This is a genomic window from Paenibacillus sp. FSL H8-0261 (assembly GCF_045040645.1).
GTDB lineage: Bacteria > Bacillota > Bacilli > Paenibacillales > Paenibacillaceae > Paenibacillus_AQ.
In genome coordinates this window covers 2710554-2825896 of sequence record NZ_CP150297.1, presented here as the reverse complement: position 1 = coordinate 2825896, position 115343 = coordinate 2710554, and the positions used below count along the sequence as shown (strand labels likewise).

Annotated in this window: 124 protein-coding genes and 1 tRNA gene (2 of these 125 cut by a window edge); 28 read left to right on the top strand and 97 right to left on the bottom strand. The window is 42.2% G+C overall.

Annotated elements, in window-relative coordinates; translation table 11 throughout:
• Window positions 1-1766 carry the 5' portion of a bifunctional homocysteine S-methyltransferase/methylenetetrahydrofolate reductase gene (locus MHI27_RS12420; protein WP_379421835.1) on the bottom strand. Its footprint begins 106 nt before the window's first position, so 1766 of the gene's 1872 nt are visible here — the first part of the coding sequence; its start codon is at window positions 1764-1766; its stop codon lies off the left edge, out of view.
• Between the two features lie 172 nt (window positions 1767-1938).
• Here MHI27_RS12420 and MHI27_RS12415 point away from each other — a divergent pair, with 172 nt between their 5' ends.
• The gene (locus tag MHI27_RS12415; RefSeq protein ID WP_143759425.1) at window positions 1939-2196 is read left to right on the top strand and encodes a hypothetical protein; all 258 of its coding nucleotides are present in this window, start codon (window positions 1939-1941) and stop codon (window positions 2194-2196) included.
• Here MHI27_RS12415 and MHI27_RS12410 read toward each other — a convergent pair.
• From MHI27_RS12410 to MHI27_RS12390, 5 genes are all read right to left on the bottom strand, one after another.
• Complete coding sequence (locus MHI27_RS12410) at window positions 2169-3269, bottom strand: GerAB/ArcD/ProY family transporter (RefSeq protein WP_076299456.1); 1101 nt, start codon at window positions 3267-3269, stop codon at window positions 2169-2171. The genes MHI27_RS12415 and MHI27_RS12410 overlap by 28 nt on opposite strands.
• An 18-nt stretch (window positions 3270-3287) precedes the next feature.
• Window positions 3288-4502: a Ger(x)C family spore germination protein gene (locus MHI27_RS12405; RefSeq protein ID WP_405176397.1), complete on the bottom strand. Its 1215-nt coding sequence runs from the start codon at window positions 4500-4502 to the stop codon at window positions 3288-3290.
• The gene (locus MHI27_RS12400) at window positions 4492-6156 is read right to left on the bottom strand and encodes a spore germination protein (RefSeq protein ID WP_405176396.1); all 1665 of its coding nucleotides are present in this window, start codon (window positions 6154-6156) and stop codon (window positions 4492-4494) included. The genes MHI27_RS12405 and MHI27_RS12400 overlap by 11 nt, the downstream gene beginning before the upstream one ends.
• 138 nt (window positions 6157-6294) lie before the next feature.
• Complete coding sequence (gene dapF, locus MHI27_RS12395) at window positions 6295-7131, bottom strand: diaminopimelate epimerase (RefSeq protein ID WP_405176395.1); 837 nt, start codon at window positions 7129-7131, stop codon at window positions 6295-6297.
• Window positions 7132-7222: 91 nt separating this feature from the next.
• Entirely contained in the window at window positions 7223-10042 is a 2820-nt protein-coding gene (locus MHI27_RS12390) for a calcium-translocating P-type ATPase, SERCA-type (RefSeq protein ID WP_405176394.1), read from the bottom strand.
• A gap of 293 nt (window positions 10043-10335) precedes the next feature.
• Here MHI27_RS12390 and MHI27_RS12385 point away from each other — a divergent pair, with 293 nt between their 5' ends.
• Window positions 10336-12225 (top strand): NFACT family protein, encoded by a 1890-nt coding sequence (locus MHI27_RS12385; protein WP_405176393.1) that lies wholly within the window; start codon window positions 10336-10338, stop codon window positions 12223-12225.
• Between the two features lie 83 nt (window positions 12226-12308).
• On the opposite strand, the gene MHI27_RS12380 is transcribed toward MHI27_RS12385, so the two are convergent.
• The 9 genes from MHI27_RS12380 to MHI27_RS12340 form a co-directional block, all read right to left on the bottom strand.
• On the bottom strand, window positions 12309-13223 hold the full coding sequence (locus tag MHI27_RS12380; protein ID WP_405176392.1) for a PHP domain-containing protein: 915 nt from the start codon (window positions 13221-13223) through the stop codon (window positions 12309-12311).
• Window positions 13224-13276: 53 nt separating this feature from the next.
• Window positions 13277-14176 carry a selenium metabolism-associated LysR family transcriptional regulator gene (locus tag MHI27_RS12375; protein ID WP_405176391.1) on the bottom strand — a complete coding sequence of 300 codons (900 nt, stop codon included), beginning with the start codon at window positions 14174-14176 and terminating at the stop codon, window positions 13277-13279.
• A 129-nt stretch (window positions 14177-14305) separates the two neighbouring features.
• The gene (locus tag MHI27_RS12370) at window positions 14306-14743 is read right to left on the bottom strand and encodes a hypothetical protein (protein WP_042193736.1); all 438 of its coding nucleotides are present in this window, start codon (window positions 14741-14743) and stop codon (window positions 14306-14308) included.
• A 164-nt stretch (window positions 14744-14907) separates the two neighbouring features.
• The gene (locus tag MHI27_RS12365) at window positions 14908-15171 is read right to left on the bottom strand and encodes a YlbG family protein (RefSeq protein WP_042126853.1); all 264 of its coding nucleotides are present in this window, start codon (window positions 15169-15171) and stop codon (window positions 14908-14910) included.
• Between the two features lie 40 nt (window positions 15172-15211).
• Complete coding sequence (locus MHI27_RS12360; RefSeq protein ID WP_042187363.1) at window positions 15212-15649, bottom strand: YlbF family regulator; 438 nt, start codon at window positions 15647-15649, stop codon at window positions 15212-15214.
• Between the two features lie 15 nt (window positions 15650-15664).
• The gene (locus MHI27_RS12355) at window positions 15665-17596 is read right to left on the bottom strand and encodes a helicase-associated domain-containing protein (protein WP_405176390.1); all 1932 of its coding nucleotides are present in this window, start codon (window positions 17594-17596) and stop codon (window positions 15665-15667) included.
• A complete protein-coding gene (locus MHI27_RS12350) occupies window positions 17593-19305 on the bottom strand; it encodes a DNA repair helicase XPB (protein ID WP_405176389.1) in 1713 nt (570 codons plus the stop codon). The genes MHI27_RS12355 and MHI27_RS12350 overlap by 4 nt, the downstream gene beginning before the upstream one ends.
• A 216-nt stretch (window positions 19306-19521) precedes the next feature.
• Window positions 19522-19953 carry a CBS domain-containing protein gene (locus MHI27_RS12345; RefSeq protein WP_341060542.1) on the bottom strand — a complete coding sequence of 144 codons (432 nt, stop codon included), beginning with the start codon at window positions 19951-19953 and terminating at the stop codon, window positions 19522-19524.
• A gap of 62 nt (window positions 19954-20015) precedes the next feature.
• Entirely contained in the window at window positions 20016-21197 is a 1182-nt protein-coding gene (locus tag MHI27_RS12340) for a M20 family metallopeptidase (RefSeq protein ID WP_076299508.1), read from the bottom strand.
• A gap of 239 nt (window positions 21198-21436) precedes the next feature.
• Between MHI27_RS12340 and MHI27_RS12335 the strand changes: the two genes are divergently transcribed.
• Together MHI27_RS12335 and ftsW are read left to right on the top strand one after the other, a co-directional pair.
• Complete coding sequence (locus tag MHI27_RS12335; protein WP_042187352.1) at window positions 21437-21784, top strand: YugN family protein; 348 nt, start codon at window positions 21437-21439, stop codon at window positions 21782-21784.
• On the top strand, window positions 21781-23025 hold the full coding sequence (ftsW, locus tag MHI27_RS12330; protein ID WP_042126839.1) for a putative lipid II flippase FtsW: 1245 nt from the start codon (window positions 21781-21783) through the stop codon (window positions 23023-23025). Before MHI27_RS12335 ends, ftsW begins: the two co-directional genes overlap by 4 nt.
• A gap of 90 nt (window positions 23026-23115) precedes the next feature.
• Here ftsW and MHI27_RS12325 read toward each other — a convergent pair whose 3' ends face one another.
• Window positions 23116-23481 (bottom strand): Asp23/Gls24 family envelope stress response protein, encoded by a 366-nt coding sequence (locus MHI27_RS12325; RefSeq protein WP_042126837.1) that lies wholly within the window; start codon window positions 23479-23481, stop codon window positions 23116-23118.
• 154 nt (window positions 23482-23635) lie between these two features.
• On the opposite strand from MHI27_RS12325, the gene cax reads away from it, so the two are divergent.
• A complete protein-coding gene (gene cax, locus MHI27_RS12320) occupies window positions 23636-24706 on the top strand; it encodes a calcium/proton exchanger (RefSeq protein ID WP_042187348.1) in 1071 nt (356 codons plus the stop codon).
• 93 nt (window positions 24707-24799) lie between these two features.
• Here cax and MHI27_RS12315 read toward each other — a convergent pair whose 3' ends face one another.
• The 5 genes from MHI27_RS12315 to MHI27_RS12295 form a co-directional block, all read right to left on the bottom strand.
• The gene (locus tag MHI27_RS12315) at window positions 24800-25096 is read right to left on the bottom strand and encodes a YlaN family protein (RefSeq protein ID WP_042126833.1); all 297 of its coding nucleotides are present in this window, start codon (window positions 25094-25096) and stop codon (window positions 24800-24802) included.
• A 212-nt stretch (window positions 25097-25308) separates the two neighbouring features.
• Window positions 25309-25554, bottom strand: coding sequence for an HPr family phosphocarrier protein (locus tag MHI27_RS12310; protein ID WP_042126831.1), 246 nt, complete (start codon window positions 25552-25554; stop codon window positions 25309-25311).
• 106 nt (window positions 25555-25660) lie between these two features.
• Window positions 25661-26776: an aminopeptidase gene (locus tag MHI27_RS12305; protein ID WP_076282932.1), complete on the bottom strand. Its 1116-nt coding sequence runs from the start codon at window positions 26774-26776 to the stop codon at window positions 25661-25663.
• Between the two features lie 95 nt (window positions 26777-26871).
• Window positions 26872-27624 carry a hypothetical protein gene (locus MHI27_RS12300; protein ID WP_405176388.1) on the bottom strand — a complete coding sequence of 251 codons (753 nt, stop codon included), beginning with the start codon at window positions 27622-27624 and terminating at the stop codon, window positions 26872-26874.
• A gap of 247 nt (window positions 27625-27871) precedes the next feature.
• The gene (locus MHI27_RS12295; RefSeq protein WP_405176387.1) at window positions 27872-29866 is read right to left on the bottom strand and encodes a diguanylate cyclase; all 1995 of its coding nucleotides are present in this window, start codon (window positions 29864-29866) and stop codon (window positions 27872-27874) included.
• A 399-nt stretch (window positions 29867-30265) separates the two neighbouring features.
• Here MHI27_RS12295 and rpsD point away from each other — a divergent pair, with 399 nt between their 5' ends.
• On the top strand, window positions 30266-30865 hold the full coding sequence (gene rpsD, locus MHI27_RS12290) for a 30S ribosomal protein S4 (protein WP_042187338.1): 600 nt from the start codon (window positions 30266-30268) through the stop codon (window positions 30863-30865).
• Between the two features lie 145 nt (window positions 30866-31010).
• Window positions 31011-33923 carry a transglycosylase domain-containing protein gene (locus tag MHI27_RS12285; protein WP_405176386.1) on the top strand — a complete coding sequence of 971 codons (2913 nt, stop codon included), beginning with the start codon at window positions 31011-31013 and terminating at the stop codon, window positions 33921-33923.
• A gap of 89 nt (window positions 33924-34012) precedes the next feature.
• Here the strand turns inward: MHI27_RS12285 and acsA are convergent, their stop codons facing one another.
• Window positions 34013-35737, bottom strand: coding sequence for an acetate--CoA ligase (gene acsA, locus MHI27_RS12280; protein ID WP_076282936.1), 1725 nt, complete (start codon window positions 35735-35737; stop codon window positions 34013-34015).
• A gap of 160 nt (window positions 35738-35897) precedes the next feature.
• Here acsA and MHI27_RS12275 point away from each other — a divergent pair, with 160 nt between their 5' ends.
• Window positions 35898-36530, top strand: a complete 633-nt coding sequence (locus tag MHI27_RS12275; protein ID WP_076299464.1) for a GNAT family N-acetyltransferase — start codon at window positions 35898-35900, stop codon at window positions 36528-36530.
• Between the two features lie 7 nt (window positions 36531-36537).
• Here the strand turns inward: MHI27_RS12275 and MHI27_RS12270 are convergent, their stop codons facing one another.
• The 3 genes from MHI27_RS12270 to MHI27_RS12260 all read right to left on the bottom strand — a co-directional run bounded on the left by MHI27_RS12270 (window position 36538) and on the right by MHI27_RS12260 (window position 39050).
• Window positions 36538-37233 carry a 5'-methylthioadenosine/adenosylhomocysteine nucleosidase gene (locus MHI27_RS12270; protein WP_076299465.1) on the bottom strand — a complete coding sequence of 232 codons (696 nt, stop codon included), beginning with the start codon at window positions 37231-37233 and terminating at the stop codon, window positions 36538-36540.
• 89 nt (window positions 37234-37322) lie between these two features.
• Entirely contained in the window at window positions 37323-38333 is a 1011-nt protein-coding gene (gene ccpA / locus MHI27_RS12265) for a catabolite control protein A (RefSeq protein WP_042187330.1), read from the bottom strand.
• Between the two features lie 264 nt (window positions 38334-38597).
• A complete protein-coding gene (locus tag MHI27_RS12260) occupies window positions 38598-39050 on the bottom strand; it encodes a hypothetical protein (RefSeq protein ID WP_042187328.1) in 453 nt (150 codons plus the stop codon).
• A 206-nt stretch (window positions 39051-39256) separates the two neighbouring features.
• Here MHI27_RS12260 and MHI27_RS12255 point away from each other — a divergent pair, with 206 nt between their 5' ends.
• Window positions 39257-39781 (top strand): type 1 glutamine amidotransferase domain-containing protein, encoded by a 525-nt coding sequence (locus tag MHI27_RS12255; RefSeq protein ID WP_042126813.1) that lies wholly within the window; start codon window positions 39257-39259, stop codon window positions 39779-39781.
• Between the two features lie 40 nt (window positions 39782-39821).
• Here the strand turns inward: MHI27_RS12255 and MHI27_RS12250 are convergent, their stop codons facing one another.
• From MHI27_RS12250 to aroA, 7 genes are all read right to left on the bottom strand, one after another.
• The gene (locus tag MHI27_RS12250) at window positions 39822-41300 is read right to left on the bottom strand and encodes a hypothetical protein (protein WP_405176385.1); all 1479 of its coding nucleotides are present in this window, start codon (window positions 41298-41300) and stop codon (window positions 39822-39824) included.
• Window positions 41293-41823, bottom strand: a complete 531-nt coding sequence (locus tag MHI27_RS12245) for a sigma-70 family RNA polymerase sigma factor (protein WP_405176384.1) — start codon at window positions 41821-41823, stop codon at window positions 41293-41295. Before MHI27_RS12245 ends, MHI27_RS12250 begins: the two co-directional genes overlap by 8 nt.
• Window positions 41824-41997: 174 nt before the next feature.
• A complete protein-coding gene (ptsP, locus tag MHI27_RS12240; protein WP_042187321.1) occupies window positions 41998-43767 on the bottom strand; it encodes a phosphoenolpyruvate--protein phosphotransferase in 1770 nt (589 codons plus the stop codon).
• Entirely contained in the window at window positions 43764-45650 is a 1887-nt protein-coding gene (locus tag MHI27_RS12235) for a glucose PTS transporter subunit IIA (protein ID WP_076282943.1), read from the bottom strand. The genes ptsP and MHI27_RS12235 overlap by 4 nt, the downstream gene beginning before the upstream one ends.
• A gap of 477 nt (window positions 45651-46127) precedes the next feature.
• Window positions 46128-46796: a hypothetical protein gene (locus MHI27_RS12230; protein WP_076299468.1), complete on the bottom strand. Its 669-nt coding sequence runs from the start codon at window positions 46794-46796 to the stop codon at window positions 46128-46130.
• Window positions 46797-47205: 409 nt separating this feature from the next.
• Window positions 47206-47640, bottom strand: a complete 435-nt coding sequence (locus MHI27_RS12225) for a CoA-binding protein (protein ID WP_076299469.1) — start codon at window positions 47638-47640, stop codon at window positions 47206-47208.
• A 75-nt stretch (window positions 47641-47715) separates the two neighbouring features.
• Window positions 47716-49008, bottom strand: coding sequence for a 3-phosphoshikimate 1-carboxyvinyltransferase (gene aroA, locus MHI27_RS12220; protein WP_042187311.1), 1293 nt, complete (start codon window positions 49006-49008; stop codon window positions 47716-47718).
• A 109-nt stretch (window positions 49009-49117) separates the two neighbouring features.
• Here aroA and MHI27_RS12215 point away from each other — a divergent pair, with 109 nt between their 5' ends.
• The gene (locus MHI27_RS12215) at window positions 49118-49423 is read left to right on the top strand and encodes a rhodanese-like domain-containing protein (RefSeq protein ID WP_042187309.1); all 306 of its coding nucleotides are present in this window, start codon (window positions 49118-49120) and stop codon (window positions 49421-49423) included.
• Window positions 49424-49427: 4 nt separating this feature from the next.
• Here MHI27_RS12215 and MHI27_RS12210 read toward each other — a convergent pair whose 3' ends face one another.
• From MHI27_RS12210 to MHI27_RS12195, 4 genes are all read right to left on the bottom strand, one after another.
• On the bottom strand, window positions 49428-49976 hold the full coding sequence (locus MHI27_RS12210) for a shikimate kinase (protein WP_341054070.1): 549 nt from the start codon (window positions 49974-49976) through the stop codon (window positions 49428-49430).
• A 272-nt stretch (window positions 49977-50248) separates the two neighbouring features.
• Window positions 50249-51664 carry an NADP-dependent phosphogluconate dehydrogenase gene (gene gndA, locus MHI27_RS12205; RefSeq protein ID WP_042187305.1) on the bottom strand — a complete coding sequence of 472 codons (1416 nt, stop codon included), beginning with the start codon at window positions 51662-51664 and terminating at the stop codon, window positions 50249-50251.
• Window positions 51665-51930: 266 nt separating this feature from the next.
• Window positions 51931-52527, bottom strand: coding sequence for a hypothetical protein (locus tag MHI27_RS12200; protein WP_042187304.1), 597 nt, complete (start codon window positions 52525-52527; stop codon window positions 51931-51933).
• A 288-nt stretch (window positions 52528-52815) separates the two neighbouring features.
• Window positions 52816-54105, bottom strand: a complete 1290-nt coding sequence (locus tag MHI27_RS12195; RefSeq protein WP_339802903.1) for an MFS transporter — start codon at window positions 54103-54105, stop codon at window positions 52816-52818.
• A 96-nt stretch (window positions 54106-54201) separates the two neighbouring features.
• On the opposite strand from MHI27_RS12195, the gene MHI27_RS12190 reads away from it, so the two are divergent.
• A complete protein-coding gene (locus tag MHI27_RS12190; protein WP_042126789.1) occupies window positions 54202-55677 on the top strand; it encodes an aminotransferase class I/II-fold pyridoxal phosphate-dependent enzyme in 1476 nt (491 codons plus the stop codon).
• Between the two features lie 130 nt (window positions 55678-55807).
• Here MHI27_RS12190 and MHI27_RS12185 read toward each other — a convergent pair whose 3' ends face one another.
• Window positions 55808-56119: a DUF1292 domain-containing protein gene (locus MHI27_RS12185; protein ID WP_042187300.1), complete on the bottom strand. Its 312-nt coding sequence runs from the start codon at window positions 56117-56119 to the stop codon at window positions 55808-55810.
• A gap of 80 nt (window positions 56120-56199) precedes the next feature.
• Window positions 56200-56754 (bottom strand): copper amine oxidase, encoded by a 555-nt coding sequence (locus MHI27_RS12180; protein ID WP_042187298.1) that lies wholly within the window; start codon window positions 56752-56754, stop codon window positions 56200-56202.
• Between the two features lie 164 nt (window positions 56755-56918).
• Between MHI27_RS12180 and MHI27_RS12175 the strand changes: the two genes are divergently transcribed.
• A complete protein-coding gene (locus tag MHI27_RS12175) occupies window positions 56919-57656 on the top strand; it encodes an MBL fold metallo-hydrolase (RefSeq protein ID WP_339802898.1) in 738 nt (245 codons plus the stop codon).
• Between the two features lie 64 nt (window positions 57657-57720).
• Here MHI27_RS12175 and MHI27_RS12170 read toward each other — a convergent pair whose 3' ends face one another.
• The 4 genes from MHI27_RS12170 to MHI27_RS12155 form a co-directional block, all read right to left on the bottom strand.
• Complete coding sequence (locus MHI27_RS12170) at window positions 57721-57960, bottom strand: DUF3892 domain-containing protein (protein ID WP_042187294.1); 240 nt, start codon at window positions 57958-57960, stop codon at window positions 57721-57723.
• Between the two features lie 85 nt (window positions 57961-58045).
• On the bottom strand, window positions 58046-58489 hold the full coding sequence (locus tag MHI27_RS12165) for a GNAT family N-acetyltransferase (protein ID WP_042187292.1): 444 nt from the start codon (window positions 58487-58489) through the stop codon (window positions 58046-58048).
• A gap of 107 nt (window positions 58490-58596) precedes the next feature.
• On the bottom strand, window positions 58597-58809 hold the full coding sequence (locus MHI27_RS12160) for a hypothetical protein (RefSeq protein ID WP_405176383.1): 213 nt from the start codon (window positions 58807-58809) through the stop codon (window positions 58597-58599).
• A gap of 104 nt (window positions 58810-58913) precedes the next feature.
• Window positions 58914-59990, bottom strand: coding sequence for a site-2 protease family protein (locus MHI27_RS12155; RefSeq protein ID WP_405176382.1), 1077 nt, complete (start codon window positions 59988-59990; stop codon window positions 58914-58916).
• A gap of 324 nt (window positions 59991-60314) precedes the next feature.
• Here MHI27_RS12155 and MHI27_RS12150 point away from each other — a divergent pair, with 324 nt between their 5' ends.
• Entirely contained in the window at window positions 60315-60617 is a 303-nt protein-coding gene (locus MHI27_RS12150; RefSeq protein WP_042187286.1) for a hypothetical protein, read from the top strand.
• A gap of 131 nt (window positions 60618-60748) precedes the next feature.
• Window positions 60749-60820, top strand: a tRNA-Val gene (locus tag MHI27_RS12145).
• 408 nt (window positions 60821-61228) lie between these two features.
• Here the strand turns inward: MHI27_RS12145 and MHI27_RS12140 are convergent.
• Window positions 61229-61513, bottom strand: a complete 285-nt coding sequence (locus MHI27_RS12140; RefSeq protein ID WP_405176381.1) for a group-specific protein — start codon at window positions 61511-61513, stop codon at window positions 61229-61231.
• Between the two features lie 616 nt (window positions 61514-62129).
• Between MHI27_RS12140 and MHI27_RS12135 the strand changes: the two genes are divergently transcribed.
• On the top strand, window positions 62130-62291 hold the full coding sequence (locus MHI27_RS12135; RefSeq protein ID WP_405176380.1) for a hypothetical protein: 162 nt from the start codon (window positions 62130-62132) through the stop codon (window positions 62289-62291).
• 48 nt (window positions 62292-62339) lie between these two features.
• Here MHI27_RS12135 and MHI27_RS12130 read toward each other — a convergent pair whose 3' ends face one another.
• Genes MHI27_RS12130 through MHI27_RS12120 form a run of 3 tightly spaced genes read right to left on the bottom strand, consistent with a single transcriptional unit; the run spans window position 62340 to window position 63311 of the window.
• Window positions 62340-62816 carry a hypothetical protein gene (locus MHI27_RS12130; protein WP_405176379.1) on the bottom strand — a complete coding sequence of 159 codons (477 nt, stop codon included), beginning with the start codon at window positions 62814-62816 and terminating at the stop codon, window positions 62340-62342.
• Window positions 62817-62827: 11 nt separating this feature from the next.
• Window positions 62828-63127 carry a hypothetical protein gene (locus tag MHI27_RS12125; RefSeq protein WP_405176378.1) on the bottom strand — a complete coding sequence of 100 codons (300 nt, stop codon included), beginning with the start codon at window positions 63125-63127 and terminating at the stop codon, window positions 62828-62830.
• Window positions 63120-63311, bottom strand: a complete 192-nt coding sequence (locus MHI27_RS12120) for a hypothetical protein (RefSeq protein WP_405176377.1) — start codon at window positions 63309-63311, stop codon at window positions 63120-63122. Before MHI27_RS12120 ends, MHI27_RS12125 begins: the two co-directional genes overlap by 8 nt.
• Before the next feature lie 262 nt (window positions 63312-63573).
• On the opposite strand from MHI27_RS12120, the gene MHI27_RS12115 reads away from it, so the two are divergent.
• The 3 genes from MHI27_RS12115 to MHI27_RS12105 all read left to right on the top strand — a co-directional run bounded on the left by MHI27_RS12115 (window position 63574) and on the right by MHI27_RS12105 (window position 66282).
• Window positions 63574-64383 carry a hypothetical protein gene (locus tag MHI27_RS12115; RefSeq protein ID WP_405176376.1) on the top strand — a complete coding sequence of 270 codons (810 nt, stop codon included), beginning with the start codon at window positions 63574-63576 and terminating at the stop codon, window positions 64381-64383.
• A gap of 68 nt (window positions 64384-64451) precedes the next feature.
• Window positions 64452-65315 carry an ATP-dependent DNA ligase gene (locus MHI27_RS12110; protein WP_405176375.1) on the top strand — a complete coding sequence of 288 codons (864 nt, stop codon included), beginning with the start codon at window positions 64452-64454 and terminating at the stop codon, window positions 65313-65315.
• A 259-nt stretch (window positions 65316-65574) separates the two neighbouring features.
• Window positions 65575-66282: a hypothetical protein gene (locus MHI27_RS12105; protein WP_405176374.1), complete on the top strand. Its 708-nt coding sequence runs from the start codon at window positions 65575-65577 to the stop codon at window positions 66280-66282.
• A gap of 140 nt (window positions 66283-66422) precedes the next feature.
• Here the strand turns inward: MHI27_RS12105 and MHI27_RS12100 are convergent, their stop codons facing one another.
• Both MHI27_RS12100 and MHI27_RS12095 read right to left on the bottom strand, forming a co-directional pair.
• On the bottom strand, window positions 66423-66659 hold the full coding sequence (locus MHI27_RS12100) for a hypothetical protein (protein ID WP_405176373.1): 237 nt from the start codon (window positions 66657-66659) through the stop codon (window positions 66423-66425).
• Window positions 66660-66670: 11 nt separating this feature from the next.
• Window positions 66671-67399: a hypothetical protein gene (locus MHI27_RS12095; RefSeq protein ID WP_405176372.1), complete on the bottom strand. Its 729-nt coding sequence runs from the start codon at window positions 67397-67399 to the stop codon at window positions 66671-66673.
• A gap of 380 nt (window positions 67400-67779) precedes the next feature.
• On the opposite strand from MHI27_RS12095, the gene MHI27_RS12090 reads away from it, so the two are divergent.
• Window positions 67780-68133 (top strand): hypothetical protein, encoded by a 354-nt coding sequence (locus tag MHI27_RS12090; RefSeq protein ID WP_405176371.1) that lies wholly within the window; start codon window positions 67780-67782, stop codon window positions 68131-68133.
• A 47-nt stretch (window positions 68134-68180) separates the two neighbouring features.
• Here MHI27_RS12090 and MHI27_RS12085 read toward each other — a convergent pair whose 3' ends face one another.
• The gene (locus MHI27_RS12085) at window positions 68181-68414 is read right to left on the bottom strand and encodes a hypothetical protein (RefSeq protein WP_405176370.1); all 234 of its coding nucleotides are present in this window, start codon (window positions 68412-68414) and stop codon (window positions 68181-68183) included.
• Window positions 68415-69211: 797 nt separating this feature from the next.
• Between MHI27_RS12085 and MHI27_RS12080 the strand changes: the two genes are divergently transcribed.
• A complete protein-coding gene (locus MHI27_RS12080) occupies window positions 69212-69922 on the top strand; it encodes a hypothetical protein (RefSeq protein WP_405176369.1) in 711 nt (236 codons plus the stop codon).
• A gap of 361 nt (window positions 69923-70283) precedes the next feature.
• Here the strand turns inward: MHI27_RS12080 and MHI27_RS12075 are convergent, their stop codons facing one another.
• The 32 genes from MHI27_RS12075 to MHI27_RS11920 all read right to left on the bottom strand — a co-directional run bounded on the left by MHI27_RS12075 (window position 70284) and on the right by MHI27_RS11920 (window position 99740).
• Window positions 70284-71057 carry a M15 family metallopeptidase gene (locus MHI27_RS12075; RefSeq protein ID WP_405176368.1) on the bottom strand — a complete coding sequence of 258 codons (774 nt, stop codon included), beginning with the start codon at window positions 71055-71057 and terminating at the stop codon, window positions 70284-70286.
• Window positions 71057-71515, bottom strand: coding sequence for a phage holin family protein (locus MHI27_RS12070; protein ID WP_405176367.1), 459 nt, complete (start codon window positions 71513-71515; stop codon window positions 71057-71059). Before MHI27_RS12070 ends, MHI27_RS12075 begins: the two co-directional genes overlap by 1 nt.
• A gap of 17 nt (window positions 71516-71532) precedes the next feature.
• A complete protein-coding gene (locus tag MHI27_RS12065) occupies window positions 71533-71745 on the bottom strand; it encodes a hypothetical protein (RefSeq protein WP_405176366.1) in 213 nt (70 codons plus the stop codon).
• Between the two features lie 112 nt (window positions 71746-71857).
• Window positions 71858-72418 (bottom strand): hypothetical protein, encoded by a 561-nt coding sequence (locus MHI27_RS12060; protein ID WP_405176365.1) that lies wholly within the window; start codon window positions 72416-72418, stop codon window positions 71858-71860.
• A gap of 73 nt (window positions 72419-72491) precedes the next feature.
• On the bottom strand, window positions 72492-74681 hold the full coding sequence (locus MHI27_RS12055) for a phage tail protein (protein ID WP_405176727.1): 2190 nt from the start codon (window positions 74679-74681) through the stop codon (window positions 72492-72494).
• 107 nt (window positions 74682-74788) lie between these two features.
• A complete protein-coding gene (locus tag MHI27_RS12050; RefSeq protein ID WP_405176364.1) occupies window positions 74789-75670 on the bottom strand; it encodes an LPO_1073/Vpar_1526 family protein in 882 nt (293 codons plus the stop codon).
• Entirely contained in the window at window positions 75657-75863 is a 207-nt protein-coding gene (locus MHI27_RS12045; RefSeq protein WP_405176363.1) for a hypothetical protein, read from the bottom strand. The genes MHI27_RS12050 and MHI27_RS12045 overlap by 14 nt, the downstream gene beginning before the upstream one ends.
• 317 nt (window positions 75864-76180) lie before the next feature.
• A complete protein-coding gene (locus tag MHI27_RS12040) occupies window positions 76181-76279 on the bottom strand; it encodes a CD1375 family protein (RefSeq protein ID WP_405176362.1) in 99 nt (32 codons plus the stop codon).
• Complete coding sequence (locus MHI27_RS12035; RefSeq protein WP_405176361.1) at window positions 76279-76812, bottom strand: XkdW family protein; 534 nt, start codon at window positions 76810-76812, stop codon at window positions 76279-76281. The genes MHI27_RS12040 and MHI27_RS12035 overlap by 1 nt, the downstream gene beginning before the upstream one ends.
• A 12-nt stretch (window positions 76813-76824) precedes the next feature.
• Window positions 76825-77520 (bottom strand): hypothetical protein, encoded by a 696-nt coding sequence (locus tag MHI27_RS12030; protein ID WP_405176360.1) that lies wholly within the window; start codon window positions 77518-77520, stop codon window positions 76825-76827.
• A gap of 12 nt (window positions 77521-77532) precedes the next feature.
• The gene (locus MHI27_RS12025) at window positions 77533-78573 is read right to left on the bottom strand and encodes a hypothetical protein (RefSeq protein WP_405176359.1); all 1041 of its coding nucleotides are present in this window, start codon (window positions 78571-78573) and stop codon (window positions 77533-77535) included.
• A 15-nt stretch (window positions 78574-78588) separates the two neighbouring features.
• Window positions 78589-79416, bottom strand: coding sequence for a hypothetical protein (locus MHI27_RS12020; RefSeq protein ID WP_405176358.1), 828 nt, complete (start codon window positions 79414-79416; stop codon window positions 78589-78591).
• 15 nt (window positions 79417-79431) lie between these two features.
• Window positions 79432-80235 (bottom strand): phage tail domain-containing protein, encoded by an 804-nt coding sequence (locus MHI27_RS12015; RefSeq protein ID WP_405176357.1) that lies wholly within the window; start codon window positions 80233-80235, stop codon window positions 79432-79434.
• A complete protein-coding gene (locus MHI27_RS12010; protein WP_405176356.1) occupies window positions 80236-85443 on the bottom strand; it encodes a phage tail tape measure protein in 5208 nt (1735 codons plus the stop codon). It abuts the gene before it with no gap.
• A 111-nt stretch (window positions 85444-85554) separates the two neighbouring features.
• Window positions 85555-85884 (bottom strand): hypothetical protein, encoded by a 330-nt coding sequence (locus MHI27_RS12005; protein ID WP_405176355.1) that lies wholly within the window; start codon window positions 85882-85884, stop codon window positions 85555-85557.
• The gene (locus MHI27_RS12000; protein ID WP_405176354.1) at window positions 85835-86167 is read right to left on the bottom strand and encodes a hypothetical protein; all 333 of its coding nucleotides are present in this window, start codon (window positions 86165-86167) and stop codon (window positions 85835-85837) included. Before MHI27_RS12000 ends, MHI27_RS12005 begins: the two co-directional genes overlap by 50 nt.
• A gap of 68 nt (window positions 86168-86235) precedes the next feature.
• On the bottom strand, window positions 86236-87018 hold the full coding sequence (locus MHI27_RS11995) for a hypothetical protein (protein ID WP_405176353.1): 783 nt from the start codon (window positions 87016-87018) through the stop codon (window positions 86236-86238).
• A 43-nt stretch (window positions 87019-87061) separates the two neighbouring features.
• Window positions 87062-87250 (bottom strand): hypothetical protein, encoded by a 189-nt coding sequence (locus tag MHI27_RS11990; protein WP_405176352.1) that lies wholly within the window; start codon window positions 87248-87250, stop codon window positions 87062-87064.
• A 76-nt stretch (window positions 87251-87326) separates the two neighbouring features.
• Window positions 87327-87761 carry a hypothetical protein gene (locus MHI27_RS11985; RefSeq protein WP_405176351.1) on the bottom strand — a complete coding sequence of 145 codons (435 nt, stop codon included), beginning with the start codon at window positions 87759-87761 and terminating at the stop codon, window positions 87327-87329.
• Window positions 87758-88336 carry a hypothetical protein gene (locus MHI27_RS11980; RefSeq protein WP_405176350.1) on the bottom strand — a complete coding sequence of 193 codons (579 nt, stop codon included), beginning with the start codon at window positions 88334-88336 and terminating at the stop codon, window positions 87758-87760. Before MHI27_RS11980 ends, MHI27_RS11985 begins: the two co-directional genes overlap by 4 nt.
• Window positions 88333-88908, bottom strand: coding sequence for a hypothetical protein (locus MHI27_RS11975; protein WP_405176349.1), 576 nt, complete (start codon window positions 88906-88908; stop codon window positions 88333-88335). The genes MHI27_RS11980 and MHI27_RS11975 overlap by 4 nt, the downstream gene beginning before the upstream one ends.
• 2 nt (window positions 88909-88910) lie before the next feature.
• The gene (locus MHI27_RS11970) at window positions 88911-89342 is read right to left on the bottom strand and encodes a hypothetical protein (protein ID WP_405176348.1); all 432 of its coding nucleotides are present in this window, start codon (window positions 89340-89342) and stop codon (window positions 88911-88913) included.
• Window positions 89332-89721 carry a hypothetical protein gene (locus MHI27_RS11965; protein WP_405176347.1) on the bottom strand — a complete coding sequence of 130 codons (390 nt, stop codon included), beginning with the start codon at window positions 89719-89721 and terminating at the stop codon, window positions 89332-89334. The genes MHI27_RS11970 and MHI27_RS11965 overlap by 11 nt, the downstream gene beginning before the upstream one ends.
• Before the next feature lie 15 nt (window positions 89722-89736).
• Window positions 89737-90750 (bottom strand): major capsid protein, encoded by a 1014-nt coding sequence (locus MHI27_RS11960; RefSeq protein WP_405176346.1) that lies wholly within the window; start codon window positions 90748-90750, stop codon window positions 89737-89739.
• Window positions 90751-90766: 16 nt separating this feature from the next.
• On the bottom strand, window positions 90767-91135 hold the full coding sequence (locus MHI27_RS11955; protein ID WP_076218600.1) for a head decoration protein: 369 nt from the start codon (window positions 91133-91135) through the stop codon (window positions 90767-90769).
• A 1-nt stretch (window position 91136) separates the two neighbouring features.
• On the bottom strand, window positions 91137-92390 hold the full coding sequence (locus tag MHI27_RS11950; protein ID WP_405176345.1) for a hypothetical protein: 1254 nt from the start codon (window positions 92388-92390) through the stop codon (window positions 91137-91139).
• Window positions 92391-92464: 74 nt separating this feature from the next.
• Window positions 92465-92677, bottom strand: a complete 213-nt coding sequence (locus tag MHI27_RS11945; protein WP_405176344.1) for a hypothetical protein — start codon at window positions 92675-92677, stop codon at window positions 92465-92467.
• A 5-nt stretch (window positions 92678-92682) separates the two neighbouring features.
• Entirely contained in the window at window positions 92683-94137 is a 1455-nt protein-coding gene (locus tag MHI27_RS11940) for a hypothetical protein (protein WP_405176343.1), read from the bottom strand.
• Window positions 94138-94208: 71 nt separating this feature from the next.
• The gene (locus MHI27_RS11935; RefSeq protein WP_405176342.1) at window positions 94209-95291 is read right to left on the bottom strand and encodes a DUF4062 domain-containing protein; all 1083 of its coding nucleotides are present in this window, start codon (window positions 95289-95291) and stop codon (window positions 94209-94211) included.
• Window positions 95292-95456: 165 nt separating this feature from the next.
• Entirely contained in the window at window positions 95457-96314 is an 858-nt protein-coding gene (locus MHI27_RS11930) for an SEC-C metal-binding domain-containing protein (RefSeq protein ID WP_405176341.1), read from the bottom strand.
• A gap of 115 nt (window positions 96315-96429) precedes the next feature.
• Window positions 96430-97881, bottom strand: a complete 1452-nt coding sequence (locus tag MHI27_RS11925; protein WP_405176340.1) for an AAA family ATPase — start codon at window positions 97879-97881, stop codon at window positions 96430-96432.
• Window positions 97882-98114: 233 nt separating this feature from the next.
• Window positions 98115-99740: a hypothetical protein gene (locus MHI27_RS11920; RefSeq protein ID WP_405176339.1), complete on the bottom strand. Its 1626-nt coding sequence runs from the start codon at window positions 99738-99740 to the stop codon at window positions 98115-98117.
• A gap of 214 nt (window positions 99741-99954) precedes the next feature.
• Here MHI27_RS11920 and MHI27_RS11915 point away from each other — a divergent pair, with 214 nt between their 5' ends.
• Window positions 99955-100290, top strand: coding sequence for a hypothetical protein (locus MHI27_RS11915; RefSeq protein WP_405176338.1), 336 nt, complete (start codon window positions 99955-99957; stop codon window positions 100288-100290).
• Between the two features lie 361 nt (window positions 100291-100651).
• Here MHI27_RS11915 and MHI27_RS11910 read toward each other — a convergent pair whose 3' ends face one another.
• Together MHI27_RS11910 and MHI27_RS11905 are read right to left on the bottom strand one after the other, a co-directional pair.
• On the bottom strand, window positions 100652-101371 hold the full coding sequence (locus tag MHI27_RS11910; protein ID WP_405176337.1) for a DUF4145 domain-containing protein: 720 nt from the start codon (window positions 101369-101371) through the stop codon (window positions 100652-100654).
• Entirely contained in the window at window positions 101368-102108 is a 741-nt protein-coding gene (locus MHI27_RS11905) for a restriction endonuclease (RefSeq protein ID WP_405176336.1), read from the bottom strand. Before MHI27_RS11905 ends, MHI27_RS11910 begins: the two co-directional genes overlap by 4 nt.
• Window positions 102109-102212: 104 nt before the next feature.
• Here MHI27_RS11905 and MHI27_RS11900 point away from each other — a divergent pair, with 104 nt between their 5' ends.
• The gene (locus tag MHI27_RS11900) at window positions 102213-102335 is read left to right on the top strand and encodes a DUF2188 domain-containing protein (RefSeq protein ID WP_405176335.1); all 123 of its coding nucleotides are present in this window, start codon (window positions 102213-102215) and stop codon (window positions 102333-102335) included.
• A 4-nt stretch (window positions 102336-102339) separates the two neighbouring features.
• Window positions 102340-102414 carry a hypothetical protein gene (locus MHI27_RS11895; protein ID WP_405176726.1) on the top strand — a complete coding sequence of 25 codons (75 nt, stop codon included), beginning with the start codon at window positions 102340-102342 and terminating at the stop codon, window positions 102412-102414.
• Between the two features lie 57 nt (window positions 102415-102471).
• Here MHI27_RS11895 and MHI27_RS11890 read toward each other — a convergent pair whose 3' ends face one another.
• From MHI27_RS11890 to MHI27_RS11875, 4 genes are all read right to left on the bottom strand, one after another.
• Window positions 102472-103056, bottom strand: a complete 585-nt coding sequence (locus MHI27_RS11890) for a hypothetical protein (protein WP_405176334.1) — start codon at window positions 103054-103056, stop codon at window positions 102472-102474.
• A 156-nt stretch (window positions 103057-103212) separates the two neighbouring features.
• Window positions 103213-103950, bottom strand: coding sequence for a phage terminase small subunit (gene terS / locus MHI27_RS11885; RefSeq protein WP_405176333.1), 738 nt, complete (start codon window positions 103948-103950; stop codon window positions 103213-103215).
• 262 nt (window positions 103951-104212) lie between these two features.
• Window positions 104213-104764 (bottom strand): tyrosine-type recombinase/integrase, encoded by a 552-nt coding sequence (locus MHI27_RS11880; RefSeq protein ID WP_405176332.1) that lies wholly within the window; start codon window positions 104762-104764, stop codon window positions 104213-104215.
• 184 nt (window positions 104765-104948) lie between these two features.
• The gene (locus tag MHI27_RS11875) at window positions 104949-105830 is read right to left on the bottom strand and encodes a hypothetical protein (RefSeq protein ID WP_405176331.1); all 882 of its coding nucleotides are present in this window, start codon (window positions 105828-105830) and stop codon (window positions 104949-104951) included.
• Window positions 105831-105953: 123 nt separating this feature from the next.
• Here MHI27_RS11875 and MHI27_RS11870 point away from each other — a divergent pair, with 123 nt between their 5' ends.
• Entirely contained in the window at window positions 105954-106214 is a 261-nt protein-coding gene (locus tag MHI27_RS11870) for a hypothetical protein (protein ID WP_405176330.1), read from the top strand.
• Between the two features lie 808 nt (window positions 106215-107022).
• Here the strand turns inward: MHI27_RS11870 and MHI27_RS11865 are convergent.
• The gene (locus MHI27_RS11865) at window positions 107023-107499 is read right to left on the bottom strand and encodes a hypothetical protein (protein WP_405176329.1); all 477 of its coding nucleotides are present in this window, start codon (window positions 107497-107499) and stop codon (window positions 107023-107025) included.
• Window positions 107500-107761: 262 nt separating this feature from the next.
• Between MHI27_RS11865 and MHI27_RS11860 the strand changes: the two genes are divergently transcribed.
• A complete protein-coding gene (locus MHI27_RS11860; protein WP_405176328.1) occupies window positions 107762-107989 on the top strand; it encodes a hypothetical protein in 228 nt (75 codons plus the stop codon).
• Window positions 107990-108209: 220 nt separating this feature from the next.
• On the opposite strand, the gene MHI27_RS11855 is transcribed toward MHI27_RS11860, so the two are convergent.
• Genes MHI27_RS11855 through MHI27_RS11845 form a run of 3 tightly spaced genes read right to left on the bottom strand, consistent with a single transcriptional unit; the run spans window position 108210 to window position 109303 of the window.
• The gene (locus MHI27_RS11855; RefSeq protein ID WP_405176327.1) at window positions 108210-108866 is read right to left on the bottom strand and encodes a hypothetical protein; all 657 of its coding nucleotides are present in this window, start codon (window positions 108864-108866) and stop codon (window positions 108210-108212) included.
• Window positions 108867-108891: 25 nt separating this feature from the next.
• Window positions 108892-109044 (bottom strand): hypothetical protein, encoded by a 153-nt coding sequence (locus MHI27_RS11850; protein WP_405176326.1) that lies wholly within the window; start codon window positions 109042-109044, stop codon window positions 108892-108894.
• Window positions 109031-109303 (bottom strand): hypothetical protein, encoded by a 273-nt coding sequence (locus MHI27_RS11845; RefSeq protein WP_405176325.1) that lies wholly within the window; start codon window positions 109301-109303, stop codon window positions 109031-109033. The genes MHI27_RS11850 and MHI27_RS11845 overlap by 14 nt, the downstream gene beginning before the upstream one ends.
• 450 nt (window positions 109304-109753) lie before the next feature.
• Here MHI27_RS11845 and MHI27_RS11840 point away from each other — a divergent pair, with 450 nt between their 5' ends.
• Window positions 109754-110239 carry a hypothetical protein gene (locus tag MHI27_RS11840; RefSeq protein WP_405176324.1) on the top strand — a complete coding sequence of 162 codons (486 nt, stop codon included), beginning with the start codon at window positions 109754-109756 and terminating at the stop codon, window positions 110237-110239.
• A 153-nt stretch (window positions 110240-110392) separates the two neighbouring features.
• On the top strand, window positions 110393-110779 hold the full coding sequence (locus MHI27_RS11835; protein WP_405176323.1) for a hypothetical protein: 387 nt from the start codon (window positions 110393-110395) through the stop codon (window positions 110777-110779).
• 708 nt (window positions 110780-111487) lie between these two features.
• On the opposite strand, the gene MHI27_RS11830 is transcribed toward MHI27_RS11835, so the two are convergent.
• Complete coding sequence (locus MHI27_RS11830; RefSeq protein WP_405176322.1) at window positions 111488-112222, bottom strand: DNA-methyltransferase; 735 nt, start codon at window positions 112220-112222, stop codon at window positions 111488-111490.
• A gap of 119 nt (window positions 112223-112341) precedes the next feature.
• The gene (locus tag MHI27_RS11825; RefSeq protein ID WP_405176321.1) at window positions 112342-112479 is read right to left on the bottom strand and encodes a hypothetical protein; all 138 of its coding nucleotides are present in this window, start codon (window positions 112477-112479) and stop codon (window positions 112342-112344) included.
• Window positions 112480-112532: 53 nt separating this feature from the next.
• Between MHI27_RS11825 and MHI27_RS11820 the strand changes: the two genes are divergently transcribed.
• Window positions 112533-112697, top strand: coding sequence for a hypothetical protein (locus MHI27_RS11820; protein ID WP_405176320.1), 165 nt, complete (start codon window positions 112533-112535; stop codon window positions 112695-112697).
• A gap of 36 nt (window positions 112698-112733) precedes the next feature.
• On the opposite strand, the gene MHI27_RS11815 is transcribed toward MHI27_RS11820, so the two are convergent.
• The 4 genes from MHI27_RS11815 to MHI27_RS11800 all read right to left on the bottom strand — a co-directional run.
• On the bottom strand, window positions 112734-113909 hold the full coding sequence (locus tag MHI27_RS11815; RefSeq protein ID WP_405176319.1) for a hypothetical protein: 1176 nt from the start codon (window positions 113907-113909) through the stop codon (window positions 112734-112736).
• Between the two features lie 38 nt (window positions 113910-113947).
• Window positions 113948-114214: a hypothetical protein gene (locus tag MHI27_RS11810; protein ID WP_405176318.1), complete on the bottom strand. Its 267-nt coding sequence runs from the start codon at window positions 114212-114214 to the stop codon at window positions 113948-113950.
• Window positions 114215-114538: 324 nt separating this feature from the next.
• Window positions 114539-115213 (bottom strand): HNH endonuclease, encoded by a 675-nt coding sequence (locus MHI27_RS11805; RefSeq protein ID WP_405176317.1) that lies wholly within the window; start codon window positions 115211-115213, stop codon window positions 114539-114541.
• Window positions 115214-115276: 63 nt separating this feature from the next.
• Window positions 115277-115343 carry the end of a hypothetical protein gene (locus MHI27_RS11800; protein WP_405176316.1) on the bottom strand. The gene runs 104 nt beyond the window's last position, so 67 of the gene's 171 nt are visible here — the last part of the coding sequence; the start codon falls outside the window, past its right edge; its stop codon occupies window positions 115277-115279.

Genomic DNA, 115343 nt, shown 5'->3' with positions numbered 1-115343 from the left:
TTGAAATGGGCAGTTGCAACATCTAACAACTCTTTAGCGATGGCGACCCCTTCAGCTCTTCCTGCTTCTCCTTCAAGTCCCTTCATGCGATTCCGGACATCATCCGTAAGCTGGATTCCCGGAACCTCGTTATGCAGGAACTCTGCATTACGCCCACTAGCCAGTGGCATCACACCAATAAACACGGGAATATCCAGATGTGCAGTTGCCTCAGCGATCTTTACGATAAGCTCCTGGTCATAGACAGGCTGAGTCATAATATAATCTGCACCAGAGGCAATTTTCTTCTCCAGTCGCTGTACGGCCTTATCTAAATGTTTAACATTCGGGTTAAAGGCAGCACCGATAACAAAATTCGCTTTCTGCTTCAAAGGTTTACCTGAGAAGGAAATACCATCATTCAACTGCTTAATCATACGAATAATTTCAAAAGAGGTTAAGTCGTAAACCGAACTTGAGCCGGGAAGATCTCCGAATTTCGCTGGATCTCCAGTCACCGCTAACACATGATCAATTCCTAGCGCATCAAAACCCATCAAATGCGATTGAGTACCAATCAGATTACGATCGCGACAAGCAATATGCACTAGTGGACGGAGTCCAGTTTTAGCATGCACCAAATGGCCCAAAGCCATATTGCTCATCCGTGTAACAGCCAGTGAGTTATCGGCGAGTGTCAGCGCATCCGCACCTGCTCTTCTCAACGCTTCTGCACCCTTCATGAACTTGCCGATATCCAAATCACGAGGTGGATCAAGCTCAACGATAACCGTATGACGTTCCTTGACTAGATCAACCAGGTTCGGCTCACGACCATCTCTTCCCTCATCTTCGCCAAAATGCTCCTGCAAAGATACACGCTCCACAGTCGGAAGCGTCGGTTCTGGAAGTGGCTGAGGTACGTAATCTTTCAATGCGGAAGAAATTTCAGCAATATGCTGCGGAGTAGTACCACAGCAGCCCCCAATAATTCTGCAACCCATTTCTGCAAAAGTAACTGCCATTTGTCCGAAATATTCCGGTGAGGCCCCATACCGATATTCTCCATCTACATAATCCGCAACGCCCGCATTCGGATAGACCGAGGTAGGCAGAATAAGATTGCCTTGTACCGCTTTTAGTGCTCTCTTAATCCCGTTTGGGCCAGTATTACAGTTAAATCCGATGATATCCGCTCCATCACCTTCTAAGATCCGGAAAGCCTCTGGTAACGTCAATCCATCTAATGTACGTGCCGATTCATCCACAGCAAATTGGCAAATGACTGGGAGAGTACTATGTTTACGTACTGTTCTTAGCGCAAGATGCAGTTCCTCGACATCGTAAAAGGTTTCTAGCATAACGCCGTCTACTTCTTCTTCTAACAAAGCTGTAATCTGCTGTGTAAAATACCTCTTCAACTCTGTCGATGAGAGATTTGCACGCTTACCGGCGCGAATAGAGCCTACAGCACCTAATACATAGCCTGTATCTCCAGCAGCTTTACGAGCGATTCTTACTCCGGCGCGATTAATTTCTTCAACCTTGGACTCCAAACCATATTTGGACAGCCTGTCAAAATTCGCTGAGAAGGTGTTGCTTTCTAGCAGCACTGCTCCTGCATCGATATAGCTGCGATGGACATCTTCGATAACCCCCGGAGAGGTCAAATTTAATTCTTCGTAGGAAATGCCGACAGGGAAACCCTTCTGATATAAATAGGTACCCATCGCTCCGTCTCCGACCAATACTTTGTTTCCCCATGCGGAACGTAAATCCGGCTTCACTGCAAGATCCTCCCCTGTCACATTAGGTTCTACTTTAGTTTCATACTAATGTAACATAAATCGCTATGGATGATAAGCTTTCATAAGAAAAGCAATCAACCCCCCAGTGGTATGAATGATCAAGTATTAAAAGCCTCATACTAACGTTAAAAACAATAAAAGGGGTATTTAAGTGAAGAAAAAAACAAGAAAGTTTCTGATCCGAAAATACACGGTAATTCTACTCTTATGCATTCTCTGCTTATTATTTCTGTATTTGGGAGATTGGATGTACGGATATGGTCTGGGCAATATCGGTTATATTCTAAATTACTTGCTATATACCCCCTCTGAGAAAGTCGCTGCTTGTATTTTATTGCTATGCCTGATTATTCCCGATATCCTAGCCTGGAAGACGGGGCATCAACCAGAACGAGGAGGGGAACTGTGACTTCTTATCGCTGTAATAATAATTAGGAGCAATGGAATCAACACCATAAAGAAGGGAAAGACCGTGTATAGCAGTTTCCCTCCCTCTTCAATATGTTCTGTGAAGCTTCGGGCATTCAGCATCGAACTGAACAGGATTATTAGAGCTACCGGATACACCATTCTTCGGTAAGGAATCTTGAACAATTCTGAAATCCCAATAAGTGCTGCTGCAAAAAAAACAGACAATTTGAAAAAAACACCGATTATTAGCACCATGACAATTAGAATATCCACACGTTGAATAAAATCGGAGATAGAGATCTTACTGATTGTAGGCATTAAGGGGAACGGAGAACGCCTGACAATATCTGTACCAAGCACCGATATATTTAAGGCCATGGTCATACTTAACAGTATACCTGATACAAATATGCCCGCTGCGATTACCCAAGGACCTTTTTTAACGTTATTCAGATAGGGCATAAGCATAGTAAAACAGATCATTTCACCAAAAGGGAAAATGTAGTTTTGATGTAAAACAGAAGAAACAATTGGCTTAATTCCATTCTCAAAAACAGGGAGCAAACGGTTCAAATTAATGGAGCCCGAGAACATTAACATGCTCGAACAAAATAAACCGATTAATATCACAATCACCGCAAACACCAACGAAGTTCGGGACAGCACTTCTACTCCTTTATGCAATACATAAGCACTAGATAATACCATTAACATTGCTACAATGAATAACGGCGTCCTGTGCATAGTAGCCATAACTAGCATAGAGCTACCATCTCGCAGATCACGACCAGCTAAATTAAGAAATATCACGATATAAGCTATGGATATCAACGAACCCACATATTTACCAAATAGTTGCCGGATATATGCCGTAAGGGGCAGATTCGGAAACTTTCTATAAAGATAGGCATATCCTGCAAAAACAATTAATCCTATCAAATTCCCCAGCAATATGGAAATCCAAGCATCCTTATCAGACTCCATTCCAAGATTCACTACCAGCGCCGTCCCTAGTTCAAACAACACTGTCAGGGTGAAAAATTGAAGTAGTCCTATTTTTATATTTCCCATAGCTGCCCTCCTAAATTATCATTTCTTTTTGGACTGAAAGGAATCACTCCGCATGTCCGTATGCCGAATAACTATATCCACATTAAACTTGATCTCACAGGTTGCAAATATGCTATCCCAATGATCTTTTACTTGCTTCCACCCCCGCGGATTCTCTCGTTCTACAACTTCACCAAATCCAAGATAATCGCTTTTTAACGAACGAGCTGCTGAGACAGCTGCATGTAACTTATCATTGATACTCTGTTCTAGAAGTTCCGAAAGATTATTTAAGACCTTGGGATCTGTCAAATCCAAAGCATTAGGCGATTCTTTTAAACCTGCCTGCTCAGTGATATTTATTGTGATTACCGGATGCTCCGCGTCCTTCGCATCAGCATGAATATGTACCTGAGATAAATACACGATGAACGCTACATATTCATCCTCACCAATCGAAACCACTACTGGAATTTGTGTAATTTTATTCTTTAGCAGGGCAGTACCTATAGCTTCATCACCTCGTAGCCAGCCTTTCAGCTTGTCCTCTTTAAATGCAGCGAAGTCTGTAACTCTAAGAATGGCCTCAGGATCTATATTTTTCAAACTGTCGTTATTATCTTTTTTGTCCAATTCGCCTGTTACCATTACCCCATTGACGATAGGCCCACCACCTGGAATTTGAATACCACGAATTATATCGTCTACTTCCATCCGGTAATTATATCCATACTGTTTAGAGGTCGTCTGCAGCTTCTCCACTAGATCATTGGCGGGTATTTTGCCAAACGTAGTCATGGTCGTCATACTATCTACCGCCGGCTGTCCCTTTGATATAAAAATAAAACTGGTTAGCCTAGTTTCACTCTCTCTTTCTAGGACATCCATCATATCTTTGATACCTTCGCGAGCAAACTTCTCCGAAATAACGATCACTCGGATATGTCCTAAGGACAAGAAGCGCGCAGTCTGACGCGAGGCATTAGCCAACGCTTCAAACATTGTACGTCCACTGCCTTTATATACTACGACTGGCGAAGTACCTCTGGCGTTCTCGCCAGAGATTTCGTCAGCAATTATAATCTGAAAAGATAATACATATTTTTCCTCATCTGTAGGACCTCTATCAATAGCCACTCCAGAAACGATTGCCCTTCTATTTAACTCCACACTGTCCCAGCAGCCTGTAAGACTGAGAAATATCAATAAACATAGCAGGACAACCCCAATAAAAATAGTGCGATTACTCTTCATCCTGCGCTCCTTTTTTCGGATGCTCTGCCCCAGTAGATTTTTCAAGGATTTTAGGAGAAACATTCTGTTCATGTCCTGTTGAGATCTTCTTTCCTTCCGAAATGCCTTCTTGCCTCTTTGTTGTAGAAACTTGCTCCGTTCTCAAAGCCCATAAGGGCAGTCTTAAGAACGCATCTTTTTGACCATGTGAGGATATAGGCACAATAGGGGATAGATAAGGGACACCGAATGAACGCAGACTATTCATATGTGCAAGCAAAACAATTAAGCCTAAAGTAATCCCATAAAAACCAAACATACCAGCCAGCACTAAAAATCCGAAACGGATAATTCTACCTGCTATCGCCATGTTATAAGCAGGTATAGCAAAGCTCGCAATCCCTGTCAGCGCTACTACAATAACCATAACCGGTGTGATGATTCCTGCTTCTACTACTGCCTGTCCCAAAATAAGAGCACCAACAACGGATACTGTCTGTCCTACTGCACGCGGCATTCTTACTCCAGCCTCTCTAATGATCTCGAACGCTCCTTCCATCAGGATTGCCTCCACAAAAGCAGGAAAAGGTACATTTTCACGTTGTGATAATAGATTGATTAACAGGGTTGTAGGAATCATCTCATAATGGTAAGTGGTTAACGCTATATAAACGGAAGGTCCAAGAATTAGTACAATAAAACTGATATATCGAACAAGACGCATGAGAATTGCAATATCGAACCTTTGAGCATAATCCGAGGCAGACTGAAAAAACAGTGTAAATACCGCAGGCAGAATCAATACAAACGGGGTGCCATCTATAATGATCACAACCCTACCCTCTAATAGGTTCGTCGCTGCAACGTCAGGCCGTTCACTATTATTAATGGTTGGAAAAGGTGTGAAGGTTTTATCCTGAATTAGTTCTTCAATATAACCGGATTCCATGATGGCATCGACATTAATCTGTTGTAGCCGATTTCTCACCTCTTCTACCAACTTCTCGTCTGCATTGTCTTTAATGTACATGAGGGCCACATCTGTGTGAGTTACCTTTCCGATCTTTAAATGTTCTAGTCTTAGTTTAGAAGACTTAATTCTTCTCCGAATCAAGGAAATGTTCGTAGCTACAGATTCAACAAAACTATCCTTTGGGCCTCGCACGACTAGCTGGGTGGATGGTTCGCTGACGGAGCGAGCTTCTCCTCCCTCGGTCTCACACACAATTGCACTGTCATAACCTTCAATTAGAATGACCGTTTTGCCAGAAAGGATCGCCAGTAGAACCTCATTCCACTCCTCTTGCAGCTGTGCTTGACCTATTTCCAAAGCACGGTTCAATACGAATTCCTTAAGATCATTTGTTGCAGAGATGTTCTCTTTGAGCATTTCGTCTGTAATTCCGAGTAACGAACCGATTACGAATTCATCGACCGTTTCCTTGTTGACAAGACCATTAAGATGAATCACTGCTGCTTGAACGGGGCTCTCACCTCCGATCTTTACCTGACGAATTTTGAGATCAGGACTATGACCCAACTCATTATCTATTTGGTCGAGCGTTTGGTCCAAATCATCGGTAAGCCTCGGAATTCGAGTATCTTCATGAACGGAGGCTCCTTGTTGTTCCTTAGCGGATTTGTTTCTTCTGTTTATCCCGTTTATGTTCAACAAGGTCCCCCCTTTTTTCAATCTTAGGGGTATTATTCTCGGTTATCCCTTCCATTATTCGGCTACATAAAGTCGTAAGGATGTGGAAACACAAGAAGGCAGCCCAAGAGATTCTCTTGGGCTGCCTTCTTAAGTATTTTTCTAAATGGCTACACTACCTGTGAATGCAATCTCAGCAGGACCTGTCATATACACATGGTTATCCTCTTCGTTCCATTCAATATAGAGATCGCCACCCTTTAGACTAATCCAAGCTGCTCGGTCCGTCAGACCATTTAGCACAGAAGATACTAAAGTTGCGCAAGCTCCAGTCCCACAAGCAAGTGTTGGTCCAGCTCCGCGTTCCCATACCCGCATATCTACTCTGCCTCGATCCAGAACCGTCGCGAACTCGACGTTTACCTTTCTCGGGAACAATGGATGTACCTCTAGCTTAGGTCCCCATGTCGCAAGATCGAAAGATACGGCATCTTCTACATAAATAACGCAATGAGGATTACCCATAGATACTGCAGTAAACTTAAATTCGGTTCCATCCGATTCAATCCGCTCTGAGAGCACGGGTTCTGCATCAATAGCTACCGGAATTTGAAGACCGGACAATACAGGTTCACCCATATCAACCGTTACAGTTTCCACTGCACCGTCTTTTACATTCAAGGTAACCTTTTGTTCTCCGGCACCAATCGTTTCAATAACAATCTGCTCGGAGTTTACCAGGCCATGATCATAGACATATTTGGATACACAGCGAATGGCATTTCCGCACTGCTCTGCTTCCGAGCCATCAGAATTCATAATGCGCATCATGTAATCGCCGCGTTCAGACGGAAGGATGTATACAAGTCCGTCCGCACCAATTCCGAAGAATCGATTGCATAACGTTACAGCAAGATCCGCTGCATTACTTGGTAGCTCTTGCTCGCCGAAAACTACGATGAAGTCATTGCCTAGGCCGTGCATTTTTGTAAATTCCATTGAAAGTCCACTCCTAAAGGTTATGTTAAGTTAGATACGAGCTATTAACTGCAACAAGTATACCTTTAGGAATGGGGCGTTACTATTAACTTTATGCCGAAATTTTTGTACTTTTTATCATCGAATTACTGCCGCTACGACCACGATTACGTTTACCGCCCCAAACACTGCCAGCACCCATCAAGAAGGTCGGAATCCCCGCTGTTACAAATACTAGACACCATTCACGGAAATTAAGCGGCACTGTTTTGAAGACGGGCTGGAGAAATGGAATATACATAACAGCCAGCATCAAAATCACGGATGACAATACAGCAAGAACTAGGTACTTATTCTGGAACGGATTTCGATGGAACACCGAACGAGAACTGCGGCAATCGAAGACATGAATCAACTGAGCCATAACGAGTGTTGCAAAAGCTACAGATTGTGCTCGAATCAGCTGCGCTGGATTCTCTGGTGCTACACGTAAGGTTAGCCAAAATGCTCCTAACGTACATAAACCGATTAAAAATCCACGGCTTATGATCTTCCACCCTAAACGACGGGCAAAAATATTTTCCTTTGCACCACGCGGCTTATGCTCCATTAAGTCCTTCTCAGGCTGGTCAACACCAAGCGCCATCGCTGGCAGTCCGTCTGTCACCAAGTTGACCCATAAAATTTGAATAGGCACTAATGGCAGAGGCAGGCCGAGCATCATGGCAAAGAACATGGTCAAGATTTCCCCTACATTTGATGCAAGCAGGTATCGAATGAATTTACGAATGTTCTCATAGATGTTTCTACCCTCTTCAATGGCAGCAACAATGGTTGAGAAGTTGTCATCCCCTAGCACTAATGAAGATGCTTCCTTGGTCACATCTGTTCCGGTGATCCCCATAGATATTCCTATATCTGCCGCTTTAATGGCTGGAGCATCATTGACTCCGTCTCCGGTCATAGCCACAACATGACCACGGCGCTGCAAAGACTTCACGATACGAAGCTTATGCTCTGGAGATACGCGGGCGAATACGTACACATTATCCGATACTTTATCCAGCTCATCATCATCCATCCGAGTCAGTTGAGCCCCTGTTAATACTGTGCCCCCACGTTGCAGAATTCCTAATTGGTGAGCAATGGCCTCTGCAGTCGTTCCATGGTCCCCAGTAATCATCAAAGTCTTAATTCCTGCTCGGCGTGTGACGCTAATGGCATCGCGAACTTCACGCCGTGGCGGATCAATCATTCCAGCCAATCCGATAAAGACAAGTTGGCACTCCGCATCCTTTTCACTATCCACATTTTCACTTGGACGCATATCACGATAAGCCATACCTAGGACACGAAGTGCACCTGAAGCCATTTGCTCATTGGCATCAAGTACTTTCTGCCGCAATGTTGGCGTTAAAGGCACGACACCGCCCTCCCAGAGCATATACGAACAGCGATTAAGCAGCACATCAGGCGCGCCTTTCGTACATACCATCCGTCCTCCGGGATGACCAATAATAACTGACATTAACTTTCGCTCGGAATCAAAAGGAAATTCCTTCTCACGGGAGTATGTTACGGCTAGCGTCTGGGCAGTCAAACCCATCTTCCCTGAAAGCGCTACTAGAGCTCCTTCCGTTGGATCTCCTTTGAGTTCCCAGATCGATGAGCTGTCAGAAGATTTATCAACTACAATGTCCTTATCCTTCCCTTTACGCTTACCTCGCACTTCGGTCGGAAAGGTCTCAATAATCTCCGCATTACTGCACAAAGCACCCACCTGTAGCATCCGTCTTAAACTTTGATCATTTTTGAGATCTACCGGTTTACCTTTCTCCAGAACCTGTCCGTTCGGAGCATAACCTTCACCTGTTACTTCAAGGCCACGTCCGCCCGTCCATAATCGGGTCACCGTCATTTTATTCTGAGTCAATGTACCCGTCTTGTCCGAACAGATGACGGATGCGCAGCCCAAGGTTTCCACTGAAGGTAATTTACGAACGATGGCCTTTCGTTTGATCATCCTCTGCACACCCAGCGCAAGTGCGATGGTTACAATGGCCGGAAGCCCTTCCGGAATCGCAGCGACCGCCAAGCTTACCCCGGCCAAGAACATTGCTGTGGCAGGCTGTCCATGTAAAATACCGGCTGCTACAACTACAATAGTTAAACCTAGTGATACATAGATCAAAATTTTTCCTAACTGCTCGAGACGATGCTGAAGGGGAGTCTCCTGAGATTCTGTATTCTGGATCAGGTCTGCAATCTTACCCATCTCTGTGTCCATACCCGTACGAATTACGATAGCTTTACCAGTACCCCTGGTTACCATTGTGCCCATGAACCCAAGATTCTTCTGATCGCCGAGCGGAATCTCCTCAGCGCGGATCACATCCGAATGCTTCGAGACAGGCAGCGATTCCCCAGTTAGCGCGGATTCCTCCACATATAGAGAACTGCAATCCAGCCATCGTATATCCGCGGGTATTCGATCACCACTCTCCAGCAAGACAATATCACCTGGTACTAACATCTTTGCTGGAATGACCTCACTGTTCCCCCCACGCAGTACTTTGGCAGAAGGTGCGGAGAGCTGTTTTAAAGCTCTTAGCGAACGTTCGGCGCGGAACTCTTGAACAAACCCAAGGGCTCCGTTTAAAAGGATAATCGCGATGATCGTGATGGCATCCAAATATTCGCCAAGCAAACCGGATACGAGCGTCGCACCCATAAGCACAAGCACCATGAAATCCTTAAACTGGTTCAACAGCAGGGTAAACGGGGATACGGTCTTTCCTTCGGACAGCTCGTTATACCCATTTTGCTTCCGTCGCTCCGCGGCATCCTCTCCACTGAGGCCCGTCCTCGGATGGACATTGAACATTTTCTGCAGCTCTTCTGCACCGAGCCGGTGCCAACTGTTTTGTTCCATGACTTTTCTTTCCCTCCCGGTCGTTTCTTGACTTCCGGCGGCGCACAGCTTTTCCACCTGTTCATGACCAAGTGTATTCAAGGTCGTCCAATAATATCACCGCCTAACCAATTCCCCTTTTGCGCGAATGTCCCAAAGTATGGCATCATAGAGAGGTAAGCTTAAACGTCTTCGGTGTTCTTATAAGGGCGGTAAGCGTTTAAACAAGAAATATAAGATATAAAGTATGATGTGAAACTTATACTTTCTTATATTTTCAGAAATTCATTTCACGTCGACAGGAGAGCTTTATCATGGCATTAGACGGCATTGTTACCCGAGCTATCGTGCACGAACTGCAATCATTCATCGGTGCGCGTATAGGCAAAATATATCAACCGAGCAATCACGATCTTATCTTCAACCTGCGGGGTGCCGGTGGCGGCGGCAAGCTATTGCTCTCTGCTAATCCGACATATCCGCGTCTGCACCTTACAGAAAGAAGCAGCATAAACCCCTCAGAAGCACCTATGTTCTGCATGCTCATGCGTAAGCATTGTGAAGGTGGGGCTATTGAGAGCATCACTCAGGTAGGCATGGAACGAATTATTCACATAAATGTTAAGACTAGAGATGAGCTTGGAGACGTCTCTGCCAAAAAGATCATCATAGAGCTCATGGGACGGCATAGTAATATCATCCTTACTGAGCTCAGCACAGGAACGATCATAGACGGTATTCATCATGTTACTCCATCAATCAGTAGCTACCGGATCGTAATGCCTGGTGTCGCTTACACAGAGCCTCCTCAGCAACACAAGCTGAACCCTCTGGAGATCGATAAAGAACGATTTCTCAATTTGATCTCAGCTGCTGAAGAATCCGCTCTACTGGAAGAAGATGAGAAGGAGGCCGAACCGGAAGAAATCATTGAAGGTGAGCTCGCCAACCTGATTACAAAAGAAGAGGTTGAGCAGAAACCTGACGGCTCAGGCGGTCCTTCCCCATCTGCTGACCCGGTAGGCTGGATGGTGCATGCCTTCAGCGGAATGAGTCCACTTGTTGCCGGAGAAATTGCTCTTCGTCTCAGAAATGACCTTGCGATAGGTGATACACAGGGATCTGCACCAGAATTTCCAACAAAGTTATGGGACGCCTTCCAGTCTGTAATGGGACCTGTCCATAATTGCGAATTCTCTCCTGTTTCAGGTGCGAATGCGAAAGGGAAAATGATTTTTTCCGCGATTCCGTTATCTCTATTGGGTGAGAATGCGAAGCAATATAACACGATTAGTGAGTGCATGGAGGATTATTACGGGGATAAAGCTGAACGTGATACGGTGAAGCAACGGGTAAGTGATTTGATCCGTTTCCTGAGCAACGAACGTAGCAAAAACGTTAAGAAGCTTGCCAATCTACAGAAGGATCTAGACGAAGCGCAAGACGCAGATCGCTATCGTATTTGGGGTGAATTGCTATTCGCGTCCTTACATGCCGTGTCCAAAGGAGATAAAGAAGCCTCTTTGGTCAACTATTATGACGAAAATCAGGCAGAAATGGTCATCCCACTCGACCCTTTATTAAACCCATCGGATAATGCACAACGTTATTTTAAAAAGTACAACAAATATAAAAACAGCCTCCTTGTCATTAATGAGCAGCTGATTAAGACCCATGAGGAAATATCCTACATGGAAAGTTTACTTCAACAGCTTGCCCATGCCTCATTGAATGACATTGAAGAGATCCGCGACGAGCTTGTAAGTCAAGGATATCTTCGCGACCGAAGCAAAAAAGGAAAGAAAAAGAAAAAAGCAACCAGACCTACATTGCAGGTCTTCACCTCGTCTGAAGGCATCGACATTTATGTCGGAAAAAATAATTTACAGAACGAATACGTCACTAATCGACTGGCTTCACCTAATGACACTTGGCTGCATACCAAGGATATTCCTGGTTCTCACGTTGTCATCCGTAGTGAGGAATTTGGAGATGCCACACTGGAAGAAGCCGCCCAGCTTGCCGCTTTTTTCAGTCAGGCGAAGCAGTCAAGCAGTGTGCCTGTAGACTGCACACTAATCCGCCATGTCCGCAAACCGAGTGGCTCGAAACCCGGATTTGTGATCTATGATCATCAGAAAACATTGTTTGTCACTCCAGATGAAAATCGCATTAAGAGTCTTCCAAATACGCTGAGAAGCTAAATAACAAAAAGAACCGGCTGTCGTCCATTTGTGGATGACAGCCGGTTTTCGTTTTTCAGTATATTATGTGCAACTGATTGAACTTAGTTTTGACGTAACATGCCAGCAACCTTCTTCAACTGTTCCAGAGCTTCAACAGAAACCGTAACACTACCGATATCTCCATGGAATACAACACCTTGACGGGCACCATGAAAATCCGAGCCACCGGTTATAATTAAGCTGAATTCTTCAGCCATGGTTAGGTAACGCTCTGAATCAGCGGGTTCGTGATCCGAATGATAAACCTCAATCCCTTTAAAAGCCCCCCGCTCCATAATCCCTCGTACTAACTGGTCGTCACCATATAGGCCTGGATGCGCCAATACTGGAGACCCACCCGCCTCGATGATCCAATCACAGGCATCCTCGGGTGTGATTCGTGGGGGTGACACGTAAGCCGCTGCACCTTCGGCTAAATACTTATTGAACGCATCTCTCATATCCGTAGCTGCTCCAAGACGAACCAGCTCATCAGCAATATGTGGTCGCCCAATACTCTCATCAGGCTTCAGTTCCCGTCCAATTCCCGCGACAACTGCCTCAAGCGTAATTTCAATCCCAAGCCCACGTAATTTTGAGAGGATCGCCTCATTCCTTAGTGCCCGGGTTTCTCTTAGCCCTTCCAAACGGGAAAGAAACAACTCATTTGCTGGATCTATGTAGTATCCAAGGACGTGAATATCTTTTCCTCCAGCACGAGTGCTGATCTCTACACCCGGTACAACAGTGATTCCGTATTTCTCTCCTGCTTTGAGAGCTTCCTTCACACCAGCCACAGTATCATGATCCGTTATGGCAACTGCGATTAGTCCCTTCTCTTTAGCGAGACGTACATTTTCCTCCGGTGGCTGCATGCCATCAGAGGCTTGAGTATGCGTGTGAAGATCGCATCGTGAGGCGTCAATATTCTCCGGTCTGTCGCCCTTCAGTTCATCCAGTCTAGTTTCATTCTCCATTTCTATCACCTCTACCGCTAGTTTCTAAGTTTCCTGCCTCTGGTCATATTGCTTTAGTTATCATTCGAATGCTCACGCAAAAAAGTCAAGAACGTCACTGCAGAAATTGGCAGCAGTGTCGATTTTAGATGAATGGCGTAGAAATGTCTTTTAAATGAGGCATCCGAGATATTCACGATTTTCAGTAGTCCAAGCGCAACCTCATGTTTAACAGAAGAAGTCGAGATAATAGTAACCCCAAGACCCGCCTCCACTGCCGACTTCACAGCACCCGTACTACCAAGCTCCATCACTATTTTCATCGATCCCGGATCAAGCCCCTTCGAGAACAGCTGCTCTTCCATCACACGCCGCGTTCCTGAGCCCTGCTCACGCAGAACAAAAGGGTGCTGAAGCACCTCCTCCAAAGTGACCTCTTGCTGCTCTGCAAGCGGATGATCATGGGGCACAATCAACTTCAATTCATCCCCCATCACCGGCTCAATCACCATATCAGGATGTGTTACCGATGCTTCAATTAAACCAAAATTCAACTGATGTTTTAGGATTTCCTCCATAATTTGCGAGGTATTCATGACCTTCATCATGATTGAAATGTTCGGATATTGCTTTCCAAAAGGACCTAAGAGCCGTGGCAGCACATACTCCCCAATGGTAAGGCTTGCCCCAAGCTGCAAGCGCCCTTCCAACATATGCGTAAACGCCGACATCGCTTGATCCGTCTCCCGCATCAATTGGATACTGCGCAGCGCGTATGGCATTAACGTATGACCTGCTTCGGAGAGCATGATTTTTTTGGTAGAACGATTGAAGAGCTTGGTTCCAAAATAATCCTCTAGCGCCTGTACTTGCATTGTCACTGCTGGTTGAGTCATATGTAATGTCTGTGCCGCTGCCGAGAAGCTTCCTCGCTCTAAGACAGTATAAAAAATATGTAATTGATGAAAGTTCATGCTCTGCAACTCCTTGTGCTATCTATAAAAGAAACTTAAGGGATTATGTACGATATGAAGCTTATATATTCTTATTTTCAAAAAGGACATGCAGCCACCGCCGCATGCCTCCTGTTCGTTCTTTATACACTATTTACGTTTACGCTTCTTCTTCGTTAGCTTAGTGCGGCGGGAATTGCGCAGCAGCGAAAAGTAAGTTTTTAAATCTCTCAACTGTGGAGTCGCAGAGATTCTCCCAAGAAACGAAACGATGATCATAGAATATAATGGCTGACCTGAAATATCTTTTTCACCTATCAATTCCGTGAACTCAGCGATTACTACAGAGTCATCGTCAATTAAATACGCGTTAAAATCACTGTCTGAAAAGGGCTTGAGCCGATTCTGCATCAGGCACTGCCACATCCATGCGGCGACCTCTTCGTCATCGCTTACACCTTTACTGATCCGGTCCAAATAACGACTCTTCGCATGATTTGTTATAACGATGTCAGCGACCCTGTAGTCGTTCAGCATGATGTGGAAGGGCTCGTAAGAACTGGGCCAATCCGTCCCTTTGTTGCGCATCATCATCACACTCCACCATAAGGGTCTTTGTATGTACTTAATGTTGTCATCTTACCTCATTGCTGAAAGTTGTACAAGTTCCAGAGCACGGAAGAAACCGCGGTTACCCGAGATCTGCGCATAAAAAAACAGGTGCTACTTAAGCACCTGTTCATCTCCAAGAATTACATACCGTAGTTACGGGACTTGTCCGGCCCATTACTGGTATACTCTGTCTTAATTTCGTTACGATAGGATCTTTCGATCTTACGAACGTAGGAGAGTCTGCGGACATTCTTCATAACTTCCTCGGCACGTTCTGCATTTACATACATCACTGCATAATGCATTTTCCGAGAAACATAATGTAATGTTCCGTATTTCTCAAGGTTACGTGCCGCTTTAACGTCACTTACCCAAATGATGTATCCTGTCCGTTCCGCAAACATAAGCTAAACCGCCTTTCTCTCTCTAAATCCTAAGGGAAGCTTATCCGCAGGAGCATTTTCCCCCGCTACCGCATCCACCTTTAGGGGAAGGATCATTGCTTGGTACTTTAATGCTATCCGATACTGAAAAAGCAATCGCTTCCGACATGGAATGCAGAATGTCATCAAGAGTCTTCTCCGCCTGCTTAAAACGAGCGACCTCTTCAAAATTCTCCAATTCCGCTTCTACTGCCGAAACCTCATCCTTCGCTGAATGATAGTTCGGATGAAAATGTCCGAATCGCTGTGTTTCTTCAAACAACTCCTTCTTGGCTTGAAGCTGTTTGACCATGGCCTGAATTTCTGGGTTCGAATCAACCCGTCCTTTCCAGTATAAGTAATCCGACACTTCGGCGGATTGATTAATCATATCGCCTAATTCATAGGCGTATGTCAGCACTTCAGCCATATCGACCGTATTTAATTCCGCTACGCTCATGAACTCAGCTCTTTTCTACGTTAATGTTCTACCGAATTCAGTAGACTTTTCTATCATACCATAATCACTCGCTTCAGCAGAAGAGGAATTTCTTCGCCTTTTGGGAATTACTAACTTCATTTCCTTCCAGTCTTCAGGGGCCAGCTCTATTTCCTCAACCGTTTCACCATCGTTATACAGCAGATGGCCTTCCACTTTCCAAGGATTACCTTTTATTCTGGAGGGGATGAAATCTAACATTTGGTCCTTTAAGGAAAACCGCACCTTAATTCCCCATTTCAGCCCTTGTTCCATTACTTTCTGAGCGGTTGAGCTATGATAATGGCGCCATTCCTTGCTCCAGATCTGTGGCACATTTTCTCCACCTAATAAGATATCCTCCTCCTGCTCAGGAGAAATAACTGGTAGGTTTAAAAAGGGATTCCCTCTGTCGAGTAGCTTTAGTTCAGCATTTAGTTCTGGAAGTGAATACAACGCTTGCCCGGTTTCGGCTTCTTGATGAAATGAAGTCCATTCAGCATCCACCTCTTCCTCACGTCCTCCAATCATCCTAGAAGGGGCCAATCCTGCTAAGAACAGCTCCTTACGCATCTGCTCCACAGACTCCGGAGATACAAGGAAATGAAGCGGTCCGATACGTTTAAGGCTCTCTTGCAGTCGCGGATGGGCTGCAATAGCCGCTCCGTCCTCCTCCGTCTGACAAGTCAACAGAATCACTTCAGAGAGTGATGTTCGGCCAATGCTCTTTCCCCATTGCTCTAAAGACAGCTCTACCACAGATGGCAGACCACCCAGTGCATGATCTTTAATCCAAGCTATCGCTTCTTCTGGAGGCATCCCTCGCTCTGATGCATGCACTAGCATCTCACGAGTCAGTCGGAAGCTCCACATCGTATCTGTTTGCAGAAGTTCAGCGCATTCAGCTAAAATCCAGCGCACAGTATAGAGAACATCCGGTGGAATCAGGACTTCAAAATCGGGCTGCACAATAAACTGGTCATTCGAATGCTCTGCCACAGAATCAGGGAAGGACTCACTACTGTACATCAGCTTCGGTTTTGCAGCAGTCCAGCGAAAACACTGGATACCCTCAGGCGTGCTCCCCAGTTCACACCATCCAAAGCCTGTTAGACAACGAAGCCAGTTCAAGCTTGATTGTTCCAGCTCTTTCCGGGTAACTGTTCCGGTTAAATTCATATCTGCCATCCAGTCCAGAAGCTCAGGCAACGCTGTCCATTTCTCTGATACAAAAGCATTGCTGGATATTAAATAGCGAAAATGCTGATCGGCAGGCCCAATGCTTCCAAAACGATGAATAACAATCCCATACAGGATGTCAGTCATTCTTGTCTCAGGAAGTTGCAACCAACTTCCAAGCATATCCTTGTCCAGTCTATAGCCTGTTTTCAGTCTGGTAATAAGCCCAAGACACAACATGATATCTACTACAAGAGCCGCTGACAGGGCATCCGCCTCATTCGAAGGATTACCCATAGAGAGCCCCGCTAAATGCTTTTCCTGAAAAGAAAGCTGAGCCGCTAAACGATTTAAATTCTTTTTATGAATAATTCCCTTAGCGGTAAAAGGCAGGCCTTCACGAGCCATGAACAGCAAGGCCCGAAACAGATCTACTGCCAGTCCAGCACCCGCCTCCATGGATAGATTTACTGAATAACCCTCAATAAACTTAGGTTGGTATGGGAAGAATTCTTGTTCTAGCACTAATAATTGTTCAACTGGAATTTGGTACAGCTTCTCCCCCAATATTTTATGCCTCGCAGTTAACAACCCAGCGCGCCGCAGTTCATTCATTGCAAGCTTTTGCTCTGCCCGGCAGAGCGTCGAAGGACGCCAACGCTCTTCTTTTCCCTCGTCAAAGGGCTGGGCCGCGTAAGCAGCACATAATCGCTTTAAGACCTCTAGGGCTTCCGCTGATAGCTGGTTCAATGGATCGTCCGCTCCTTTCCGTTCGGCACCATTTTAACGACATATTCATACCCCTGTTCTGTTAAAAACATCCGGCGGCGCATAGCGAATTCCTGCTCCCGGCTATCTTCAGATACCAGCGAATAGAAGTACGCTTTGTTCTCACCCGCCTTCGGACGCAAGATTCGACCCAAGCGCTGGGCCTCCTCCTGCCTGGATCCAAAAGCTCCTGAAACCTCAATAGCAATCGACGCATCTGGCAAATTCACCGCAAAATTCGCTACTTTAGAGACAACAAGCACCTGTATTATTCCCTCGTTAAAAGCTGCATACAACTCATCTCTTTCTCGCTGCTTCGTTTTACCCGTAATCAGAGGTGCACCGATCTTATCCGCCAGTTCAATTAATTGGTCGAGATACTGTCCAATAACCAGAACCGATGATCCCTGATGGGCTTTTAGAAGCTCGACTATAACCTCAGCTTTTGCAGGATTGCATGAGGCCATACGAAATTTCTCTTTCGCTTCCGCATACAAATACTTCCGTCTCAGCTCAGAGCTCATCGGTACGATCATCTCGACACATTCTACCTCTGCAATCCACCCCTGCTGCTCCAGCTCCTTCCAAGGCATGTCGTAACGCTTAGGCCCGATCAATGAGAATACGTCCCCTTCCTTCCCGTCTTCTCTAACCAGAGTTGCAGTGAGACCCAGTCTTCTAGTAGCCTGAATATCTGCTGTAGCCCGGAATACTGGAGCTGGAAGCAGATGAACCTCATCATAAATAATCAAACCCCAGTTGCGTTCATTGAACAGCTTCATATGGAGAAAAGGACCGCCTTTGGATTGACGGTGCGTTAATATCTGATAGGTAGCTATAGTAACAGGCCGCACTTCTCTTTTTTCACCGGAGTATTCGCCAATAGACTCATCAGCCAAATCGGTTCGCTCAAGCAGCTCATCTACCCATTGTCTTACCGAAGTTGTATTTGAAGTTAAGATCAGTGTTTCGCATTGTAGACTTTCAAGAACGGCCAGTCCCACTACCGTCTTACCCGCTCCACAAGGCATCACAACTACCCCGCTGCCTCCCTGCCCTTCTATGCCTTGAAACATCTGGACAGCCTCCTGCTGATATTCACGCAGTCCAAAAGCTTCACCTTTCGCTCCATCCTTTGCGTGATTGTGAGACTCCTTCCAGGTTAAACTTAGAGCTTGTCCGACATGATAACCAGCATAATCCAGGACAGGGTAGCCTAGTCTCATCAGCTCTTGCTTTAAAAGCCCTCTGTTCTCCGCACGGCATGAGCTTTCTAGTGGATTTATTCTCTGCAAACCTAACTCCTTTAGACCTGATTCATTAGATAGTCCATTCAGAATCTCAGCTGTCTCAGCCCTAAGCGTAATGAGCTCATTCGAAGTCTCCTGACCGTGAAGGGTGAGCTTTCCATACCTAGAGAGAAGAGTTGCGATCTCATCCTCCAGCCCGGCAGGAACACCCCAGCGCGCGAGTTGATGCAGACTTGAAATAATCGTTTCAGCTGTATAATTAAGCGCTGCAGCATTCCATAATGATAATGGAGTGATTCTATAGGTGTGATAAGCCGGAGGACTCTTTACGAGCTCTGCAAAGGCTCCTAGTTCTTTCCTAGCCTTCTCAAAACCAGGATGTGCACATTCCAGTAGAATCGTCCGATCCCTTCGCACAATGCAAGCCCCTGTTTCATTCATAACGTTCCCTCCCCAATCATTAATTTTATTCAAGCCTGCTCTATGTAATCTGCTTACATTCATACAAGCAAAAACGCCCTCGGCGTCTCAAAAGGACGGTAAGCGTTTATGCGAGAAATATTAGGATAATGTATAGTGTGAAATCTATATTTTCTTAGTTTGAACAGGAAAAAGCTCATCCCCGCATAACGGTCATGAGCTTCCCTATCAAACTATTTAATGTAAATGCTGCTGCGAAATATCATGAAGCGCTTCGCCAGCCTCGTCCGCAAAAATGTTGCGCACAGCCAAGTCACCGATGGACACTACACCTATCAGCTTCTGGCCACTTGTCACAGCCAATCTGCGAATTTGCCAGCTCGACATCAGTTCTGCAGCCTCATCTACAGATGTATTCTCTGAGACGGTCTGAATTTCTCTACTCATTACCTTTTCCACAGCTGTTGATCCAGGGTGTTTAGCCGCGTAACCTCTAATCACTAGATCACGATCTGTAATTACACCGAGTAATGTCTTATCATCTTCATTATCAATGACTGGTATAAATCCAGTGTCATGATCTCTCATTTTAACAGCGACTTCATACACATTATCCAGTAGTGTGACTGCTACAGGCTCCTTCGTCATAACCTCTTTCACTGTCTTCAAGAACGAACCCTCCTAATCATAATCCCCATGTTATGGAATAGGTTCTCCTCTATGAAACGAAATTATACGATTGTCTTCTCTTGCAAACAGGAATTCGCCATAGCGATCAATAATTTCATCCCATGCAACATAGCATCCTCGTCAAAATCAAACTTGCTATGATGATGCGGGTAAGCTGCATCTTTGTCTGGATTCCCAGCCCCTACGAACATAAAGCAGCCAGGAATTTCTTTTACATAGTAGGCAAAATCCTCAGCTGGCATCAGCTTTTCCATGCGAATCACTTGAACAGCTTCTCCTAGTGCTCCCGGTGCCACCTCGGAAAAACGCTGGTATTCCCCCTCGTGATTTACGAGTGGCGGATATCCCATAACATAGTCTATCTTAGCTTCTGCACCGTATGCGCCAGCTATTGAAACTGTCATTTCTTCGATTCTGCTGCGGATCAGATAACGGGTCTCCTCGTCGAACGCCCGTACGGTTCCTGTAATGCGACAACGCTCAGCTATGACGTTCTGGGCGAATCCCCCTTGAATGGTTCCTACACTGAGAACAGCGGGCTCCAGCGGGTTCACAGAGCGGCTTACGATGCTCTGAAGCTGAGTCACAAGCGCTGCCCCGGCTACAATACTGTCTATCGTGCGATTCGGCATACCGCCATGTCCGCCCCTGCCGATGATATCAATGAAAAATTCATCAGCAGATGCCATAAGAGGTCCTGGCGCACTGCCCACGGTCCCCATTGGAAGCGGAGTCCACAAATGCAAACCATACACCGCATCCGCGCCTTCCAGCACGCCTTCGGCAATCATCCCCTGTGCTCCACCCGGGCATACTTCCTCCGCAGGCTGAAAAAGAAAACGCAGCTCCCCTTCTAACTCTTCAAGGCGGCTGCTATAGTAAAAGGCTACACCCAGCAGTATTGAAGTGTGTCCATCATGCCCACAGGCATGCATAACCCCTTCATTTTGCGAAACGTAGTCATTCTTATTCTCCTCTTTAATAGGTAGTGCATCCATATCCGCGCGAAGGACTACCGTTTTCCCCGGCCGATGTCCTCGCAATATACCTGTTACACCATACCCGGACGTGCTTCTTCTAACTTCGATGCCGAATTCTGCTAACTTGTCTGCTATAAATGCTGACGTTTCCTTTTCATGAAAAGACAACTCCGGATGACGGTGTAAATGGCGTCTCCATTCCACGATCTCCGGCATGAGCGAATCAACCGCTAAGCTCTTCATACGTTCTCCATCCCCTTCTTCATAAACCCGCATCAATAGCATGCGACAGCAGTCCTGTACACTTTGTTCCAGCCGTATACGGCTATAATTCTTTTATTGTAGCAGAAACGCAAAAAACTGGGTATCGTTAGGAGGTACCTACTCTTGCACAACGTTTAGAAACATACTATCATGAGGTAGAACATCAGCAAACGGATCATGAATTCATCATTATACTTCATAAGGGGGATATGCGTGCTATGATTTTTGAGAACACGGGCCTCGTAGGATTGAAGAGTGATCTTCTCTATCTGGACGAGAGTGCTACAAAGGCTGGCTTTATCCGCTGGCAATGGGAATACTATCGTGCCACTTACGACTGCAAAATTGAAGACCCACAGGATGGTGGCGAATACTTTCTACGCATCAACACTCGCGCTGTCGAGGGGAAGCTAGAGAAGGCTGATGCCGTACTTGCAATTGAAGCCGTATACTTAGGGAAAGCAACATTCCCCCATGGTCTGGAGTATGACTCTCCAGTCCCTAAACCAGTATTGGACACTGCTGCTACTCGGATTCTCGAATTAAAGCAGCTGTTGGAGGCTTGAGTAACAGAAAGGGAAAGACGAAACAAAATGTCAGCCTGCCCAAAAGAGGAACACCCGATTTCCAACTACTTATCTTAACACTACTACTTGTGGGTTTCGGTCTAGTCATGGTCTTCAGTGCTAGCTCCAGTTTGACTTTAGCGAGCTCGAAGTTCGGTAATGACCCTCTATATTTCATGAAACGCCAAATGATCTGGATCGTACTTGGAATTGTTGTTATGTTTACAGCCATGAATATTCCCTACAGTAAATTCAAGAAGTGGTATGTCCCTATCTTCATCATCACCGTTATTCTCCTGCTAATTGTAGCCTTCTCTGAAAGAATCAATGGCGCCAAGAGCTGGTTAAGTATCGGGAAGCTAGGGATCCAGCCTACCGAACTAGCCAAAATATCGATTATCCTGTATCTCTCCGCGCTGATTACCAAAAAAGGTGAACGGTTTAGAGATTTCCGCACAGGATATATCCCTGTAATGGTCATTGTGGGTATCGTTGCCGGACTTATTATGATGCAGCCAGATTTGGGCTCATGCCTTATTCTAGTAGCTACCAGTGGACTTGTCATTTATGCAGGCGGTGCCAGCATGAAGCATATCCTAGGCTCTATTGCACTCTTGGTGCTCGGAGTAGGAATTGTTATGGGGGCTAAAGCAGCGATTGATTCTCTTTCCCCTGCAACCGACAAAGTAGCCGCCAATCAGGACTACAGAAAAGGTCGTATTCAAGCTTTCATAGATCCCTATCAGGATGCTGAGGGTGAAGGGTATAATATTATTCAGTCTCTGACCGCTCTCGGACAAGGTGGAGTCAGCGGCTCTGGGTTTGGCAAAAGCATTCAAAAGCTGGATTATCTTAAATACCCGTATACGGACTTTATTTTCCCCGTGATTGGTGAAGAGTTCGGCTTTGTAGGCACAGCATTATTTCTGATGTTATACCTGTATTTTATCTGGCGAGGGATTTTAATCTCATTAAGGTGCAAAGACCCCTTTGGCACACTTGTCGGCATTGGGATTATGGGTCTCATAGCCATTCAGGCCTTTGTCAATATTGGCGGTGTAACGAAGACGATTCCGCTTACCGGAGTAACTTTACCATTTATCAGCTATGGCGGCTCTTCACTTCTCGTGAGCATGCTGTCCATGGGAATTATCCTGAGTATTTCCAGAGAAACTAATCTTCCAGCTAAAGAGGAAGTAACGAAATCTGTAACTACAGTTAGACAAGTTCGTTCCCGGTGAGATTCATAAATCCGGATGTGATGGAATATATAAAAAAGCAGTCCAAGTTAAATATCTTGGACTGCTTTTTTGTGTACAAGCTTTTTTGCATTAAGCAATTTCATCGTTCTTAAAGGCTACGCCTTCAACTTTGACATTCACTTCAACAATATGAAGTCCAGTCATGCTCTCCACAGCTTCGCGTACGTTCTGTTGAAGCATCCGGCACACTTCATGTATCGGAGTTTCATAGAGAACTATAATACGCAGGTCTACTGCTGCTTCTAGCTGTCCCACTTCAACGGTAACGCCCTTTTGGACGTTCTTACCACTAAGACGCTTTGCCCAGCCCTCTGATAGGCCACCTGACATGGCTGCAATACCTGGAGTCTCCAAGGCAGCCAATCCGGCAATTTTCGAGACGACGTCATTTGAAATTCGTATATTTCCCATTTCCAATTGAAGTTGTTCTGCCATGCCATATCCCCCCTTAACTCATTATCAATTATTGTAATTCCTAAACAGGCTAAAAAGCAAATCAGTTTCTCGCTTTCTCGTTTACACTTAGGAATAATTTGGGTATATTGATTATGAATTGATCCTGAATACATAGATTGGAGTGTACTTTACATTGAAAAAATGGATTTCACCAGCTTTGCTGGCAATCACCTTTATCCTTAGTGCCATAGGACATTATGCAGATTGGGACCACACGCTTCAGTTCGTTCTCTCTGCAGTAGCCGTTGTGTTTGTGGCTGGCTTTCTGGGCCGCGCCACAGAAAGTGTAGCACATTATGCTGGACAGCGGTTAGGCGGCTTCCTAAACGCTACCTTCGGTAATGCCGCAGAGCTAATCATTGCCTTTTTCTTAGTGAAGGAAGGACTGTTCGACATGGTGAAAGCCAGTCTTACCGGTTCCATTATTGGCAATCTGCTGCTTGTCCTCGGTTTAAGTATTTTCGCTGGCGGAATGAAGTTCAAAGTACAGAACTTTAACGTAACCCTTGCCGGTATGAACGGTTCCCTTATGATCGTAGCGGTGATCGCTTTATTTGTACCGGCTATGTTCTTCAATACCCATTCCATAACTGAAAAAGATACAGACGTGCTGAGTTTAATCGTTGCCGGGCTGCTCATCGCTTCGTACATGGCCTGGCTGGTCTTCTCCATGATTACGCACAAGAAACATCTAGAGGACGTTACAGAAGCCGGTAAGGAAGAAATGGCTCATGAGCATGCGCCTAAGTGGTCCAGAAACAGATCCATCCTTTATCTACTTCTTGCTACCGTAATGGTAGCCTTTGTGAGTGAGTGGCTGGTAGGGACGCTAGAGACACTAACTGAGCGCTTTGGATTTAGTGAACTGTTTGTAGGCGCCTTCCTCGTGGCAATCATCGGTAATGCCGCAGAACATAGTGCAGCCATTATGCTAGCCATGAAGAACAAAATCGGTGCGGCAGTAGAAATCGCTGTCGGGAGCAGTCTTCAAATTGCACTATTTGTAGCGCCTGTACTTATCTTCGCCAGTTATTTCATGGGTGATACTATGGACATTGTGTTTACAACGATCGAAATTGTCGCCATTGGTGTCGCCGTCTTTATTGCCAAATCAATCACTCAGGATGGTTCGACCAACTGGTATGAGGGTCTCTTGCTATTAACGGTTTATCTAATTCTCGGAGTCTCCTTTTATCTAGTATAAATACTTCCCTATTCATTCTATAATTCTCAAAAAAAACGCACATGAGTGACGAAAGTCCTCATGTGCGTTTCTATGAATACTATAAATCAAAACTTATTCTTCTTTTGCTTTGTTATTCAATGCCTCATAGAGTACTGCTAAATTCCGCTCCAGCTTACTCAGCACCATTTTACCGGTAATCTCTGGCACCAAACCTGCTCTAACCGCAAAATCGACCTCTCTTGAGAAACCGTACATTTGGGTATCGAGCACTTCCTCATAGAGAGGGCAGTAGCGTGTTGCCAGATTTTCCATCTGCACTTCAATAAGTTGCTGAATTTTATCGGCATCTTCTTGTAGAAGATTGATCGCTTTAAGATTAAACTGTTCCTGTAATTCCGACGAAGTCATGCCTCTTCCCCCCCATGTCCAAAAGTTAAGCTGCTTTTACTATTTTACTTAATATTAGTCGAAATCGGATATCAATACAACAATTCTGTTTATACTAACCATTTATTTGAAAGAAGCAGCTATGTTGTTTATAAGGGATGGCATTAATTCCTCATCTATTTCTAGAAAAAACGCCCCACCGTAAATCGGTAGGACGTCTTTACATACAACTATTACTCAGCTACAACTGTAAAGTTCAAACCGTGTTTAGCAAAAACTTCACTCATTGCCTTCTTAGCTTCTTCTGCATCTGTTCCGTGAACATGAAGCTCGTAGCTTTGGCTTGATACCAAAGTCGTGAACAAACCAAGGATACTCTTAACATCAATGTACTTGTTGTCCGCTTGAAGAACGATTGAAGAGTTGAACTGACCTGCCGTTTGAGCAATATCAACGATTGCCGCATTGTTACTGGACATAGAAATCCCTCCGCAACTTGATTATGAAACATAAGTCATTTGTAATCATTTCTTATGATACCTTGAATCCGCTTACTTGTGCAAGGTGTTTTCTTACTTTTACAGCTTATTTCAAGTTTTCAGGATTCAGACCTTCCAGTTCTGGTAACACGAAGATTCCATCCTTACGGATTAATACATCGTCAAAATAAATCTCCCCGCCGCCATAGTCTGGACGTTGGATTAATACAAGATCCCAGTGAATAGAGGACCGGTTTCCGTTATCTGTAACATCATATGCTTGTCCTGGTGTAAAGTGCAGGCTGCCTGCAATTTTCTCATCGAACAGAATGTCATTCATTGGGTGCAAAATGTAAGGGTTAAAGCCTATGGCAAATTCTCCAATGTGACGTGCGCCGTCATCTGAATTCAGGATTTCATTCAAGCGAGCGGAGTCATTGCTTGTTGCTTCAACAATTTTACCGTTCTCGAATTTGAATTTGATATTTTCAAAAGTCACTCCGTTATAAACGGATGGTGCATTATAGCTGATCGTTCCATTTACAGAATCACGAACAGGAGCGCTGTAAACCTCGCCATCCGGAATATTCTTTTGTCCAGAGCATTTCTCTGCACCGATTCCTTTGATGGAGAACTTAAGATCTGTTCCAGGACCTGAAATATGTACCTTATCTGTTCTGCGCATGAGATCAGCCAATGCATCCTGAGCCTTGTCCATTTTGGCGTAATCCAAATTACACACTTCGAAATAAAAGTCCTCAAATGCTTCTGTACTAATATTTGCAAGCTGAGCCATACTCGCATTGGGATAACGTAATACTACCCACTTCGTATGCTTCACGCGTTGTTCACTATGCACTGGATGGGAATACAAAGAATTATACAATTTCATATTTTCTTCTGGAACATCGGACAGGTCATTTACATTCTCACCTGCACGGATGCCGATATAGCAATCCATTTGCTTCATCCGGTTCAAGTCAATTTCAGCCCATGTCTGAAGACTCTCACGTGTTGCATATTTAAGCATGCTGCGTAGGACTGTACGATCTGTCAACTGAACAAAAGCATGACCGCCAGCTTTACCGATTTCCTCAACAACAGCTTTGATTAAATCTCTTTCATTGCCAATCATTTCTACAAGCACGTTCTCGCCTGGCTGAACATCTACGGAATAACCTACAAGATTTGCCGCCAGCTTTTGAATTCTGGGATCTTTCATTGTGTACTCTTCCTTCCTCTGTCTGAAAAATAAGCATGCTTTTCTATTGTAGCACGCCCTTTATGGAGCGCAAGACCTGCATAACCATGTAAAGATTAACGGTAGCCTGTGAAATCCACCTTAGATACATAAGTTTCATTTTCAAATTTATTCATCATTTCACCGGAATAGCTTACTTTTCGATTCAAGGTAAGCCTTCTGGGAAGATTATGCTTCTTATCAACCGTTAGGTGGTAGACCGTTTCTACATTAGCCTGTTTCAGCTTTTGCTGTAGCTCATTATTTTTCTTCTGCCACAGCTTCTCCAAAGCTTTCGTCACTGCCTGATCAGCCTCTGCGTTGTTCTCAGCGGATTCGGGGACTTTAGGACGAAGGTTCTGCATCTCTCTCTCCAATTCAGCTGACAGCTGCTTTCTAGCCTCTGAAGGCGTCAATTCGATTCGCAGCACACTTGTCCCTCTGCCTGCTCCAGCCTCTTCGGTTACACTCGTCTCCATGGACTCAAGCTCCTCGAGTTGCTTTAGCGGATTTAGCGCAGGTAATGGATTTCCCTCCTCCGAGGAATTTTCAGTAGTCTGAAGTTCCCATCTGCCCTCTTTTTTCTCTAACTGACTGTAATAAGGTTTCAGAGCATATGCGCTACTCTTTAAGTCTTTAACGCCATCAGCTGCTGTTTTTTTGGTCATGGATTTATCTGGAAGAAGCGTGTACAGCTTGACCTTTTTATGATCCTCCACTGTGCCTCCGTAGAACAATAAGGATTCAGGGACCGTTGTTCCCCCTTGTTTCAGCACATTTGCCCCTTCAAAAACAACCTCATCACTTCCAGCCATCCCTGCCAACGCCAAACTTAAATCTTCCTTCGCAGGTTTGTCTCTTATGACGCTACATCCGCTACATAACAGGCAATACAGTGTCAGAACTAGAGGGACTCCTCCCTTAAGTAATAATAGCTTTCTCACGGACCTCAGGCCTTTCTCGGAGTATTTTGCTTAAGTACAACCCACGTATAGGGTTCTCCCTTCCTGCAAGCCTTATACCGCAATTAGAGCCAGAATAACTGTGCATATAAAAAAAGAACCCATGAGGCTTACCTCACGGATTCTTAATATTGCTATCATTTTCTTTCGTATCAAAAACAACTTGGTTCCGGCCGTTATTCTTAGCTTTATACAGCGCCATATCCGCTCGATAAAATAATGACTCAACACTTACTCGATCGTCCATCCAGCTCCATTCCGCTATTCCGCAGGATACCGTTACACTAGGTTCAGTTTCTTCCATAACGCGTTTGCGTATACGCTCAGCTACATAACCCGCCTGCTGCATTCCCATTAACGGTAAATAAACGGAGAGCTCCTCCCCACCCCACCTCGCAGCAATGTCGCCTTGACGGATGGAAGATTTCACAATTTCACTAACCTCTTTTAGAATCTTATCGCCTTTTTGATGACCATAGGTATCATTCACGATTTTGAACTGATCAATATCCACAACAATTAAACAACCGCAGAAGTCCGTAGACTGTCTTTCTTTTATCTCTTCGTCCAAATAATGACGAGCATAGAGACCTGTTAGGCTATCTCTATTCGCAAGACGTCTGACTTCAGCATGTAGCCTGGCGTTACCTACTGCTAGACCAATATGTCCCGCCATCGCCTGCAATAGCCTGTAGTTGTCATAGGAAAAATAATGAGAATCTCGATGTGCCAGCATAATCGCACCTCGCACTTCTCCACCTACACTAAGAGGTGTGGCAATCAACGACTGCGAACCGGTAGCATTCATTAGTCGGGAAGTTGTCTTAGGATTATCTATGTAGTCAGACATGATCAGTGACTCACCTGTGGAATACACCTTTCCACCTAAACCTGCCCCTACTTCTAATACTTCATTCTGCAATGACGGATGGTTGCAGGCAATAACTTCTAGGCCACCCTTTTCCTCATTCATATGTAAGATACAGCAGTAATCTGCACCAAACATTTCAAGTAACTCTTCAAACGCAAATTGAAATATATCGCCTAAACGCAAGCTTTGATTCAAACGCTGGGTAAGCTCATTACTCATGCGAAGCTCACGGATTAGCTGATTGGAGCGCTCATAAAGCTTGGCGTTCTCAAAAGCAGTCCCTGCCGTATCGGCTACCATTGTGAGAAACCGTAAATCAACGTCAGGGAAGATTGGATTATCCATCACCATATGGAATACCCCATAAACCCCCTGCTTACCACCTAACGGAAGCCCTATTTCTACATTTCGGTGATTTTCATCACTAGTGTGCAGCGCAACACGTCCATCCTTGAACGCCCTGGCACAGACATCATCACTGGACATGTGGAAAGGTAACGGTTTGACCTGCGGATTAGTGCTGCGATGATCTTGTGACATATACAGGTCGAGTCTGGCTCCAGGATACATCGCAGAGATGCTATCAATGACTTCCGAAAGTACAGCATCTACATCAATATTGTCATGCATCCGCTGAACAATCTGAAATAACAATGAACGACGATTGCTTTCACGTTCTGCATGAATATGGGTACTTGCAAGATCAGCTACAAATATATGTTCAAACTTATGATAAAAACAGGTGCGGTAATGCAGCGACATAGCTTCTGCAGTATCTCGTCCACCCATTTCATATTGTTGCGTAGGCATAGAACAGCCCAAAAATGCAAAAATTTTATTGTCGACGCGAGTGAATAGCGGTATGGTAAAAAAACTCAGATCCTTACCTTCTACGGTTAACGGAACGGCAGAGATTGTTTCTGAAATCAAGCTAGAAGCCGCCGCCTGTTCCCACTTCTGCCTCCATAGTTCTTGTTGATCCAAACTATTGTTTATATATTTACCTTCAAAATTCAGCACACACCATTCCCATGATCTAGAGAATGGAAGGACATTGAGCCCACCAAACCATTCATTGAAACTGTCTGCAATCAAATTTGCTAGATAAGGGAAGTCATGCGTTACTATTTCCGTTTCCCTAAGCCAGGCGGTGGGATCTTCGGAATCTCTACTAGCGTGTAAGTTGTCCTGTAACAGCATACGGCTGTCTTTATGGACGTATGCTTTCTGCTCTGACATAACGAAGATCCCCTTTGCATCTTGATTAAGAAAACTATCTTCCCTAGTAACAACTAATTAACTATATTTTACTCCCTTTCTTTGTGCATTGCATTATATTTTCATCATTTCCGGGACTTTTTTTTAGGACCAAAGAACTATCGACAAAGATTGACAAAAACTCTTTTAATAAGCGCTTGACTTTATATACTGTATTCATATAATATTTATTGTTGAACAAGACTGTAACAAGTCTTACTTGGGCGTAACGTTGTGTCACCCTCACGCATTTCGTTACTGCCAGGGCAGCGGCTGAACTTCCCTGGCAGTGTGGAAGCCATTAATGCTAATCACGGATACGAAATGCGGCGCAAATAGGCCCTACCCTGAAATTTCAATTATAAAGGAGTCTACTATAACATGGCACGTTACACCGGACCTAAATTCAAACTCAGCCGCCGTCTGGGCATTTCCCTTAGCGGTACAGGAAAAGACTTGAAACGCCCTTTTCCACCAGGACAACACGGAGCTAACCAACGCAGAAAAGTAAGTAACTACGGAATGCAGCTTTTGGAAAAACAAAAACTGCGTCACATGTATGGTTTGGGAGAGAAACAATTCAAAACTCTCTTCACTAAAGCACAAAAGCTTCCAGGTCTTGCGGGCGAAAACTTCATGTTCTTGCTTGAAAGCCGCTTGGACAACCTAGTTTACCGTCTTGGATTTGCTAACTCCCGTGCTGGTGCACGTCAGTTGGTATCCCACGGACACGTAACTGTTAACGGCAAAAAAGTCGACATCGCTTCTTACCGTGTAAGCTTGGGCGACGTTATCGGTCTTCGCGAAAGAAGCCAAAGCATGGCTTCCATCAAAGAAGCTCTTGCTAACCGTTCCCACCTTCCAGCTTACCTGGAATCTGCTGAAGGATCTTTCGAAGGTAAATACATTCGTTTGCCAGAACGTTCCGAGCTTTCCCAGGATATCGATGAGAAACAAATCGTCGAGTTCTACAACCGTTAATATCTCGCTTATAGCGAGTATGACCAAAGCCTCCGGATTTATCCGGAGGCTTTTTGTTATTCTAATAGGTAATGAACACTCCGACTGCATTCAAAATCGCCAATTTGTGCTATAATAATTCCGTTAAAAGGAGGAATTATCGTCGATGGTTCAAGAGAACAAGAAAAAAAACGTAAAGAAGCCTTCACCCCGCAGATCTGGGCTTAGCAGGTTCGGTTCTGTAGTTAAGTGGATGTTTATTCTTGGCATAATAGGCATTCTGTTCGTCGGTGGTGCAGCAGCAGGATATGTCACTTCCATGGTGAAAGATGAACCTGTTCGCTCTGAGGAAATGATTCAACAGCAAGTCGGACAAAATGCGATCACCGGATTCGCATACTTCCGTGATGGCGCACCGATCGGCCAGCTTCGTACAGAAGAAGATCGAAGGCTCATTCAATACAATGACATCCCCCAGATTATTATTGATGCAGTTCTCGCTATAGAGGACAATAATTTCAATGAGCATAATGGCGTGGATTTCAAAGGCACCTTACGTGCTGTCAAACAAAAGATATTAAATGAATCCGTTCAGACCGGAGGCAGTACACTTACTCAACAGCTCGCAAGACGTGTATTTCTCAATCTGGATCGAACAGAAGATCGTAAAGCAAAAGAAATTCTACTTTCACTTAGACTAGAGCGCTTCTTGACCAAGCAAGAGATTTTAACGGCTTATCTGAACAAGGTTCCGTTCGGTAATGGCTCGAATGGCTATAACGTATTTGGGATTAAAGCTGCATCCAAAGGTATATTCGGTCTGGATGATCTAGACAAGTTGAATATTGCCCAAGCGGCGTATTTGGCCGGTCTTCCACAGCTCCCCTCCGCTTATTCAGCATTCAATGGCGTTGGAGAATTCAACGCAAAGGCGTTCAATAGAGCTATGGATCGTCAACAGCTTGTACTTCGTCGTATGCTAGAGGAGAACAAGATCACTACCTCCCAATATGATGAAGCACTCAAGTTTGATATTAAAAGCTCTCTCGCTCCTCACACTAAGAAAGCCTATGCTACATATCCATACCTAATGATGGAGACGGAGCGTAAAGCATCTGAGATTCTTTTGTCACTAAATGAAAAGAATAACAGTACAGCTGATACCACTAGCTCTAGTGATAATGCCGTACTTCTTGAGGAAGCAAGACAACAGTTAATGACCGGCGGTTACCGAGTCTATACCACGATTGATAAGAAAGTATACAGTGCAATGCACAGTATTTCCGAAGATAGTAGTAATTTCACCAAGGACAGCAAAACAAAAGGTGTTGAACAGACGGCTGGCATTTTGATCAACAACAAGACCGGAGCCATTCTCGGTATGATTGAGGGCCGCGATTTTAATATCGAGCAAATGAACTACGCAACCCAAATGGTCCGGCAACCCGGCTCAACGATGAAGCCGATTTCAGCATACTTACCTGCCTTAGATGCAGGACTGATTCAACCTGCTGGAATCTTAGATGATGCTCCAATCATTTTGAAGGATGGCGGGAAAGGCTTCCATATCCCTAAAAATGCTAACAATCGCTATCAGGGTTTAGTTACGGCTCGCTATGCACTTAATAAATCCCTCAACATACCGGCGCTTAAACTATTTAACGAGAAGGTCGGAATAGAGGATGCTTGGGCCTTTACTAAAAAGCTAGGGATCACTACACTCACCGAAGATGATTACAGAGCGCAGACTGGGGTTATAGGCGGTCTTCGATACGGTACATCCGTTGAGGAATTAACCAATGCCTATTCCGCCATTGGCAATAAGGGAGCATTTAATGATGCTTATATGATTGAGAAGATTGTGGATTCGGAAGGCAAGATCGTTTATCAGCACAAGGTTAACCCTGAACAAGTATTCTCTGAGCAAACTGCTTATCTAATGACCGATATGCTGCGTACAGTAATCACAGAAGGTACTGCAAGCACAGTAAGAAGAGATTATAAACACTTTAAAGACGTTCCGATTGTAGGTAAGACTGGCTCCACTCAGAACTATGGAGATGTCTGGTTCATGGGCTACACCCCTGATGTCACACTTGGCATGTGGGTTGGTTATAAGGAACAAATTAATACCCTTACAGGAGATACACAAAAACGACAAGCACAGACCTTATGGGCTAAAGTCATGAATGCTGTTATTGATAAGCAGCCAGACTTGTTCGTTACAGACAAATTCACACAACCTGAAGGAATTACCAAAAAGACAGTTTCCGCGTACAGCGGTAAGCTGCCAACGGCTCTAACTGACAAATTCACAACAGATCTTTTCAATGCGAAATATGTACCTAAAGAGAGCGACGATGGGATTTCCAAAGCCAAGTATATTACTTACAATGGCGTCAACTATATCCCACTCGAAGGTACACCAGAGGATTTCCTGAAAGAAAAAATCGTCGTTAAACGTGAAAAGCCGATCCAGGAATTAGTTAAGGAACTCTTGGCAGCCTTCCCTAAGATGAAGGAGCATAAATCGCTGGAGTATTATATGCCAGCCGATGCTAAGACAGATTTCCCTACTGAAGTCGATCCACGCGTGGACGACGGTACTTCGCCTTCTGCTCCTGGAAATGTAAGTGTCTCATACAGCACTGGAAAAGCTGTGATCAGCTTCTCCCCAAGCGGCTCTCCAGATGTAGTAGGGTACCGCTTATACCGTTCTTTAAACGGCGGGTCTTTCCAGAAGCAAGCTGTAATTATGGCTGACGAGAGCAAGGTATTCTCACCAGGAACTCCTGCGAGTGCCAATGCAACATTCTATGTCAGTGCTGTTGATGTCGCAGGTAATGAGACAGCTTCTGGTAGCGTTGCTGGAGGCACTACACCAACTCCGGAAGCAACACCAACTCCAGATCAGCAACCGGAGACAACGCCTTCCACAGGCTCTGAGAGTACACCAGGAGAGGATATCGAGATTCCTGGAACCATTCTACCTACGCCTACTTCAACGCCATCTGGCGAAGGTAGCAGTAACGGAAACAGTAATAGTGGTACAGCCGGCAATACGACTGGAAACCATTAACCAGTAGTCCGAAGAATAACTTCACACAGCAAAACACCGTTCCCTTGAATTCATTAGGGAACGGTGTTTTTTTATGATCCATTCTAATCTTAATCTTCTATCGTTGATAAATCGCCAGTTGGGAGATGAAGCTCCCAAGCCTTTAATACACGCCGCATGATTTTACCTGATCGTGTCTTAGGAAGTTTATCCTTAAATTCGATCTCTCTCGGCGCAGCATGCGCAGACAGTCCGGCTTTAACAAATGCCGCGATCTCCTCTTTGAGAGCAGCTGTAGGAGTATAGCCTTCTCTCAGCGAAATGAAAGCCTTGATAATTTCCCCACGCACCAGGTCTGGTTTACCAATTACACCCGCTTCTGCCACAGCAGGATGCTCTACTAATTTACTCTCCACTTCAAAAGGTCCTATACGCTCACCAGAAGAGTTGATAACGTCGTCAATCCGTCCTTGAAACCAGAAATATCCATCATCATCCATATAAGCAGAATCACCAGAAATATACCAACCAGGAATGCGGAAATACTCCTCATACTTCGCCTTATTGTTCCAGATCGAATTCATCATGGATGGCCAAGGCGTCCGTATTGCAAGATTCCCCATTGAGAATGGTGGGAGAACATTGCCTCGATCATCTAAAATCGCAGCTTCAATGCCTGGCAACGGACGGCCCATAGAACCTGGTTTGATATCCATTCCAGGATAATTACAGATCAGTTGCGCTCCCGTCTCTGTCATCCACCAAGTATCATGAATGCGCTGGTTGTAGAACTTATCTCCCCATCGCACGACTTCAGGATTTAACGGTTCTCCAACAGACAGGACATGGCGCAGGCTGCTCAAATCAATTCCCTGAATTGAACTCTCTCCTGCCCCCATCAACATACGAAATGCTGTAGGTGCACTGTACCAAATACTAACCTTATTTCGTTCAATCGTCTTATACCAATCCTGAGGACTAAAGCGTCCCCCTCTCACGACATTCGTTACCCCATTTAACCAGGGAGAAAATATTCCGTAAGATGTTCCTGTCACCCAGCCTGGATCAGCTGTACACCAGTAAATATCATCTGGACGTAGATCCAGCACCACTCTACCTGTATAATAATGTTGAATCATTGCTCTTTGCACATGATAAACGCCTTTAGGTTTTCCTGTAGAACCAGATGTATAATGCATGATAAGGCCATCGTCCAGGTCAAGCCATTCCAATTCGAGCTCAGAAGACGCGTTATCCATCTCCTCAGTGAAACCTAAGTTACCTTGCTCGATATCAGTGGTACCGCCTACTAGAAAAATATGACGCAAATTCGGAAGCTCATCTCGCTTCACACGATGAAGTAGTTCAGGTGTAGTAACCAAAGCAACCGCACCACTATCCTCCAGCCGGTCCTTAACTGCCGTTTCCATAAAGGCTTCGAACAGAGGGCCCGCTATTGCCCCAATCTTCAGAATACCTAGTAAACTAAAATATAGTTCCGGTTGACGAGGCATAAAAATAAATACCCGATCTCCCTTCCCGATACCATATTTACGCAATACATTTCCGAACCGATTCGACCGTTCCTGCAGATCGGCAAATGTATAGGATTCATCCCGCACCGCATCACTGTAGAGCAGGGCCGTCGCCGCTCCCCGTCCTTCTTGAACGTGGCGATCCACTGCTTCATGTGCCATATTAACCTTTCCAGTGTCATACCATGAGAAGTTACGTTCAACATCCTCCCACTTAAAATTGGCTACTGCCTGGGTGTAATCAGACATATTGGAGCTCTGCACACGGCCAGGCAAAATTTCGCTATGGACTTGACCCATCACTCTTGCCTCCCTCACTCGTTTGATTTAAGCTTTAAGGGTAAGACTCTTCTCTTAGATAATGATGTCAATGCAATGAATGTGAATTTTTTATGTCTGAATTAGTATAACATAGCAAACGTTTACATTCCATATTTTATCATCCGAAAGGAGCACGGCTATGGAGCATCGTAAAATCCCTGTTTCCCATACGCTTTCATATAAAGGTAGAACAATAACAATAAGTGGCCCCCGATCTCCAGAGGACCTTAAAGTCCTCCACATGCATCATGATCTTGATGCCTTCCGCAAGCCGATTGAACAGCAAGAAGCTCTCATAGAGATTGCTAGCCTGCCAGAAGGACGTATAATTACAGCTGTAGAGGATGGCACTATAATAGGCTATGTAACCTTTCATTATCCGGATGAAATGGAGCTTTGGTCACAGGGTGGAATGATGGATCTAATTGAGCTTGGAGCTATTGAGGTGAGTAATGATTATAGGGGAGCCGGACTAGGCCGGCTGCTGATTTCCACTGCTTTTGAGCAAGAGCAATTGGAGAATTGTATCGTCTTTACAACAGAGTATTATTGGCACTGGGATCTAAAAGGAAGTGGGCTTGATGTGTGGGCTTATCGTCAAATGATGGAGCGGCTAATGAAAACCGTAAATATGGTTTGGTATGCTACGGATGATCCCGAAATCTGTTCACATCCAGCAAACTGCCTAATGGTTCGTATTGGACAAGAGGTACCTATGTCCTCACAGGAGACTTTCGACAGGGTACGCTTTAGACAGCGCTTCATGTACTAAACGAGTATTAAAGGTGCTGCAGCATATATTCTAATATAGAATGTGAGCGCCCTGAGGCTTCCACCGTGAACTCCTTAAAACTCACATTTGCTGACCCGTCAGACTTATCAGACATCGAACGAATAATAACAAAGGGAGTGGCGTTCATCACACACACTTGTGCAACCGCCGCCCCTTCCATCTCCACGCACGCTCCGTCCAATTCCTCTCTTAATTTAGCTACAATCTCCGCATTAGAAATGAATTGATCACCTGAAAGTACTTTGCCGACCAAGTACTTTTGGCCTAACTCGTTACACGCCCTCTCAGCAAGGAGTACCAATGAAGGGTCTGCCTGAAAGACAGAATTATCCTGATAAGGTATTTCACCTTTTGAAAAGCCAAGTGCTGTAGCATCCATATCATGCTGAACACAAGTAGATGATATAACAATATCTCCAATATTCAATTCAGGGTGCACAGCCCCAGCAACCCCAGTAAACAACACACGAGACACACCAAAGGAATCAATTAGAATTTGTGTCGTAACTGCTGCATTTACTTTACCTACCCCAGATTTACAGAGCACTACAGACTTTCCTAATATATTTCCTATGTAATAATGAATTCCTGCCTTGACCTTCGTCTCCTTATTCTCCATCCTTTCTAGTAATAGCTTAATCTCTTCATCCATCGCACCAATTAATCCGATTATTTCAGGCAAAGATAACGCCTCCTCCGATGATTTACTCTGTAAAAAACATAAAAAGCTCCAAAAGGAGCTTTTTACGGAAATACTGTTTAGTTCTTAAATTACTTATTCAGATGATTAACAGACAAGCGGAGAATCGTTTCATGAGGCAAGATAACCCGCGGATTCTCAACCGTCTCTTTCTTCATGAGTTTCGTCAAAAGTCTCATTGCTACCGCACCTAGGTCATACATAGGCTGGGCTACAGTTGTCAACAATGGACGAACCATCGAAGCCATACGGATGTTATCCACACTAATAATGGAGAAGTCATCCGGTACCTTCAGGCCTTCATCCTGAATACTGTGAATTGCACCAATAGCCATCTCGTCGGTTGCGGCAAAAATAGCGGTTGGCTTCTTCTTGAGTCCAAGGAAATACTTCATGGCTTCGACACCAGATTCATAGCGGTAGTTACCGATACGTACCAAGTCTTCTTGATACTCGATTCCAGCCTGTTCAAGTGCCTTCTTATAACCATGGAAACGTGCATATCCATTCGCAGGATCCTGGAGTGTACCACTGATCATTGCGATTTCTCGGTGACCGTGACGAATCAAAGTATTCACTGCATCAAAAGCAGCGGTTTCATGATCGATGTCAACGGAAGGATAAGTTCCCTTCTCATCCCGTGTAGCACATAGGACAATCGGAACTGCAGAAGTCTGGAAAGCTTGAATATGTTCTTCGGTTACCGTACCACCCATGAAGAGCAGACCATCGACCTGTTTCTCCAAAAGGGTATTGATGACACGGATTTCCTTTTCTTTACGCTTATCCGCGTTACACAATATGATATTGTAATGATACATGTTCGCGATATCTTCAATCCCGCGTGCAATTTCTGCAAAAATCGAGTTTGAAATATCAGGGATGACAACCCCAACGGTTGTCGTTTTCTTACTGGCAAGTCCTCTCGCCACGGCATTGGGACGATATCCCAAACGCTCAATCGCTTCAAAAACTTTCTTCCGGGTCTGCGGTTTCACGTTAGGGTTATTGTTCACAACCCGTGATACCGTAGCCATAGATACGCCTGCTTCTCGAGCTACATCGTAAATGGTTACCGTCAAATTACTCTCTCCATTGCGATAAATTTTATCGTTCGACTAATTAAAAATATGATACGACACTTTGTACAATTGTGCAATGATAACGCTTCATTTTCCTTTCAAAATTTCTTTCAAGGCTGAAGACGTAACCCCTAATTACAATTTTTGACTAGTGTAGGTTTCCCTATTCACGAGCACAATAATGTAACTTCTATCTATCGTAACAAAAAGTGAGTGAAAAATCCAACATTCCGTGAAAGTTTTTCATTATTTTCACAGAATGTTTTAATAATTTGCGTTTTTAGTCGTTTGGAACGTTAATTGAGACAGTCTTCGACTAGTTTCTTCCATCCAATTCTGGTCTTTAAGCCCCTCAGCTAGTCGGTATAGATCAAGTAACATATCCACTCTAGCCTGAATTGTCTCTCGGATAGCCAACTCTAATTCTTGAAATCCTCCGACAACAACCTCTGTCAAAGCTTCTTTTAGGACACTAGCTAATTCATTTCTTTGAGTAAACGAAAAATCTTGTCTTGGCACATCCGCGTTCAATTCTTTCACTAGCTTTCCTAGATCTGCTTTAATAAACGACAAGGGCTCATAACTAGTACATTTCGGACAAGTATAGACAGGGACATGTGTAATCTTCACCCTCGTATTAAAAATCAATGAATGCATATGTAAGTTCATGAGGCCACCGCAGCTGCACAACTTCTCCATTAAGTTATCTGTATACATCTTCTACACCTCTTGCAAGAAATGAATTAAGTACAAAGTATGACTTTTCAATTTCTATATTCGACCTCCCTCGATTAAAACCCTCCTTAATTGCATATAATGATTAAATTGGCAATTCGTCTATAATTTACAACCCTTCAGATGACTTCGTATTTTAAATTTGATAGAATATGAAGGATCATGTGATACGAAAGGAGCTTAACAAAATGAGACTAGCTGGAAAAAAGGTCATAGCACTCGTAGACGATGAATTTGAAGATTTGGAGCTCTGGTATCCCGTGTACCGAGTAAGAGAAGAAGGCGCTGAGGTTCACTTGGCAGGTTTGGAAAAAGATAAAACATACATCGGCAAATATGGTGTGCCTGCAAAAGCGGAGTACTCCTGGGACGATCTTAATGCCGCAGATTATGACGGGATTTTAGTTCCTGGCGGCTGGGCCCCTGATAAAATCCGTAGATACAGTGCCGTACTAAAGCTAGTGCAGGATTTCAATGCAGCTAAGAAACCTATTGGGCAGATCTGCCACGCAGGCTGGGTATTAATTTCCGCTAAAATTCTGGAAGGTGTAACCGTCACCTCCACACCCGGCATCCGTGATGACATGGAGAATGCCGGAGCGATATGGAAAGATGAAGCTGTGGTTACGGATGGACATATTATTTCTGCTCGTCGCCCGCCAGATCTTCCGCCCTATGGCAAAGCTTTTTGTGATGCGTTAGCAGGGGAATAAACAGTAGAAATAAAGTTTAAAATCAAACAAGCCCTGTCTCTCAATATGAGGAACAGGGCTTTTGATTTGCTTCACTCGACTTTCGAGCTACTTGCTTAATTCGAATGGACGCTTTCTCCTTGATTTTGTTTGGATAAGAATTAAATTTGAAAGTCAAGGGTTGTGGTAGCTTTTCCTCCCCTATGTTAAAGAAAAAGGTTACTGTAGTTCCCCTACTATCTTCATTAAATTCTTTATATCGTGAGTAGCCATCTTTGACCCGTCCCAACCAATGCCCACTTCCAGTACTATCCACAAAATTATCGTCCAATGCAAAACCGCTATCAGCAAGCGCCTCCATATCATCTTTAGGAATAAAGTAATCCAATAACAGAATTCCCTGCTCTTCGTTCTCCATCCGCTTTGAAATCGTTAGATTGTTATCCGGTGCTTTTAGAATCTGCTGTGTTTCCGTGTTAATCACAAGCTCGGCCTTTGATTGATCTAGAGCAGAGATTCCTTCAACTTCTAGTTTGATTGGTTCAGCAAGTCTCATATTGTCATTGTGGAAGATATAAGTTTTCAAGCCCCCTACTACTGAAGAACCACCACTTACCCGCATTAACTCCTCTTGATGCTCCCCTTTCCCGATAACCAGCTTAGGTGAAAGCATATTAAAAATCCTCATTGTATTCTCTTTGTCAAAGGTTTCCCGCATGTAAATACCCGTAGGTCCAATATAGACATTATCCATTTTTATTTTCTGTCCACCAATAGACAGACTATCCTTCAGATCAACAACTTCTCCCTTAAAATAGTTGTTATCGTCTTCCAGCGGAATTTTAACACTTAGCTTTTTAATATCCATGCTCGACCTAGAAGGGTCCTTGGATTCTGGATATAGAGATAATGTAATATTCAACTCATCTGTCAGATCCTCTCGATATTTATCCCAGACGATTTGTTCTAACATGCGGGTCGTCCCAGGTGAACCTGCCTCTTGTGCATTAGAATTGCTAAACCCGCTATATCCGGTGAGGTCGTAATTATTCTTTTGATTTTTTTTCAATGACAGGCCTATCATTTGCAACTTCTGATCCGTATTGTTCTGGATGGTATAGAGCACAACAATGCCTCTTCGATCTGCCATAATTCCGTTAACTGTCCATTGTATCCCATCAATCTCTGGAGAAGAGACATTTACCTCCTTCAGCATACCTGCATCAAGTGCTGATTTAATCGTCAGATTATCAGCAATAATGGGTCTAAACACTTCAAGCTGACCCCAGCTTTTTGGTGGTAACTGCGCACGAACAGGATTGGCCATCTGATGTGCCCAAGGTACAATAATTAATAAAGCGATGGCTAGGACCGCCAACGCAACAACAGCGTATCTTTTTCTAAAAGAGAATCTTTTGTGGCTACCTTGCTGCATCCCCTTGCGAATCGCGGCATCCAGCTTAACATCCGGGATCTCCTCAGCCTCGACATCAATTCTCTGAAAATAATCGTTAAGCAGCTTTTCTTCAGACTCAGCCATAAAATAGATCCCCCTTCCGTTTCATTCTGTCACGCAGCTGTTTCAGACCTTTATTGAGCCATGTCTTCACGGTGCCCTCCGGTTTATCCAGTACCTCTGCAATTTCTGCAAGGGTCATATCCTTGTAATATTTGAGTACAAGCACCTGGTGATACTTCGGCTTTACCCCTTCCAACGCCTGTTCCATGTCTAATCTGCGGTCGCTTTTCATCTCCATGATCCCTACATCACTTCGAGCAGCTTCTGTGACAGCGTTCCTCTTTCTGCGCTTCAACTCATCGTTACAGCAATTGATCAGAATACGTGTTAGCCATGGAGCAAATCTCTCGGAGTCTTTTAAGCTTTTACGTTTAATCCATGCACGGCAGGTTGCCTCCTGTAGAACTTCCAACGAATCCGCTTCGTTTCGTAAATAGCTATAAGCAATGCTGTATAGCTTTCTTTTCTGTTCAGCTACCAGCTCATAAAATATGTCTTCATCCGTAGCGACTATTTCCATTTCGTCATTAATAATGTGTTCCATGCTTGTTTTGTCCTCCCCCCTTGCTTTCACGCATAAATCATTCCTGTGCAACTCGCTCTATGTATAGACTGCGCCGAAGCGCAAACGGTTTTGTTTTTTTATAAAATACAAAAGAAAAAGGCCCGGCAAGAATGCCGAACCTTGATGTGGACTTGATGATGTAGCGCTTGATAACTATGAAGAAGCTTTCTCCTTTGTTTCCACGCTCGTTCCAAGCGTAATACCGCTCTTCTGAGCATAAGCACTTAGGATTTCTTCCGTCTCCGAGCTTGTACGATGATGGAAGCAAGCTTTAGCAACCCTTGTAGCATCTATAGCCAGTGTATTTAGGGTACGGTGTTTAACCTTCAACAGTGCCTGCGGCGACATGCTAAGATCACTAATTCCAAGCTCCAGCCAAAGTGGCAAAGAACGCTCATCTGCTGCCATTTCACCACATACACTTATGTCTATTTTTGCATTACGGGCTGCTTCTACAGTCATACGGATCATTCGCAGAACCGCTGGATGATATGGATGATACATATGCGCAATTTGTTCATTCATACGATCTACGGCTAGTACATATTGCACCAAATCGTTCGTACCGATACTGAAAAAGTCAACTTCCTCAGCAAGTAAATCCGCAATCATAACCGCAGCTGGAACTTCAATCATAATACCGACTGGAATATTCCGATTAAACGGTATACCCCGTAGCTCCAGTTCAGCCTTCACTTCTTCCAATACTGCTTTTGCCGCCTGTACTTCTTCCACGGAAGATATCATAGGGAACATTAGCTTTACATTCCCGTATGCGCTCGCCCGCAAAATGGCGGTTAGCTGAGTTTTGAACATATCTTGTCGATTCAAGCTGATTCGAATGGCACGATAGCCAAGGAACGGATTCTGCTCTTCTGGCAGCTGGAAGTAATCCAGATGCTTGTCCCCGCCTATATCCAGCGAACGGATCACAACCATATTGCTGCCTACCTTCTCGACAACCTGTTTATACACTTCGAATTGTTCATCCTCCGTCGGAAAAGAACTGCGATCCATATAAAGAAACTCTGTACGGAATAGACCTACACCCTCGGCTCCATACTTAAGCGCTAAATTCAGTTCTTTGACGGAGCTGATATTACCGGCCAATCTCAGGTTAACGCCATCTTTAGTGACGGCATCGACTGTAGCAAGCAATTCCAGTTGTTCTTTCTTTTTATGCTGCTTATTCCGAAGAGAAACATATTCATTGATCGTTACCTCATCAGGATGAATTTGCACAGATCCCGTGTCTCCATCTATCACGAGCATGTCTCCGGTCTGAATAGGGTTAGACAAATTATTCTCCAAACCTGCCACGAGCGGAATGCCCAGTGCACGAGCCATAATGGAAGAATGTGAGGTTTTACCGCCCATCATAGTAACAATACCTAGAACATAAGTTGGGTTCAAGTGAGCTAACTGGGAAGGAGATAACTCCTTCGCAACGAGAATATACGGCTGTGTATCCGATGGCAGCGTGACCTCAGGAGCACCTAAAAGATGCTTTAACAGACGGTTACCGACATCCTTGATATCCACCGCCCGCTCCTTCATGTATTCATCATCCAGCAGATCAAACATCGCTACAAAATGATCAATCGCTTCCTTAACAGCCACTTCCGCCGCCTTATACTGGCGTTCAATAATCCCCCGGATTTCGCTCATAAACACCGGATCATCCAAAATCGCCAGATGAGCATCAAAAATGCTGGATTCCTCCGGACCGACTACTTCTCTGAATTCTTTTTTGATGAATTCAATCTCGTCCTTAGAGGTACGGATACCTTCGTATAAACGCTCAAACTCCTTAGCTAGATCCACTGGGTTCACTTGTGTGTCTGGTAAGCTCCACTCCCAGTTCGGTAAGACAAAGGCCTTCCCGATAGCTACACCTGCTGCTGCGCCTATGCCTTGTATCATCCTTCTATCCCTCCAACGTTACTTTCATGTAAGACTACGGACATTACTGAAGATTGCCCCTTTTTAACATTTTTAAATGGAGCATAGCTCCATGATTTTACTCGATCAGGATTCGTAATCACCATTGGTGTAGCGAGTGAAGCTGCATGCTCACGCAAATAAGCGAGGTCGAATTTAACAAGCAATTGACCTGGTTCCACGCTGTCGCCTTCTTTTACAACCGCCTCAAATGGCCCTTTAAGCTGCGAAGTGTCGATCCCTATATGCATAAGTACCTCCAGCCCTTCCGGCGTAGCAATACCAACGGCATGCATTGTAGGATAGACGTGCATAACCTTCCCGAATACAGGCGAAGTCAGCTCCCCTTTTTCCGGCAAAAATGCAACTCCATCACCCACCAGCTTCGCTGCAAAGATGTGATCCGGCACTTCCTCAATGGGCATCATTCTACCCTGCATCGGAGAACTGAACAATACCTGAGGCAAATCACGAAGCATTAGCTTATTAATCTCCTCGCGGATCAACTCTGAATACGTACCAAATACTACCTGGACATTCCCGCCACCGAGCTTGATAATCCCAGCGGAACCAAGACCTTTAAGCGCCCCTGTATCTATAAATCGATCATTATGGACGGTTAGCCTCAAACGAGTGATACAGGATTGTACTTGTACGATATTCTCCTTCCCACCAAGCGCCTCCAAGATCAGTGGTGCCTGATAAGGGATATTGCCTGCCCAATCACCGAGTTCCGAACCTTCTTCACGCCCTGGTGTTGGGATCTGAAAACGGCGAATCGCCCAGCGGAACAAATTATAATACACAATCCCATAACCAATACCGATCGGAATCAAAAGCCAAGCCCTCTGTGACAGATGCAAATTCAAAAAGAAGTCAATTGCTCCTGCCGAATAAGAGAACCCGTGATGAATTCCCAGCATATACGTCAGTACCATAGCAAGGCCAGACATTACAGTATGTATCGCGAATAAATACGGAGAAGCAAACAAAAACGCGAATTCAATCTGCTCCGAAACCCCGGTCAGAAAACAGACCAAAGCCGCTCGCATAAAAGTCTTTTTAATCTTAGGCTTCAAGTCCTCGCGCGCTTCCTGAATAATTGCAAAAGCAATGGCTGGCAGTGCGAACATCATAATCGGAAACAAACCCGCCATAAAAATGCCCGCCGTAGGATCGCCTGCAAAAAAACGTGGCAAATCCCCCTGAACGACAGTGCTACCATCAGGAGTTGTAAAGTTTCCAAACTGAAACCAAAACACATTGTTGAGAATATGGTGAAGACCGAAGGCTGTTAGTACTCTATATAGCACTCCATAAATAAAAACGCCAAAGCCGCCTGTCTGCAATATCCCTTGAAAAAGATCATCCAGTCCTCTTTGCAGCAGTGGAGAGATCCCTAACATCACCCATGCAAAGCCAGCCGAAAACAATCCCATGAACAGCAAAACAAAACGCGAACCTCCAAAAAACTGTATCGCCTCTGGAAGCTTGATATTTTTGAACCGGTTTTGAGCGATACCGGCAACTATACCCAGCAAAATTCCGATAAGTGTTGCAGGTTGTACAAGCCCGTCTCCCATATGGGTAACAATCCGGTCGTAAGTGAACATTCCAGCCAGTGCTGCAAGACCCGCCGTTCCAGCTTGATTGGATAATCCCCATGCTACACCCACAGCGAACAAATAAGGCATAAAATAAAAGATTCCCTGCCCAGCGTATGTAGCCACTTCGGATACCGAAGAAAGTCCCCATGCAGACCAAGGTAAGCTGCCCAAACTAAGCAAAATGGCTGCCGCCGGCAGTACCATGGTAGGAAGCATTATGGCTCTGCCCAATTGCTGCAATGATCCGAGCCAATTCAAGGCTACCCTCTCCTTTCTTTCTATATTGAATGGTAAGCGCTGCGGGGGTTTTTGTCAAAATAAACTGAAGGAAATATTCCGATGCAATATGCTGTTTTCGCTAACCTATATACGTATCAAGATACGTATCAAGATTTCACTCGGATGACCTGAAGAATTTAGTATATGATATAGACCTTTCATTTTTCAAAATGCTCTTAGGAGACTCTTTGGAGACTCTTTGGTGACTTTTATAACTTCGGATTAAAGACCCCTAGGAGGTTCTCGTATTCTAATGTATTATGTGCAACAGAATAAGCTTAATTTTGATGAAAAATGGTTTTGATTGCACTTTGTACAATAGAAATTCCTTAAATCACTTTATTAAGGATCTATTGCTCTTTTTGATTGCACAAAGTGCAATGAAGGTAATTTTTTTAAACTGAAACGAAGATTCTATTGTACAAAGTGCAATCTAACGCTAAATTCACTCACTCATCACCATTTTTGTTCAGGGTGCATTGGTCGCAACTCATAATGTCTAACCCCTCTTCTACCTACTACAGGCTTTATTAGTCCCTTCTCACTCAACGAGTGCAACAATCTTCGCGCCGTTCGAAAGTTAATGCTGAAATGCGTGGTCACATCCTTTGGACGGATCGCCCTGCCCAGTCGCCAAGCCAACCGCAGAACCTCCTTCTCCTCAGACAAAATATCCACGCCTGCAGATTTGCGCGCCAAATGAGGTGCCAGCACCAATTGCAAAAGCATCCGGCACACCTCGGGGCGGTGCTGAAGATCATCAACAGAAAAATGAATCATTTTCCACCCCATTCCGGTCAGAAAAGTGTCCCGATTAACTGCATAGTTAAATCTCTCGCGGTCCATGTCCTTCACATGGCTTTGAAACCCGTCGCACTCAATCCCGAGACTGCCGCCGCTCTGCGGAAGAAAAGCGAAGTCCAGAAACTGAGATTTACGGTTCCAGTCGTACACTTCGTATTCTGGATGCAAATCATCAAGGCTCTCAAACAATGGCCACCATACATTCTGCAAGAACAGCTTCTCCGCATAATTATGCCCTCTAACCAGCCTCCCCCTTCTTTCTCCTAATCTTTCAGTCAAGTGCTTGTTAATGAACATACCATGTGCTTCTTCAAATTCCATTATGGTATCCTCCCCTATAAAAATAAAAGAACGCCCTTCACCGCAAATCATGCGGATAAAGGACGTTCTTCGTCTAACTTCAGTATAACAAGCTCAGTTAGTGATTTGCATTAGAAATTGCACAGTCTGTACAGCGAATCGTAATCAAACGATGTTTTTGATCTTGGCTGTTCTTCAACATTAAATTTGCAACTACTTCAGCGTCAAAAAATTTAGTTCGCTGGTTTGTTAGTTTGTTCTTTTGTCTGTAGGCTCGCCGGTTCATTGTTCTCTCGTTGTTGATTTGTTTGTCGGCTCGTAAGCTCGTCAGTTCATCGTTTGCCCGTTCGTCGGTTCGTTCGAAATCCCTTGATACACGCTCTGATCATCATTTTTTCAATAGTCAGATAAAGTGTTGAACTACCGAACCTTATGCCCGAGTACGCCCATGCATCGTGATCGCTTCTTCGACCTTGATACAACGGTCCATAATCGCCGTCATACCGTGCTCAGCGGCGATTTCAGCAGCTTCCTGGCTGATTATACCCTGCTGGAGCCAAAGCACACGTGCGCCGATTTCAGCGGCCTCCTGTGCGACCTTTGCGCAGTATTCGCTTCGACGGAACACATTAACAATGTCCACCGGCTCTGGAATTTCCGCTAACGTATGATAGCACTTTTCTCCCAGTATTTCACCATCAACCAATGGGTTTACAGGAATGATCCGATATCCCCGACTTTGCATAGCACCCGCGACCATATAGGAGGTACGGTCTGTTTTGTCAGACAGGCCAACAACTGCAATATTACCAGCAGAAGCAAGGATATCTCCGATCTGTTCCCGACTTGGATTCTCAAAGCTCATACATAGTGCCCCTTTCCATAGTTACACTTTATGATCCTTATTTAACTGAAGCTAAATTCGCTAGCTCCCTTACTTCTATTGTACCCACTCCACATTCGCACCAAGCGCACGCAGGTGATCAAAGTATTGCGGATACGACTTAGCGACATGGTGAGCATCCTTGATCAATAGTGGTTTACGCGCTCGTAAACCTACTACTGACAGCGCCATAATTACACGGTGGTCGTAATGCGCGTTAATGGTCACACCACCTTCGACGCCTTCAGGCATGCCGTGAACGATAATTTCATCGCGGCGTTCCTCAACATTGGCTCCTGCACGAGTCAACTCTGCCAAGTAATCAGTTATACGATCACATTCCTTATACCGAAGGTTCTCAACGTTATAGAATCGTGAAGTGCCTTCAGCAAATACGGCAGCAGCTACCATAGCCAGCACCGCATCGGTTGCAGCATCTCCGTCGAATTCAACAGCTTTTAGAACGCCGTTCCCTTGTACGTGAACTGTTCCCTCTTTATGAGTAAGGGGTACTTCCATCATACGCAACACATCAACAATGGCTCTTTCTCCCTGCTTACTCTGTTCCACAAGTCGATGTACCTTAACATCTGACTTTGTAACCGCAGCTGCTGCTAGAATAGCCGCAGAGCCAGGATAGTCACCTTGAACGGTATACGTTTTTGCCGCATAGGCTTGACGACCTGGCACTTTAAAGGACATATAATCATCCGCCGCATGAACCACAATTCCAGCCTGCTCCAATACTTCTAGCGTCTGACCTACGACAACCTTTGATTTCAAATCATCAAGGACAATAATTTCACTATCTTCTTCAAGCAATGGTGTCAAGAATAATAGAGCACTTAGGAACTGGGAGCTGACAGCACCTGAAACTGTAATTCTACCCCCAACAGGTTTGCCACCGCGGATCGTGATCGGAAGCTTTCCTTCGTTATGCTCTACCTTCACACCCAGCTGTTCTAGGGACACGATCAGGTCGTCATGTGGACGTTTGCCCAAGGAGTCAGGATACGTATTTACGAATGTAACCTCAGGGCTTAAAGCAGCTACAGCCATTAGAAAACGTAGTACTGCTCCAGCATTCCCCACATTAAGTTCCTTAACATCCTTAGGTTTGCGACCAAAGCCTTGAATCACAATCTTCTCATCATCTTCTGTGAGTACAGCTCCCAAATCTGCAATACAACGACGGATGGCATCGCTATCTTCACTATGTGCCGGATGATAAATCGTACTTACGCCTTCTGACAATGCGGCAACCAGCAAATAACGAGTGGTATAGTTTTTGGAAGAGAGGGCCCCAAACTCTCCTTGCAGGGATGGCGTTGGCCTAACAATAACGTCCATAATATAAACTCTCCTTAGTAGATATAGTTGTATGTAGTGCTCGTTTGACAGGGTATTCCATGCTTGTGTTATCATTAAACCATTCTTCTGATGAAAAGAGGTCACAACCATGCATAATGTTCCACAAATTACACCGCAAGAATTGCGGCAGTGTCTAGAGACAGGGGAAGACCTTGTACTCATCGACGTTCGTGAAGACGAAGAGGTTGCCTTCGGGATGATTCCCGGTGCACAGCATATCCCCATGGGAGAAATTCCACACCGCACTGAGGATATTCCAAGCGATGCCAAAGTGATCTTTATCTGCCGTTCCGGTGCTCGAAGCCAGCGTGTCTGCGAATATCTACAACAGTTTGGCTATCATGCCACAAATTTAAGCGGCGGTATGATTGAATGGAATGAAACACTCTCTTAAAAGCTCAGCCGCGGTAATGCATTAAAATATATTGCGACACTTCTGCCGCTGTCAGTCCCGTTGTATCGACCGTGTAATGCGCGAACAGGTAAGCTTCTCGACGGTCTTCCATGATACGTCTAACCCGTTCTTCTGCATTGCCGGCGAGCAGCGGACGATTCTGATCTCCACTAACGCGAGCAATAATCTCTTCTTCTGTTGCCGTTAGCGCAACCACATGCCCTTTACTCAGCATTAAATCTGTATTCCCCGGTGCCAATACCGCGCCACCACCAGTAGATATTAATTTATTCTCAGACTCTAGCATACGCTTTAGTACTGCTGTTTCCACGCTTCGAAAGTAATGCTCTCCATCTTCCGCGAAAATTTCTGCAATACTTCGGCCTTCAGTTTCAACAATGACATGATCCAGATCAACCAGCTCGTAACCCAGTTCCTCAGCCAAAATTGCGCCTACTGTTGACTTCCCCGTTGCCATCATCCCTACTAAAATAATGTTCTTATTTCTTTGCTCTTCGTTGAACTTTTTAAATTCTTCTGTATCCCCAGTCATGTCTATCCTCCAACCGCGATATTTGTCATATCATAACACAGGGTCAAAACATTAGACAATCTGCTTCACTTAGTAATTCCACATCAAAACTTCAACAAAAAAGGCCCGAAAGCCTCCCCATTTCTGGTGAAGCAATTCGGGCCACTTTTTTAAAAATATAAGAAAGTACAAGTTTCATGTTATACATTAACCTTATATTTCTCGCATAAACGCTTCTTACCGTCCTTTAGGGACGCCGAAGGCGTTATTGCTTATAACCGTAATAAACTAGATTATTCTGCAGACATCCAGTTGTGGTGGAAAACGCCTTCTTTGTCTACACGTTTGAACGTATGTGCGCCGAAGTAATCGCGTTGAGCCTGAAGCAGGTTCGCAGGCAGTCTTTCTGTACGATAGCTATCATAGTAAGCCAATGCGCTGGAGAATCCAGGTACTGGAACACCCATCGTTACAGCTGAAGCGATAACTTTACGCCATGCGGATTGATAATTATCCATAACATCCTTGAAGAAAGGATCAAGCAATAGGTTCTTAAGATCTGCATTGTTCTCGTAAGCATCCGTGATGTTTTGTAGGAAACGGGAACGGATAATGCAGCCACCGCGCCAAATTTTAGCCAACTCGCCATATTTCAGATCCCAACCGTATTCGTCGGAAGCTACGCGAAGTTGAGCGAAACCTTGAGCATAGGATACGATTTTACTTGCAAACAATGCTTTACGCACGTTCTCGATGAATTCAGCTTTGTCACCATCAAATGGTGTAGCTTCTGGTCCGTTAAGCACTTTGCTCGCTTCTACGCGCTCATCCTTCATTGCAGAGAGGAAGCGTGAGAATACGGATTCGGTAATCATGGACAAAGGTACACCAAGATCCAATGAGCTTTGGCTTGTCCATTTACCAGTTCCCTTTTGGCCAGCGGAATCAAGGATCACGTCAACCATTGGTTTACCAGTTTCTTCATCATACTGAGCAAAAATATCTGTAGTAATCTCGATCAGGTAGCTGTCGAGCTCACCGCTATTCCACTCTTTGAAAATGTTGTGAAGTTCTTTTGCATCCAGACCTAGAACGTCTTTGAGCAGCTGGTAAGCTTCACAGATCAATTGCATATCACCATATTCGATACCGTTGTGCACCATTTTAACATAGTGTCCCGCACCGTCTGGTCCGATATATGTACAGCAAGGCTCACCGTTAACTTTAGCTGAGATTGCAGTTAGGATTGGTTCAACTAGCTTATACGCGCTTTCTTGACCGCCAGGCATAATGGAAGGCCCTTTAAGAGCTCCTTCTTCACCGCCAGAAACCCCAGTTCCGACAAAGCGGAAACCTTTTTCTTCTAGATATTTACTGCGACGAACCGTATCAGGGAAATAAGCATTTCCTCCGTCGATAATAATGTCGCCTTGATCAAGATGCGGCAACAGTTGCTCGATGGTAGCATCAGTAGCTTTACCAGCTTGAACCATGATCAGAATTTTGCGCGGTGTTTCCAGCGAAGCTACAAATTCCTCAACCGAAAATGTGCCTACGAGGTTTTTACCTTCCGCCTCAGCAAGAAGATCATGTGTCTTCTCCGGTGAGCGGTTAAACACGGATACGGAAAAACCTTTGCTTTCGATATTTAGAGCCAAATTCTTGCCCATTACCGCCAAGCCAATAACGCCGATTTGTTGTTTTGCCATCTGGTCCTCCACCCTTTGCACCCTATATTTTTGGGAAATCCATTTCTCGCAGTATAAGAATACCACCCTTTATCAGAGACAGCAAAGCCTGCCCTGCGAATAAAGATCAAATTCATAGACAAATCCATTGCCAATATGAAAATGATCACAATGACTATTTTAACGTTTTTAGCACCAGAAGTGAACCCCTGTCTGCAAGTTCTCAAACAAATCTAAGACACCCCGAAATTCGGGGTGCCACTAAGCAACTTATTTCGGCACCTTGTTTACCATTCTAACATATACAATTCTTTCGTCAAAAAGGTAAGCTGAGCTCGGCATTTCTCCGCGCGAATCATATCCTCAGCCTTAAGTGCATCATTTAATCGATCCAGCTGCTCATCCACTTCAATCCTGCGCTGGCGAATTCGTTCCTCTCCTTCAACAGAATAATAGAGCTTGGTCAGCTCCTCATCGGTGAGCATAGGACCCTTCTGGTATAAGACTCGCTGCTGATAACCCGAGATTTCAACAAGACGAATCACTTCGCCGAACAAAATATTTTCAATAATAATCTGACGGTCTCTGAAGCGCTTTACAATGGCATGGCCTCGCATGTCCCCAATTAACTTCTCCATCCATTCTGACAAGCGAGCATCACGAATCATATAGTCACCCACGAGTTTATAGCCATCTTTGATCCTTTGAAAACGTAATTTCACCAATTTACGACCCGTACGGACCGAAATTACAAAGACCTGTTCGTTCTCGCTCCAATATAGGGAATAACCTTTTTGAATCAAATCCTTGATCAGGTCCTGGATATGCTGTCTGTCGAAACGCAGCTCCAGGTTACAATACTCCACCTCGTCGTTTTTGTTCACGGCACTCCCCCCTAACTGCTTCACATCTGCAAAGCCAACTCAATTGTTGAATTCTTGATTATTTATGGCTGCCGGACCTCTTCAAGTAGTAGTTACTTTTGCGTTCGTCTTAGTCTTATTTTATACTTCAGTTTATGTAGCGGTAACTTGGTTTATTGACTATTTTTACCCGCAACAGACTTTCTCCAAACGCTGATTGAATTTTTTATTTCTTTTAGTCCTTTTAATTCCTAAAAAAAGCCGCTGACAACTAATTCTCAGGTTGTCAGCGGCTTTTCACATCTAAGGTCAACTAGTTTTAAATTTCAACTTTGTTCTGTGTACAATTAGTAAATGCAGCCCAAAGAGCATCAACATTACAATTGCACTCATCAGAAACGGAACACCGTGACCTACATGGTCCCATAGTCTTCCTGATATCACTGGTCCTGCCACCATCCCTGAGCCTTGCAAGGTCAAGAAAAGCCCCCACACAGTCCCTCGTTCCCCCTTAGGCACTTGCTTAGCCAGAAAAGCATTCCATGCCGGGAGAATAAGCGCGTAGCTTATACCGACCAATGCCACCGCGATAAAAGCAAGCGGGAGCCAGCGTACCTGTGAGAACAGGGCAAGCGAAAAGGCGGCGAGCAAAAAGCCAATGTTCAGAAACACAGTTGTTCCTATTCGGTCTACCAGCTTCCCTGCTGGAATTAGAGCAAGCACCGTAATTCCCCCACCTGCAATCAGAAGCAGACTAAATTGATTCGGACTAACATGAAGCTCCGTACGTGCAAACAAGGTAACTACAGGCGTCATCAAGCCAATGGCAAAAGCCTGAAGAAATAAGGCTGGATATAGTAGGCGACTGACTTTAAGCGTCGTTCTGACCTGATGTAGTGTTCTTTTTATACTTTCTAATGGACTGATTTTTTTACGCTCAATAGCTCCGCCGAGCCCCTGCATGTCCCTTACAACTGCATGAGTGCCACTTGACGAGATTCTTTTAGGTAAAAAGAGCGCAACTACAACTACTACAGCAGCACACCCTAGCAGGACCAAAAAGGCTACACGATAGCTTTGTCCACCCTGATCCATCAAAAAATTCACTACAATCGGACCGATTCCCGTTCCTGCGAGCGATGCCATCTCTACAGCACCCATAGCTGCTCCACTGCTGCCGCTTTTAGTAGATCCCGCCAATTCCGTTATTCCGGTCATCACACAAGGCCAAAGCGGGGATGTCCCGATCCCAAGAATAAGACAGGCAATCGAGAGCGTAACTGCTGTTTTGGCATATATTATCATTCCAACAGCTACTAGGATCAACAGCAAGGCACTTGTCATGGTCCAGCGAAACCCTATGCGCTCCATAACCCAGCCAGAAGGACTGCGGAATAGATTATCCCCCAAATACTGGAGTGCAAAGGCAAAGCCTACTACCGTAACAGATAGACCCAAAATATTCTCCATATATACGGGTAACAAAGCGACAAGTAGCGACCCTTTAACAAACTCAACTAAAAAAATAATTACCCACATCTCCATGATAAATGGCGACGTCAAACTGATATGTGTACGTTGCGCAGCTTTTGTGGACATTCTATCACATCCAAATCCTAGTATTCTGTAGATTGTTTTGTTATACTGATGCTTGCCTTAAATTTTAATATTCGCGAAAGGTTGTGACAGCATTAAATGAATCAACACCGTACTCCCCTCTTCACAGCTTTAAAAAAGCATGCCGCCGGCAATCCCGTTCAATTTCATATCCCGGGGCATAAGAAGGGGCTAGGAACCGATGCCGAATTCCGTGAGTTTATCGGCGATAACGCTCTATCCATCGATCTAATCAACATCGCACCGCTTGATGATCTACATCAGCCAACTGGAGTAATCCAGGAAGCTCAGAAGCTGGCTGCGAAGGCTTTCGGCGCCGACTATACGTATTTTAGCGTACAGGGCACGAGCAATGCCATCATGACGATGATCCTCTCTGTCTGCTCACCGGGTGATAAAATAATTGTGCCGCGCAACATTCATAAATCTGTGATGTCGGCCATTATCTTCTCCGGAGCCAAGCCTGTGTTTGTCTCGCCTGTTCAGGATGAGAATCTCGGGATAGATCACGGCATAACGACCAGTTCGCTGGAACGAGCGTTAAGGCGTCATCCAGACGCCAAAGGAGTTCTAGTAATCAATCCCACGTACTTCGGTGTATGCGCCGACCTGCGTTCGATTGTCGACCTGGCTCACCGTTACGGTGTACCCGTATTGGTGGACGAGGCACATGGAGTACTGATTCATTTTCATGAGGATCTGCCGGTATCGGCCATGCAGGCCGGAGCGGACATCGCTGCCACTAGTGTGCATAAACTTGGCGGCTCCATGACGCAAAGCTCGGTACTGAATCTTAATGCTAAGACGGGTCTGATTAACCCGCAACGGGTACAGACCATTATGAGCATGCTGACTACAACATCTACCTCATATATTTTATTAGCGTCTTTGGATACATCAAGACGTAATCTCGCGCTGAACGGTCATGAAATGGCGGAAAGAACCATCAGACTGTCCAACTATGCACGCGAAACGATCAATACGATCGAAGGCCTGTACAGCTTTGGAAAAGAGATCCTTGGGACAGAAGCAACATTTGATCATGACCCAACTAAGCTCAACATTCATGTGCGCCATTTAGGGATCACAGGATACGAAACTGAAAACTGGCTGCGCGAGAAGTACAACATCGAAGTAGAACTAAGTGACATGTATAATATTCTTTGCCTTATTACCCCAGGTGATACCCAAGAATCAGTAGATAAATTATTAGCTGCACTTCGGGTGTTGTCCGCCATTCATTACAGCAAGGGTGAAATCTACGAACTTAAGGTTCAGGTTCCAGAAATTCCACAGCTTGCTCTGATTCCAAGGGACGCTTTTTATGCGGATACGCAGTTAGTTCCATTCCGTGAATCTGCTGGCTACATTATTGCAGAGTTTATATATGTATATCCGCCTGGAATTCCTATTCTTCTCCCTGGCGAAGTTATCACTCAGGATAACATCGATTATATTATTGACCATGTGGAGATCGGACTTCCGGTTAAAGGTCCTGAAGATCGCAGCATCACGAACATAAAAGTGATTGTAGAAGCCGATCCTATTTCCTAAGACCCATCATTTTCCTAAAAAACTTCATTCATTTATACAAAAACCCGATACCATAATAAGTATCGGGTTTCTGTATATAAACATCAACTGTCATATACACAATAGAACAGCTTAATTTAGTCGCTAAAATCTATTCTTGCTGAGCAAGCAGATTGTTGTAAGCTTCTTCAACAGCTTTCCATTCTTCTTCATCTTCGATATTGTACAATACCATTTCTTCGTCTTCTTCTTCCATACGCAGAATAATGCCATCCGCTTCAGGATTTTCCTTTTCTAACAGCAGCGCGTATAGTTTCTCACCGATGTCGAAAGTTTCAACCAATACCATTTCAACATCTTCGCCCTGCTCGTTCGTCAAGGTCAGCACAAACTCCTCGTGCTCATGGTCGTGATCATGCCCGCAACCGCATGCTTCACCATGCTCATGTTTGTGATCGCTCATTGTAATACCTCACTTTGAATTGTATTATCCTACATCTGGTATACTACCACGTTAGATTAGTTCAGGTCAATTTAGAACCCTTAATTAAGAGCTGTAATTACCTTTTCTGACACAAGAACGTAATCCGCATTTTTGGAAGCTTTCATGTAGAAGCCTACCCGATATTTGCCGGTTTCTTTAAAATCATAAGTAAACTCCGAGGTCGGAAACCAGAAATTATCCTTCTGCGAGCCTTCAAGCTCCTGCGACTGAATATCCTTAACATTACCAGAGGGGTCCGTTATGGCTACTTTTACAGCTGAAACCTCTTCTGTTAAGCTATCTACCTGGGTTAATATTTTAATCTTAAGCTTGCCTACGTTTACGTTACCAAAGACCGTATTATCCTTAAAAAGAACAATATGAACATTAGGCTTAAGAATCGTCACTTTTCCAGATCCATCCCAATTCACTACCCCGCCTGCTTCTCTAGCGGGAATATATGTTTTTCCATCAATCAAATAACCGCCGTCTACAATTTCCGTCCCGTTGTTCCATACCCTGATTTTCTTACTCACAGAATCGGCGAACAATAAGGAGCCACCCATCAAGGAAAAAGCAAACACACATAAAGTGACTTTTTTCCATCTATTCATTTGAAACCCTCCAAATAATTCATGCTATTAATGTATACTTACTTTGTCTCAGCAAGTTGCGCTAATTGTAGGTAAATATTTCATTCATCTTCCGAAAAATGATATTATGTACTTGTTCAAAGTTGATATATTAGCTGACAGCGATTTCAGGAGGGTACTTTCTTATGAGTCTGAGCCTACAAATGCTAGGAACTGGCAATGCTTTTGCTAAAAACTATTTTAACAATAATGGCTTGCTACTAGCTGATGATTATACCCTACTAATTGATTGCGGGATTACAGCCCCACTTGCCATGCATACCATCGGGAAATCCTTCCGTGACGTAAACGCTACTCTAATTACGCATATTCATGCGGACCATGTTGGAGGTCTGGAAGAGCTAGCACTTACGCTAAAGCACGTATACGGGAAAACTATGAGATTACATTTACCTGAGACGCTTGTTGAGCCACTTTGGAACAACACCTTAAAGGGTGGATTATATCAAAAAGATGCAGTAGCCTCCCTGACCGATATCTTCGAGGTTAAACCTATGAAACCCGGAATTACGTACAAGCTCGCTCCTTCTCTTTCGCTCGAGATCATACATACGCCGCATATTCCTGGCAAAGATAGCTATTCCCTTCTAATAAATAATGAGATTTTCTACAGCGCGGACATGACTTTTCAGCCGGATCTACTTATACGCCTTGTCCGTGAGCACGGCATCCGAATGATTCTGCATGACTGTCAGCTTGGTGGATCAGGTGTTGTTCACACCACACTGGAGGAGTTAATGTCATTACCTGAAGATGTTCGACGTATCATCAAGCTCATGCATTATAGCGATGAACAACCTCAATTCGTCGGGCTTACTGGAGAGATGGAGTTTATTGAGCAGCATGTAATTTATAAACTCTGATTAGGATTAAAAAAAGACCGTACATTGACGTCCGATGACGTATGTACGGTCTTTGCCTTTAGAACTATGAGAAACTCGGAAGATTATCCAAATTGTTGGTTGGATCCCCATCCGCGTCGCCGCGAATATAAGTTCCTCCGTCTTTACCTTTAAAAGCATTCACTCCGGCAATATTTCCGGCCTGTACTTCTTGAAGCGCTTGATCATACGCCAGGACACGTCCTGTAGAGGTCTGGAAACTGGTTAAATCTCCGTCTCCATTTTTCTGTACAGCTACGAAACTTTCGCGTTCGTTATTTGGCACTTCAGCTCGCCCCTTGCACTTGGATTTGCCATCATATGGCACATCCTAGCTTGCTTCATGGAACGGTAAATTATGTGCACTATTTTTAAAGAGTTTTCTGCATCCGTACATGTAGAATACCTGCGTCATAAAAAGGTTCCGTAGAAATCACTTCATATCCTAGCTTCTTGTAGAAATTCTCAGCTTGGCACTGTGCATCAAGAATCGAAGCTTCCAGTCCAAGCTCCCGAGCAAGCTCTTCCATAGCTAGCAACAGAACACGTCCGTATCCTTTGACTCGATAATCTTTCAGTACGGCGATACGCTGCATTTTGGCTGTACCTGCTTTGTAATAAATCAATCTTCCTGTAGCCACAGGTACACCTTCATCTATAATTAGAATATGGTGCGCATTCGGACCGATAACATCGTATTCATCAATTTCTTCCTCAGCCGGTACCATTTGTTCCTCTACAAATACTTTAGTACGAATATCCAGCCCCATCTGAAGCTGTTCCTCTGTAGTTACCCGTAAGATTTCTGCCGCCATGTTAGTCCCAAACTCCTCTCTCTATGTATCCAACGATAGTTGTCTATTATATAAAAATTCGACTAGAAAGAAAAGCCTGAGCATGAGAAATCGTCTTCTACGCTGCTCTAATCTGCAGAATATACTTCTTCAGGAATCGAACGATTGTATGTGTCTTGCATCACTGGTGACAATGGAGGGTACTGACCTTTTGGCTTTCCATCTAGGTTGGTCATTTCTTTGATTTCCATGACTTTTGTTGGCTTCGCCTCGGAACATCCTCCCAAAAACATCAGCAACAACAGACAAACGCCGACTTCCCATTTCAAAAATTTAAGCATGGTTTTACTCCTTTCACCGTTCAACTGCGGTTATTCTCATTACAGCTTTGACGGTTCATGAGTTTTATAAACCATTGGATCACTTCATTGCCCGATTCTAACCCTTATAGATTCACATTTCCAACGACATGGACCATGTACATCATTCCTGCCAGAAAGCCAGCTAATACAAAATAAGCGATACCGTATTTCCAGCGTGAGCTAGCCGGCACATCGTAATACTTATCGTTCTCGTAGACCGAATAGCTGATATCACAATTCATCTTTAGATGAAGCCCATTCTCTAAGGTCACAGGCTCTAGCTGCGAGATACGCACCTTTTCAATGATGCATTGCTGTTGAAGCGTAGCTCTACCAATGTAGTTCAGTTGATCCCATCTCACCCCTACATACTGCTGTCTTTCCAAATCACTGTAAGTAGTAAAAGGTAAATCTCTTCTATGCTCTGGTCCTGGAATCATGTAGCCTGCATCTCTAAGTGGCTCTACTGGAATTAAGAAACTCTTCATTACAGAATAAAGGCGATTGTTAGTGCGTCTCTTCACATATTTGTTATACAGATCGTAAGCAAATAACGCCCAAATAATAAAGAACAAGATCGAACGCATATAGATGATGATGGCTAAACCACCCACGAGCCCCACAAGCCACAGCCAGCGCGTCACCGCGGTTGCAATACGGCCGCCGTCAAGCGGGTGAATCGGCAGCAGATTGATCAGATTAAGTAAAAAACCTATATAAGCCAAGGAATAGAGAAGTGGACTATCCATGTAATAAGCCGCTCCAAAAACGGCTGTAGCCCCAATGGTTCCTAAGATCGGACCTCCAAAAGCAATATAAGCTTCTGTCTGGGCATCCAGCGGCTGTTTCTTCATTGTAATTAAAGCTCCCAAAAACGGTATAAACAGTGGAGCGCTGACTGGAAGCCCGATCCGTTTCGCTGCTATTACATGTCCTAATTCATGGACTAGCAAGAGCAGGACAAAGCCCACGGCAAACCCCCAGGGGTAAATCAAAGCATAAGCCCATATTGAAATCATCATTGAGATTAACGGCCCGGCAATTTTACCTATTTTCAGAAGAGACAGAATCGCCTTTCCTTTAAACAGGAGCATCGCCGCCCCGCCCCCCAACCATTTCCATGGCGTGGAAGAATTCTTTTTCTGCTCATTTTGCGGCAAGATCCCAAGCTCCTTTTTCTTTCAATTTTTATCTAACTGCTGTACATTACCATTCATTTTATCATAAGCGCTTAAGGAGTATTTCCATAAAAAAGCACTTGGCTAAGTATACGACGCAACTTTTAGAATCGTTTCAACGTCAAACAAACAGATAATGGATAATTTCCACTATTATTCAAGGGAAGAAAGTGATTCCGCTCCAATCCCCCCCACCTCACACAAAATAACCCGAATTTTATGGTTACCCTATAGGCTAACGCCGTGAACGTTATAGGCTACGAACCATAGACTGTTATCAGGGTTATTCAATTGAGGAGGTTATTTATGGATACAAATGCAAATTTACATCAACAGGTCAGTTGGAATTGTATGAACAAATACGTTGGTATTACAACGACTGACGGTCAGTCCTTTGATGGCTTTATTGCCCATGTAGATCAAAACTATGTTACTCTTGCGGTTCCTAGCAACGAAATGGTAGAACGTTTAAACGGAATGCCCACACACGAATCGGCGTATAGACAATTTGGATTCCGGCCTGGCTTTTTCCCAAGACGTCGCTTCTTTCCACGACGCATCCCTTTTTTCGGTATAAGCGATATATTTCTACTCCCGTTCTTTATCTGACGTGGCTCATGGGGATGGAGCGGCATCCCCTTTTCTTATTATTTTAAAGACTATGTAAACTATCATCCCTATAGATTGTAAAAAAAGAATTGCCATCCTACTCTATCGTATGGTATTATGAAATTCGTCGCAGGACGGTAGCTCAGCGGGAGAGCACTATCTTGACAGGGTAGGGGTCATGGGTTCGAACCCCATCCGTCCTATACTGCACTATTTAGAAAGCCCTTATTATATAAGGGTTTTTCTTTTTTTTCGATCATCACCGTAGCTCTATAAATTTGTGAATCTTGCTATTGGGGACGAATTGGGGACGAAATTTTTCTTCCCATAAAAAAATGGCTACCTTATTCACAACTCAGGCAGCCTTCTCAATTACTTTAATAAATGTAGCTTATATATTTTATCTGGAGAAGAAGCCAACTTCAAAAAGTGTACAGTCAGTATTATGGTAAATCTGTTAGTTGAAGAGAAAAAAGAAAGCTTCACTCTTAACATTTTGGCAACCAGAATTACCACTAATGACCATCATACGAATAAGCCCCACCATTAACTGATGGGGCTTATTCGTATGTTTCATCGTACCTCTTCTTCAAACTTCTCCCAATCAATAACTATTTGATTTGTTCACTTAGCCACTTTTCTAAAAATGTACGTGTCTCTTTAACCGGATAATACCATTTCCCGCCGATTTTATATTTTGGGAACCTATCGTCAAAGAAAAATGTATCTTGAATTGAATTCCAACTCATACAAGTTCGTTTTTTAAGCTCAGCAGAATCCCAAAACACATACTCATTATCTAAGTCCTCAAGGAGCTCCCTAATTTCTTCTCTGCAGATTGATAATATTTTGGATTTATCGATGTTAATTGAAACTAAATTATTTTCATCAACCATTCACTCCAACTCCTTGAGTCTTTCATTTAAATTATTCAGTTCAGAATAATAAGGAAAATATGAATATTGATCAGTTTCCAAAAGAAGTTTAAAAGTTTGTAAACGAAACTTGCACAAAAGCCTTAATCAGAAAATAAAAGAAAATAAAAGAAAATAAAAGAAAATAAAAGAAATCTAATTCTAACGATATCGTAAATACCCCCAGTATAATCACTGACGGGTTTTATTTATCCAGACCGGACCTATTAATTATTTTTGAATATGTACAAGCATTCGATCCTTCCTCTCATAAAATATATTATCATATTATCTCTTAAGAGAAGGATAGGTGAAATTTAATGAGTGTTCAGTTTTTGGATATGCGCATCTCACAGACTAGTGTAGTAGATACACCTGGTATCGATTAGGTTCGTTCGGGGGCAATTTTCGGTGCATTGGACTCCAAACCTCAAGTGTTACACCTGCAAATGCAAATTTAGTAAGAGTCACATAAAATGCTTATGTAAGACTTAGTGTTGATGTTAGCGTTATAGTTCAAAACGATGTTACCTTTAGCATTTACCGCAATAATGTATTAATCTTTAGTACAACCTACCCAGGAAACATTAATAGTACAGTGACCCAATATGAAATGGTAGGAATAACCGCTGTAGACTTCCCACCGGCTAGTGATGTACTTGTAGGCCAAATTCAATATACTATCATTGCATCAGCCATTAGAACTGCAACTCTAGGAGCACGAAGTTTTAGTGGGATTGCAGTAGCAGGTAATGGATAAATAATAATTGTTCAAAGTAGTGTCCCCGAAAACTTCGGGGATGTTTTTTCAAACCATTAGATGACCTTTAAGAATCCAACCGAGCTCATTAGTATATTTAGTCAATCTTAAGCTAATCTCAGTACGCATAACATCACGAGTTAATCCAAAGCGTTCCTGATATCCCCGGCAAAAGATTTTGTAATACGTGATAAATTCGTCTTGCTCATCCGCCAGCATTTTGATGTTCCGTTGCTTCAGTTCTTTCTGCAGTCGATAGGTATCCTGCATGATCCGGCGCTGTATGGATTCGCCAGCCACCAAAAAGGTACGTTTAAGAATGCTACTGGAGTGTTCGAGCTCCTTCAGGCTCTTGCCAACCATCGTATCTATGTAGGGAAGCAAAATGAGGTCTCTAACCATAGTACGTTCCTCCGTAGTTATCATTTTATCTGGGTTCTCACGCTGCTGTTCCTCGTACTGCTCAACATGCGCGGTCATGATCATTTTCGTTTTCCAGCGTTCATTTCCCTCAAGTTTGGTCACAGTGACCCCTCCTAATGATAAAGCCAGTAATCAATATTAGTACCACCACTGCCGCTCTCTGCGTCTTGTTGTGGCGTTTTTTCATGCGGCACGTTCCGTTCCCAGCCCTCGATAATAATTGTTGTCTCTATAGGCGTAGACACATCCCAAACTATATAATGCTCCGCAGACAACACCTTAAACCCCTTAATTATCTCCGCTGGGCGGCGTCCGCTCAATCGTTCCAATTCTTTGATGTTGGGCATCCGCCTAAAATGATATCTAAACTGCGATATAATCCGCAGCAGCTTGCGCGAAGTATCATCAAGCATGACGCTTCTCCACTACAGGCTGCCACGAGAGGACACTCGCTACCAAGAACACACGCGGTGCCCCAGTGGTCAGGCAAGTAGCCCTAATACGGCCGGCACGAATGCCGAGGATCTCAATCTTGCGTTGCGTTATCTTCTCCGACTTGTCTTGGTATATAATTTCAACTATTTGGCCGGCATTCATTTTCACGTGATCGCCTCCACTTATGAGAACATTTGTTTGTATTATAACCAAACATGTGTTCTTTAATCAAGATACAACATATTCACTAGTTGGGATATAAAAGAAATCAATACTTATCAACATTTTATTACATATATAGACATATTTGTTTAGACATGTCTAATTTGTTTGATGTAGGATTGCATGTATCAAATACAAAATTCAGGAGAAGGATGGGTTTATTTTTTTCGATACATAACTTTATCTAGAAAGAGTGATAAGAATGAAAAAATTAAAAATATTTTTAATTGTTGCACTTGTTTTTACAATGATGTCAGTCTCAGGGGCATTTGCTTATTCGGAAGGTTTGTTAAACAATAAACCTATGAAATTGTCTGATACTCTTACTGGAGGTACAAACACCTCAGTTCTCACAGATAACCAAAATGCAACATATTTAGATTTGGCACCAGATTCTTACGTTAGATACGATTTCCAAGGAACAGCAACACTGACTCACGTGCAATACAAAGGTGACGGATCAAGCGCGTTCAAGGGCGTGAATATCTACGCTTTAAAAGAAGATGGTTCAAAATCAAATGTTCATGCGCCATACGGAACACTGCCTAAAACAGAGATAATAAATGGTCCATTGAAGGATGTAAAAACTGTTTACATTCTCAATCAGCAAGCGACAACAGTGAGAATTTATGAATTTGATGTCTTTGGTGAAGAGGTCTCAACTCCAACAACTCCACCTGAACCTACGCCGGTAGCCACCCCAGAAGCAACACCTACACCAACAGCAACACCAACGGCAACACCAGCTCCTACACCGGAGCAGCCAACAGGCGAACGTGCAATTCTTACCATCACATTAACTAATGGGATAGATAAGGAATATGACCTTCCAATCGCTGAGGTTAACTCATTCTTAACTTGGTATGATTCAATGGTCGCTAGTAATGCACCAGCTAAGTATGCAATTAATAAGCACGACAACAACAAAGGTCCCTACAGCAAACGAACTGATTATATAATCTTTGATAAGATACTTACCTTTGAAGTTAGTGAGTATACGGTATCAAAATAACCTTTCCCATCACTTACCTCCTATATCCTTAGTAGCCACCAGCTATAATGAGATACAGGAGGTTTTGTATGTTTATATCACCTATGTTATTACAAACTGCTGCTGGACCATTCAGTCACAGCGATTATATATTTGAACCAAAGATAGACGGGCATCGTCTTATTTTTTCTCAAGAGTCCGGTAAGATCCAGTTATATACCAGACATGATAATGATTGTACTCAACAGTATCCTGAACTACATCTCCCATTTACGGATGATGTTGTTTTGGATGGTGAGGTTGCCTGCGTTGATCCTACAACTGGTGTTTCAGACTTTGAATCTGTAATGAGACGATTTCAGACAAGGCGAGCAGATAAAATAGTACAACTCACCGGGACGCTCCCAGCATATTATGCAATCTACGACATCTTGATGTACAAAGGCAAGGATCTGCGCGGGTTGCCCTTGATGAGCCGTAAGGAGATACTGGCGGGGTTAACTCTACCGTCTAATAGCTTTGGAGTAGTACCTCATGTGGAAGGTGCTGGAGAAGCACTATTTGAACAGATCGAAACTCGCGGTATGGAAGGTGTAGTAGGTAAACGTAAAAATAGCGTATACGAGACTGGCCGCCGCTCTCACGCATGGCAAAAAGTTATCAATTGGACCTATGCAGATGTATATATTACAGGGTATCGAAAACAAGAGTTTGGTTGGCTGGCTGCTGTTCCATCCGGTAATTCCGGCAAACTGCGTCCAGCAGGAATTATTGAACTCGGAGCATCACCGATTCATAAGCAGGCATTCAGAGGTGTGGTCCCACAACTGATTAAAGGCGAAGATAAGGAGTTTGTACATCTTGAGCCACGATTACGGGCAAAGGTGCGAATGAGGAACTGGACCAAATCAGGAATGCTTAGAAGTCCTGTGTTTACGGAGTTTATAGTATAAACGAAACAACCCGTCAGGCATATGCCCGGTGGGTTATCTTATGCAGTTCCTAAATTCAACATAAATCATTTGGTCCATTCTGTAAAAGAATTCTATATCAAAAATAAGGAGAATTTACTTTCACAAAAAAGAACTTACACGTTATCGACAATCACGTTATTTCTTATTTATGGCAACTGAACCCTACCATTATTTATAAGTTAAGGGTATAGTTTTAATAATTCAGAAAATTAGTTTATACATAAAAGGAGACTCTAAAATGAAAAAATCATTAGCTCTGCTACTAGTGTTTGCTTTACTCCTAGTCGCACTGCCAGCACAAGCTGCTACGAAAAAGGATGAATGGAAACAAGCTTATAAAAGCTATATTCTCGAGTACATAAGTTCAGAAAATTTTGGACAAGACAGCTTGATAGTACTCTTTGACTTTGATCGTGACGGTATTCCCGAATTGATTGTGGGAGAACCATATCGGACAGTTAATCGTGTTGATCTAGCTTTTACTTTCAAAAATGGAAAAGCACAAAAGTTATCACAGAAAGGTACTGGTTTAGGGGCTGAAAGTCCTATAAATTTCACGATTGGAATGGAAGCTTTCAACACTGGTAATGTTAAGATCTTTAAAAACAAGAAAAATCGACAGTATAAAACAATCGTTAAAGATGGTGGAGGTGGAGTAACCGGTTGGGAATCCGGGGAATATGCGATAAGTTTACAAGGAACACAACTAATAACTCATGAACTGAGTAAAACGTATTATGATCGAGATGAAGATTCTACTGAGTATATCTTTAAAGGTAAGATATTAAGTGAAACCATGTATAACAAAAGTCGCCAAAATTATTTTTCAGAATATACGCAAATTCCAAGTCAGTCGAAACAACTACCAGGGCTTAAGTTAGTAACATCAAAAGAAAACGGTACTTCGTATGAAAAAGAAGTCAATATCTTTTTAGGAATCAAGTAATAGTTGTAATAGAGCAACGTCTTGTAGCAGGACGTACTAAGGAATGTTATAAGTACTTACAGCAACTGCATTTAATGCCGCTGAAACAGAGCACCTAAATAAAAATACCCCGTCGAACAGTTAAGGTTGACGGGGTATCTCTATTGCTTGGACATAAGTATATGTGTCCTGAATTCATGTGCTAAGCGAGTATAGTAGGTATCTGCAATCTTCACAAGTTCTGGTGTATACTTCTGGATTGCTCCCCCATAATCAACTATACTGTCTGGGCCATCCTCCTCAATCCACACAACATAAACCCTTACTTGTGCAAGAGCTGCAGCGAGTAAATCACTATCACTGGAAAGGACCTTATATGTAGCGCTCAAAATAAACACTCCTGTATATTCTATTCAATTGGAGGCAAGACCCTATACAATAACATGAGACAATCATCATTGGCTCCATAACGATGCCAATCTTTATTCGATTTAACGAAACAATTAAGTACCAAACGTTCACCTACATGAGAATTAGATATTTTCAAAGTAAATTTATTCGTTGTGTCCTCAAAAGAAGGAATATAGCCTTCTACTTGCCATTGTATAGAGTACAGATCTTTTTGAAATGTCGGGTCAATCTCCACTTCCACACTCAAGACATCTCCTGGGCGCAACGTTGGGTTGTTAGGACTATTTAAAAGTAATGGTACGCATACATCACTTCTCACTTCAGATATTTCAGATTCATATTTTATATTTCCTAGCGAGTCTGAAACTTGAATAATAGACGGTACATTATACAATCTATCCACTCCAATCTTTTCATAATAGCCTTTAATAGAATCAATTATATCGTGAGAATAACAAAGAATTTGTTCAGCTTGACGAATAGAAATATGATTTGCGTGTGCTAGATAATTACGAGGTTCAATAATTTTTTCAAAGATAACTTTTCCCATGCTCTCTCCGATAGGAAAAACAGTGAGTAGCGGCTCACTAAAATACTCCTTATACAAATTGGGATGCAATAAAATCGAAACCGAATCATCCAACAAAATAGCATCAATTTCACGTGGATATCTCTTAGGCTCTGCACCTCTTCGACTCTGAACGCCTTCTCTTACAGATTTTTTCACAATGAAATTCCCTGATTTATCTTGGTGCTGAAGATAGTACGAACCAAAGGCTTCGCGTTATACATTACTCAATACGATCACTCCATATGTATTAATTAAGTTTGATAAAGATAAGTTTTAGAACTCATATGTATTTCAAATCATTTATTTTCAGGTTATCCCACACATCCACCTCCTGCATATAGGATACTAGAATTGGAACATTATGCATATGTCGTTGTGTCATACAATAAGAGAATCACTCGAATTAGAAGTTAAATCAATATTTAATATCCCAAATATATCATAAATAATATATAAATCTACAAAATATGTTTACATATGGTTAATTATGTATCATAATTGGTTTGTATCCCAAATATAGGAAGGAAGGTTGAATTATGAAAAAGAAAATCTTAGCTGGTCTTTTAACCGTCTCTGCATGCTTCACTTTAGGGTCTACGTCATTCGCGGCCAGTGCTCCAACTACCACTCCTGACTCTACACCAGTATCAAATGTAGCAACTTCCCAAGAAATATCTGCAAGAGGTACTTATACAGAAGTTAATATTGAAATGCAATCGGGCACCTGGAGATATATTCCTGGTGACCTTCAACTAGTTTCAAATGATGGAGCCATTGAATTGTATGAAGACGGATGGGTTCGTGCTGTGAAATATGGTTGGGCTTGTGTATTTTCTTATGATCAATATGGAAACATTCTTTCATATGGAATCTTCGTAGACAGACCTTAATAATTGCAAAAGAATTATAGTATAATCAAAAACACCCCGCTGACCAATTAAGGTTGACGGGGTGTTCTTATCTCTGCTCTGAATTCAAATCGCTCACGAACAAAATGTGCTCCAGCGAGCTTAATAGAGTTTGGCGTATATCCCTCTATAATTCCGCCGTAATCCATCAAGTGACCACTTGGGTCTGGGTCTTCACGGTACCATACTGATACCTTGGATTGAGCCAGAGCTGCTGTCAGAAACTCGGAATCTGTCTCCAATACCTTATACGTAACGCTCACTTCTTTCACTCCTATGCAAAAAAATACCATACCATCGCAGACAGCTTATGATGCTTTCACATAGTTTTAATATAATTCATTTGGAACTTTATGTATATGTACTTTATATCACTGATAAGGAAAATTTGCCTGAACGCAAAGAAATACCCCACCATTACTGGCAGGGTACGGCGCTTCCGTTGCTTTTGTATTACTCGACGCAGAAGTAATCTGTAAACGACAAAAAGCCCTAGCCTAAGTTGGCTTTTAAGTTATTCCTTCGTAGAACCTTCCGAAGTTTTATTAAATGCCAGTTCAAGACAGCTAACTAGAATGCCAGACTATAACCATAGTTAGCGATAAAACATTAAAGGGGTAAACCACTGGCGCGATCAGTAGTGTTAATGGGGAAAGGCTTTTCGGAAATAAATAATTTATTTTTTAATTTTGTTTCACGATTTATTTGAGTTCTTTTTTCGATTTATTAAGGTGTTGATTATTAGAATCAGAACTAGCGCAGATAACAGTATATTAGATATAACTAACGTAGCATTCAAGTTATCTATACTTTTCGAGATTTCGTTACCGGTATATCCAATTGTCGAATTTACGTTACTTACTTGACTACCAACGTTGTTCACAGGTTGAGTTAAATCATTTGAATTCAATGCTTCGACCTCCTCCAAGATAATAATAAATAGTAACTCATTATGTATTATTATTCAATAATTTCCCATAACATTTATAACTTACAATGAATTCTTTTGATGGTAATATTTTCTTGTACCAAAAATACATTTATTTGGAGGAAAATGAATATGTTTGAAGCTAAAAAGTTCTTTACTGCCTCTCTAGCCACTGCTTTACTACTATCTTCTGCCGTTGTTGCCTCAGCTGAAATTTCCCCCGCTGATGAAGCTACTATTTCAATTCAACAAGAGTTCCCATTACAGCTTGATGATATGACAACAATCACAACACCTTACGATCCAGCACTCTATGACTTTATTAAATCAGAAGAACCCAATGAAGTAACTGTTAAAGTTGCGGAAAAGACTTCAGGTCGAATTGTATCAACCTATGGCGAAAAAATTCAAACTCAAGACAATCCTGGTAAAATGGCTATCATGGCAACTGGTACTTATACAACTAGAACTGTTTATAGAACTTATACAGATCGTGAGGTCAATGGTAAGCACTTTGCTGGAGCTGATTTATACACAGTTTATAACTGCTATCAATCCGGATCTTTTGGACAGATCAATTCTGTTTCTAGTACATATTGGTCCCCAATGGGTGGTGGAGGCAACTTCTACTTAGAAGCTCCAAATGCTCAATCGCAACCTACAGGTAAAACTAACACTTTCCCTACTAATCAAGTTACAACAACAGGTACTGTAGTACTCACTACAAAAGAAACTTCAGCCTTTGGAGTTGCTATTTCCAAATTTTCTTTCAATCTAGGTACAGATGGATATAGCAGATTACCAATAAGAGACGCAGCTTATAACATTAATTTTGGTGAGTAATTAGTTAAACTTATCATTTACACTCGAGCAAGCTCTTTGTTAAAAAAAGAGCTTGCTCTTTTTTTATCGCCTAATAGTGAGAATTATTAAGTCCTTAATTTTTCGTGTAACATTCAAAAATGGGGGTAGCCACTTCAATACTATCAGCTAACCCTCCAACCCACAGCAATAGATTTAAATCTAATTCAGTGAATGGTGAAGTAGTTGCACCAATAAACAGAACAATAACTACTCAATCAAAGGCAACATGTTTTTAGCCACGTTAAAATTGTAGTCTTCAAGAACTGTATTCTGCCAACACAAAAACGATGATCACCGAGGTTAACGCCAATAAATTAGTTAGGTTTTGATTGTCCATTGATTATTTATCCTCCCTTTCCTGAAACAGACCAAGATTAAAAAACATCTGAATAATATTAAGCTCTATCTTCGACTTGTCTGCTGATGTGGTTATCGCTCCTGCCGCTTTAGCTGCCGTAATAGCCTCAGTATAATTGCTCGCATATGTTTCTTTCCCTGAGATGTTTAATCGCTTTTCTACGGCTTCTAGGCGCTCATCCTGCTTCACTACGATTGCTTCTAGCTCCTCAATTCTACTCATGTCTTCCTTTACCTCCTCTTTTAGTCGATTTATAATAGCTGTTGCTTTTGCCATTGCTGTTTCAGTTGGCTTGCTACCAGCTCGCAGCTGAGTGAGTGTTAAGCCAAATGCCATTTGGAAATGAGGATAATCCTTAAATGTTTTCCAGTCGCCTCCCCACTCAAATCCGAGCTTCTTGGCCTCTTCCACCACTTCAATCCAGTCTTTGATGTTGTTTCCGTTGTAGTCTCGGTTCATATCCCAAGAGACACTGGACCCATTCGGCAACAAAAGTGCAAAATCTACAGCCAACCCAAAATTGTGATAGCTATATCCGCCTTTAGCGTTAGTCACGATAGATCCTGGCTTCGTACGCCCTTGTGCGTAGAGAACGTCTTGCTCCGCGATAGTCCTTAACCCCTGAGTTATCAGAATAGGTACTCCCCGAGCGAAACAGTGCTCGATCAAGGCTGTAGCAGCAGCTAATACAACAGGATGCAAACCTATCAGTCTCTTAGATGATTTACTCTTTACTTGATCCAATGTCAGAGACATTACTCATCATCCCCCTTTCTACTGGCAGCGCGTTTAACTTTTTTATCCAACTCGCTCCCCACCCACTTGAGCACTACTTCTAAGATTGGCAATGGAAGTGAATCCCCCCATCCTGCCCGAATTGAGTTTGCTGTCATGCTCTGCAAAACGTGGTACAAGGTCCCGATGGACAATGCACCAAATATCGCTCCTGGCAACCCGAACACCATATCAAGCAGATGTCCTCCCGCTGGTAGTAGCAACATGAAGAACGTCCGAAAGACTCCATCAATTCCATATTTACTGGCGTATGTGTTATCCTTTTTGGCGGCTCTAATCCCGGATAACCAGTCCATGATAATAAAAAATAAAAGCGCGACCATGATGGTTACGACAGCATCCGCCTCCCCATATAAAAAATCGAATGTCGGAATAAGCACTGCACCTACTGTTGATGCAGCGATTTGTGATTTAGTCATTATAATTCGCCCCCTCTCTATTGTTTTTCTGAACTTCCTACTACTTCTAATTCTGATTCTTCTTTTTGTTTCAACGCAGCGAACATTTCACCGACTCTATGATCAACTTGCTGCAATATCTCAAGTTGTCTTCCAGGGAAAAACTCCATTGTCGTAATAATTGCTTCAGTTAGTTCATCAGCTGGTCTTGTAAGATCAATTGATAATTCAATTTTTTTAATGATTACCACCTCTGTTCCTCCTTTCAGACAAAAGTAAAAGCCCCTCCAACATTTTGGAGAGGCTTTCTTATATTTATATAGTAATAGATTTAGAATGCTGTATTACTACGAAAAATAGGGGTTACGGCTTCATTGCATCAATCTGTGACTGTAAATTTTCCATATCGGTTTCAGAGGTAGCAATTTCTTGCTGAAGTTTTGTGATTTCCGCCTGTGTTTTAATGATGTTCGCCTTTAAACCATCTGCATAGCCAGGAATAGGCGTTTCTCTCGCTGCATCAGCAGCAAGCGAATCTTCATACATTTTCAATGTTGAAAATGCAGCAGTTAATAAACTCTTTTTGTTTCCAACTGATGCACTTAATTTCGACTTTTCGTTTGCAAGCTTTAGAGCATCGGGTCCGAGTACATAATCGCCTGTTTCATTTACGGTTATATCTGTCATTTTTATCTTTTTCCCCTCTATTGTAAGCCCTACTCCTGCTGCTTCTGAAACGGCTCGAACCGGAGCATACGCCTTACCGTTAATAATAACTGCTTCTCCAAGTGCTTTACCGTTCTTCTCGAGTTCGTATATTCCTTGCACCTTTGCCCCAATTAATTTACTAATAGATTCTGCAAAAGCAGACGTTCCAACAAACAACATAAGTCCAACAAGTATTCCAGACACCATTTTTTTCATTTTATCACACCCCAGTCCTCTAAATTTTCCCTACTTATATTATCGTCCAAAGTCTGGAAAAATTTCAAGGAGTTTATTGCTGAGTGTGATCATGCGTAAATCCAGTGTAAGCAGACCAAGTATACGTATTGCCGTTTACGTCCTTAAACTGTGTTCCATTAGGCAATCCATGATTATGTGCTCCTGCACTTATAGAACTTGTGGCATATCCAGCTCTAGCTTTTCCAGATAATTCCGCGAGTAGCCCGTTAATATGCGTCATCTGTAAGCCTACAATGCTGTAAGCAGAGCTAAAGTTAAGTTGTCCTTGAAAGTAAATGCTCCTTGTCATTGCTGATATTAACATATCTACATACGATACAATGTCAAATCCATTATCTCCACCGTTAATAGTCCCACTGCCACCTCCATCTGATCTGTCAAAGGTTAGAGCACTCATCCCATATTGTGATGCAGATAGAATCCCAATTCTTTGTTTGCCAGCAGAATCATAAGTCCGCCATCCGGATGTATCCACCTCGACACGCGCGCCACTGGCAGACGTTCTCAATAAAGATCCCGTAATAACCCCGCCATCTATGCTACTTGCTGTAATGGCTCCAGTAAATTGACCACTTGTTGCTCTCATACGCCCTGAAGTGTCAACTGTAAATACTCCGTTTCCTACATTTATGGATGATCCTACAATAGCCCCACCAGAAAAGTTAGAATTCGCTATGGAGGCGTAGTTTGCCGTCAGTTTATTAGCTACCAAGTTACCAGCCATATCTACTCGGAAGGGTGCTTCATTGAAGTTTGCGTGTCCTGCTGCTATGCCATTAGTATTAATTTGGGTGACTGCATTCCCAGTGCCGATAAGCATAGAGACAAAGCTACCAAATTGACCAATAACAGTCTCAGCTAAAACTCCACGTGCTGTCACTGCTGATCGTACCGAATTCCATCCATCAGTTGAGATACCTAACCCTTTGGAAGTAAGTCTGACTTGTTCAAGATGGTTTGTCTTCTCTTGCGCCAATATTCCGCCATCAGGTGGATATATTAACTCTGTTTTTGAGTTATTAATATCTGTAATGACTTGCTTAGCTACAGCTTCAAAAAGTTCTGTTCGGATACGTCCGTTAGAATATAAGTTATCTACTAGCTTCTTGCTTTTATCAAGGTCAGCTATGATATCGTCATAGTCTCTTAACATCACATTTGCTATAGTAGCCTGAGCGTGTTTCTCTTTAGTAAAAGGATATTCTGTGAGCTCAGTTATTCTTGCCTTTAGATTTTTCATTTCCATATCAGGATCATAGCAATAGGCGGTGTCTCCAAGATTGGGTTTAGGTTCTTCTTTATCGATCTTGAATAAATCCGCACCATCAGCAGTGACTTCAAATGTAGGGATTTCCTTTTCTCTTAAGGTCTTTCGTGATACCTCCAATAGATCCGAGATATCTTCTATATCTTGCTCGATAATTTCACCATCAAAGTATGGAACTGAATTGCTTGCCCACGTGGAGGCATAAGGAGAAATTAGATAATTCACTTGTAACACACCATTAACAATTGCACCGGGTATAGCCCCTAGTAGTGCTCTTTCTTCATTTGTTAAGATTGATGCTGGTTCACCTATCCACGTTCTACCATCTTTCATTTGGCAAAAAAGGCGCGTTACAAGTGAACTTGCGTCATCCTTAAATTGGTCTGAAATGATATTCTTCTTGATACGGTACTGAAGTCCGTTGTCCGTCCCGATTCTTTTCTTCAAGTGGATTACAAAGTTATCCGGCTCAATTTCGCATCCATACATCTCCACGATCTTATTTAGTGCCTGAAGACAATTCCCTTGACCAAAATCTTTTACGTCATGAAGATCAAAAGTATCATCAATTGAAAAGGTGAATCTCCCACCGGTTACCTCAGTAATAAGGTTGGTCAGTCGAGAAATTGGAACACCGTAAGCCTCATCAATGTATAAGGAATATGGAAACTTGAAGTCTGTTAGTTTAAACATCACATGTGTACACATGATAGAAGCAGTTAATTTGCGATCTTCTCTTACTCTGGACCTGCTATTAATAACGTAGAATTGACCGCGTTCATCCTTAATATGACCCTTGATCATTAACTTTTCTTGATAGTCCTCGGATGTCATTGGAACTAAAAATTGGATTTCGTAATCGGAGTTAATACGTCGCTTTCTAGTTACATCGAATGAATTCACTAATGCCCCAGTAGGAATCATATTTTTATCATATGACTGCAAAAAAACCATTCTCAACCTTCTTTCTCCTAAGGAAATTTTTCCTCACGTAAAAAAGCCCCCATATCCGAGGGCAAAATAAAAACGCCCTATTGATAGGATGCGTTTTTATGTAATCTTCAGTTTTTTATCCACATACTAAAATCGATATTTTCTCCCATTACTGAATTGATATAAGTGATAGCTAAAGATTTACCAACACCTGATAAAGAATAGGATCTTAACATCGAATTATTCCATTTATCAAGCACTTCTGCTCTTTTTGTATCAGTTATATACTTTTGTCTGGTTAATGTATTTGCGGCAACATCTTCTTCATATGGATTCACATCGATTTGGGGAACACCATCATAATTGTTTCTTAAAAAAACCTCAAAATGTTTACTATAACCAACTATAATGTCTTTAGTTGCTACCCCGACATACACAAAATGATCGAAATAATTTTCATCGTTTTTATAAGCGTCCCACTTATCTATTGCAATTTTTGAAAGGAAATGGAAAAGTAGATCTGCATAAGGTAAGATGCAACTCTTTACCAAAAATACAATGGTTAGTAATTTAATATGTTCAACAGTTAATTTGGACATAGCTTCTATAGATTCGTTAATGATTATTCTTTTCAGAGAATCATCATCGCTAACTTGAAATCTTTCTTTCAATAATGTCGTGAGGATTTCCATTGCTTCAACGTGTCCGCTTCTTGCATATTGCCTTTGAGCATTTATTACAGCATATTGGATGTCAGGATCTATTATTCTAGTGATTAATTCGGGCTTCTCGTTCTTCATTTTATCCAAAAAATTATTTACAAGATCCTCCACTCTTTCCATTGTAATGTTATTAGCTACTTCGCTCAATTTATAAAAATTATCTTTAAACGTCTGCAAAGCAATTTCTTTGGCATCCATATAACTGATTCCGCTATATACCGTCACGCTTTGCCCTTGTATGTTTGTGGAGTTATCTCCAGCTGTTATTTCTTTTCTATCTCCTAACATTATTGTCACCGATCGTAACGTTCACATCGTTACCGCCTTGGACATTATTGGAATTGTTTCCTGACGCAATTGATTGACCTGACTGCTTTTTCTCCTTGTCCAAAAAACGTTTGACAAAGAAACCAATAATACCAAGCACCATTACTCCAACGCCACTAAAAATCCAATCTTTATTATCAGCAATCCAATTCAATAATCTTCGCCCCTAGCATGTAATATTTGTAATTATAATACATGTTAAGGGCGAAGTCGTTTATTGTCTATATTTGTTCGTACCGTATTAATGGGTATTTTTCTTTAAGGTCAATCTCGGATTCGCAGTTGTCACATTTATGAACAAAAGTTGCATGTGTTTCATGCATTATCATTTTACCTGTTGGTTTCATTTCACCATTTTCACATAGGTCACACTTATACTTGACTCCAACCTGTTTCACTGGAAATGTCTCTTCCATTTAAAAACCTCCATTTCGAGCAAAATAAAAACGCCTCTGCGGCGCCCAATAATTTCTATTCAAGTAGTGCGGCCACATCGTCACGAATAACAACTGGCACTTGCTCCAATGTCTTCAAACCCTTTTTAATAAGACTGGCATAAATAGCTGGCATCAGTTTGCACCTCCTTTCAAGGAAGTGACATCAGCTTGTAGCGTCAACGTTAACTCATATAGATCAGCGAGTGCCATCTGTGCGCTTGTAGCATCCTCTTGGGCAGATACTGCTTCCTCTTTTGCTGCAAGCAACTGCTCATAAGTATCTGTTAAGGCTAGTTGCAAAACTTCAACCTCCGACAGTTCCGGTGGTTTATTAGCCTCGGCTTCCAGATATGCCACCCATGCCGCCTGTAACTCTTCCTGTGATGGCTGTAGTTCCGTTAGGTTCCAGACAGCGACATAATGCCCACGCTCTACAAGGTCGTAATCCTTACCCTCCGTCAGCAGGTTGTAGTCGATGCCGTAACGGTAGTGGACACCCTCCATAGGATCTTCGCCGATTTCAGGCGATTTGATCTCGTAGCGGACACGGCCCTTTTCTTCGGCGCCTCCGTGCAGTACTGGCTCCGGGCCGTTGTCTCGGACGACAAAGTCCTGCATCGGGATTGCATCCGGATATAAAAACATGATTGCTAGTGCTATGTTCATCGGTTTTCCTCCTTATGCCACTCGTATTAGAGAAACCTGTGTGGATTCTGGATTCGGGGAGATCGTAGCATTAGAGTTTACGAAAACGTAAAACTCCAGCGTCCATCCTGCCTGGAGTCGTAAAATACTAGCACCTGATAGAGTCAATCCACTACTAGCATTTTGCGTAGACTCTCCCAATACTGCATTTATAGATCCATTGACGTAAAGTAGTAGTTGAGTATACGTAGATCCTCCCGTTATTCCAGCGCGACCACTGACTAAGTAGTATCCCGTTTCCGGGACCACAAATCTAGAGTTTGCTATATCGCTAGTACCTTTCTGATTATTTGCTGCAAACGTGAAAATAATTTTTGAGAGTGCACTAGCTGAGACGCCCTGCCCAATGCTTGCATACCTCGACATGTCACCTGCGGGCCTTGTTGTGTCCGTGTTATTTCCCCATGGGCCGGTGACTCCATCTAACTTTGCTTTATCTGCCGCTGGCATGAGCCCTGCAGTTGATGTAGTTGCTATTGCGGTGGACGCTTTAGCGTTCCAAATCGCCCTTTCCGTATCAGATGCGGAAACTTTGGTATTAGCCCCCGATCCATTACCGATATATAACTCGCCTGTATCCGTCGCATACCCTGGTTCGCCCAAAGCAAGCGCTCCTAATGCGGTTAGCTGTGCCTTAGTCCCGCGTCTTAACTGTATCTTATTTGCCATAGTGCACCTCCTTTAAAATGTACCACCGTCAATGGTGTCAGATGCCTTCAGATATCCTTGAGACTGTACGAAAGCCGTTGTCGCTATCTGAGTATTGTTCGTTGCTGTAGGAGCAGTTGGCGCCGTTGGTGTTCCAGTCAATACCGGAGAAGCTAACGGAGCTTTTAACGCATCAGCTGTAGCTAATGCAGCTCTTACAGCTTCGACAAATGCAGTTGTTGCTAGTTGTGTCGAGTTAGTACCAGCAGCAGCTGTAGGTCCGGTAGGAGTGCCAGTAAGTGCTGGGCTTGAGAACATAGTTACCTTGCTCTCATTGGTCACATTGCCTAGCCCTACATCTGATGCAGTTAATGTCACAGCTCCAGTCTTCCCAGCCACACTGGATACAGCAGCAGTAGGCGTAAGGATCTCCTGCCAGTTTGCAAGTGTAGATGTACCCGCCACTCTCAAGATAAACGTTTTGTTAAGATCCGTCCGAACAGCGATGTCACCCACCTCAGCTGTTAATGCAAGCATCGCAGCTTGCGAGGCAACCGGGAAGGTATCCGTAATAGCAAGCGCTGGCAATAGATTAGGATTGATTTTACCGTCAGACTCAACTCCAACTACGTTTCCTACCGCAACACCTACGTTTTTAGAGGCTGCCGTTCCTGCATCCGTTATCTTTGATAGTGTGAGATTTGGAATGTCTGCGGCTGTGATCGTCGTGGCAGAGGTAATCCTCCCTTTAGCATCTACCGTAAACTTAGTAAATGTCCCAGCTGCGACTCCGGTATTTGCAAGAACCAATGTAATAGAAGCGTTTGCTGATCCGTCAAAACCGCCGCTTGTACCTGTACCGTCACCTGTAATTGCGATTGTACGCGGCGTTTTAAGTTTAGTCGCTGTCTCTGCGTTAGCCTGATCCGGGTTGATCACAACATTATTTCCCTGACCATCACCAATGAGGAGCTTTCCAGTATCTACTACGAAACCCGGTTCTCCCTCTTGTAAATTCAATCCAGCAAGATTGGATGCTGGACCCCGTCTAATCTTAATTGTCGTTACTGCCATAGATTATTTCCCCCTTTATATTGTTCCGCCGTCAATAGTAGGACCCGTCGGGCTTCCCGAGAACGTCCCTCCATCAATCGGCATGTATCCCAAAAAATCCTCTAATGCCGTCACTTTCGTTTTAACAGTAGCAAGATCCGTTTTATCGGCAGCAGCCATTAACCCAGCTGCGGAAGGTGTGGCTAGTGCAATCGGGTCGCTTCCACCAGGTAAATGAGATGAAGCATGAGCTCCTGGTGTGGCAGTACCCGTAGCAGTGACCGTCACAGTCTTATTCGTTGGGTTACTAGTGATAGTGATCCCTGTTCCACCAGTCACATTCAATGTGTCTGACTTTGTATCTGCGAGGATGTTATTGACCTGAGCAAAAGCATTTTGGTTAACCTCTGCACCTAGAGCAATACCAGCAAGCTTTGTCTTTTCCACCGTCGAAGTGTGGAGATTGGCGTTTTCGACATGTGTCTTTGTCGCCTCCAGCGTTATTCCTGGTGCCGCAAGTGCACTGGTCTTGCCAGTAATGCCCTTGATCAACGTGAACAAACTGGAGAATAAAGCCGTAATTGTCCCAGTAAGACTTGGCGTCACACTGTCAGTGGCTGTTCGGCTGCCAATTACATTATCTGTTGCTGAATTGGCACCCCCTGCTCCTGAAGTGATCCCCGCAAGCTTAGTCTTCTCAGCGAGTGTGGTGTGCAGATCCCCATTAGCAATATGATTAGTTGAGTTTATTACAGCAATTTCATGAGCATCTAATGTGGATTTGATTTCAGTATAGTTAGCGTTATGCTTTTCCAGATTCGCCATATCCAGTTCTTTGGTTATGACTCTTCGAGTAAATGCCATATGTTATCACCTCCCTTAATAAAGATATTTGTATCGGAATATAAATGCGAGATTGAAAGTAGGTGATACCGCTGTCACTGTAAAGCTCGTATTACCTGGAAGAAGTTCGAAGAATACTCCATTACTAGAAGAATACGCATTGACTCCGTTTTTCTTAACAGTGCATTTATTTGGATCACAATTGATCTCCCAAACATCTGATGCTGAACTTTTTCCATTTAGAATGAGAGTTGATACCCCGTCTGTAAGCTGTAAGTTTTCAAATGCTCCACTGAATCGAATAATAGGATAAACTGACATACTACCCTCATTACGAACTAAGACGTTCTGCCCACTCAAACTTATCCAAGTCGCGTAATCGCTGTATACGTAACCCTGATCATACTCAAGTCCCTGACCATATTCACGAACCGCTGTATCTCGCAAAGCTTCCGGCCAAGGATCGTTCATCTTAATGGGGATTGATACCTCGCCATCAAAAATCAACTTTTGTATATCCATAGTTCCGGCATAACGAGCAACATAACGTTTACCCGGTAAATCACTAAATGTGAATAAGATATCTCCTTTTCGAATATTAAAAAGAGCCGCCACTTGGGCGACTCTATTGTGATAGTCTATTGTAGAATCTTCAGCCATAACGATGCATTCGAGGTTAAATGTTCGCGCTCCGTAAGTGCTACCAAAATCTATGACTCCATCTCGATCCGCGAGTTCTAGTGTATTATCTTTTGTAGGCGGTAATACCGGGATGTTATGAGATTTAAGCCCCAAGCCTATACTCGCAAAGGATACACCGTCAGCTGTTGCTAAAATCAATTATTTCGCCCCCGTTCTAGATTGCACCCTCCGTACAAAGTTGTCCTTTTCAGTCCAAAATACCTTTGCTGTAGAATCATCCGCAATATAAATATCTCCCATATTTACTGCTACGTCGCTACGGAAATTCGAACCTGTTCCAGATCCAGATGGTATTGAGGGCATTGAAAAACTTGGCATCGAGAAATTCAACTGAGGTAGTTTAAAGTTAATAAAATTGATTAGGTCATCTTCTTGTCGGTTATTCAGTACCGCTTCTCCTACATGAGCCTCAATGATCTTAGGATCACCAACTCTCTCTCCGCGAACCCGTCCACCTTCAGAAAATGTCTGTAACTTCTCTCCAGTATCTTTCCCAACACCGTAAAGCTTCCGCAGTTCATCATTTCGGGATTTAAGCCTTGCCATTTCAGTTCGGTTACCAGCTGACAATGCAGCGTCATAAGCATCCTTATTAGCATTATATTCGATCAAATCCAATTCCTTTTTAGATGTACCGACAACTGATAAGGAAGGTTTAGAACCGCTCACAGAAGGTGTAAGTGCAGTGATTGCGCTCATTTTTGATTGATAGTCTGCGATAAACTGATCCAACTGAGCTAATATCTCCGCATTCTTCTCGGATTCTTTCAGCACCTGGATGTTTTTCATCAATTCCGCGCGATTTGCAGTATCGGAAGAAAAGTCCTCAAGTGCTTGGAGCAACTCATCGTAATGTGTTTTAGTAGCTTCGATGTCCTTGTCATAGGCTTCCTTCTTAGCGTCCTTTTCATCTTGAAGTGCTTGCTTCTGCTCTTCCAGACTTCTCTTGGCTAAGGTACGCTCATGATCGAGTTGCAGCTTCTCAATGTCTTTTTGAACCTGTTTCCGTTCCGCGATTCCATCCGGTCCTACAGCTGAAGCAAGTAGAGCTAGTCTAGCTTGTTTCTCAGCCAGCGCACTCTCGTAATCCTGATCTTCATTTAATTCCTGTTGTTTGCTTAGTAAATCATCAATAGCCTTGATCTCTGCGTCCTTCGCAGCAACATAAGCATCCCGTTCTGCCTCTATTGCTTTAATGGCTGCGTTTTTAGAGGATTCGATACTCGTTTTATAGTTTTTTGCTAAAGCTTCAACAGCTTTAGTTTCATCTTCGATCAGCTTCTGACGTAGTGCATAGACTTGTTCGTCCGCTTCCATGCGTTGATCAGTACCGACACGATAGATAGCTTGAATCTTTAACCAATCCTTTAATTCGCTTTCGGTCGTGGTCTGACCCATTGCCTTCCTATGGTTCAAATCCTTTTGGAAGTCAGCATATTGTTGCTCGATCAGGCTCTTCTTTTGCTCGTAAATCAATTTTTCTAGCGCGAAACTCTGCTCAGCTGTCCGATCTTTATCTTTTGCCATACGTTCGTATGCTTGTAACTCCATGTTGATAATCTCAACCTTACTTTTTCCGGCCATTTCCATTTTCGAGGATTCTTTATCAATCCATGTCTGGGAGTTTTGGTAACGAAGTTCATTGTATTTAACTGTCAGATCAAATGCTTGTTTTTGCGCTTCTGCCTTCTGCTCAGTAGTTAAATAAGACTTGGATAACTCTTTATTATAAAAGTTAAGCGATGTCTTAACCATTTCAATCTCTTGGAGATTGGCCTGTCTCATTTTCTCTGTTTTCTTTTCGAGGAATGAGACATCCTCATCGTATCTGCTATCATTAAGCGCCTTAACGTCTCTTGACCATTCTTTGACAGCATCTTTATCTTCTGCAAGATATTGCTTGTGCCGATTTTTCAAACGCCCATAACCAGCGATCTGTTGTTCTATGGACCAACCTTGTTGTTCAGCCACGTACTTGAAGTTATCCATATCATCGTCATAAGCTTTCTTGCGTGCTGACGCCGCTTCTTTGGCTGCCTTCTCTGCAACCTTTTCCGCTTTATCCGCAGTCTTTTCCGAACCAGATTTACCGCTTTTCCCTTTCGCAGGAGTGACCCCAAAGTTAGGGTCTTGATACATGCTACCAAGTGCAGCTATCTTATCATCGTACACTTTCGCTGCGGCATCATAGTCGTCGATGATGCTCTGAATTTCCGCTTCTGCTGAGGCCTGAGCAATACCAGCTTCTCGAAACTGTGATTTAAAGTATTTGAGATCGTCTCCAGTTTGAATTACATCACTACCAGTTATAACCTTACTGCCATTTAGCTGAGCTTTTAACTGTGCTAAACTCTTGATTGCATCTGCTTCAATTTTATAGGCATCTAATCTTTCATCGGTTGCTACTTTTGTATTAAAAGCAGAGGACTTTTCAGAATTCAAATCATCGATTGCTTTCTGGATTTTCATTTTGCGCAGATTGTTGACAGCATCCGTCTCAAACGCCCAACCATCTGCTGTTTTATAAATAGCTGAAGCAAGTTCTGGATATTTGTTAATCAGATCAGTAGCATTCGAGGCGTTAAGTGATTGCCCTTCTGCCAGATCGTTTAAAACTCCGTTCAACTCAGAAACCGTTTGGCTATTTCCTTTGACCGTTGATGCCCATTCATCTTGCGCTTTGATAAGAGCCTTTACCTCATCAGTTACTTCCTCAGTCGCCACTCCTGCTGAGTTTGCTGAGTCTGAGAATGTTTCCATTGAGTCAGCTGAATCAGCTGCGGCTGTGGCTAATCTACTATTTACTTCAGCACCTTCTTGGGTTACCCCATTTAGTGCATCGAGCGATGCCTGACTAGCCTTTATCTTTTGTTCTTCCTGTGATAATTCAGTTCCTAGAGCAATCATTTCATTGCCCCACATTTCTCTCAAAGTTTGAACCGTTTTACCCAGTGTCTTATCCACTAAACTCAAATCACTCTCTGAAGCATTTTTGATAGCTAGATCAGTAAAGGCAATTTCTTGTTCTAATTCAGCTTTTCGCTTCGTCGCTGCATTTAGGTTAGCTTGCTCGACGATCTTGATACTCTCAGAGTATCGCGTTTTCCACTCTTCAATTTTTTCTATATCCAATTCCTTAGCATTACCAAGCTCATCCCATTGAGAAACAAGACCGGGCATGACCCCACTTAAACGTTCCATAACACTTATCATTTCGGATTTAGCCGCTGAAACTTCCTTATCCGATTTTGTGTTATCATCCACTATTGATTTAAGTTCATCGTATCTAGCGACCAATTCAGCTGTTTTACGATTTTGTTGCATTGTTTCGGCACTTACTTGGCTTTGAGTACCCTTGTAGTAAGCCCATGCTGTAGTAGCTGCTCCAATGACTACTGCTAATCCTGCTAAAGCAGCACCTATAGGCGTGGCAATAAAAGCCTTTTGTGATACGTTAGCCGCGTCGGTTGCAACCTTCATCCCGAGCATAGCTTTAGCCGCTCCTGCAACACCTGTAGCTAAAGAAACAAGTGTTTGTCCAGTTAATATTTTAGCTCCAGTGTTTAAGACAGTTATTGCCCCGCCAAGCAAGAGAACGCTTGTCACTGTATTCTTAATAGGTGCTGGTAGGTTATTGAAACCATCCAATAATATTGTGGTCTGATGAACAATTAATTTCAGTCCACCCAACAAACCACTTTCACCGATCGATACAATTAATTCGTCCCAAGAGGCTCGCAACTGCTCGGATTGCTTCGTCAATGTAGACATCGTCAAAGTGTTCTCCCTTTGCGCTGATCCAAACGATTCTTCTGATACCTTAGCTACATCCACTACTTTGCTGTAATTATTCATGAGTGCTATAAATCGGGATGCTTGATCTCCGCGCGCAATCGCCTGTGTGACTTCATTGCGTTCAGCATCTGAAAGGGTGTCCCATTGTCCTGCGATACGATTAAGTAATTCAGGGAAGTCCATCATTTCTCCATTTGCTTGTTTCATCACACCAACATACTTTTCTAGCTTATCAATGGCAATTGGTCTGCTGGCATAACTAATAAAGGACTTAATAGCATTACCAGCTACTGCCCCACTAAATCCAGCTTGATTAAGTACTGTCAGGTAACCAATTAATTCATCAATATCAACTCCGGCATTCTTTGCCGTGGCGCCGACTCGGTTAATCCCTTCCAGCAACTTTTTGGAAGTTGTCGGGAAGTTGTTCGAGACTTCATTCAGTCTATCAAGTAAACGCTCTGCGTCTTCAGCAGCCATCCCATAGTTGAGTATTGCCCCGGTCATTAGCTCTTGAGCCTGAGAAGCACTCTGGAAGGATTGTTCAACGTTTTTAGCCATGAGCGCTGTTCTAGCTAGTTGTTCGGTTTGCTTCTCATCAAAACCGTTTTGAGCGATGAGCGTATAAACACTTGCAACTTCTCGAAGTGCATACCCATATTCCTTAGCACTTGAAATCATGGAATCTTTCACATATCCAACGTCCGCAGATTCTCCCATGACCCGCTGCACGTTAACTAATTCATATTCAAAGTCTTTAAGGAGGCTGATCGCCTCTGTAGCGCCTTTTGTGAAGTAATAATATAAACTCCCTGCCATCGCATATTGACCCACCACACCCGTTATACCATTTACCTGTGTCTGTGTTTGAGTTAAAGAACGGCGCACTCTCTGCTCCTCTTGAAGAACCCTTTCACGCACTTGTGATTCTTTCCGTTCCCTCGCTTGTAGGGCATTGATCCAGAATTTTTCGTAGTCTGCTGCATACTTTCTGGATTGTTGACTATCTTTCTGAGCCAATTGTGCTAGTTTTTGACGGATGGCCTGCTCTTCCATCAATACACGTTCCCTTGATCTATCATCAGTTGATGTTCCGGTTGCCTTTGCTGCCTGCTGATAAGAGACAACAGCCTTGTTCTGGAGGGTTTCCATCCGTTTCTGATGTTCCCGCTCTTGCTGTTCAATGGCATCGTATCTTCGTCTTACAATAGCTTCTTGGGCTGCAAGCTTAGCATTAACAATCTGATTGGTTTGATCGAGTTGATTCTTTTTTGCAGTTATCAGCTCAGTTTGTGCCGTTCTTTGCTTAACTAAAGCTTCTGATTCAGCCATGATCTTTTTACGCCGATCATCCGATGAGAGAGCGAGTTTATCAGCAGCTCCAGCTAATGCGTTATAGTTTTTGGTCGTAACTGTGATTTCACTGTTCAATACTTTGAAGGTTTCGGCATTACCCTTCACACCTTGGTCTATAGCTTTAAATGCGGGAAGCATCTTGGATGTATCCAAATTCAGTTTGGCTGCTACCACATCTTTATTAGTGTCCGTCAATTTATCATCACCTCTAGTTTTGGTGGTAAGGAAATTTTTCCTGTAGTTGTGAAGCACCCGTATATACAGAAAAAAAGACCTGCCGCATGGTGACGGAGGTCTTTTTGGTCATTACTTTGGAAATATTCCTATATCTGATAGATATTTAGCTTTCTTCGGCTTCTTTTCGATTTCTCCTCCATGAAGAGCAATCTGGAACTCTTGGTTTCTCTTTCTGATTCGTTTGAGGGCATAAATTTTCGGAAAGGTCATTCCCTCCCATTCGCTATCAGGAACACCAAGAGTCACACATAAAGCCCACGCATCAATGAGTGTCTGTTCTACTACTCCCTCACCAGATTCGTCGCCTTCTCCCTCTTCATTTGAGTCGGGATCAGGAGGAAACGATTCTCTATAGAAATCGATCCAGGAGAGTATCCAACTCCTTGATCCCTTCTTCATCTACTCGGTCATATTCCTCATCTGACAACCCACCATCAAGCACGAGATTAAACACTTCTCGATAAGTACTTTCGATTTCCGGCCAATTCACTTCTTTACTCAAGTCGGTTGCTTCCCATTTCTCTCGGCCGATAGATGTAGAAAATTTATAGCCTACATCCTTCATTACCTTCCTGACTTGACGAATGAGACCAATGGTTCCGATTTTCACATTCTTAACAATTCCTTCAGCCAATCTTACTTCTGATCCGACATTCAACGTTTCATCAATTTCCTTTTCCACGGTTATTCCTCCTCAAAATAGATAATCCCTCGCGATTTGGCGAGGGACCTCGTTTAAATTTGACGTTGTTAATCTACGAATATAATTGTTGCTGCAATACCTTCTGGGTTGTCAGGCGTTACGTCCGCTTCGAGAACCTCAAGATTAAGAGTGCTTGTGCTTGGAGTTTTACGTGCAGCACCAACATTCAGTGTACCGCCACCAACGGCCTTATGAACTGTCAGTTGTACTTGAACTGGTAATCCAGTTCTATCGTTAATCAGCTCGAAGCGATGTACAAATTTGAATGGTTTCGGTCTCCGTGTTCCCTTGAAATTGCTTGATGTGCCTTGTTTAGACCATTTATAGGTCACAATAATATTCTTGTTTGAGTTTCCCGCAGCAGATGTAATAACACCATCGGAGGTAATTGAATACTGCTCGATTGTTGGCGTTGCGGCCACTCTTTCGAGTTTTTTCAGGGTTCCATCAGCTGCCTTAAGATAAACTTCATCACTATCTGCAACGAATGTGCCACCAAAAGATTCAATACCTTCAATAGCGTAACCAGTGGAACTGAGGATACCTTCTTCGTTCTCATCGATCTTAACAATTCCCGTTTTTGTCTCAGCCCCTTGGGAGATCTCGGCAATGACAGCAGAATAACGCGGAAGTTCGATTGTAAGTACATCTTGCAAATCCTGCGCGGTCAAGTGAAACGCATATCCAGATTGTCCACCGAATACTTTTGTCCATGAAAACTGAGGTGCAAACATGACGCTGTTAATTTTTTCATCGATGTATCTGAGAGTTCCGTCTAACTCTCTCATCCAGATCTTACCGACTCCATCAAATACTAATGGCTCTTGCATTCAATAATCCCTCCTCGGGTAATAAAAAAAGGAACTAATCAGATTATTTGATCAGTTCCCATAAACGCAAATCAATTTCATTGATGCGCTTGTATTCAGTTGTTTTCTCGTAACCTTCAATTGGATCTTTACCTCGATCCATCAGACCCAGTTTTTTAGCCAATGCAACTTTTTCCTCCACAAGATTTTCAACTTCCGTGGGTTCTTTCTTGAGTTCTGGCTTCTCTGCCATCAGTTTCACCTCATCCCCGTGTTACTGTTTATTGCCTCGTCTATACTTTACAATGTCGTTCGTACATTAATACTACTTAATTCATGCGGATATAGTCGATATCGTAGATACCTTTATAGCCTTTAACCCCGCTGATCCCTGTTGCAAAGTCGCCATCATAGGCGAGTACACATAAAAATGAGTGGAACTTAGGCTGAATGATTCGTTTATCATGCAAAAGTTCATATGAGCGTTGAAATAATAACTTCGCTTCATAACCAGTCTTACCATAAAAATCGAGACAGAACTTTCCTTGAAAGACCAAAGGGTTTCGTCCGTATTGCCCCGGCATAATATATTGGCAGATATGCGGTACCGTTTCCTTTGTCACGACAATTTCAGGCTCTACCCCCTTTGTAAATCGCTTTATTACTTCTTCAGGGGTAGGCGAAAGAGTAAGTTTCAATAGCGCCATGAACTCTCTATCTGCCGTGTGCGTGTTCTGGATAGCGTCAATTAGTTGTAGACTCAATCCTTCACCTCCTTAAAATAACGATGGAAAGGAAAGTTTTCGATTACTTCGGCAATGCCTTGAAGAATTCGATTCCGATTAGACTGAATTGCCACTCGTAGGAAAAACGTTGGTGGCGTTGGCTTGAACTTTGGGTCTATGTCACCGCGTTCAGCCAATTCTTCTAAATCCACTCCCGCATAACCGCCACCTGAGAACCGCATTGTGCCATCAATGCTTTTATAGTTCCCCTGTCCTCGTCCAACAACAACTTTGCTGCTTCGTGATCTCAATCGGTTCCACGCATCACTATTCATGTAGGTAACTAATCCGGGGTTTTGAGAAGCATCAGCCATCAAAGAGCCTTTGCCGAATTGCTCCAACCAAGCCTGCCAGTAATCTGCTGTAATATCTCCTGAGATCATCTGATTAGCAAGTACGAACATTTCCATTTGGAGTTTATCACGTACTGCTGGATAGTAGCGAATGCCACCTTTGGCGGTGAGCAGAACCAACTTAGTGAGTCCGGTGATCTCAATAGCAAGTTTGTTCTCAAGATCCTTAGTAGCTCTTAAAGCATCATATCCGGTGATCATCGCCTATCCTCCGATAGTTGTATCTGATATAATCCCGGGAACTGTATATCATTTATGGCATCGACTTGATATGACCTACCATTCAGTACAATCCGATCTGGTTGAATCAGCAATGGATCATCCGGTCTCCGAACATCAACCTTCTGCTGCAACCGCAGTAAGTGTGTTGATGTCGGAAGTAATCCCGGGTCATCTTGGCGAAGTTGTGCAGTCACATATTGGACGAATGCTTTAACTTCGATTTCCACGTCAGTGAAGTCAGGATCACCGATAGGATTATAATTCCCATCATACTCTTGACTATATCGCTGCACTCTGACAATCATATTCGTCTTTACCATCCCGCAATATTTATCGCGTTCTGGCGTTGGCCGTTTTGAACAGACAAGGAATGTTTCTCCTGTTTCTATCAATGCTCCTGACACAACTGAAGATTCAGGAGCAAAACGACCAATGTAGTCTGATTCTCTACCATATTGAGAAGATCCACTTGATCCTCGTGAAAGAATAACTGCTTCTGGCAGACCATTCACTGTACAAGGCGTGTGACGGTGCGAAAATTGCTTAAACATTATTAGTGCCGCCTTTCCTTGTACCGTGTTGGACCAGCAACACCGAATATCGGAGAATCTGTACCAGAAGTGACTGTAGAGATCAGATTAATAAGTGCGTAGGAATCGTCAATTAACTGAATTCCGTATACGCGCCAGTCCACTGCTTGATTCTCAATAGAGAAATCGACATCTTTCTTGAATTTGGCTATCCTGGCTGTCATAGATGGAGCTAGGATAGCAGCAACCATACTTACAGCCGCTGCATATACATAGTTCCTATCATCATCAACCAGATCGGCATAATTTGGAACGGCTGCAATAACTTTCGCTTCAGCAATAGGTAATACAGAAATGGCGTCTATGTCTGCATTGGATACAACATCCTCGCCGACTCCTAGACGCCCCCTTACTTCCTCATGATACGTTTCCGTGGTGAGGATCTTATTTGCCATCCTCTTCACCGCCAGCAGTGTTGATAGCTTTTTTCAGCTCGTCAGCATCCATTTTGGTGTATCCTGGAATCTTTAATTCCTTTGCAGTAGCTTTCAGTTCCTTGAGCTCCGCGTCAGTTTGAATCAAAGCAATTTTTTCGAGCAACTCCGCTTCTCGTGCCTCAGATTCTTCTAGTCGAACCTGAAGTTCCAATTCACGTTCGGAAGGATTATTGTTAATCACATCATTGGTATCGATGATCTCTGCCAACAGTTCTCCAGTTGCTGCGTTACAAACTTGTCTCTTTGCAATATCAACAAGACCTTCGGGGGCATCTGTTACGATGTCCCCTGCATTGTATTCTCCTACAGCATCAACTAATACTTTTACAATAGTCATGAGTTGGTTCCTCCCTTACGCTACTGTAGCGAAGATATGCCAGTTGACGTATTTCAATTTAGGCAACACTGTAGCGCCGTTAATAACTTGCCATTGGTCAGGGTCACCTTGGATCAACTTCGTCAACGCAAATTTTCCAGTGTGGCCATTGAAGATATCTTCATAGTTGTTCGGACTGGTCACCAGGTCCATGATGGAACCATTCATGCCCTGACCGATGAAGATTATTGCATTATCAGGGATAAATGGGTAGAACACACCAGAATCATCGATGTATCCGCCATCATAGCATTCGTATTCAAGGCCATTAAGATTTTGCTTAACAATTTCAGCAAGAGAACCATCTGTGACGATATCTTTACCAAAGGTAAATTTGATCAGATCGCGAATAATTTTATTCTGTTTCATGAGATTGTCCACTTTTTTATTAGCAACAATCTTAACACCTCTAGCACCGCTACCGCGGAATCTAAGTAGCCACTCATCAATGTTCTTTAACGGATCTGCCGTTTCAGTGTTACTCCAAAGTACATCCGCTGTCGGTTTGTTGTTTGCAGGAACACCATAATCAATGGTTCTCGCAGGTTTGTTCGCTGTAGCCGGCACTAAAAGACTGCCTGCTAGGGACTGCCAGCGCATCCATTCAAATCGGGTTTCGAGGCGAGTGTTTAGACCGACCATTCGATCAATCATATATTCTTCACCCCATGTTTGCTCAAGCTTGTTACCTGGTTGACGAAGAACAGCGATCTTTTCCCGGTCAATGATGGCTTTTTCACGCCACTCTTGGTTAGTAAATTCCATTTCCTTTACAACTGGAGCAGCATGAACTGGTGATGGATCATTGAGTCCGGTAGGTGGAGTCATACCAGTATCATCGTAAGTCACATCATATTTAATTGTCAGTCCAAGCTCAGGCTTGAGATCGACACCATTAGTAAGGATCTGTGCGCCACGAAAGCTATTAATATCTGTTCGAATATTTTGGACGACTTCTGTTAGGAAATACGGATCAAGTACATTTGCCATGAGTTATTTTTCCCCCTTATACAAAGTAGCAGAGCTTAAGCGCTGTTTTAGCCGCTGAATCAATGCCTGTCAGTTTAGATGAATCAAAAATTCCTGCAATCCACGCTGAAGCGCCGATGTCCGTAAGTGTAGTGTCTTGATTATTGTCTAGGATGCAAATTGCAGATTGCGAACCGTCAGAAGCAGAAGCTTTATATGGAACAAACTTGCCTGTGGCTGTTACTTTACCCAGTACTGTTCCTTTCTTGATCACTCCATTTCCCTGAGCCAATAATACGCCGCCCGGAAGTCTTGCTTGAAGATCAGTGGAAGCAAGTACCTCGATAAATTCCTGCGTTCCAATTTCTCTTTGCCCTGGGGCTCCGTTGTACTGAGTGCTTAACATATTACTTATCCTCCTTCAGCAGATTACCTCTGCCAGTGTTTTTCAGAGCAGCTACTGCAGCTTCTTTAGCAAGAGCTCTTTGTTCCTCCGGCGTCTTTTCAGTATTCTGTGGGTTGCTCGGTGCCGCACCACCCAGTGCACCTACAGGAAGATCAAGTTTTTCACCTTCTGTGTGGCGACCGCCGCCTCCAAGAGCAGCTTGAGCTTGTGCTTCGTAACTTGTTCCGATTTTCTCGATCTCAGTTACTGGCAAATGGGACAATGCTGTCTTCATTGCTTCAACGTTAAATGCGTCACCAAGAGCACGCACGCCAGCTCCGCAGGCTTGTTCAGTTACCTTAACTTTGTATGCCGCGCCGTCAGCAGCCTGAGCGCTTAGTTCCGTAAGTTTTGCAGGGATATCAGCATCATTTTCAACACCAAGTGCCAATCGGACTTGTCCTAGCACGCCATTTGCTGCCGCTAAAACAGCCTTTTGTTCATCCGTCATAGTGTCATCTCCTTTGGTCAAAGTATTGACCAGTTCATTTTTTTGTTCTTCGGGTTGTCTAGTAATAAATCCAGTGAACCCAGTTTTATTGCTAAATGAATAAAAGACACGTCCATCAATTGGAAGTGATTTCATGTCTTCTGATAGAGCTTCGTATTTTATTGGACTGTTTGAAACAGTCGCTTGATTTAATCCAACCACCCCAGCACCAGGGTAAGCTCCATCAAACACTAATGAGTTTTCCATCAAACCGCCATCATCGTGTTCAACGATACAAAGTTTCCCTTCATATTCCCTACCTCGAAAGTGACTGCAATCTCCACTGAAATAATTATTTCCACATACTGAACATATGTGCTTCGTGGTATAGAACCCTATCGAAGTATCAAAAATAGTTCCAGCATCAATTCCGTTAGCAATTTGATCTGTTGAGATGCCCGCAACCTCTTGACCCTTTTTCATGTAATGATCGGCATAAACAGCTAACTCATCACCATCTTGCTGCATCTTACTGTCATACGTTCTACCAATAGGGATTGTCATAACACCGAGATTTGCCCATGAATGATCTAAAAGGAGAGATACTCCTTCTTGAGCTTGAACAGCGATCTTTCGAAGAAAGTTAGGGGTCAACCTCATAAATCTTCCCGGAATCACTCTATCTCCGATCAATTTTGCTGGAAAAGTAAATGCTTCTTGGGCGGTCAAGGGAACGAGTGCTTTTGCATTGATTTTTTCTAACTGTTCGGTTGTTGGTATAGCCATTTTCTTTATTCACCTCCCTTTCGTAATTAACAATTAGATGTTTGATCACCTCCGCGCTTATTAGCGCATCAGAATTACACTCTTTGCGGCCAGTCCCATTTACCGCCATCTTGACCCTGAACAACGTTTTGGTTGAAGAACATACCAGTTGGGTTTAGCACACATAAATCAACGCAAGTTGCGTTATGAACCTGAGTGATGATCGCCGCTCGCGTTTCGCTTTTGTATTCACCACCTGGCGTACCATAACTGAAATAGTGAACCGTACGACCTACTGTTGGTTGCATATTAGCTAATCACCTCCATTTGGTGGAATTTGTTGGTTCGAATCAGAAACATGCTTCTTTTTGAGAGGATCAAGCAACTCCGCTGGGATTTTTGGATTTAATCCCATAATCCATCGAGCTTCTGTAGCTGCTTCCTCTGCGGTGATATATAGTTCTTTCTCAGCTAATACATAATTGTTAATCTTCGCCCTCATGTCGCGTACACGTTCCATTTCGGATCGTAGATCAATTGGGCTATAGTCTGCTTCTACCAACGTCTGTACACCGCGTACTCGCGCAGCCATAGAAAAAGCCCGCTTCCAGAAACGTTTAGTTACGCTCCGGGCGGACTCTACAGACTTGATATATATTTGTGTATCTACTGAGCTATATGACTCTGTAGACCCTTGATGCCGAGAAAGTAATGTAAGCAGCGTTTTGAGTCCGGTTGCCATTTGAGTATCAATGATGTCAATCAACTTTTTAATGTCAATCATTGGACCTGAGTTGCCACCCTTGAGATATTCGACCTTTACGCTGTCCCAGTGGACTAAAGCATCATCAGGATTAAGTGAGTTGAAATGGTTTAACATTTCGTCCATTCGTTCCTTGAGCCAAGTCTGCTGTGCTTTCGGATCATTCTTCATGCTCGGAGGAATATTCTTCAACATGATTTCTTCCAGCATTGAAATGTCCAATCGCGGATAACCTTGGTTGTGAATGACTGCCTTGAGGTCCTGAAGCACCTGCAGATGAAAGAAAACAGCCTGTAACACAGGAAGTATAGGTGTGCGTCCGTATGGATCATCAACCATCGGATCAAACTCTTCATAGATGAATGTTGGTGTATCAATCTTCTTGTATTGCCCGAACCACTCTTCTCCCGACTTTGGATGCGGATTCTTAACGTACTGCCACGGAACAAGACGATTAGTATCCGGTTCCCTACGAAACCAAATCAACGATGGGTCTACAGGAACTATGTCAATTACATCGTTACATCGCTCATTTAAAACAACTTCACCAGCACACGCGCCACGCACCATTATCATCATTCTTTGTATTGTATCGAGTTTATCCAATGACCGACCATGCTGATAGCCTGGTGATGGCAATGATGTTTCAAGCATTTCCTTAATTGCATCTAGTTCCCGTTGACCAGCCTCATCATCACTACCGTTTTTCTTAGCCGTGAATGATAGTTCTGTATCTCCCATTCGCAAGTAAGTGTACAACGCATGAGAAATATCTGGGTGAACGGAGATAAGGAGCTCCAACAATTCTTCAGCTGTATAACTTTGCAGTTTGGTCAGGTCAATGTTGTGCGCCCTCTGATACTTTTTTGGGAGCCAATTGAAGATACCCAAAGAATTGTTATTCGCTGGCACTGTTGATATACCTACACCCATCATCTGACGCTTAACGGATGCCGGTAGGATTGCATTAACAGCCGAATAAATGAGTTTATGATACCATTTCAAGTTTTCACCTCCCCTCGACACAAAAAAGAAGGCAGGAAAAGTTTCCTGACCTTCTGTATTCGTTCATACTTCTATGGATTAATAATATCATTGGTTTTATTCGGAGTTACTACGGTTTCTAAATGAATTCTTCTGATTGCCCTAAGTGAAAGTAAAATCTCATCTCCGTAGGGTGTTAATGTCCAGTATGCAGCAGTGTCATTCACACTTCTTTGTTTCATACTCCGATTTATTAATCCAAGAACTCTTAATTGAACTTTAATAGTTTGAAATGTGTAACTATCAAGTGTAAAGTTAGACGCTTCACTCATATTCAAGGACTCGTCATTTGCGATTTTAAGATATTCTGACTCATATATTAATTTATTTATAAGTTCTATGATATCTTCTTCGGAGGCTTCGTTCATAAGAAGAGGACCAACATTTTGAAATATTTTATTCCAACTCCATATTAGGTTTCTTTTGTATCGGTAATATGATTGAGCTCCTTTCTTTCTTCCTGTAAAAGTGTAAACTATTTGAAATAAATCTTCCCCCTGAGCAAACTCCTCACTTTTTTCAGGAGCTTTAACTTTGACCTGATCTAACTCATCTTTTAATCGATCAACTTGATTTTTAAGTCTCAATATTTCTTTAGAAGCACCGTCATCTGATATTTTGTCAGCCCTTACCCATCCAATAGCAGGGTTTGATTTAATAAGTTTAGTTAAACTTCGAGAGACAACCGAGCCTAGTTCTATGGGATTTGACCAGTACCGAACTAGTTTTTGTTGAGTCAAAGTTCTGAACAATTCCAACTTTTCTTTTCCCTCTTTTTCTTGCTCCGTTCTGTTATTGGGTAATTCTTGTGGGTCTTTATGAATAAAGGCTATTGTAGGTTTTCCTACTTCAATCGCGTATCTGTACTCCATTTCAGTATAACTTATTCCTTGTGGGCCAATAGATCCATATCTTCCGCCTAAAACGACAATGTAATAATCACTGTCATCAATAACACTTTTTATTAAAGTCCATTGGTCGTCATTTGTCGCTGGAAATAATTCCATACCTGAAGGCATACAATCCAATTCTAACAGCGCCTGCATGATTTCTTTTCTCTCTTCTTGCAAATCTTTATAGGTTGAACTTACAAATACTTGATATCTTTTATCCAATGCCGTCACCCCATGCCTTATGATTATTTATCATACCATATATTAGGAGATTAATTTCTTCGTATTGCAACACCTCCAATACTAGGAAACATTAAGAAAAATATTTGCTTTAAATATACATACCATTAAAAAACGTCCCTCTATAAAGAGCGGACGGTTTTTAATTTAGCTAATTTGCTCAAAGTTGTCTAAAGCAAACCAGTGGCTTATATGTTTGTAAAAGAAAACAGACTCAAGTCCATTTTTCCTCATGAAATATTCACCAAAAACCCCAACATTTATTTTCATTACTGCTAAATCTAGAGCACCATTAGTTTGAATGCTTACTCTTTTAGGAAGAAGCGAATTAGGATCTTTACAATGAATTGGATCGCTTATGACTCCATGTTTTCTACAATTAAATGGTCTTGCATCATATATAGTACAAGCGCCTTTATTATCTAAAAAAGCACATGGGCTTTGTTTATAAAGATAATTTCCTTTTATGGATTCATCCTTTATAACAGCTTCAAAAGAAGGAGAGTTTCTCATATTCTCTTTTATTTTTTTGTGTAATTTAAGTTGCTCATCTTCTGAGAATGAATCAACTACAAATCTTCGAATGTTTTCAGCTTCGATTGGGCTAACATCAACATATAAGTTGCAACATGATGTACAGCCTCTGCTACAAGAAACTTTGGAAGAAACTTCATCATAGGATGAATCATAAAGACCATACAGTTCCTGAAGTGCTTCAACACCTTCTGACATGGATATCAATTTGAAATCACTATGTTTAGCATTTTCTGTTTCCTTTATGGTAATATTCTCATTACCGAGTAGTTTCTTAAAGGGGAGTAGGTTGATTTTTTCCGAAAGTATATCCAAATTTTCTTTATTCACACGTACTTCTTCCCCTAAGTAGTTCATTCCTAAAAGCGGTTGTAATTCATCCCGAATAGCACAACACTTCTTATACTTCTTTCCGCTTCCACATGGACAGGCATCATTTCTTCCAATTTTCTCAGCTCTAACTACGTTCATTTGTACACCCCAAATTCCAATTAGTTGTCATCTATCAATTTAACACTTCCACACAATGGAAGTATGAGATGTTTGTTACAACGGAGGGCTTATTAGCATTTTTTAAACCACATCATTAATGCCTTCTGACTGTTACCCCACCAATAGATGGAAGCATAATGTGTTCAGGTTCCTCAACCATAAATTCACCGAATGTAAGTACATAAGCATCTGCTCTGTCAGGAGATTTCAGGCCGCGTTTCTTCATATCGTCCTTGCTCTCCAAAATCATTTTCCCTTTTGAAGTCATTCGCCACTTCCTTGTGGCTAACTGTGAAATTAGAATATCATCATCCGGCAATTGCATAACTCCAGGATCTCCGTTGATGAAGTTGGCTAGATTGGTTTCCAAGTCTGTTCTGATTGACTGCCACATCTCAGTGACCAGGTTGGCGCAATACTCATCTAGCGATGATGAGCCATTATTGACTGGCATAACCTCCCAGCCATAACCTTCTTCGTTAATGACTTCGATCAGCCGATCCGTTACGCCGCCGCCAACTCCAGTATCATCGACATTAAACTTCACATTCTCAACCTCTGGATATTGCAGCAGCATGTCTTTAGCCAATCGTATAGCATTACCGACAGTAACCATGGTGCTTTCTTTAAAATGGCTATGCTGTCCGACCGTCTTTTTACCTATGCCAGCATACATAGCTGTTTCGTCGTCACCATAACGGGCAACGTCCACACCAATAACTAAAGTTGTTCCAGTTGCCTTGATCTGTACTTCTCTTGCTGCATGCTCTGCTGCTTCAAGCGTAATGAAGGTTCCAGCCTCACCTCGTGGGAACTGACCTTCAACTCGCACACGGTAAACGTCACTGCCTTCCCCGTACTTGCGCTTGAGCATTTCAATGTTTTCTTTGCTTGTTCTTGGGCTATCCAAGCATGAAACCTGATGTGTTTTGTAGATTGATCGATCTCGGTTATGAGAATCAAAAAAGAACCCACTCGTTTTAGTTGGGTTCCCACACATGAATAGCTTATTATATTCGCCGGACAGTGTACCGAAGATGGCTGCCATAATTCGATCATCTACCCCAGATGCTTCATCTACTATGAACAGCATGTAATCCTCATGGAATCCCTGCATGTTCTCCGGCTTGGTCGCAGTTCTTGCAGTGGCAAACCATCGTTCCTCATGGTTCTTCATGTACACTTTAGTTTTGGTCCATTTGAGGATTCGCTTTAGAATGGGACTCTTTGATTGCCACTTACTGATTTCAGCCCATAGAACATCATTTAGTTGCTGCCTCGTTGGTGCTGTACATACCACTCGTGGATATGGGAAGCAACAAAGAAACCATAAAGCTATAGCTGCTTCAAGAGCAGTTTTACCAACTCCTTGCCCTGATCTAACAGTAACGAAACGATTGTTGGCTATATTGTTTGAAACCTCTTCTTGCCATTGATCAGGAATAAAGTTAAGAATCTCTTTAAAAAAAGTTTTAGGACTCTTACGATATACCGGAATTCTCATTTTGAATGCTGACATCCGTTTTGTAATACTATCTTCTCTCATAACATCGTAACCTCCTGTCATTATCTGTACTTAAGGAAGAGCTTCCTGAACAAACGAAAAAGCGCCTTTGGTAGACGCTCTTATCTATCTCTAAAATTGAATATCTACAGCTTAATATTGATCCGATATATTTTCCCTCCGTAAATACTTCTAAATTAATTCAATTTTGCAGGGAAATAATTCGTTATTGTTGGGCCATCAGCAAAGTCATATGATTACCATATCATCTTCTGTTAATGTATTGTCAATCTTTCTCCAGCTAATTCCTTCACAAAATCGTCTGTAATTTGTATGAATTTACGGTTTATGAAATCCAATCTTTTTTTCGAGTAAAAATGTTTCAAAGCAAAATTTTTAAATGATGTTAATGGTGCCAGTTTTGCCTTATTGTCAAGAATCCGAAATAATGGTCTTGATTCTTTGTTAGTAGTAATGGCCAGTAACCATTCGTATTCCTCTATATCCATATGATAAAAAGCTTTAATTGGTATTTCAAAAGAATCAACAAGTTTTTTGTTAATCGCATCTATAAAAGGAGGAAGCGTTGCAATTGATCCCTGTGTTACTGCAAGTAAATAAATTTGGTCTACACCATCTAAAATTGGGTGACCTCTATCGGACAATTTTTTCATACAATTATGTAGTTGGACTATTGGCTCTTCAATCATTTTTCCTAAATCAAATTGAATAGTTTCAGGGTTACTACTTATGAGTGAATCTAGTTTTAATCTTCTATTTTTAGCTTCTATTGCTAAAAGTTTATTCCCCAATTTTATAATGCAGTCTGGAGATCTATTTCCTCCAAAAGTGAACTCAGATATAACTTCATATGGTATTGATGATAGTGACCCCGCTTCAGTTGTAATTAAATCCACATAATTCTCGAAGCATCTTCCTATAAAACTTATGATTTGCTCGCTCTCCTTCGAAAAACATTCTCGGATTTTATAAAACAGCTGATTGTATACCTTTTCAAAAAGAAATTCTCGATTGATTGATAAATAAAGTCCGTCACTCAATTTTAGTAGTGGATTTTCTCTAAATAATTGAAAGTTCCAACTCATACTGATATTTTCTCGAGACCATTCTCTAGCTTGCTCCATATTAACTGAGAGCTCTTCGAGTATCAGTTCCATTTTTTTCACAAGTAGAAATTCTGAAAAGTTGTCTATGCTCTTAGCAGCTGAAGGCTTAATGATATCACCTTCTACTATAAAAGAAGTGTGAATTGCAAAGAGTATAGCTAAGTATTCTTTTATCGTATATCCATACTTTTTTAGAAATTCAGTATTTATATCTATAAATTCTTTTTTGTTGAACAACTGAACTTCACGAGCGACTTCATCATACAAGATAGAGGCCCTAGCTAAAGTTGCGACTGGATCTTGTGAAGCATTAAAGTTGATGTTACTAAAGAAATCATATAGGAGATTTTGATTTTGATTTTGATTTTGATTTTCATCTTCGTATAAATAATCAGAAATAATTAAATTGAGATAAAGTATAATATATGTACCTGTTTCTAAATTTATATTGACATTTATCTTCTCAAAATCCCCATGTGCTAATACCCATTTCCATACTGACAATAAACCTTGCGGTGTATATAGGATTCTCTCATCGAACCTATCTCCAATATTTGATAAATCCAAAGATTGGTGTTCTAAAAAGGCAATGAAGCCCGATCTTATGAATTTATTTTCCATTTCTATAGAGTTCATTTGAGATAAAACTGTAATGATGCCACCAAGAGGGAGATCATAAATAAAATCAACTAATTTTCTCTTGTCATATTTAACACCGAAAAGGTCACTGTAAGTAGCATATACACCTACTGGATCAAGCGATTTTTTTGACATGTCTAGCTCCCTTTGAAAGTCATTTAGCACATTATAAATTATTACTAGATATTTAACTTACCCAACTTACTCACTTACTTACCCCCAGGAATCAGCGACACCTTAAAATTTTATGCAAGAAATAAATCACACAATTACAAACAAACGTTCCGGTAATTCCAATTATGTTAGAATAATACTGAACGCAGGAAACTATTAATAATGAGGTGAGTTAATGCCCAGAAAAAACGGGTTTTCGATTAAAGGTCTCAAAAATTTACAAAAAAGAACCACTCAGATGCAAAAAGACATCCAGAAGCTTGAACAACAAAAAACAATCAGTTTCGATGAATTATTCGTACCGCATTTTATGCGAAAACACACTAAGTTCAACACGTTTGACGAATTATTAAATGCTGGAGGATTCGAAGTGAATTCGCAGGAAGATTTTGCAGCTATACCCGATGATGCTTTTGACGAGCATATTGCCAATCATACTAGATTCAGAAAATGGCAAGCTATGTTGGATACTGCGACATCCGAATTAATTGTCAGAACACTGAAAATGTAATTTGCAATATCCTGTGCTCATTATGATAAATTGCTTTATTGTAAAGTGAAAACCGCATACACTCTGTATGAACTCATCATTTATTTCTCATTCTATTCTTTCAGGTCGTTCTCAGGACTGGCCTGAAAGATTTAAAACGAACTCAAACTCAAAACATGAACGAAAAATACTTACTTTTGTATATTTGTTCTAACAACTTTATCAAATAGATAATTAATAGAAATATTTTAAAAGCGCTTCTCATATTTTATATATGAAGTTATGTTCAAATGCATTATCAATACACAAGATTCAAAATAATTATAACACTTAAGTCCCCTGACCATGTTAATCAGACGGAAATCTCACTGTAAAAAACACCTTAGATTTTCTCTTCACCAGAAGTATCAAGTGCTGTAGCACCTTCAAATGAAACACTTAAATTTACAGTTCTACTAAGCTGTTTCTGAATTTCTGATAGTTTATCTGGTAAGTTATAAACATAATCTAGGATTACATTTGTAAATTTTATCATCGATTCTATTAATTCTTCGGAGAATTCCCTCTCATCACCATGAGCAGCCGCATTTCCTAGATCTCTTAAAACAGAGGTCATTTCGGTTAATATTGGAGGTAGTACCCCTTTATCAGATAAGTCCTTCAATTTAAGATAAAGGGTTTTCCCAGACGCTCCTTTATCCTTGCACATCATTTCAAGAGTTCGGCGAATGCCGATAGCACATAGTGTCCCCTCAACATTTTTAATTCGTAAGGCTGCTTCAAATGAATTTTTGACATTTAGGGGAATTCCACTTTCATCCAGTGAAACGTTTGGGTAGAGAATTGTTTCTGTCGGAACTAAATCGTAATTTTGATCATCACGCTCTTCAGTGTTTTTTGTAGTCTTCAGAAGTGTTACGTTATCACAAACGGGACAGAGATATACGTCCCACTCCGTATAAAACGTTATAGAATATTGATTCCCATTAAAACTTTCACTCTCGAATCGATCGAAATGTGCTATTTGCCTCATTTGTGTTTTATTGGCACAATGGTAACAGACTAGAACATGGTAGATTTCTTCTTCACTAATGATGATCAACTCGCCCCTTCTACTTTAATAGACTTGGTATGTCGGCATTTTGGAAAACTACTGCAACCATAGAACTGACCTCTAGCACTGTTACGAAGAACGAGATTGTGGCCACATTTCGGGCAAGTCATTTCATCCACTGGTACTTCTGAGATAACAGTCTTAGGCGTTGGTGCTGCACCTGGATTCATCGCAAGAATCATTTCAATCAATGCATTACGATTAATAAGCTTCACCCGATTAGACTTCGCCAGTTCATAAGCAGCTGTTGTATAATCATTATTTGATACGACCCATGCTTCAACAGCACCGTAATGTGCAATGGATGCCTGTGCCTCCTGTACCGCCTTGATTCCCACATTCTTGCTGTAACGTTTGGCTTGAACAACGATCTTTTTATCTTCTTTTCGAAGGATCAGATCCGCACCATAATCACCGGCAGCTTTCGTTACTTCTGTCTTATAACCCTGACCTCGGAAAAGATGACCTAGATACTGTTCGAACTGAATACCATCCATTTTATCGATATCAGCGATTCCAGATTTCTTCAGGCGTTCATTATGCTTCATCTTCCTAGAAATTAAGAAAGCAATTACAACAGCAACAACGAGAACACACACAATGATTGAAGCTTTAAAAGATTTTGTTAACAAATAAGTTAACCCAAGCGATCCTAATGCCGCTAGACTCATGACACCTTGAATAAATTCTTCTTCCTGCTTCGCTTTACTCTTCCTTCTTGCCATCTGAAACCCCTCCGAAAGTCATTCGTATAATCCAATATTCGCCATAAAGGAAGAATTACCCTCTTGTGATGTCGAACTTTGAACCTAAGAAAGAATAAGAACAAATGACTTTTCAGCATGTAGTTCCAAACGGTGACGGCTGGGCTACAAAAGGTGAAGGGAATAGCAAGGCTACTAAAATAACTCACACTAAAAGCCAGGACCATTGCCAAGAATTAGGGCTCTGAACTAATCGTTCACGGTAAAGATGGAAAGATCCAAAGTAAAGATACCCATGGTAAAGATCCATATCCCCCCAAAGGATAAAGAAATAGAGCTGCTAATAATGTTTAGCGGCTTTATTGCAAAGTGGCCTAGTAGGGGTTATCGTTTTCTTCGTATCTCATCGTTCCTTATTTTTATGCGAGAGGCTAGTTTCTCCTTTTCATCATACGCGTCTCTAATGCAGGCGCTTAAACTTGAAAGCCATTTATATCTCATTAGAAAGATCAAGAACAGGAAAAGAAAAGGAATGATGATACCTGCAAGCATATAGTTTTGCTGATCTTGCAATTCTCTTAAAGCAATATTGTAATCTTCACTATCTTTATCTATTTGCTGTACAAGCGCTAAAAGGATATTGTATTTTTCTTGAGCATTTGCAGCATTATTAAGATCTTCCCTTGCGACCATTGTTCTTAATTCATGTTTCCAATCGACTGTTTTTATTGATTGTTGCAAGTAAAACGTTAACGGAGCTAATATAGTAGACAGTATAAAAGTGGTGATAGCAATAATTAGATTTATTTGTTTTCCGAACTCTACTTGAGCTTCTATTCCAGATTTTAACGTCAAGATTTCATCTAAGGAGTGTTCCTGCACAACTTTTTTTCTGACCCGAGTTGAAGTGTTTAATGAAATGCTTCCAAAAATCCATAAAAATCCTGTTGCTCCGTAATCTGAACGCAAGCTTCGACTAGCAGTATCATATCTAAATTGTTTTTCTATGGTAATCCCTCCTTACTCCAAATATCGGTAACTTAGGAAGAATAAATAAATCGAATTGCAGGACCTACTAGTAAGTTCATCAAGACAGCACAATTGGATTGCCTCCCCTTTCGTTTCTTAAGTCTGTCCATCATCTGTAACTGCTGTTACCCACTCATCTATAAGATCGTCATCAGAATCACCGCCGCCGTTTTTAATCCTTTCAATTTCAAGTTTTGTTTTCTCAATCTCGATCTTCATTTTATCTAACTTCAAACGGCGCTCATCTTTTTCATGTGCAATCTCAATAAATTGCTTTATTGCTGATCTGAGTTCCTTCATAACGGTAGCCTCTGCTTTTATGGCGCTGTTGTATTTATCCCAGGCGTGCTGATACTCCCACTCTTTTTCATCCCCGAACATGCCAGGCTTATTCTTTGTTAAAACTTTCGTAACATCTTTCTTGTCTTTAACAAAAGTGATACGCCTACCCCAGATAAGTCGTTGATACAGACTAAGAACGTTCTCCCAGATCATATCTGCTGGGCTCATTGTTTCTACAATCTCACGTATCTCCATAAATTCGGGGTCCTGAGGCATGAACTTACTAAAAAAACCGTGCTTGAGCGCCTTCTGATTTCCTTCAGGGCCACCTTTTCCACCTTTGTTTCCCTTAGCGTTTTTGTTTCCCTTCTTTGCTCCACGGGGTCTGCCTGATGCTGGTATCTCGTCCCACTTTTCTTCTCTTCTCCACCTCTGAACCAATGAAGGATTGAGACTGAGTTCACCTGCGATTTCAGTCATATTTTTCGTTCTACCACTCTTCAACCATATCTTTAGTGCCTTTTCTCGATTCGGGCTTTTATCTCTTGTCAACTTTCTTCACCTCGGTATAACTACGTATTTGAGTTGGATTCACTTTTGAAAGGTCTAAATTGGTCAAACGTTACTAATGAAAATAAGCCTTCGAAATCTTCGAGGCTTGGTTAGGTTGCTGTATTCTACTAATAATTGGTAATTGAATTCACTACAGTATATATTGTATGTCATTCGTAAAGTGCGGATTTCCCTTGATGTGATTTGTTTTGTTCTTTATTCCCCAAATTGAATTCATCATTGCCCTATTATAGTGAATTCATTAGAGCTCAAAGTCCTCTAAAGCATCGTCTAAGGTGTCTTGGAGTAGTCCGACATACCTCAAAGTTATCTTTTCTTCCGAGTGGTTAAAGTGATCCATTAGTAACGCTATGTCTTTCGTTTCGAGGTACAATCTATATCCGAATGTCTTTCTCATAGAGTGGGTACCGATTTCTTCAAGATCAAGTTCTTTGGCTGCACCTCTTATTATTTTGTAGGCCATGTTTGGTGAAATAGGCTGTGGTTTACCTCTTTTACGTTTTCTGCTTGGAAACAAATATTCGAAATCTGCTTTGTCTTCGATATAGGCATCAAGAGCTTTACGAAGTGATTTTCTAATCAATACACTCTTTTCCTTTTTGGTCTTTTTCTCAATGATTGTTATGTGTGTCCCCTTAACATCGCGCACCGTAAGGGGAAGTATATCTGAAATACGAAAGCCTGTGTTGATTCCAATAAAAAACATGATGAAGTCACGAATGTTCTTGAAGTATAAATATTTTTTCATGGCATCCAGTTTTTTAGGATCTCGTATTGGTTGTACGAACTTCATTTCATCACCTCCAATTTAGTGTTAAGGAAAAGTTTCCTGAGCATAAAAAAAGCGCCTCATCGGGCGCTCTTGGGTAAAGATATATTTGTTATATGTAAAACGTAACATGATATAAGTCTGGTTTTACTACGTGTTATAGTGCTAGCCAAGAAGTTGTTTTTTATAAAATATAAGATTCATTATATCAATACTTGTCTTTTTCATAGTTTTTATGAATTGAAATAAATATTTCCTTTAACAAGACTATGACATCATTTATTTCATCAGTTATCTCCTCATAGAGACCTCTCTTGAAGTTTATACTATCATTCTTAAAAACATCATCAGTCAATGGATTAAATTCAAAGATATACTCTCCAATGTCTATATATCTATCCTGATAAATTTCTGACAGGCTAAACAAAAGGGGTGTTCGATAATCTTTTAATATTGAATTGTATAACTCCACATTTTCATATTCTTCTATCATTAATTTATCAATATTTTCAATTTTTGAAAGATATCCCTCCATATACGTATATGGTTTAGGGTATGTGTACTCCACCTCCTCGACATCATACTCGTTTATGCGTTTGAAAACTTTGAAATCTTGCTCTCCGTAACTTCCCCTAAGAAATTCTTCAAAATTTAATAAAATGATGTCTTTAGCAATCGAATAATGATCAATAGTTTTTAGTAAATCGATTGACTCCTTAATTCTATTTAGTTTCATACTTAATTTTGTTGGTAAAAATTCGTATGGCGTGTTTAAAATTTCATCCGTAATAGGCATTTCAAATCTTCTATTTAATGATCTCCAATAAGAATCTTTCTTACAATCTGATAGTATATTGTTAAATTCTTTATTAATAGGAATATATATATTTTTCTTTCTCTCCAGAACTGATTTTTGTTTAGATGTATATGAATTTACATTGAATGCTACTAGAACAGTAATAAGTCCCCCCAATAATGTCGATATTAAGGTTTTTATTATATCTGGTTGGTCTGGTTTAAAATAAAAATAAATAAACGTAATGAGCGCAATTAATAAAACGATAACTAAAACCCTTAGTTGCTTCCACACAGACGTACCCTCACTTTTTTTTTCTTAATTTTAATATCTATTAATGAATATGTATATATTAAGTATCTTCACCTATATAATAGATTGTGATTGTGATTTCTATAATTTACGGAGGTGTATCTATTGGGGATTAAAGAAACTATTAATCATGGAAATAAAAAATATGGAATTGGTGATGGACGTTTTTGGGTTTTTGATCATCAAGGGAACAATTTATATCAATTCCCAATTAAACAAGTTCATTATACCATTGGTAGAAATGTAATTAGTGAACAAGTCTCCGAATTCACAGTCTTCTTACCGAATGGTGAAGAAGTAAGATTTGTAGAATCCGATAAATTAACTTTTTTTGTTGATGCCTTTGTGTTAGAAAGCTCCTTATAATTTGTATATATTGTAAAAACAGTCGATGATACTAAGGGAACACTCCCGATAGGAGTGTTCCCTTAGTATGTGCCTCCGCGGAAGGCCATCGACTGTTTTTTGATACGCTTATTTATCCGTAAGCGCTTCGGTATGATATTTAATATTAGGCGGTAATTTATATTAAGCGGCTACCGCTAATCCGCCATGCCCCGGCTTGGGCAACAATGTGCACCTTTAATACTTCGGGGTATTCCCCTCTGTGCACTGTCTCCATTTAGTAGTTCGACCCGGTTATTTATTTACGTATCCGGTTCACGTTCTCGATCCATATCTTTAGCCGCTGAGATCACGGTTGCCCAGGAGGTGAGTGGGTATGAGCTGCGGTGTGATATGCCCGTCACAGTTACCGCAACCAGATATGGAATATTTCTAGAAGCATTCGCTTCTGTATCTTTATTATATTTGGTGTAGAATACAGTTACGCTACGGGTTTATCCAAAGTAATTACCGTAGCAGGCCCAAGTAAATATTTTGCGTAGAACATATTAATACGTGCTAAGATCATCCTGGATTAAAGCAAGTCCCACCTATGAAATAAGTGGACTTGTTCAGCTTACAACGTTATCCAGAATGCTCGAAACTGAACCAGCCTAACCGGACGGTGTAGGTCAAATTTTACTCCTAGCAATATTATAGATTCAAGGAAGCAATATAAAGGTGCGTGTTGCTCTTCAGGTAGGCCCTTAATTAAGGGTCTATTTATCATTTAGCTACTATGGCGCGAGGCGTCCCAACACACTATCTTCGCTATTCCATTTAACCCACGTCATATTTGTGATTTTATTCTCTCTATGCTAAAAGCTGCATTTTGTCTTATATTCTCTACACCGTATCTATTGAATACTAAATAAGTTACATACTCTCTTTGATCAGGATTTAAGTCATCAATAAAATACTTAGTCTCTATTATTTCAGTTTGTATCCATTGTTTTGAATTATCGGGTGGCGATGTTTTATGCCAACCACTAATTACGTATGAATAAACTGAATTCGAATAGTTCCAAATACTCCACTCTTGACGTGGCTCTCGACCATAATTTCCTTCTTGCCAAATCTTGGCGCCTGTACTGAGGGAATTGATGCAAATAGCTTGTTCCCATCTAGGTTCATCTCCAATAGCATCAGTTCTTATAGAAGCTCGGTAGTTTGCTGGAACCTCAACTACCACTGAGTTTTTTATATCTAGTGTAGAGACACTGCTATCCGGGCCATAGCCGGAAGGATACTCTATATTAAAGGGCATATAAACACCTCATCCTTTTATTAGTTACCTTCAATATGTACCAAATAAGAAGTATTATGCATCTCCCCACTCATCCCTCCTCGATAAAGTATTAACCTCATGAAGTAAGTGTCATGCTAAACCGAACCGTCTGCCCCAGCTACTGAGAAATATACCAACAAAAGTGGTAAACGAGTAACTTAATAGTAATAATTGGTTTATTAATTTTTCATTGTTAGGGGATTATATAAGATGAAAATAAACTTTTAAAGGGGGATTTATATTGTATCCAAATATTCATCAATCCAAAGATTTTTTACGACAAGATCCCGGTCTTCAGGCTTATTGCCCCGAATGTAATTGGGAAGGCAATTGTTTTATTAATATTTCAACAGGAACTGCAGGAAGAAATGCCCAACAAGAAGCTGATTCTCATAATGAGAATACAATTCATGACAGTGGAGATGATCCCGCAATCACTAGATCATGTATTGGAGGAATAGAAGATTAAAACTGAACTTTAGCTCATTTCAGTTTGTTGTGTTTATGAACAATCAATGTTTGGTAGCATTTGATTCCTAAATGCAGAAATTAAGTTACACAAGATGTATTTAATTTAGAATCATTAGCACCTATATTGAATACTTCTCAATCCAGGGCTACCGCTGTTCTTAATAGGCAGTCTAAATTTTTTTCTGTGTACAATATTAGAAAAAATAACCACGACAGAATTAACCATCGCGGCTGTTGGTCGTTCTTAAACCTATTTCGCCTTCATGATTCCGCCCTCTTCCATAATCAATGGTAATGTAATCGAGTGTTCCATTGAATAGCAGCGTATTTGCAAGAGAAGCAATGACTCTGCGGCGCTTCTCGGCGAACGTTGTGGCCTCTATGCTATAGAGTGTTTCGCTGTAGCCATTCCTCATGTATTTGACTGCATCTTTGTATTTTACTTCCTTATCTCCGACAAAAAGAAGTTGTACTATTTTATGCTCATGTATGTTTGCGATGTTGTTGCTGGCATGAATAATTGCCTCTACTACGAATTTGTATATCTTGTAGTTGGTTTGCCGCATCTCGCGTGCAATCATTACATTTTCCGGGATGTTAGATATAAGATCATTTGTGCTGAGACGTTTGACTGCGCCGCCCATCCCTGTTAAGTCGAAATCGTCCAAGCCATCTGATCGCTTTCTCTTTTGGGCATCCTCATAGCTTTCCTTGAGATTCTTAAATGTCCTGAAATTCTTCAGCAGCCATTTTGTCTTTCTAATATCCTCTTCATCTGGGTTTTCAAAGAACTGAACTTGATAGATTCGGGATATTTCTACGAGATCATCTTTGGAATCGAAATCGTTCTCTGAGGTTTGCAGTAATTCAATCATTGGGCATTACCTCCTTGCGGTTATCTTACATATTTACGATTAGTATAGAGTGGATTTCATACGGAGTTACTACGGATAATTGATCTTCTGTTATGCCGTAAGCTTCGAGTCCACGGCGCTGAAATTCTTCAAAATCCTCGTCGAATAAGTTGAAATCACTAATATCATCGTTTGGCATACTTATTCACTTCCTTATGTTGATAAGATGGCTGAAGAGTATAAGGAGTAAATTCGGAATATCCCCATCCGGTTTCAACGGATAACTCACCTTCGAATCTTTCGTCCATTATTCCTACAGTTACATGTTTTTCAAAACTAGCACTATCTATTTCTCCTATTAGATCTGTTCCACCGATGGTTATAGCGCCATGCTGATCTTGATTATCCACTCTGCATGGATCTCCCATTTCAACAAGTCCTGTTAACTTCAATATCATATTGACACCTCTCTATCTGGTAGGTTTATTAAGGCGTAGTGTGTGATATCATGTTCCGCAATATCGCTGCATCTATTGAGCTTCCATTCACTATTCCAGTAGTAGCATTTTTCAACATCAATAGTTCGTCGACAGTTTAGCACGATGCACCCGATGCATCCAAAGTACCCGATACAACTGGATGGAGATTGCTTAGTCTATGAATTTCAACCATCCTTGCTTAAGGATACTTTTGGGAAGTATTAGTGACGGAGTTCACAGAGCGACACATCCGGCGAGCTAGCATACAGGGATAAACTTTTTGGAAATAGGAAAGACTCATATTGAAGCTTGAAGTAAAAATTGGCCTAAGAGTAAGCAATCTGATCAAATTCTTTCATTAACAATAAAGATGTATCAATTCTATTCAGTCCATTTAAAAAGTGTGGAAATTATTAAAGGAGAATGTATATGGACGCATTTAAATACCAACCTGGATTCGGACCTGATAATTTAAACAAACTAGATATTTTGCACACTATTCTAATCGAAATTCCTCCCAAACATCAAATTGACGTTGATTGTGGTTTTCATGGAGAAAGAGAGAACACAACATGCATTTATTCATTGCAAAGTGGAGCGAAAATATGGCAGCTAAATAAAAATGATAGGGTAACACATACTGGTGGTAGTTATTCAATACCGATTTTTCATATGGTTAATTATTCCTCAGATATTACAATGTCTATTTTAATAACAGCATGGCATAAAATAAGTCCATCAACTTCTCCTTGGTACCAATCAAAAAATGTTGTGTTTAGTCACATGGATCTATCAGCTCTAATTAACAATAATCTTGTTATATACAATCCCACTTTTCTTATAGTTGGTGATGGCAATCGTGATATACAGTTAAATGCTTATGAAATACGTATTACTGATCCCTCCCGATCCTGATAACATCTTCATCTGACGGAAATAAAAAAAATGAACTGTAGGGTGGAAGAAATAAATGAAGCAATGGTTATTACGCATAGTGTAATGCCCATACACATTTGACCATTTAACATATTTTATAGAGTATTTAAAAATACACCAGGAGGTTTTGTAATGGGCGTATCGCATCTAAATAATGGTGGTGTTTTAGTGTTATTCATCTTGTTGGTGATAATCTCAAAAATCCTTAGAAATCCTGCAACAGCGACCTCTTCATACTTAAATGGAACAAGTGGTGGTGGCAACATACCAGTTGTTTCCCACAACAAAAACGTGATGATGAAAAATCCACCTCAAAACATGTTGCTTGGACCTATTGGTACTTGTGCAATCACAACGAAAGGTGATAAGTGTTATTGTTGGAATAATCTTAGTGAAGACACTTGTACCGACTATGTTTACGAGTATCAGAAAGCCAATCAATATAAAGGGCATATCTTTACCCAAGTCTTAAACTGTGAAGATATAAATAATCCAACAAAGTGTGAAATTCAAAATTAACGAAGACGTTAGCATTGAAACAGCGACAGTATAGGACATTATTTTTTTGTCCTCAGATGTCGCTGTTTACATTTCTACAGTTAGCTAGAACTTATTATATAAATTCGAACAGTACGACAATTCGAAAACATCGAGGAACAAAAGTAGGCTGTAGGGGATCTATTATTCAATTTTCTCGCTACAAATGAGAAAATTAAGTAATAGACTCGGCACAGCAATCGGTAGCCGATCACGACGCACGACTGCCGGCAGTTTCCACGCGCTCTTGGTTCACTCTGGACGCGCCGTGCCAGATGGTTCGGTACTGCGCCAGTAGCTGCTCAATGCTTCGGCTTGCGCTCCTGCTTCTCTCCAGATGCTAATATGCCGACCGCTGCAATCGTTAACCGGTCACCACTGCAAACAACCGCTCAATACTCCTCAGTCAATAAATTTATTTGATCGGTTCGTTTCCCCTTGAGCACTCACTTGATGTCTCAATCTAATACTTAATACTCAAAACCTGACGATTTTTCAAACTGATAACCGTGCCAAATCAACAACTCTGGGTTAATACTTTATTTTTTTAGAAGCTTCGGTTATTGCAATCAAATATCGTAATTGCTCTTCTGATAAATATACTTGCTTAACTGCCATTTGCTATCATCACCTTCCTGTGCTGTATGCGTCTTACTTTCATTACATCTTCGTACTGTCCATGATGGTCTGTTAGACTATCAATTGAGTCTGAACACACTTGAGCCTTTCTTTAGCAATACCTACATACTCCGATTCCTTCTCGATCCCCACAAAATTCCGATGCAGCGATGCTGCAGCTACGGCTCTTGTTCCACTTCCGATACAATTATCTAGGATCATGTCACTTTCATTTGTATAAGTGTGGATTAAGTATTCAAATAGTGCTACTGGTTTTTGTGTTGGGTGATACCGTTCATTGTCGCGCGGGAAGTAGGGAACATCGACCGGATACCGATCTGTCTGCCCGCCGCCTTCGGCACCAATGATTGTCTTACCGTAATTGCTACCATCACTGGAATGCTTCTTGTATTGATTAACCGGCTTATGCCCCTGCATTTTCTGAGCGTTATAAATCGGCAGATTCTTGTAAAAGACGAGAATGTTTTCATGGGCCTTCAACGGCATTCTGTTGACGTTTAGAAATCCGGTACCGTTGCTTTTGATCCATATCCACTCATACCGGAGAAGCCGCAAGTTGCTGGCTCCTAACACCTTATCAAATGGTGTCTGAGCTGTAAGAACAATCGCGCCGCCATCCTTAATCAATCGTTCGTACTGCTGCCATAGCCGGTCCAGAGGAATTATCGAATCCCAAAGGTTCTCTGTGGTACCGTAAGGCAAATCACACAGGATCATGTCGAAACTCTTATCAGGTAAGCTAGGCATGACCTCCAGACAGTCGCCATGAATGATTTGATTCTTCACTTCGCTACCTCCCTTCTAATACGCCATTTGCGTCGACTACTCTTTAACACTACTAAGCGTGATATTTGCCGCCTCTGCCCTCTCTCGGGGGCAAATGTTTGTCTTATCCTTTACCTGTGTCATGACTCCGCCCCTTCCTCAATAGGAGTACCACAGTTCCCGCAAAATACATGCTCTGTACCATCCTCCAAATAATCCGCTATAAATTCATCGTCGAACCCGCAACGTGTACAAGGTTTTCGCTTTTCTTGGCTCATACTGGTTATGCCTCCCTATGGTATAATTTAGGAAATTACATCGAGGTGATTTAATGAATAAGAAGAAACCCTCATTGGCGATTAGTTTATATATTTGCTTATGCTTTGGTCTTGCCTTTGGATTGTTTGTCCACAACATTGCAATAGGTATTGGCTTAGGAATTGTTTTTGGCGTTTCCATGTATCAATCAGGAAATAAAAAACCACCTTCTAAATAACTAACTTTACATAAATACTGCCGGGTAATTTAACCCCTAAGATGCTAACACCCCGATCTCCCAAGCTATTTTTCGTACTTCTGGCCAGTAATGTGCGTCTGGTCCCTGCCCGTTGCTATCCTTACAAAACCATTCAGTAATCGTCCTTTTGCCATAAACAACATATTCCCTGAGAGCCTTCACCCAATAGCTTTCTGTGCCAGACATTGGTAATGTTCTTCCATATAGACTAAGCTTTTTGGGGCTCTCATGTACCTTGTGGTTCCCCCATGCCTTGCTTTCGATTTCCATTAGGGACAACCGACCGTTGGCTTTTAATTCAAAAGCGAAAAGTCTTGAAGTCCAATCAAATTTATAAAGCTTCGCCAGCATCTCATTTGCTTTCACTAAGCGTCCTTCTTTGCCAATACCCTTGCATTCCTTGCTAATCTGGGTTGCCACAGTTTCGCTGAATTTAATGCGCGCTGCTGGTTTGTGATAACCAGATTTCTTAATCAGTTTTCGCTTCCGATTTTCCTCACTGTCTAAATCAAAAAACTCAAAATTCGCAATATTTCTGTAGTTATATTCATGCAGTATGACCCACCACATGTTGTTGATATTGTGGTAAACAATGCCGCGCTGCAAACACCCTTTACGATCTCTGAAATACTTAACTTCTCCATTCCGGATGCGCTTTCCGTTTTTATCTTTGCTGTTGTAGCTTGGTACCTCGTACTCCGGTAATTCTTTTCCTTCTTTGTAATGACAAGAGCTTTTAATATGGTCCATCACTTTATCAAAAGCCCTGACTGTAACCGGCTTGGATTGATCCGTATACCCATCTGCCTTGCACGTTTCTTTAATGTGTTTTAATTCAGTTAGAAATGACAAGCGAAGCAAGTATGGCATGAGCTTTAATTTATCGAAATCATAGTATCCGCCGCTTTTATTGACAGTGTTTATTTCTTGGAAAAATTCAATTTTAAATCCCATGCGGTATTTTTCGGCCTTAAACTTAAGATTGCCCTTCTGCCCCTCAAAGTGGTCTTTTGCCAAACAAGCGTAATCTCTTAAAATACGCTGATCTGTCTGAATGAACCATCCTCGTTTTCTCATCTTTTCAAATATAAGGACCATAACAGCCCAGGCATTATCTGATTCATCTCTTAGATAAAAACTTGTTCCCTGCGAAGCAAGATTGTCTTCGAAATACATTTCTTTATTGATCATTTCTCGCTCTCTCCCAATGGCCTATGCCCGAATTTGATTTAAACTCCCAATTCCCGCATTTCTGCATCCTCGGTAGCATCCAACGTGATCGATGGCATTCCATCCCATAACTCTCGAATCTCATTAGCCTTAGAAACTACTGCTGCTTTTTGCTTTGGTGTTAATACAATATCCATAGCCTCTTGATAATGGTTTTCGGCTTTGGTATACGCCCTTGTATGAAGTACATTCATGTACTTCCAAAATTTATTGGTACTCAAGGATTTGATTCGCTGGAAGTGTCTGCGCTGTTCTGTTTCTGTCATTTTAACCACCCTTTATTCGTTGTTATATGAATCAATATGTCCGTCGCTTCGCTTTTCTCGACTTAGACCTCCATTCCTTTTCGCGTTTCTCGGCTATTTGATCAACCATGTCAGTAACGTGCATTCGAATGTATTCACGGCAGTAATCTGAACTCACACAACAAGTTGTGGCTTCACTAGAGATGCAAGCAATAAGATAGTCTACCTCTTCTAGCTTCCTGAAAAGTTGTAGCTCGTGTGATTCGAATATCGGTGCCATTTCTCTTATATTGGTCAGATTCTGCCGATAAGCAGCGTCTCGAACCTTAGCCATTCTACACACTCCTAATCTTCAAATCGTTCGCCGTAACTGTAGACAGGTGCAAGTTCCACAGGTCTTCCTAACGCATCTGCCATCATACTTGCGAATACTGCCATATCGCTATCTTCAAAGGACTGTAGCAGACGCAATTCATTTGATTTGAGATTTCTTCCAGCGGCAGCAGTTAGTAAATCAACAACCGGCTTGAATTGATTTTGTCGTTCTTGCTTCTCACGCTCTTTCTGCTGCTGGATATTCCGTTTATGGTTGAACTCTTCCCAATCCTTTTCGTCGAACCAGAAGTAATCTCCGTATTTGTCTCGAAAAACAGATATCCAGTATTGTAAGGCCTCTTCGTTAGTTTGAACGGCGTCGTGGCAAGGCCAACACAATCTTAATCCGTTAGTCTTTACGCCACGCCCTTTCCGACCTCTCGGCATAACGTGATGCGTAGTATCTGAATGAGCACTCTTACATATAGGACAAATCCCACTTGATTCGGCAATGATTTCAGCAAGTATATCGTCGTTAAACTCTCCACGGTCTTTTGAACTTTTGCCTTTTTGGTGATGAGCAAGGATACCCTTCTTCCATTCTGGAACTTCCTTCTTATCTTTTGTCTTTTGCTGATGTAAACTGCTATAGGATTTCTTTTCTTTAATTTTCTTTTCAGGTTTCCAAAATGTCTGATGCGCCATTGCTCATTCTCACCTCCTATGTCTCGATTTTAGTTCTTGGCTAATACGATAACGCTGCGGATATTATGTAATTTGCTCTAAATAACCAGCTTGTTCAAGTGTTCTATAATGCTGTTCTCGTTCAGCTGCT

Excerpts from the sequence above, each read along its gene's own strand:
- MHI27_RS12410 (WP_076299456.1), bottom strand. The coding sequence starts at position 3,269 with ATGGGAAATATAAAAATAGGACTACTTCAATTTTTCACCCTGACAGTG.
- MHI27_RS12405 (WP_405176397.1), bottom strand. The coding sequence starts at position 4,502 with ATGAAGAGTAATCGCACTATTTTTATTGGGGTTGTCCTGCTATGTTTA.
- dapF (WP_405176395.1), bottom strand. The coding sequence starts at position 7,131 with ATGGAATTTACAAAAATGCACGGCCTAGGCAATGACTTCATCGTAGTT.
- MHI27_RS12390 (WP_405176394.1), bottom strand. The coding sequence starts at position 10,042 with ATGGAACAAAACAGTTGGCACCGGCTCGGTGCAGAAGAGCTGCAGAAA.
- MHI27_RS12385 (WP_405176393.1), top strand. The coding sequence starts at position 10,336 with ATGGCATTAGACGGCATTGTTACCCGAGCTATCGTGCACGAACTGCAA.
- MHI27_RS12380 (WP_405176392.1), bottom strand. The coding sequence starts at position 13,223 with ATGGAGAATGAAACTAGACTGGATGAACTGAAGGGCGACAGACCGGAG.
- MHI27_RS12375 (WP_405176391.1), bottom strand. The coding sequence starts at position 14,176 with ATGAACTTTCATCAATTACATATTTTTTATACTGTCTTAGAGCGAGGA.
- MHI27_RS12370 (WP_042193736.1), bottom strand. The coding sequence starts at position 14,743 with ATGCGCAACAAAGGGACGGATTGGCCCAGTTCTTACGAGCCCTTCCAC.
- MHI27_RS12365 (WP_042126853.1), bottom strand. The coding sequence starts at position 15,171 with ATGTTTGCGGAACGGACAGGATACATCATTTGGGTAAGTGACGTTAAA.
- MHI27_RS12360 (WP_042187363.1), bottom strand. The coding sequence starts at position 15,649 with ATGAGCGTAGCGGAATTAAATACGGTCGATATGGCTGAAGTGCTGACA.
- MHI27_RS12350 (WP_405176389.1), bottom strand. The coding sequence starts at position 19,305 with ATGAATGAAACAGGGGCTTGCATTGTGCGAAGGGATCGGACGATTCTA.
- MHI27_RS12340 (WP_076299508.1), bottom strand. The coding sequence starts at position 21,197 with ATGAAGAGCTTAGCGGTTGATTCGCTCATGCCGGAGATCGTGGAATGG.
- MHI27_RS12335 (WP_042187352.1), top strand. The coding sequence starts at position 21,437 with ATGATTTTTGAGAACACGGGCCTCGTAGGATTGAAGAGTGATCTTCTC.
- MHI27_RS12325 (WP_042126837.1), bottom strand. The coding sequence starts at position 23,481 with ATGGCAGAACAACTTCAATTGGAAATGGGAAATATACGAATTTCAAAT.
- MHI27_RS12315 (WP_042126833.1), bottom strand. The coding sequence starts at position 25,096 with ATGACTTCGTCGGAATTACAGGAACAGTTTAATCTTAAAGCGATCAAT.
- MHI27_RS12310 (WP_042126831.1), bottom strand. The coding sequence starts at position 25,554 with ATGTCCAGTAACAATGCGGCAATCGTTGATATTGCTCAAACGGCAGGT.
- MHI27_RS12305 (WP_076282932.1), bottom strand. The coding sequence starts at position 26,776 with ATGAAAGATCCCAGAATTCAAAAGCTGGCGGCAAATCTTGTAGGTTAT.
- MHI27_RS12295 (WP_405176387.1), bottom strand. The coding sequence starts at position 29,866 with ATGTCAGAGCAGAAAGCATACGTCCATAAAGACAGCCGTATGCTGTTA.
- rpsD (WP_042187338.1), top strand. The coding sequence starts at position 30,266 with ATGGCACGTTACACCGGACCTAAATTCAAACTCAGCCGCCGTCTGGGC.
- MHI27_RS12285 (WP_405176386.1), top strand. The coding sequence starts at position 31,011 with ATGGTTCAAGAGAACAAGAAAAAAAACGTAAAGAAGCCTTCACCCCGC.
- acsA (WP_076282936.1), bottom strand. The coding sequence starts at position 35,737 with ATGGGTCAAGTCCATAGCGAAATTTTGCCTGGCCGTGTGCAGAGCTCC.
- MHI27_RS12275 (WP_076299464.1), top strand. The coding sequence starts at position 35,898 with ATGGAGCATCGTAAAATCCCTGTTTCCCATACGCTTTCATATAAAGGT.
- MHI27_RS12260 (WP_042187328.1), bottom strand. The coding sequence starts at position 39,050 with ATGTATACAGATAACTTAATGGAGAAGTTGTGCAGCTGCGGTGGCCTC.
- MHI27_RS12255 (WP_042126813.1), top strand. The coding sequence starts at position 39,257 with ATGAGACTAGCTGGAAAAAAGGTCATAGCACTCGTAGACGATGAATTT.
- MHI27_RS12250 (WP_405176385.1), bottom strand. The coding sequence starts at position 41,300 with ATGGCTGAGTCTGAAGAAAAGCTGCTTAACGATTATTTTCAGAGAATT.
- MHI27_RS12245 (WP_405176384.1), bottom strand. The coding sequence starts at position 41,823 with ATGGAACACATTATTAATGACGAAATGGAAATAGTCGCTACGGATGAA.
- ptsP (WP_042187321.1), bottom strand. The coding sequence starts at position 43,767 with ATGATACAAGGCATAGGCGCAGCAGCAGGTGTAGCTATCGGGAAGGCC.
- MHI27_RS12230 (WP_076299468.1), bottom strand. The coding sequence starts at position 46,796 with ATGGAATTTGAAGAAGCACATGGTATGTTCATTAACAAGCACTTGACT.
- MHI27_RS12225 (WP_076299469.1), bottom strand. The coding sequence starts at position 47,640 with ATGAGCTTTGAGAATCCAAGTCGGGAACAGATCGGAGATATCCTTGCT.
- aroA (WP_042187311.1), bottom strand. The coding sequence starts at position 49,008 with ATGGACGTTATTGTTAGGCCAACGCCATCCCTGCAAGGAGAGTTTGGG.
- MHI27_RS12215 (WP_042187309.1), top strand. The coding sequence starts at position 49,118 with ATGCATAATGTTCCACAAATTACACCGCAAGAATTGCGGCAGTGTCTA.
- MHI27_RS12210 (WP_341054070.1), bottom strand. The coding sequence starts at position 49,976 with ATGACTGGGGATACAGAAGAATTTAAAAAGTTCAACGAAGAGCAAAGA.
- gndA (WP_042187305.1), bottom strand. The coding sequence starts at position 51,664 with ATGGCAAAACAACAAATCGGCGTTATTGGCTTGGCGGTAATGGGCAAG.
- MHI27_RS12195 (WP_339802903.1), bottom strand. The coding sequence starts at position 54,105 with ATGTCCACAAAAGCTGCGCAACGTACACATATCAGTTTGACGTCGCCA.
- MHI27_RS12190 (WP_042126789.1), top strand. The coding sequence starts at position 54,202 with ATGAATCAACACCGTACTCCCCTCTTCACAGCTTTAAAAAAGCATGCC.
- MHI27_RS12185 (WP_042187300.1), bottom strand. The coding sequence starts at position 56,119 with ATGAGCGATCACAAACATGAGCATGGTGAAGCATGCGGTTGCGGGCAT.
- MHI27_RS12180 (WP_042187298.1), bottom strand. The coding sequence starts at position 56,754 with ATGAATAGATGGAAAAAAGTCACTTTATGTGTGTTTGCTTTTTCCTTG.
- MHI27_RS12175 (WP_339802898.1), top strand. The coding sequence starts at position 56,919 with ATGAGTCTGAGCCTACAAATGCTAGGAACTGGCAATGCTTTTGCTAAA.
- MHI27_RS12165 (WP_042187292.1), bottom strand. The coding sequence starts at position 58,489 with ATGGCGGCAGAAATCTTACGGGTAACTACAGAGGAACAGCTTCAGATG.
- MHI27_RS12160 (WP_405176383.1), bottom strand. The coding sequence starts at position 58,809 with ATGCTTAAATTTTTGAAATGGGAAGTCGGCGTTTGTCTGTTGTTGCTG.
- MHI27_RS12150 (WP_042187286.1), top strand. The coding sequence starts at position 60,315 with ATGGATACAAATGCAAATTTACATCAACAGGTCAGTTGGAATTGTATG.
- MHI27_RS12140 (WP_405176381.1), bottom strand. The coding sequence starts at position 61,513 with ATGGTTGATGAAAATAATTTAGTTTCAATTAACATCGATAAATCCAAA.
- MHI27_RS12125 (WP_405176378.1), bottom strand. The coding sequence starts at position 63,127 with ATGCTTGATGATACTTCGCGCAAGCTGCTGCGGATTATATCGCAGTTT.
- MHI27_RS12120 (WP_405176377.1), bottom strand. The coding sequence starts at position 63,311 with ATGAATGCCGGCCAAATAGTTGAAATTATATACCAAGACAAGTCGGAG.
- MHI27_RS12115 (WP_405176376.1), top strand. The coding sequence starts at position 63,574 with ATGAAAAAATTAAAAATATTTTTAATTGTTGCACTTGTTTTTACAATG.
- MHI27_RS12110 (WP_405176375.1), top strand. The coding sequence starts at position 64,452 with ATGTTTATATCACCTATGTTATTACAAACTGCTGCTGGACCATTCAGT.
- MHI27_RS12105 (WP_405176374.1), top strand. The coding sequence starts at position 65,575 with ATGAAAAAATCATTAGCTCTGCTACTAGTGTTTGCTTTACTCCTAGTC.
- MHI27_RS12090 (WP_405176371.1), top strand. The coding sequence starts at position 67,780 with ATGAAAAAGAAAATCTTAGCTGGTCTTTTAACCGTCTCTGCATGCTTC.
- MHI27_RS12080 (WP_405176369.1), top strand. The coding sequence starts at position 69,212 with ATGTTTGAAGCTAAAAAGTTCTTTACTGCCTCTCTAGCCACTGCTTTA.
- MHI27_RS12075 (WP_405176368.1), bottom strand. The coding sequence starts at position 71,057 with ATGTCTCTGACATTGGATCAAGTAAAGAGTAAATCATCTAAGAGACTG.
- MHI27_RS12070 (WP_405176367.1), bottom strand. The coding sequence starts at position 71,515 with ATGACTAAATCACAAATCGCTGCATCAACAGTAGGTGCAGTGCTTATT.
- MHI27_RS12060 (WP_405176365.1), bottom strand. The coding sequence starts at position 72,418 with ATGAAAAAAATGGTGTCTGGAATACTTGTTGGACTTATGTTGTTTGTT.
- MHI27_RS12055 (WP_405176727.1), bottom strand. The coding sequence starts at position 74,681 with ATGGTTTTTTTGCAGTCATATGATAAAAATATGATTCCTACTGGGGCA.
- MHI27_RS12050 (WP_405176364.1), bottom strand. The coding sequence starts at position 75,670 with ATGTTAGGAGATAGAAAAGAAATAACAGCTGGAGATAACTCCACAAAC.
- MHI27_RS12040 (WP_405176362.1), bottom strand. The coding sequence starts at position 76,279 with ATGCCAGCTATTTATGCCAGTCTTATTAAAAAGGGTTTGAAGACATTG.
- MHI27_RS12035 (WP_405176361.1), bottom strand. The coding sequence starts at position 76,812 with ATGAACATAGCACTAGCAATCATGTTTTTATATCCGGATGCAATCCCG.
- MHI27_RS12030 (WP_405176360.1), bottom strand. The coding sequence starts at position 77,520 with ATGGCAAATAAGATACAGTTAAGACGCGGGACTAAGGCACAGCTAACC.
- MHI27_RS12025 (WP_405176359.1), bottom strand. The coding sequence starts at position 78,573 with ATGGCAGTAACGACAATTAAGATTAGACGGGGTCCAGCATCCAATCTT.
- MHI27_RS12020 (WP_405176358.1), bottom strand. The coding sequence starts at position 79,416 with ATGGCATTTACTCGAAGAGTCATAACCAAAGAACTGGATATGGCGAAT.
- MHI27_RS12005 (WP_405176355.1), bottom strand. The coding sequence starts at position 85,884 with ATGAAGAAGGGATCAAGGAGTTGGATACTCTCCTGGATCGATTTCTAT.
- MHI27_RS11995 (WP_405176353.1), bottom strand. The coding sequence starts at position 87,018 with ATGCAAGAGCCATTAGTATTTGATGGAGTCGGTAAGATCTGGATGAGA.
- MHI27_RS11990 (WP_405176352.1), bottom strand. The coding sequence starts at position 87,250 with ATGGCAGAGAAGCCAGAACTCAAGAAAGAACCCACGGAAGTTGAAAAT.
- MHI27_RS11980 (WP_405176350.1), bottom strand. The coding sequence starts at position 88,336 with ATGATCACCGGATATGATGCTTTAAGAGCTACTAAGGATCTTGAGAAC.
- MHI27_RS11975 (WP_405176349.1), bottom strand. The coding sequence starts at position 88,908 with ATGTTTAAGCAATTTTCGCACCGTCACACGCCTTGTACAGTGAATGGT.
- MHI27_RS11970 (WP_405176348.1), bottom strand. The coding sequence starts at position 89,342 with ATGGCAAATAAGATCCTCACCACGGAAACGTATCATGAGGAAGTAAGG.
- MHI27_RS11965 (WP_405176347.1), bottom strand. The coding sequence starts at position 89,721 with ATGACTATTGTAAAAGTATTAGTTGATGCTGTAGGAGAATACAATGCA.
- MHI27_RS11960 (WP_405176346.1), bottom strand. The coding sequence starts at position 90,750 with ATGGCAAATGTACTTGATCCGTATTTCCTAACAGAAGTCGTCCAAAAT.
- MHI27_RS11955 (WP_076218600.1), bottom strand. The coding sequence starts at position 91,135 with ATGTTAAGCACTCAGTACAACGGAGCCCCAGGGCAAAGAGAAATTGGA.
- MHI27_RS11950 (WP_405176345.1), bottom strand. The coding sequence starts at position 92,390 with ATGGCTATACCAACAACCGAACAGTTAGAAAAAATCAATGCAAAAGCA.
- MHI27_RS11945 (WP_405176344.1), bottom strand. The coding sequence starts at position 92,677 with ATGCAACCAACAGTAGGTCGTACGGTTCACTATTTCAGTTATGGTACG.
- MHI27_RS11930 (WP_405176341.1), bottom strand. The coding sequence starts at position 96,314 with ATGAACGTAGTTAGAGCTGAGAAAATTGGAAGAAATGATGCCTGTCCA.
- MHI27_RS11925 (WP_405176340.1), bottom strand. The coding sequence starts at position 97,881 with ATGAGAGAAGATAGTATTACAAAACGGATGTCAGCATTCAAAATGAGA.
- MHI27_RS11920 (WP_405176339.1), bottom strand. The coding sequence starts at position 99,740 with ATGTCAAAAAAATCGCTTGATCCAGTAGGTGTATATGCTACTTACAGT.
- MHI27_RS11915 (WP_405176338.1), top strand. The coding sequence starts at position 99,955 with ATGCCCAGAAAAAACGGGTTTTCGATTAAAGGTCTCAAAAATTTACAA.
- MHI27_RS11905 (WP_405176336.1), bottom strand. The coding sequence starts at position 102,108 with ATGGCAAGAAGGAAGAGTAAAGCGAAGCAGGAAGAAGAATTTATTCAA.
- MHI27_RS11900 (WP_405176335.1), top strand. The coding sequence starts at position 102,213 with ATGACTTTTCAGCATGTAGTTCCAAACGGTGACGGCTGGGCTACAAAA.
- MHI27_RS11880 (WP_405176332.1), bottom strand. The coding sequence starts at position 104,764 with ATGAAGTTCGTACAACCAATACGAGATCCTAAAAAACTGGATGCCATG.
- MHI27_RS11865 (WP_405176329.1), bottom strand. The coding sequence starts at position 107,499 with ATGCCCTTTAATATAGAGTATCCTTCCGGCTATGGCCCGGATAGCAGT.
- MHI27_RS11855 (WP_405176327.1), bottom strand. The coding sequence starts at position 108,866 with ATGATTGAATTACTGCAAACCTCAGAGAACGATTTCGATTCCAAAGAT.
- MHI27_RS11850 (WP_405176326.1), bottom strand. The coding sequence starts at position 109,044 with ATGCCAAACGATGATATTAGTGATTTCAACTTATTCGACGAGGATTTT.
- MHI27_RS11845 (WP_405176325.1), bottom strand. The coding sequence starts at position 109,303 with ATGATATTGAAGTTAACAGGACTTGTTGAAATGGGAGATCCATGCAGA.
- MHI27_RS11840 (WP_405176324.1), top strand. The coding sequence starts at position 109,754 with ATGGACGCATTTAAATACCAACCTGGATTCGGACCTGATAATTTAAAC.
- MHI27_RS11835 (WP_405176323.1), top strand. The coding sequence starts at position 110,393 with ATGGGCGTATCGCATCTAAATAATGGTGGTGTTTTAGTGTTATTCATC.
- MHI27_RS11825 (WP_405176321.1), bottom strand. The coding sequence starts at position 112,479 with ATGAGCCAAGAAAAGCGAAAACCTTGTACACGTTGCGGGTTCGACGAT.
- MHI27_RS11820 (WP_405176320.1), top strand. The coding sequence starts at position 112,533 with ATGAATAAGAAGAAACCCTCATTGGCGATTAGTTTATATATTTGCTTA.
- MHI27_RS11815 (WP_405176319.1), bottom strand. The coding sequence starts at position 113,909 with ATGATCAATAAAGAAATGTATTTCGAAGACAATCTTGCTTCGCAGGGA.
- MHI27_RS11810 (WP_405176318.1), bottom strand. The coding sequence starts at position 114,214 with ATGACAGAAACAGAACAGCGCAGACACTTCCAGCGAATCAAATCCTTG.
- MHI27_RS11805 (WP_405176317.1), bottom strand. The coding sequence starts at position 115,213 with ATGGCGCATCAGACATTTTGGAAACCTGAAAAGAAAATTAAAGAAAAG.